Genomic DNA, 115,343 nt, shown 5'->3' on the forward strand with positions numbered 1-115,343 from the left:
TAGGACCTAGTCAAGTAGTTTCGCCTCCCGCTCGGGGGCGAACACCGCAGTTGCACATAGCCGAACGGGTGGCGGACACGATTATCCGCCACCCGTTCGGCGCCCACCCCGACGCGCGTAGTGCTCGCCGCAGGTCGTTTGGCGTTCACATCCACCGATGGTGTAAAGTCGCTGACGGTAAATGCCCCGGTAGCCCAACTGGCAGAGGCGTTCGGCTCAAACCCGATCCAGTGTGGGTTCGAATCCCACCCGGGGCACCAATCGATGTCGAATGACATCAGGTCGGCCCGAACTCACAGTTCCGTGAGTTCGGGCCACTTTCTTTTTTGCGCGCAATCCCGTAGATCGCGGGCGTCGTGTCTCGCCTTCGCCCGCCGGGTGCGCCGTGTCTCGCCTTTTCGTCCGCCGGGTGCGCCGTGTCTCGCCTTCGCCCGCCGGGTGCGCCGTGTCTCGCCTTTTCGTCCGCCGGGTGCGCCGTGTCTCGCCTTCGCCCGCCGAGTGCGGTGGTTTGTGCGGGGGTTTTGACTGGAAGGGGCGCGGTCGGCGCGTGTGGGGGTGTCCGGGGTCGTCGAGTGCGGTGTTTTGGTTCGAGTGTGGGGTTTTGTGCGGGGGTTTTGACTGGAAGGGGCGCGGTCGGCGCGTGCGGGGGTGTCCGGGGTCGTCGAGTGCGGGGTTTTGGTTCGAGTGCGGTGGTTTGTGCAGGGGTTTTGACTGGAAGGGGCGCGGTCGGCGCGCGCGGGAGTGCGCGAACTCGTCGAGTGCGGGGTTTTGGTTCGAGTGTGGTCTCGATACGCGCGCTTCGCGCGCACTCGACCAGCGGGCCGGGGACTTTGCTGATCGAGTGCGCCGCGGGGGTGGTCTCGATACGCCCGCTGCGCGGGCAACTCGACCAGCGGGGTTTTGGTTCCAGTGCGGAGGCTTGAGCGGCGGTGGTCTCGATACGCCCGCTGGCTTACAGGTAAGAGGCCACCAGGCCGGCCGCAAACGGAAGCAGCAGGATTGCTACGGCGATGACGTTTAGTGTCAGGTGCTCGCGCAGGACGGCGATGTACTCGCGTAGAAAGGCCGTGGGCCAGTAGTAGCCCGCGGTGGGCGAACCCACGGCGTATCCTCGCCATTTCATCTTGCGCATGAATATCGCGGCCCGGAACGCATGAAAACTCGAAGTGGCGATCGCGACGGGGGAGTCCGGGCCGCTCGCGCGCAATAGTTCGCGCGAAAACTCTAGGTTTTCCATGGTGGTGCGAGAACGGCGTTCGAGCCGAATGTCGGATCCGACTAAACCCTGCCCGAAGGCGTAATCCGCCATCGCGGCGGCCTCGCTCACTCTTTCGCGGGGGCCCTGTCCACCGGAGACGATGAGCACCGGGCGCGATCCCCGCCGGATCCATCGTTGCCGCTCTTTAATGCCGCGTTCCACCCGCGCCGCGAGCAGGGGCGTCACTGTCAGCCCCCGGATCAGACCCGAACCCAAGACGATCACGGCCACGATCGGTTTGCGGCGGACCCGCCCCGCATAGGCTACGTAGAGGCGCGACCACAATAGGTATGCGATGAGCCCAAAACCTATGTATCCCGCGGGCAGAGTGAGCGCCACGAGGGTCAAGAATATGGGCTCCCGATTGGTGAGGATGCTCCACACCATGGCGCCCAAGAAGGCAAGAATGCCGCCTCCGGTGATGAGGGCCAGAGCGTGCGAAAGCGACCGGCCCTCCCGGCGCACCACAAGAACTCCGGTGAGGATAAGAAATACGGCGATGACGGTCATGGAGAGCAGGCCGACCGCAATCACGCCGAATAGCACCCAGGCCTGCGCATTTGTGGCGGCGATCTGCTGATCGGTGGACGACCCGGGGCCGGCAACGGCCTTGCCGAGCGCAACCAGCACCTCGGTAACAATGCCGAAGGCGATCACGACGATCGTCGATAAGAGGTAGACGCCGATTCGCACCTTTCGTGGATCGCGCCAAGCTGAGTATGCCGTGAGCGCGCTGAGCGCGGCGGCTACTATCCAGACATCGATCACTGAAGTCCTCCTCCAATCGTGGACCCGAACACGGGCCGTCGCGAACAGGATGCCCGCGGGGGCAGGACGGTGGCGCGGGCTCATGGGACCGCCCGGCGAATCCGGCGCGTGAACGCGCATCCGCAAACCGCCCCAGAGACCGCAGTGCCGGGGGCCCGGCCTGCGCGCACTCCAAATTTACAGGCATTGCGCCTCCCGTATTCGGTACTGGCATCCGCCGTGTCCACGCGACGGTGTGGGACGCCACCGCACCCGGCGTGAGGTGCACCAGAATCATACACTTCGGCGCACCGAACACGGCGTGTTAGCATTTCCGAATACTGCGATCGATTGGCGCAGCCGACGGGCTAGACGAGGGGAAACGTGCGCACTGTAGAAGAAGTTGAGACGCAAGAAGTGGCATCGCCGCACGGGCGACTAGAGCGCAAGCTCATGTGGCTGCTCGGACCGGCTTTCGTCGCCGCGATCGCGTACGTGGATCCCGGGAACGTCGCGGCCAACCTTTCGGCGGGTGCCGGCTACAAGTACTTGCTCGTGTGGGTGCTGGTTGTCGCCAATGTCATGGCCGTGGTCATCCAGTATCTATCGGCCAAACTGGGAATCGTGACCGGCAAATCGTTGCCGGAAATCCTGGGGGAGAGGATGCCTCGCGCGGGGCGCCTAGCCTATTGGGTGCAGGCGGAACTGGTCGCTGCGGCCACCGACCTAGCGGAGGTGATCGGCGGCGCGATAGCTCTGCATATCCTGTTCAACGTTCCATTGGTGCTGGGCGGGGCAATCGTAGGGGTCGTTTCGCTTGCGATCCTTGCGGTGCAATCGCGACGAGGCCAGCGCCCCTTCGAATTCGTCATCATGGCGCTGCTGTTTATCATCACAATCGGCTTCATGGCCGGGTTGGTTGTCAGTCCCGTTGATTGGGGACAGGCCGCGGAGGGCCTGGTGCCACGGTTCCAGGGTGCCGACACGGTACTTTTGGCTGCAAGCATGCTCGGTGCAACCGTCATGCCCCACGCGATTTACCTGCATTCATCGTTGGCCCGCGATCGGCACGGTGCCAGCAATAGCCCCCAGCGGATCGGTCGGCTCCTGCATGCCACCAAGATCGACGTCATCTTCGCTTTGGTGATCGCGGGCTCGGTGAACATCGCCATGCTCCTGCTCGCGGCGGCATCACTGCCGGGGGTCAGCGGCACCGACACCATCGAGGGCGCGCACGCGGCGATCACGAATGCTCTGGGGCCCGTGATCGGCGTGATATTTGGAATTGGGCTGCTTGCCTCGGGCCTGGCCTCGACCTCGGTGGGATGCTACGCGGGGGCCTCGATCATGGACGGGCTACTGCACGTCCGCATCCCCCTGCTCGTGAGGCGTTCCGTAACCATCGTTCCGGCGCTGGTCATCTTGGCGGTCGGGGCGAATCCAACGTGGGCCTTGGTCCTATCGCAGGTGTTCTTGTCCGTCGGCATCCCATTCGCGCTGATCCCGCTCGCTTGGTTGACAAGTCGGCGCGCTCTGATGGGGTCGTTCGTGAACGGTCGCATCATGCGGGCAACGACGATCGTCGTGGTCATCGCGATCATCGCGCTCAACGTCGCGCTGCTGTACCTGACCTTTACTGGCCGCGCCTAATAACCGACGGTGACGGTCTGAAAGGGAATGCAATGTGAGGCCGTTTCAATCTTGAGGGCCAATGTGGCATGATGTCGTTGTCACTTCGTGCAGTAGTTACACCGAATTTGGACTAATCCGACGCAGGGTTGGGAACATTTTGGACATACCGTGACCGACTGCACACCAGAGGGATAAGCGATGCTGCTTACCCAGAAGAGGAGCCACGATGTCATCACCTGGTCCGTTCCACCGCAGAAGAAGGGCGTTTGTGGGCGCCCTGGCAGGCTTCACGATGCTGGCTTCGGCCGGCCTCACCGCTGCTCCCGCAGCACAGGCCACAGCCGAAGCCAGCTCCGATGCCGACGGGTGGTCGCTAGTTTCGACCAACCCGTTTAGCGAGAGCTACTTCCCGACATTCACGGGCAACGGCTATTTCGCAGCCCGCGTCCCGGCACAGGGGCAGGGATACAGCACGAACGCGGGACTGGGGAATTCCTCGCCCGTTACAACGTCTTTCGAGATCAACGGCTTCTACACCGGCAAGAATGTGACCGATGTGGCGGATGACTCAGACGATGACGTCAGCAAAGAATGGCGAGTTTCGGGGCCTGGTTGGACGGGCCTAGACATCTCGGACGGTTCGGGGAGCTTCGACGACGCCTTCGCCCCCGCCAGCAGCTTCACTGGACCGTGCGAGGTCGGTAACCCGTGCCAGGCAGAAGACGGTACACTTTCCGGCCCGTCGGTTGCGACCGATCACACCGGCTACAACGGCACCGGATTCACGCAAGGATGGGGCACCGTCGGGAACAAGATGACGATCGACGTCGCCGGTTTGGAAGCCGGCACGCAGTACGACGTCGTCGTCCGTTACGCCGCCGGATTCCATGCGCAGGCACCTGATGGCGCCGACCGGCGTCTCACCTTGAGCATAGGTGGAGCGCAGTCCGTGATCGACCTTCCCACCGTTTCCTTCGACGAGGGCAACGGTTGGGATCAATGGGGCGAGGCACGCCAAACCGTTGAGGTCACCGACGCGGATTCACCCCTGGTTCTGGAATGCACGGACGCCGACTATTGCGGCGTGAACGTTGATCAGATCGCGGTCGTCGCTCAGGGCGCGGATGTGCCTGCAACCTCCAGCGCGCAGATCACGCCGGAGATTCGTGGCATCTCTAATTACAAGCAGACGCTCAACATGAAGACAGGCGCCATTTCGACGGCGGCCACCTGGACGGCGCCGTCGGGCAACGTCAGCGACGTCGAATACACCGTGCTTACGGATCGGTCCAACGATCAGCGCGGGCTTGTGACGCTAAAGTTCACTCCGCAGTGGAGCGGCACCGTGGATGTCACCGATGTCCTCGACGCACGATCAACCGAAAACGTTGATTCCTTCACTCCGCACAGCGATGCCTCCACCAACACCATCGGCCTGACCACAGCGCTGCGGCACACGGATGTTTCGGCAACGTACGCATCGGTATTGGAGGGTGAGGGCACGCTCAGCCAGGCAACCGGGCTCTCGGCCAATTCAGTGGGACAAAAGCTCACCGCCGATGTGACCGCGGGTACCACGTACACATTCACGAAGTACGTCGGATTGACAAGCTCGGACGATCAAGACAATTCGTACGAGGCCGCCTCTTCCATTGCAGCCGCCGCAGCGGAATCGGGCGCGTCCAACGTGACCGCCGCGAACGACGCCGCGTGGGCCACCATCTGGGAGGGAGACATCCAGATCAAGGGAGACGACGATCTCCAGGACCAGGTGCGCGCGTCGCGCTTCTACCTCATGGCTAGCGTCGGCACACGGTCGTGGTCGCCTTCGCCGACGGGGCTCTCGTCCAATAATTATGGTGGTCACGCGTTCTGGGACACCGAAACGTGGATGTGGCCGTCGATCGTGGCGCAGAACCCCGAGGCTGCAAAGGGCGTGCTGGACTATCGGTCGAAGCGCATCGCGCAGGCGGCCTGGAATGCAGCAAACACGCTGGAGCGCAGCAAGGACGCCCGCGGCAGTGACGACCTGCCGGCGGACAACAACTTCGTGCGCACGTCGTACGAAGGCCTGCGGTTCCCGTGGGAGTCCGCCTACAACGGCACCGAAAGCACCGAGTCATACTTCTTCGGTGGCCACGAGATCCACGTGACCGCTGACATCGCGCTCGCCTATTGGCAGTACTACATGGCGACCGGTGATAAGGAATGGCTGGAATCGACCGGATGGCCCGTCATCAGCGGCACCGCGGACTTCTGGGTTTCGCGGTCCACCAAGGACGATTCCGCGGACCTCTACCACATTTACGACGTGACCCCGCCGGATGAGTGGGCGTCCAACGGAAACAACGGCCGCGACGACAGCGCCTACACGAACACGGCGGCGTCCAAGAACCTGGAGATCGCCATTGAGGCGGCCGAGGTCCTGGGTGAGACGGTCAAGTCTGGCTGGACCGAACGGGCCGGCAAGTTCTACATCCCCACCGATGACACGCTCGGCATCACGCAGGAATACAGCGGGTACAACGGCAGCACGATTAAGCAGGCCGACGTGGTCATGCTCAGCTACCCGTGGCAAAACGGGCAGAGCGACGCGGTGACCGCAGCGAACCTGGACTACTACTCGACCAAGGTCGATGAAAACGCGAGCCCGTCGATGACGGATGCAATCCACTCGATTGTTGCTGCGGAACTGGGGCGCGCGGACGAGGCGTACTGGTACACGGGTCGCAGCGCTGGTGGGTTCCTGCGAGGAGACTTCAAGCAGTTCACCGAAGAACGCGGTGGCGGTCACGCCTTCACGTTCATCACCGGAGCCGGCGGATTCTTGCAAGAGTTCCTGTACGGGTACAGCGGGCTTCGCTGGGGCACCGACGGGCTGACACTTAGCCCGATACTTCCCAGCGCGCTGGATGAGATCAAGCTGACCGGCCTGAAGTACCAGGGCAGCACGTTCGACCTGACGATCGGCAAAGAAAAATCCGTCGTAACTGTCACGGCCGGGTCCGACCTCAAGCTTGCCGACGGGAAGACGGTGGCCAGCGGCGACTCGTTGACCATTGACACGCGTGAAGGCAGCGACTACGGCACCAAGGTCGGTTCCCTGCACGCTGATTCCGGGAACGACAACGGTTCGGGCGACTACAAGTACCCCACCAATTCGGTGTTCGCAGACAAGTCTTTCGACATGACGGACTTCGAGGTGTACCGCGAGGGTGACAACATCAACCTGGTGACACGAGTCTCGGGTACGGTGACGAACCCCTGGTACCAGCAGGGAATGAGCTTGCAGCTTGTGCATGCCTACATACGTGACGGCAATGCGACGTCCACCGGGACGACCGCCGCGATCAGTGGTACCAACGTCAACACGGCAAGTCCGTGGCAGTACGTGGCCGTTGCCAACCCGCGCAGCGATGGGGGCAAGGCGACCGGGCTCTACACTGCCGACGGAACAAAGGTGGCGAGCGCCACGATTCAGGTGCGCCAGCAGCACGATATTGTGCTCACGTTCCCGGCTTCCGCGTTCGGGGACCTGGATTGGTCCAAGGCGTCAGCTTCCGTGATGATGATGAGCTCGGATGAAAACCCAACCGAGAACAACATCCGGCAGCTGGTTGCGGGTGGCACGAACGAGTGGCGCTTCAGCTCGGCAAGCGCGACTGAGGCGACCCTGGCTAACTACGGCAACGTGATCAAGACGTTTGTTTCCGCCGACACCACGCAGGCCGAGGCCCTGGCGCCGCAGGTCGGTGGGCCGGTCGTCCCATTCGTCGCGCTCAATGCGGAGACTGACCCTGGTACGGATCCGGGGACTGACCCTGGTACGGATCCGGGGACTGACCCGGGGACTGACCCGGGGACTGACCCGGGGACTGACCCTGGTACGGATCCGGGGACGGACCCTGGTACGGATCCGGGGACTGACCCGGGGACTGACCCGGGGACTGACCCGGGGACTGACCCGGGCGGCCAGACCACGATCGTTGTCGATGCGCCCACGCTCAGCCGCACGACGCAGGTCTACGGCGCTGCGGCAAACAAGCGTGCCACGTTGACGACATCGATCAATACCACCGCGACCGGAACCGTTGCATTCGTGAGCGGTAACAAGACGCTCGCAACTGCCACTCTGGTTGCTAAGGGAGGCAAGTCGGTCGCGACCGCCACCGCCGCTGCGAAGCTGGCACCGGGGGTCTATGGGCAGATTCGAGCGGTCGTCAAGACCACGAGTGGCCAGACCGTGGCATCGAAGCCCGCCGCGAATTCGCTTACGGTCAAGAAGGCCGCCGCAAAGAAGGCGAAGGTGAAGACCAAGTCCTTCAAGAAGGGGAGCCGACCGATCATCAAGGTGAAGATCGCGAAGCTCTCGAACGGCAAGAAGGCCAAGGGCAAGCTCACGGTCTACGTGAACGGCAAGAAGGTCAAGACCGTCAAGGTGAAGTCCAAGAAGAACGGCATCACCACGATCAAGCTGTCAAAGAAGTACAGCAAGACGATCAAGGTGCGAGTGAAGTTCGTTCCGAAGTCCAAGAAAACGGTTGCCGTGAAGAAGTTCAAGGCAATCAAGCTCAAGGCACGCTGAACCTAGTAGCGGATGCGGGGCCCCGGCAGTCCGCCGGGGCCCCGCATTTTTGTGCGCGTGGTGAGGGAACTCGTCCCTCATAATGCGTCGGAAATGGAATCGCTGGCCCGGGTGACGCGGCGAGTACTTGCATCTACAACCAATAGGTGGTTATAGTTGTAGCAACAACCTAAATGGTTCGTAGATCAAGGAAAGCGTGGGAAAAATGTCCAGCATCACAGTATTTGGTAACGGAAACATGGGGCAGGCAATCGCCGGCGTGCTGACCAAGGGCGGCGCGAGCGTTGACCACATCGGAAGCGGCGACGCGGGGGCCGCGGTTACCGGCGACGTCGTGATCCTGGCGGTGCCTTATCCCGCGCTCGACCAGATCGTGCAGGCCTACGGCGCGCAGCTCGCCGGCAAGATCGTCGTAGATATTACCAACCCGCTCAACTTCGAGACCTTCGACTCGCTGGTCGTGCCCGAGGGCAGCTCCGCGACGGCCGAACTCGCCGCCAAGCTCCCGAATTCACGCGTACTCAAGGCATTCAACACGACCTTTGCCGCGACCCTGGCGACCGGCAAGGTGGGGCAGGACGTTACCACCGTGCTGGTGGCTGGTGATGACGCCGAGGCCAAGGCCACCCTCATCGGCCTCATCGAAAACGGTGGCCTGCGCGCCAAGGATGCCGGAAGCCTCAAGCGCGCCCACGAGCTCGAGGCGCTTGGGTTCCTGCAACTGACGCTGGCGGCCTCGGAGAAGATCGGCTGGACCGGTGGGTTCGCCGTTATCGACTGATTCGGCGCGCGCCGACGCGGGCGGCGCCGTCGCCCATGACCCGCACGGAGGCGTCGCAGATCGCCTCAGTCAGCGTGCGGCCATGGGCGCGGTGACGCTCAACGTGGCGGATTTGGATGCGATGACGCGGTACTACTCGCAGGCGGTCACGCTGCGCGTGCTGTCGCACGATCACGATCGCGTCGTGCTGGGTCGCGGCGGCGAGCCCGCAGTGATTCTGGTCCACGAGCCGTCATTGCGCCACGCGCCGAGTGGGGGCGCAGGGCTATTTCACACCGCGATCGTGTTCGACACCCGCGCGGCGCTGGCAACGGCGGTTCTTTCGACGATGCGATACGCACCGGGAACCTTTGCGGGCAGCGCGGATCACCTGGTCAGCGAGGCCTTCTACTTCACCGACCCTGAGGGTAACGGGGTCGAACTGTACTTTGATCGTGAACGCACGACATGGTCGTGGGTCCACGGTCAGGTCGCCATGGATACGTTGCACCTCGATCCGCGCGCCTATCTCACCAAATATCTGCCAGCCGACGAGGCCGCCGACCCCGGCGCTCACGCCGACGGTAGGGTCGGGCACATTCATTTGTCCGTCGGCAATGTCGCGGTTGCGCGCGACTTCTACGTGAACCGATTGGGATTCGACGTCACGGCCACGCTGGGGTCGGCCGCGCTATTCGTGAGCGCGGGCGGGTACCACCACCACATGGCCATGAACGTGTGGAACAGCCGCGGGGCGGGGCGGCGCGGTCGCACCCTTGGCCTAGCCGAGGTGGGGATCGTGGTTCCATCTCGCGAAGACGTCGAGCAGACAAGCGATCGCCTGGGGCATTTCGGTGTTGCGGTGCGCGACGACGGCCGCGCGATTTCGTTCGCGGACCCGTGGAATAACACCGTCACTCTAACGCCTAACGCCTAACGCCTGACGCCTGACGGCTACGGACCGTTTTCGGTGCGGGCGGATTGTTGCGGTGCAAGGCTGGCGCGGCGGTGGCTTGACGAGGATGGCTTGCGCCGCCTAGCGGCGCAAGCCATCCTCGATTTCGGTCAGCGCGCGCAGGAGTCGGCCGGCGGCCGGGCCGCGCGGTACCAAGTCCTCCAAAGCGTCTGCCGTTATGTCCCGCACCATGGCAATGGTTCGTAGGGCCTCGTCGGTGACGTGCAGCGATATCTTCCTGCCGTCGCCTTCGACGCGCCGCTTTTCGATAAGGCCCTGGCGCGCAAGCGAACGCAACGCCGCGCTCGTGTTGCTTGCCTGCATGCCGACGCTCTTGGCCAGGTCCTTCGGGGAGACGCCTCCGTGCATCTCGACGTACCTGACGATAAGAATCTCAAGGGGAGTGAGTCGCGCGACGGCGGGATGTCGATGCGCGATTTCGGTGAGGTAGCGAGCGATGGCGGTGACGTACCCGCCGATATCGGCCAGATCGTCCCGCCTGGTCGCCGCGCCGCTCTTGGCGCCGGTCACATTGTTCATAATCTCCTGCCGTTAGGTGTCTAAGTGGCGCTACACTGATCTAGTTATCCTTTCATAACTAGATGGATTTGGTGGAACGTAACCGCAATGCCCGAAATCGCGTCCCAAAAGCATGTCATCACCCGGCCGATCCTGCTCACCCTTGCTCTCCTAGCAGCATTGGCGCCGATCGGAACGGACCTATATCTCCCGGCATTCCCCGATCTAGCCGTTCGGCTCTCCGCATCGACCGCCAGCGTGCAACTGACACTGACGGCATTCTTGGCGGGGGCCGGTGTGGGGCAATTGGCGTTCGGGCCCCTATCCGATCGCGTCGGGCGCCGCGGGCCGCTCCTTGCCGGGTTGCTCGCCTGCGTGCTCGCAGGCATCATGACCGCACTTTCGCCGTCTATCGGCGTGCTCATCGCCGCACGATTCGTCCAAGGATTCACCGCGGCAGCGGGCATGGTCCTGGGGCGGGCGATGGTTTCGGACGTCTCGCACGGCTTGGAGGCCGCACGGGCGATGAGTCTGCTGATGGTCGTGGGCGGGGTCGCGCCGGTGGTGGCCCCGGTAGTCGGAAGCGCACTCACTGCTCCCCTCGGATGGCGCGGCCTGATGTGGATCATCGCTGCTCTGAGCGCCATCGGCCTTGCCTTGGCCGCCGCCTTTCTTCCGGAGACTCACAAAACGGCCGCACCGGCCGCCGCGCATGATCGCGGGCAGCGGGGCCTGGCACAGAGCTTCGCCACGCTTCGCAACGGGAGGTACATTGCCTACACGATTACGTTTTCGTTCGCCTTTGCGACCATGATGGCTTACATCTCCGCGTCACCCTTCGTGTACCAACAGGTCCTGGGGCTCACGGAGGTGCACTACGGGATCGCATTCGGTCTCAACGCCCTAGCCCTCATGGTCACCAGCGGGTTGGCGGCGAAGCTCACCCACGTTCACGGTCCGCACAAACTCGCTGGATGGGGCCTGACAGGGGCGGCGGTCGGCGCATTGGCGACCTGCGTGGCCGCGGTCAGCGCCGCGACGCCGATCATCTTGATGGCGGCACTGTTCGTTACCGTTGGATCGCTGGGATTCGTATTCGGCAACTGCACCGCGCTTGCGCTCGATTCGGTGCGGTCCGTGGCGGGCACCGGATCCGCGGTGCTGGGCGCGATCCAGTTCCTGCTCGCGGGCCTGGTAGCACCGATTGTCGGGCTTGCGGGCGAACACACTGCAATTCCCATGGGCGCGACGATGGTGGTTCTCATCGCGGTGTCCGCAACGGCGTTCTTGACGGTGAGAAACCGCCCCGGCGTGCCGGACGCCGGCCTGTGATACGGATCCGCTCGGCGGGACGCACGTTGTTGGTAACGCGGGCGGAGGGCGCGGCCGCCTAGGCTTGGGAAACCATAGGCGTCATGAGGGCAATGAGTCGATCGGTGTCGCTTTGTGACCATCCGCTCGGCGCCCCCACCGCCTCCAATGCGCGCGCGTATTCGAGGTGATAGTTGTGGCCGTGACCCTGCGGCACATCGCCCGCAACGAACAGGTCAAATGACACCTGCCAGAATGTCACCAGCGGTATCCATCGCATCGTTTCGGATCGATCGGGTCCGGCCGGTTCGGAAAGCCAATCCGGCTTGTTCCACGCGAGCGCGGGACTCCACCACACGACGGGGTCGGAGGCGTGTTGCAGGTATACGGTCCGTTGCGGTCCCCACTCGTCTTGCAGGCGCCACAAGGAATCCGCCGGCGTCAAGGAAGTGAGCCAACGGACCTGCGCTCCATCATCCACAATCGGGTGATATTCAAGTGATCCACGATCCCGATTGGCCGTTTCGGTGCTCCACAGCGACGTGAAGTTCGGCGTTCCGGCAAAAACTGCGCCATCGCTGCGCGCTGCAAGGTCCTGCGTTCCCGAAAACGCCCCCTGCGCGCCGTAGGAGCCCAAAGACAGGCCGTACACAAGCAGGTATGGGCGCGTTGCCTTGGGCAGCGTCGACCATTTTGCGTACACGGCATCGAATAGGGCGGTGCCCGCCGCGGGAGGGGTCGCTCGGTCGGATAGAAACCCGACCCAACTGGGGAGGAAGGAATACTGCATCGTCGCGACAGCGGTGTTGCCCGCGTGCTGATATTCGAGCGCGGTCAGGAACGACGGGTCGATCCACCCGGTCCCGGTGGCCGTCGCGACCACCAGCACGTCGCGCTCCCACGCCTTGGTCCGATCGAGTTCATCGACGACCAGCTGCGCCTCTTCGGCGAGAGTGCCCGCGGACCTGAGGCCCGCGTAGACCCGGATCGGCTCAATCGCGGTGGTGTCCTGGAGCGCCTCGGTCGCGGCGGCGAATTGGCCGAGCTGGGCGGTCGAGGCGCCTCCGGCGACGAAGTTGCGCCCCTGTCTGCCCAGGTCGTCCCAGTTCACCAACGACCCGGGTCCGCCCGACCGGAGCTGCGAGGTCGGCCGCGCAACGCCGGCGTCGGTCGTCGTATCGACCTGCCCGTAGATGGACTTGAGGATCCGCAGGGTGCCGTCGACCACCGCGCCGTTGAAGGTGAGCACAGTGAGCGTCGCAACCAAAACGGTGGCGATTGTGCGGGAAACCGGCACTGGCAAGAAGCGGCCCAGCCAGTGCGCGACACGCACCCCGAGCCAGCGCAGGCCTCGTCCCATCTGTACCAGCACCACGAAAATGGCCAATGCGATAAAGAGCACCTGGAACACGCGGGCCGGCGGAGCCGTATCAATGCCCACAAGTGCACGGATCTGCGCCTGCCACCGCTCACCCAGGTACAGGAACGTGGGGATGGAAAGCAGTGCGATTGCCGCAACTACAATCCCAAAGACGCGCCTGGTGTGTGGCTTCCAGGTGACGGTGAACCCCAGTGTGCGGTAAATCCAGGCGCTGGCGATCCCCACGGCGTACCCGATGGCAGAGGCGATTCCCGTCAAAAGGGCCTGGTACACGCCGTGTCGCGGCACGAGCGATGGCGTCTGGGCCAGGCAAAAGAATCCGATGGCGATGAGCAGGCCGCCATGGCTGTACGACCGGGCCTGGTTGGCTAGAGCACGCGCGACGCAACGAACCAGTCGCGATGGTGAAGGCATGGCCTCAGCCTATCGAACCTGCCCGGGCGACTTGGATGGCGCCGCGCGGACCACTAGGCTCAGCCATCATGCGTATTCTATTTGCCGGCACGCCCGAGGTGGCTATTCCCTCCTTGGAGGCGTTAGCCGGATCGTCCCATGAAGTGGTGGGGGTGCTCACGCGCGCGGATGCCCGCAGGGGGCGCGGGCGCGCCCTGCGGGCATCTCCGGTGAAGGTGCGGGCCGCGCAGTTGGGCCTCGACGTGTCGACCGAACGCCCGCGCGGGGAGGAATTCGAGGCGTGGCTGCGTGACAAACGGGTCGACGCCGTCGCGGTAGTCGCCTACGGGGAGATTCTGCGCCCCGCGGTGCTGGAAATCCCGGCACACGGCTGGATCAACCTGCATTTCTCCTTGCTGCCGCAGTGGCGCGGGGCCGCCCCCGTCCAGCGTGCAATCATTGCCGGTGATGAGTTCACGGGTGCCACCACGTTCGTCATCGAGCCCGATCTGGACACCGGTCCGATCATCGGATACGTCACCCAGCGCGTTTCGCCCGGCGCTACTTCCGGCGAGCTTTTCGACCTCCTCGCGCACGCCGGGGCCGGACTGATGGTGGCCACGATGGACGCGATAGCGGATGGATCGGCCGACCCGCAACCGCAATCCGGGGCACCAACCTACGCCGCCAAATTGACGCCCGCCGAAGGCGAAATTCAATGGACGAGGCCCGCCCTCGCCGCCGCCCGGCACATCGCGGGATTCACCCCGGACCCGGGAGCCTGGACCACCTTGCCGGGGGGAGCGCGCCTCGGCATCGGCCCCGTCAGCGTGGCCCGGCCCGATGACGACCGCCTGGGCGGGCGCACACTCGCACCGGGGCAGGTCCTGGTCACCAAGCGGGCAGTGTTTGTGGGAACGGGAACGGCCGCGATCGAGCTGGGCGAGGTGAGCCCGCAAGGCAAGAAGCCGATGAATGCGGCCGACTGGGCGCGCGGGGCCCGCTTGAGCGACGACACGAGGCTGGGGGAGAGATGAACCAACGATCCGGGCAGGGCCGCGGTGGCGGGCGCGATGACCGGCCGCGCGCCCGCGACGGCAGGCGTGACAGCGCGGGGCATCAGCGCGGGGCCGCCCGCATGCGCGGGGACGGCAGGAGATCCGCCGCTGCGCCATCGATGCGAGACCGGTCGAGCGATGAGCCGCGCGCGGCCGCCTTCGATGTTCTTGTGGACGTCGAAACGAATGACGCATACGCAAACCTGGTGTTGCCGGCCCGGCTTGCCCGCGCCGACCTGGGCGGCCGCGATGCAGCATTCGCCACGGAGCTCGCGTACGGGACCTTGCGGATGCAGGGTCACTACGATGCCATTCTTTCCGAGTGCGTGGACCGCGCGCTGCCCGACATCGACGCGCCGGTGCGCGTCGCACTGCGCCTGGGTGCCCATCAATTGCTTGGCATGCGCGTTCCGGCGCACGCCGCGGTGTCGCAAACCGTCGGGCTGGTGCGCCACAAGATCGGCGCCGGACCGGCACAGTTCGTCAACGCGGTGCTGCGAAAGGTAAGCACCAAAACGGCCGACCAGTGGCAAGCCGGAATTGCGGCGCAGCTGAGCGACCCGGTCGAGCTGGCCTCGTTCACCTATTCCCATCCCGCTTGGATCGTGCGCGCCTTGAAGGCCGCCCTGGTCGCCAACGGGCGCGATCCGGGCGAACTCGAAGAGCTGTTGCGCGCCGACAATACGCCCGCGCCGGTCATGCTCGTCGCGCGCCCGGGCCTGATCGACCCGGCCGAATTGCTCACCCACAGCGGCGGCGGGCGGGTCGCACGGCTCTCCCCGTTCGCGGTGGAGGCCGGCGCGGTACCGCCGCGCCACATCGCGGCAGTCAAGGACGGACGCGCAGGGGTGCAGGACGAGGGAAGCCAACTAGTGGCGCTGGCCCTGGCTGCGGCGCCCATCGACGGCCGCGACAAGCGCTGGTTGGATATGTGCGCGGGCCCCGGCGGGAAGACCGCACTCCTGGCCGCCCTTGCGGCCCGGCGAGGCGCGCGCGTCGTCGCCAACGAGGTGCAACCGCACCGCGCGGGTTTGGTGCGGAAGAATGTTGCGGCCGCCGCGCCCGGATCAATTGAGGCGGTGCGCACCGCGGACGGACGCGACATCGGCGGGGACGAGCCCGGGTCATTCGATCGGGTCCTTGTCGATGCCCCCTGCACCGGCCTGGGGGCGCTGCGGCGCCGTCCGGAGGCCAGGTGGCGCAAGCAGCCGAGCGATCTGCCCGAGCTTTCGGCACTGCAACGCGAACTGCTCGAATCGGCACTGGCGGCGGTGCGGCCCGGGGGAATCGTTGCGTACGTGACCTGCTCCCCGCACGTCGCCGAAACGAAGCTGGTGGTCGACGACGTGATCCGCGGTCGTGATGACATCGAAATCGTCGATGCGGCGCGGGTACTGGAATCCGTCGTCGTCGATCCAGGCGACTCGCGCGTCGATTTCGGTGCCGGGCCCGCGATCCAGCTGTGGCCGCACATCCACCACACCGATGCGATGCATGCCACCATGTTGCGCCGTCTACGCTAGGAACCATGAACGCCCGGATACACCCCAGCATCCTGTCCGCCGACTTCGCAAACCTGGAACGCGACCTACACGCGATCGCGGTGGCGGATGCGGCCCACGTCGACGTGATGGATAACCACTTCGTCCCCAACCTGACGCTTGGTGTTCCCGTCGTCGAGCGTTTGCAGCAGGTTTCCCCGATCCCGCTCGACGTGCACCTGATGATCGAGGATCCCGATCGGTGGGCGCCGCAGTACGCGGAGACGGGAGCCGAGTCGGTGACGTTCCACGCGGAGGCGGCCGCCGCGCCGATCCGCTTGGCGCGCGAGCTGCGCAGGCTCGGATCGCGGGCCGGGTTGGCGTTGCGTCCGGCAACCCCCATCGAGCCGTTCATCGACCTGCTGCCCGAAGTCGATATGGTGTTGATCATGACCGTCGAGCCCGGATTCGGCGGTCAGCCCTTTATCGACGCGATGCTAGCCAAGGTGCGCCGCACCCGGCAGGCAATTTCCGCCGCCAACCTGCCCGTGTGGTTGCAGGTTGACGGAGGAATCGCACCCAGCACAATCGAAAGAGCGGCACTGGCCGGTGCTGATGTGTTCGTGGCCGGGTCGGCGGTGTTCGGAAGCCCCGACGCGGCTTTAGCCACCAGCGAACTGAGACGAATGGCCGACCTGCACGCTCACTGATTGTGCCAAGATAGAACAAGTGCTCTGGGGTCGGTGAAAGTCCGAACCGGCGGTGAAAGCCCGCGACCCGCGCGCCCGCGCGGTTGACTCGGTGGAATTCCGAGGCCGACGGTGAGAGTCCGGATGGTAAGAGCGCACGCCTGGTTCAGTCGTGCCCTCCCGGTGCGGAAGTAGGAGCTAACGGTGCAGGCAGGGCAAGGCCGCGCGGAAGAGATCCCGGATATCCTCAACGAGGAAGAGGCTCTGGAATTAGCCGTCGAATTGGCGAAGCGCGGGCCAGGTGGTCAGGCGAATCCGCAGGTGGGTTGCGTGATCTTGCAGCCCTCGCGGCATGACTTCGGCGGGCAAAGCGCCGTCGTCGGCGTCGGGTGGCATCGCGGCGCCGGAACCGACCACGCGGAGGTTGCCGCCATCAAGAGTGCGCAACCGGTCTCCCTGGTCGGCGCGACGGCCGTCGTGACCCTCCAACCATGCAATGCGACCGGAAGCACGGGCCCCTGCGCGCAGGCGCTGGTTGACGCGGGGATTCGCCGGGTTGTCTACGCCGTATCCGATCCGGCCGCGCAGGCCGCGCAATCCGACGACTACCTTCGCAAGCACGGCGTGCAGGTCGTGGGACCGCTGACTGCCGATGATGGATCGGTTCCGCCCCGCGCGTACGAACTGGTGCGGCGCTGGCTCCTCGCCCAACAACGACGCCGTCCCTATGTCATTGTCAAATCCTCGGCGTCGCTCGATGGCCGTATCGCCGCCCCCGACGGTTCGAGTCGGTGGATAACTGGGGCGCGTGCGCGCGCGTTCGCCCACTTCGTTCGCGGCAACATGGGCGCGATCATTGTGGGAACCGAAACCGTGCTGATCGACGACCCGCTGCTCAGCGCGCGCAGGCCCGACGGATCCGAGGGACCATTTCAACCCCTGCGCGTGGCGATGGGAATGCGGGACGTGCCCGCGGCGGCGAAAATTCGCACCGGCGACCACTTTGTGCACGCGCGCACCCGCGACCCGCGCAGCGCCCTCGCGCAACTGTGGGAGTTGGGCGTGTCATGCGTCCTGGTCGAGGGCGGCGGGCAGGTGATTTCGGCTTTCCTGGCGGCCGGGTTGGTCGACGAGATCCACGCCTACATAGCCCCCATGCTGCTCGGTGCCGATGGCGTGCCGAGCGTGGGCCCGACGGGCATTACTACGCTCGCGCAGGCGCCACGGTTCAGCGTGCGCGATGTAAAGCCCCTCGACCCCGACGTGCTGCTGGTTCTCGATACGACGACGCTGGAGAAGTGATGTTTACGGGCCTCATCGAAGAAGTCGGGGACGTAGTTGAACTGCGTTGGCCGGACGCGGACAGGCGCGATGCGCACCTGCGCATCCGCGCGGCCAGGGTGACCGACGGTGTCGCCGAGGGCGATTCGATAGCGGTGAACGGGGTTTGCCTGACCGTAACCGAATTCGGCGACGGCATTTTCGGGGCCGATGTGATGCCGCAAACGATCGATGTGACGACCATCGGGAAGCTCAAGGTCGGATCCAGGGTGAATCTGGAGCGCGCTTTGGCCGTCGGCGATAGGCTGGGCGGTCACATCGTGCAGGGTCACGTCGACGGCACGGGAACGCTGATCTCACGCGCGCCGGGCGAACGCTGGGACGTGCTGGCAATAACGCTGCCGGACGAAATTGCTCCCTATGTCGCAGGGAAGGGATCCATCGCCGTCAACGGGGTGTCCCTGACCGTCGCGAATGTGGGCGCGGACCGATTCGAAGTCTCGCTCATCCCGGAAACGCTTGCACGTACCAACCTGGGTGGTCTGGCCGTCGGAGACGCGGTCAACCTCGAGACCGACGTTCTGGCCCGCCACGTCGCCACATTGATGGAGGCAAGGAACTAATGGGAAGCATTGAACGCGCCTTTGCGGAATTGCGTCGCGGGCGCCCCGTCCTGGTGGCCGACGCACCCGAGCGTGAAAACGAAGCAGACGTCATTTTCTCAGCCGACACGGTGACAACCGACTGGGTCGGATGGACCATCCGCCACTCTTCCGGCTACCTGTGCGCACCGATGCCGAGCACGCGGGCGGACCGCCTCGCTTTGCCTCTCATGGTTCCGCAATCTCAAGACCCCCGCCGCACCGCCTACACGGTCACCGTCGACGCCGCGCAGGGCGTGACTACCGGTATTTCCGCCGCCGACCGCCACCGCACGCTGCAGGTTCTGGCAGATGATAACGCTACGGCCACCGACCTGATACGTCCGGGCCATGTGCTGCCGCTGCGCGCGGCCGCGGGGGGAGTCCTGCACCGGGCCGGTCACACCGAGGCGGCGGTCGATTTGTGCCGCAACGCCGGTGTCGGCGAGGTAGCCGGGATAGCGGAACTGGTCCGCGACGACGGATCGATGATGCGATTCCCGGATGCGCAGCACCTGGCCGACCGCGAAGGCCTGGAACTCATCACGATCGCCGACCTGATCGAATGGCGCAAAATCCACGACCCTATCGACGGTTCGGTCGATTCCGATCCCCAAGAAAGCCGGGTCGTGCGCGATGCCAGTGCGGATCTGCCCACCGAATTCGGCCTATTCACCATCACGGGCTACCGGGATCTGCGCACCGGCGCGGGCCACGTCGTCCTGGTTCCCAAGGATGTCGCGCGACCTTCCGCTGTTCCGCTGGTTCGCGTCCACTCGGAGTGCCTGACGGGAGACGCACTCGGATCCCTGCGCTGTGACTGCGGGCCGCAACTGCACGAGGCGATGCGCCGCATCGCCAGCGAGGGTGGCGCGCTGGTGTACCTGCGCGGACACGAGGGGCGCGGCATCGGGCTGCTCGCCAAGGTGCGGGCCTACGCGCTGCAAGATCAGGGCCGCGACACCGTCCAGGCCAATCTGGACTTGGGACTGCCCGCCGACCGGCGCGAATTCGGCGCCGCTGCCGCGATTCTGCACGACATTGGCCTCGATGCGCTCAGATTGCTCACAAACAACCCGGCGAAGGCCGCGGGACTGCGGGCGCACGGACTCAACGTTTCCGAGGTGCTGCGCCTCGAGGTCGGGCGCAATCCGTTCAACGAGGCGTACCTCGAAACCAAGCGAGCCTCCATGGGACACACGCTGTCCCCCCTGCACACAAAGGAACAATCATGAGCGCAAACGGCGCACCGACCATAACCGACATCGATGGGCGCGGGCTGCGGGTCGTCGTCATCGCGGCCCAATGGCACACGCGCATCATGGATGCACTGGTGGACGGCGCGACGCGGGCGCTCACCGCCGCGGGCGTGGAAGACGTCACCTTGATTAGGGTCCCGGGCACATTCGAGCTATCCGTCGCGGCCTCGCGTTTGGCGGCCTCCCGCCCCGACGCGATCGTGTGCCTGGGCGTCGTGGTGCGCGGCGGCACGCCCCACTTCGAATACGTTTGCGAGAGCGTCACCGTAGGTTTGACGCAGGTCTCCGTGGCGACGGGCATTCCCGTAGGATTCGGCGTGCTGACCGTCGACAACGAACAGCAGGCCATCGACCGCGCCGGCCTGCCGGGCAGCAGCGAGGACAAGGGAGCCGAGGCGGCCCAGGCCGCCGTGTACACCGCACTGGCGCTGAGTTCGTTCGAATAGGCCGCGGGGATCAGCCGCGGCGCCGAGAGGAAACCGTCGCGGCCGTCCCGCGCGAGACATACGCACATGCGGGGCGTGCCTGCAAGCGGGACGGGGCACTCGTCCTTCGCCCTGGGACCTTGCGGTTCGCCACGGGGCCATTGGTACGTCTAGGCTTACCTGGTGAAAAACTTCGAGGAACTCTTTTCCGAACTTCAACGCAAAGCAACCGAGCGCCCCGCGGACTCGGGGACCGTCAAGGAACTCGACGCGGGGATTCATTTCATCGGGAAAAAGGTGATCGAGGAGGCCGGCGAGGTGTGGATCGCCGCCGAGTACCAAAGTGACGAGGAGCTGAGCGAAGAAATCTCGCAGCTGCTGTACCACTTGCAGGTGCTGATGGTGGCTCGCGGCCTTTCACTCCAAGACATCTACCGCTACCTCTAAGGGATATTTCGTTGTTACGCATTGCTGTTCCCAATAAAGGTTCACTTTCCGAACCCGCAAGCCAGATGCTGCGCGAGGCCGGATACCGCCAGCGGCGCGATTCGCGCGAACTTGTCCTGACCGACGTAGATAACGACGTCGAGTTCTTCTTTTTGCGCCCGCGCGACATCGCCGTGTACGTGGGATCCGGAACCGTCGACGTTGGAATCACGGGGCGCGACCTGCTGCTCGATTCGGATTCGAAGGCCGTCGAGCATTTGGCGCTAGGCTTCGCGCGCTCGACGTTCCGTTTTGCCGCCCCCGCGGGGGAATACACCTCCATCGAGGACGCCGACGGGAAGCGGATCGCAACGTCGTACCCGGTTCTGGCGCTCAACTATCTGCGCGACCGCGGGATCACCCCGGCAAAGGTGGTGCGGTTGGATGGCGCCGTCGAGACGGCAACCCGGCTCGGCGTTGCTGACATCATCGCGGACGTTGTCGAAACCGGCACGACGCTGCGCGCCGCCGGCCTAGAGATATTCGGCGAACCGCTATTGCAATCCGAGGCCGTGTTGGTGCGCGCAGCGGACGCCGATGACGACAAGTTGGCGGTCTTGACCCGGCGCCTCCAGGGCGTGCTCACGGCCCGCCGGTATGTGCTCATGGACTACGACGTGCCCACCGAGCTTCTCGATAAGGCCGCAGCCATAACCCCCGGTTACGAATCGCCCACGGTTTCCGACCTGCACGATGCCGGGTGGAAAGCGGTTCGCGTCATGATCCCGCGCGACCAGGTCAATTCGATCATGGACGCGCTCTACGACATCGGCGCGCGCGCCATCCTGGTCACGCAGATTCTTGCCAGCCGCGTCTGACTGAGACGGGAGCTGCGGCTTACCGCGGTTCCCGGCCATACACGAGTGGCGCTGGCCGGACCCGATGCGGGTCCGGCCAGCGCCACTGTCGCTTTCCGGGGGCTATTTGCCCTTGCGCCAGCCGCCTGCGGAGTTGGCACCGCGGTCGAACCTGGCGCCGCGGTCGAACCTGCCGCCGCGGTCGAACCTGCCGCCGCGGTCACCGCGATCGGTGCGGTCGAATTTGCCGCCGCGATCATACTTGCCGCCGCGATCGCCGCGGTCACCGCGGTCGGTGCGATCGTATCGTCCGGCGGAGCGTTCGTCGCCGCCCTTGCGCTCGTAACGCGCTTTGCGATCGGTACGAGGTCGAGGCCCCTCGTCCTCTTGTAGGCGCAGTTGCTTACCGCCCAGGCGCACCTTGCCAAGTTTAAGTACCTGCTCGGGGGACAGTGGCGTGTTGATCTCGACGAGCGCGAATGACCCAAACATCGCGATCTTGCCGATGTCCGCCCCGCGCAACCCGCCCTCATTCGTCAAAGCGCCAACGATACCGCGCGGTTCGGCGCCCGAATCGAATCCGACCGACACTCGATAGCTGGTACCGTCCCCGGCGCTGCGTCCGCGGTGCACGGGACGCTGATCGTCGCGAACCTGTCGTCCGCGGATGCGCCCGTCGCGCGTCTCGGTCTGCCCGTCGCGGAACCTGCTCGCCTTGAAGTCGCGACGCGAACCGCCCTCGTCGTTGTAGTCGCGGGCCACCCGCTTGGGTGCCTGACGCGCCGAAGATATCTCGTCGTGTTCGGCTTGTTCGGCCGCGCTGCGGCTGGACGGCCCCTCGTCGCCAACCCCCATGGCGATGACGGCAGCAAGGACTTGATCGATTTCGAGCGCCGATTCTTCGACGAATTCGCGCGCCAGCTTCGAGTAGAGCGACAACCGGCCCTTTTCGACGCGGTCGGCGACGCTTGCCAGAAGGCGCTTGGCGCGGTGGGCGGAAACGTCAGCGGGGGAGGGAATGTCGATCTCGGTGATCTCCGTGCGCGTCACCCGCTCGATGCCGCGCAGCTTCCCGCGTTCCCGCGGCGACACGAACGTGATGGCCGTGCCCGTGCGCCCGGCACGCCCGGTGCGCCCGATGCGGTGCACGTACGCCTCGGCTTCACGCGGCAGGTCAAAGTTCACGACCAACCCGATCCGGTCAACGTCCAGGCCCCGCGCCGCAACATCCGTGGCCACCAGGACGTCAAGACGGCCCGATCGCAGGCGGTCAACGATCTTCTCTCGCTCGCGCTGGGCTACGTCGCCGGAGATCGTCGCGGCGGACACGCCGCGGGCCACCAGTTCAACGCCCACCTCTTCGGCGGATGCCCTCGTCCGGCAAAATACGATGGCCGCGTCGGCGTCGGTCGTCGCGAGAATACGCGCCAAGGCACCGACCTTGTGCTTGAGCGGCACGACCGCGAAGCGCTGGGCGACGCTGGTGACGGTGGACGACTGACGTGCCACGGCAATCTCGACCGGATTCGTCAGGTGTTCGCGGGCGACACGCTTGATGGCGGGCGGCATAGTCGCGGAAAAGAGCGCGACCTGGCGCTCCGTGGGGGCGTGCGAGAAGATCGTGTCGACGTCCTCCGCGAATCCCATCCGCAGCATTTCATCCGCCTCGTCGAGCACGAGCATGCGGACTTCGGAAAGATCTGCCGTGCCCTTTTCGATGTGGTCGATCACGCGCCCGGGGGTGCCAACGACGACTTGCGCCCCGGCCTTGAGCGCGGATATCTGCGGGCCGTAAGGGGCCCCGCCATACACGGCAACGATGTGGACGTTTTTCGAATGCTTGGCAAGATCCGTAAGCGCGTCGGAGACCTGAATGGCAAGTTCCCGGGTCGGAGTCAGGACAACTGCCTGAACGGCCCGCTGGTCGGGGTCGATGGTTGCCAAGAGGGGGAGGCCGAAGGCCGCGGTCTTGCCGGTGCCGGTCTGCGCGATCCCCGTAATGTCACGGCCCTCAAGGAGCGCGGGGATGGCCTGGCTTTGAATCTCGGTCGGCTCGGTGAAACCGAGCGCGGTCACTGCCTCAAGTAGGTCGGAGGGAAGACCGAGCTGAGCGAATGTCGTCGGTTCGGTGTTCGAGGGGTCAGAAGGCATTGCGAAAAGGACCGCTTTCGGTGGGGGGAATGCAAACGTTGGCCGGGCGCGGCTAACGTGAAGTGTGCCAAAATAAGATCGGCGCATCAGTATGAATACGTACATCATACTTTGCTAGGCAAGAATCACTGTTGATAGAGGGCCCACCGCAGCAGGCGCGGGTCGGAACCGGGGGAGATGGTACTTTGGCGCAATCCCCGAAACCAACAAACCGCATCGTCACCATTCCCAATGTGATCAGCACCATCCGCCTGGTGCTGGTGGCAATGTTCGGGGTGCTGGTGGCGTCCTCACACGAGGTTGCAGCGATCGTTGTTCTTGGCATTGCAGGCTTTTCCGACTGGTTGGATGGGTTCCTTGCACGCAGGCTCAACCAGGTCTCAAGGCTCGGCCAAATGCTCGATCCGATCGCGGACCGGGTGCTCATCATTGCCTCGCTGCTCGCACTCGCCTACCGAGACGTAGTGCCCTGGTGGATCGTGGCTTTGGTCTTTGGTCGAGAAATCCTGCTCGCTGCGCTGCTCGCCGCGGCGCGCCCGCGCGGCTACCAAACCTACGAGGTTTCTAAGCACGGAAAATTGGGCGCATTCTTGCTGATGGTCGCCTTCCCCCTGCTGTTGCTGGCCATGGTGGTGGGACCCGCGCATGAGGCCATCAAGGCGATCGGCTGGGCGTTCATGATTTGGGGCGTCGTCGTGTACTGGCTCGCCGGCATCGACTACGCGGCAGCGGCTTTGCGGGTGCTCCGGCGCCCGGCCCTGGCGCCCTCCACGGAGGGATGACCGGTGGCGGTACCCGATCCGGATAGGGCACGTTCCAAGGCTGCGTCCATGAACCTCCTGCAAGAGGTCATGGATCATCCGCTCGACCCGGGGTACATCGCTGCCAAGCAGCGCTTGCGCGATCGTCCGCGCCACACCATCTGGAGCACGGCCACCTGGACCATCGTGGCGATAGTCGCGGGCGTTGCGCTTGCTGCCGCCGTCGTGCAACTGCGCGCCCCGAAGCCCGCTGTGACCGAAACCCGCGCGCTCCTTGCATCAGAGATCACGGAGCGTCGCGAATCGGTCCGCAGCCTCGAGGCCCAAAACGAGGCTCTGCACAAGCAGATATCGACCCTGAGTAGCCAGGTGTTGTCCGCCGCCGGCACCGCGACCGCGACGGCTAATCTGGGCGAGGCGATTGCCCTATGCTCGACGCCCGTGACGGGGGAGGGCGTTGTCGCAGTCGTGTCGGACGGCCCCGGCGCCGACACCGACGACGCGGCGCGGGTCCAGGACTCTGACCTGCAAGCGTTGGTGAACCAGCTTTGGGTTTCGGGCGCCGAGGCGGTGACAATTAACGGCACCCGCATCGGTCCCACATCCGCGATTCGCGGTGCCGGGGGCGCGATTTTGGTCAGCCTGGTTGCGCTTTCGGCTCCGTACACCGTGCAGGCAATCGGTTCCGCCAACGGGCTCCAGATCGCGATCGCCCGCTCGAACGTCGCCGATGAGTTCAGCCAGCTGCACACTGCCTACGGTATCGGCCTCGAAATCTCGGGGTCTTCGAGCATTTCGATGCCCGGCGCCGCCATTCCCGCCTTGAAATATGCGAAACCTGTTGCAGACTAGATGCGGAGTGCACGTTCGCGCAGCGCCGCCTACCCCTGCGCCGCCGCCTCTATCAAACAAAGGAGTCTCCAGTGATACCCGTGATCGGATTGATTGTCGGCATTGTCGCTGGTCTAGTCCTGCAACCTAGCGTCCCGGTGGGTCTGCAACCGTACCTTCCCATAGCGGTCGTGGCGGCGCTCGACGCGCTGTTCGGCGGGCTGCGCGCGGTCTTGGACGGGATGTTCAACGATCGAGTCTTCCTGGTCTCGTTCCTTTCAAACGTGACCATCGCCGCATTCATAGTGTTCCTGGGCGACCAGCTCGGCGTTGGCACGCAGCTATCGACCGGCGTCGTGGTGGTCTTGGGCATCCGGATCTTCTCGAATGCCGCAGCTATCCGTCGGCACCTGTTTAAGGCGTGATTATGGAGCCCAGCCCGCGCCACGGACGGCACCAACAGTCGTTTTCGCCAGACGATTCATCGACGAGTTCCCCGTCTCCCGCACCCGCGGCGCCCGATAGCGTGCGGCCTCCCGCCGCCGCGGAGTCGGCCCCGGCAGGTCACCGCGCGCCGTCCCGGCGCCTCCTGCGGATTCTTGCGCCGCGTTTCACCCGGGCGCAACTACTGGCCGCATTGCTGAGCGCCGTCGTGGGGTTCGCGGTGGTGGTGCAGGTCAACCAGACCCAGTCTGACGGTCTTAGCAGCTTGCGGCAGGCGGATCTGGTCCGGTTGCTTGATGAGGTGACACAACGCGGTCAAACCCTTGACACGGAAAGGCAGGAACTCCAGGCGCAGGTCAACCGGCTCCAGGAAAGCTCCAGCGCGGATCAGGCGGCACGCGATGCGGCGCGCCAGGCCCAGCTAACCCAGCAGGTCCTGTCCGGCGAGATACCGGTCCAGGGCGAGGGAATTACCGTGACCGTGACCGGCACGGTTTCGGTCGCAACGATGGTGAGCGTGCTACAGGAATTACGAAACGCCGGCGCGGAGGCAATTTCGGTCAACGACGTGCGGATCATCGTATCTTCGGGCGTGACGCTTTCCGGCACGTCGCTGGCTATAGACGGTCAGGTGCTGGAGCAACCGTATGTCTGGCGGGCGATTGGCGATCCCTCGACGCTGCAACCGGCCCTGGAGATCCCGGGCGGGGCCCTTGCGTCCTTGCGTAACGGTGGCGCCAAGGCGACCGTCACGCAATCAGACGACTTGCAGATTGCCGCGATTGCAGACCCGCCGGACCCCAGCTACGCGGAGGAAGAAAGCAAATAGGTCTCGGCCGCGCCGGGGTCGTCACAATCCACAGGCATGCACGATAGAGTTGTAGCGGTTGACCTGCGGGTCAGCCCAGTTTTCCGTACTTTATGAGCATCGGGGGAGACCATGCCAACAGAGGACCCGGCGGACCAGAAGCCTCAGGAGTCTGTAGTTCCCAACGTCGAGACGACGATCTCCTTTGGCACGCCCGAATCGACGGACAGCGCTCGGGCGCGGGTAGCGCTGTCTGCACAAGAAAGTGCACTGGTCCAGGCCCTGCCGGATGGCACATCGATCCTCATCGCGCACCAGGGACCCGGCAGCGGTTCGCGGTTCCTGCTCGACACCGACGCCGTGACGGCGGGCCGCAGCGAGCGCGCCGACATCTTCTTGGATGACGCGACGGTGTCGCGCAAGCACGCCGTTTTCGAACGCGCCGACGGGGGATTCCGCGTCCGCGATGTCGGTTCGTTGAACGGAACGTACCTCAATCGCGAACGGATCGACGCCGCTCTGCTGCACACGGGCGATGAGGTGCAGATCGGCAAGTTTCGACTGACCTATTACGCCAGCCCGCAGTCGGAATCCGGCCAGTGACGCCCGCCTTCGCCCCACGGGGTCGCTCCACAGCTGATGACGATGCGCATTGCGCGCGCGGGCCCGTTGCCGACGATTCGCCGCGCGGCGAGCGGTGGCCCCGGGGGTTTTCGCGCCGCGCTACCATGCGGATTTCTGACGTCCTGGCCGCGCTGCAAGCCGAATTCCCGGCGGTAACGCACTCCAAATTGCGGTTCTTGGAAGAGCAGGGCCTGGTCGAACCTACCCGGACGGCATCCGGTTACCGCCAGTACAGCCCGGCGGACGTGCAACGCCTGCGGTTCGTGCTGGGGGAGCAGCGCGACCGCTACCTGCCGTTGAAGGTCATCAAGGAGAAGCTGGCGGATCTGGATGCAGGGCTGGACGCGAGCACGCAGCCGCTGATTCCGACGGTCATTTCGCGCGATGGAGTGACGGCCGCCAAGTCGCTGAGCATGTCGGTGAGAGCCGTCGCTCAGCGAACCTCGGTCGATGAATCAATCGTCAACGACTTTGTCCTGCAGGGACTCATCGACACGGTCGGCAACGGCGAGTTGGCACCGTGGGCGGACGAAATCGTGCGTCTCGGTGCGGCGCTACAGGAGCAAGGATTGGACGTTCGGCACCTGCGGGCCCTGCACACGGCGGCGCAGCGCAATGCGGACCTGGTCGAGCAGGTAGTACGCTCCATCGGGCGTCCGGGGTCGCCCGCCACGCAGGCCCACCGGGCAAGCGTGGCGGCGGAAATCGGTGAGAACATATCCCAACTGTTCACGGCTTCCTTGCGTCAGGCGCTTGCCGAAATACGGTGACTCGTTCGCGTCTTTGCGCAGCAAGCCTAACCTTCTACTTGACCTTTAAGGATTGCTGACCGACACGCCGACAATGTCGTTGCTTACGGGCCACCCACTCCGTAGGTTTAGTGCGTGAGCCGGGAAGCCTCCGGCGATCATTCCGCGAACCTCGTGCCACCCCGAATTGGTGGCATGATGGTCCTATCACCAAGCAGTCGGAGGACTCCCAGTGAACGACACAACTCACCGCCGCGGCGCCGCGAGTGACGCGCGGCCTGTGCGCACACAGGGCCTGCTCTTCGACGAGGACCTTCCCGAGCTTGACGGCTCCCAGGGATACCGCGGGCCGGTGGCTTGCAAGGCAGCAGGAATCACCTACAGGCAGTTGGACTACTGGGCTCGCACCGGCCTGGTGGAGCCCACGGTCAAGTCCGCGACCGGATCCGGTACCCACCGGCTGTACAGCTTCCGGGACATCCTGGTCCTCAAGGTCGTCAAGCGCTTGCTGGATACGGGCGTTTCTTTGCAACAGATTCGCACCGCCGTCGAACACCTGCGCGAGCGCGGCGTCGAGGACCTGGCACAGATAACGTTGATGAGCGACGGCGCGTCCGTGTACGAATGCATGTCGGCTGATGACGTCGTCGATCTTGTGCAACGCGGGCAGGGCGTGTTCGGCATTGCCGTTGGGCGCGTCTGGCGCGAGGTTGAAGGCTCGCTAGCCGAACTGCCCACCGAACGCATCGAGGAAGCCGCGACTTCTGGGGATGAATTGTCGGCACGGCGCAAGCGCCGCCAGGCTGGCTGAGCGCCGCACGCGCGGTGGGGAAGGGACGAGGGGGCCTCGTCCCTTTTTCATGTCCCGCATGCGAACATCGCGCTCCGTTAGTGCGATGCATTTCTGCCGCATAATGACATAACGTACATTATCGGCGGAATGTGAGAGGGGTGGAATCGACTAGACTGTCCACGGTAAATCTCGCAGCGTCGTGCTTGGCGGGAACAAATCCGGCCGGCGGCGCGTTATCGCCTACGGATCCTGAAGAACTCGGTATGGAGGCACTACATGGCGGACCGTTCCCTGCGGGGTATGTCGATCGGCTCAAAGAGCATGGAATCTGACGAGGGCGTAGATTTCGCGCCTCGCCAGGAAGCAATCTACGACTGCCCCAATGGCCACACGATCGTGCTTCCGTTTGCGCGCGAGGCAGAAATACCCGCGGCGTGGGAATGCCGCTGCGGCGCCGAGGCGGGACTTCGCGACCCGTCGCTCGCGTCCGCCGAGTCAGACGAAAAGCCCCAACGCCCGGTTCGCACGCACTGGGACATGCTGTTGGAACGCCGCAGCGAAGACGAGCTCAAGGTGCTGCTCGATGAGCGCCTCGACCTGCTGCGCGCCGGGAAACTGCGGCGCGGCTAGCGCCCCGCAGCGTTAGCGGCGGCGCAGGCTACGCAGGCGCCCCTCGCAAGCCTTCACACCGGTGCGGCCCAATTCCCTGAGTTGGGCCGCACGGTGCTTTGCGCCCCAGACGGTAACGTTGATGAGCGCCTCGCGCACAATTGCGCCGGTCATTTTCGATTCACCAGATTCGCGCTCGACGAACACGATCGGCGTTTCGATGATTCTGGCGCCCTGCTGGTGCAAGCGCCACAAGATGTCCACCTGAAAGCAGTACCCCTGCGAGGCGATGTCGCCCAGGTCCAGGGAGGCGATCGCGGCGGATCGATATGCCCTGAATCCCCCCGTGGCATCCCCGACGGGAAGCCCCAGCACGGCGTGCACAAACGTGTTGCCCGTGCGTGAGATCAGTTGCCGCGTGGGCGCCCAGTTCTCGGTGCGGCCGCCGCTGATCCAGCGAGATCCAAGCACGACCGCGGCATCGGGATACGCATCCAGCACAGCGAGCAGCTTCGGCAGATCCTCCGGGCGGTGCGAACCGTCCGCATCCATCTCGACCAGCACCTGGTACCCGCGCTCGAGTCCCCATCGAAACCCCGCCACGTAGGCAGTCCCCAGGCCCATCTTCCCGGCCCGGTGCAGCACCTGGACGTGATCGTCGTCGGCCGCTAGCTTGTCGGCAATCGTGCCGGTCCCGTCGGGGCTGGCGTCGTCGACAACCAAGATGTCGGCTTGCGGCATCAACCTGCGCACGCGCTCAACCGCCACGGGGATGGTCGTTGCCTCGTTGTATGTCGGCATCACAATGAGCGGGCGCTCGTTCTCGGGGTGGTTCATCGTGTCGATTCTCTAGGACAAAGTTGTAGGACCGCGTGACGATCTTATATTCCTTGGGGCGGGGTTTTGTGTGTCACACCCCGCTGTATGCCACCACTCCCCTGCGCACGGCGTCCATGGCGGCAAGGCTGGTGGCGCGTAGCTTCGGCTGGGGAGCAACCGAAGCGATCTGATCCAACACGTCCAGGACCTGCTTCGACCAGCGCACAAAATCGCCCGCGGCCATTTCCGTTCCTCCCAGGGTTGCCTCGAGCGTACGGCCGGCGGCCCACCTGAACATCGGCCCGGCCAGGCCCAATTCCGGCTTCGGGGTCGGATCGAGCCTGCTATCGACTTCTGCCTCCGCGATCGCGGACCAGACTCGGAAGGTGTCGTCGATGGCGTACGCCAGCCGTCCGGTGGGACCGCCCGGCACGTGCTGTCCGCCCCCGCCCTCACGGCGGCCATCGAAGACCGCCGTGGCAACGACCGCGGCCAGTTGCGGCGCCGACAGGTGTGCCCAAATCCCCTGGCGCAGGCACTGCGCGATCAGCAGGTCCTTTTCGGAATAGATGCGCCGCAGCAACGCGCCCGCATCGGACAGGCGCGTTTCGGTGCCGGTGCGCTCAATGTAGCCCAGCCGCAACAAGACCTTACACACGGCATCGAAGCGCGCCACGATTGATCCGGTTCGACCCTGGATCCGCCGCGTGAGTCGCGCATGTTCGGCCGAAAGGTCCATGTATCGGCGCGCCCAGCGCTCGTGTTCGGTGCGTTCGGGGCATCCATGGCACGGGTGGGCGCGCAGCGCACCGCGCAATTCGGTGACCCGGGCCGATTCCTGTGCGCCGCCCGGGGCGCGTTTCGTCGTGGGTGCGCTTTCGGCTCGCTGGGCACCGCGGGCGATAGCCCGGACCTCGTTCATAACCTCCGTGCGATGGGACGCCTTGCGCGGATTGAAGCCGCGCGGCAGCCGCATGCGTCCGACGACGTCAAAGCCATCGGGCGCGTCCCCGGCCGCAAGCATCCGGAATCGCCCTTCCCACAGCACGGGGACCCGCGCGCCCTCGAAGGTAATCTCCGGGCCACCCAGCACCGCGACGGCCGTGCTACGACGACGCTGGCGCACCGCGATGACGTCACCGCGCCGCAACCGTTCGATCTTGCGTGATAGCACCCGCCGGTCCTGCGCGTTGCGATCCTTGCGCTCCTGCTTTTCGGCGCGGCTCAGCTCGGCGCGCAGTTCCATGTACTCCAGGAAATTGCCGCGGTCGCATTGGGCGGCCTCGCGGTACCCGTCCAAGGCGCGCTGCTGCTCCGCCGCCTGCCGCGCCAAACCCACGACCCCGCGGTCGGCCTGGAACTGCGCCAGCGACATCTCCAGGATGTCGCGGGTGCGCTGGTCGCCCACCGTCGCGATTAAGTTCGCCGACATGTTGTACGTCGGACGGAAACTCGAAGTGAGCGGGTAGGTGCGGGTGCCGGCCAGGCCCGCCAGCGCGGTTGGGTCAAATCCCATGTGATCGACGACGACTGCGTGCCCCTCGACATCGATTCCCCGGCGCCCGGCCCGCCCCGTCAACTGCGTGTATTCACCGGCCGTCAGCGCCACGTGGCCGGAACCGTCCCACTTGACCAGCTTCTCAAGGACGACCGTGCGCGCGGGCATGTTGATGCCGAGCGCCAGCGTCTCGGTCGCAAACACCACCTTGACCAGTCCCTGCGAAAACAATTGCTCAACTATTTCCTTGAATAGCGGCAACATCCCCGCGTGGTGGGCGGCAATTCCGCGCTCCAGCGCCTGCAGCCACGACTCGAAGTGTAGAACGCTCAAATCTCCGGCGGGCACGCCCAGGCACTGCGCCTCCGCGATCTCGCGGATCTCGAACTGTTCGCGCGGCGTCGTGAGGGTAATCCCCGCCGCGAGGCACTGATCGACGGCGGCCTCGCACCCCTGCCGCGAAAAGATGAAGTAGATCGCCGGCAACAAATCGGCGTCCGCGAGCAGGTCCACCACGGAGAACCGGGACACCTTTCCGCCGCTATTATTCCGACGAGGATTCCCCCTCCCCTCGGCCCCGCGCCTGCCTTGAAATTTCGCCAATTCGGGGTTCAACGGCAGATCCGCGCTCGACTGCGGAGCCTGCGCCCCGCGCGAGAATCCGCTGTCCTGGTCCGCGTGCGCCACGCCCTCGCGGTAGCTGTACAAGTCAACGAGACGCAGCGCGCCGGGCGCCTCAATGCTGCCGCCGCGCCGGGTGACGATGTGCTGCCACAGCGGGACGGGCCGGTGGTCCGAAACGATGACGTCGATGTCGCCGCGAACCTCGGCGAGCCAGGACCCGAATTCCTCGATGTTGGAAACGGTCGCCGACAGCGCGACGATCTGCACCGACTGCGCCAGGTGCAATATGATTTCTTCCCACACCGGGCCCCGGAATCGATCGGCGAGGTAATGCACCTCATCCAGGATGACGTAGCCAAGGTTGTCCAGCCCCGGAGACGAGGCGTACAGCATGTTTCGCAAAACCTCGGTGGTCATCACCACGACCGGCGCGTCGCCGTTGACCGAGACGTCGCCGGTCAGCAGCCCAACGTTGTCGCGGCCGTGCGCGCGCACTAGGTCGTGATACTTCTGGTTGCTGAGGGCCTTGATCGGGGTCGTGTAGAACGCGCGCTGTCCCCTGACTAGCGCGATGTGGACGGCGAACTCCCCCACCACCGTCTTCCCGGCGCCGGTGGGAGCTGCCACCAGCACACCGGCACCGCGCTCGATGGATTGGCAACCGCGTATCTGGAAATCATCGAGCGGGTACGGCAGATTCGCGGCAAACCTGCCGGATTCGCTCTTTTCGAAGGCCCGGCGTCGCCGATCGTGTTCGTAGCGCTGCGCGGGGGTCGGTTCGGTCACCCGGGGCTCCTTCTATAGACCGTCAGCCAATGCGGCATTGCGGCGCGCTATCCGCCGGTCATGCGACCAGCACACCACCAGCGCAATGCCGTACAGCAAACATATGGGTATGGCCACCAGGATCATGGTCCACGCATCTGGCGTGGGAGTCATGACGGCGGAGAAAGTGAAGGCCAGGACGACCGCCCAGCGCCAACCGTGCGCCCACGTGGACGCCATGACGATTCCCGCGAAGTTGAGCGCGACCATGACGATTGGAAGCACAAACGCTAGGCCGAACGCGATCATCAGGCGCATGACGAACGAGAGATACGCCTGCGCGTCAGTGAGGTTGGTGGCCCCGCGCGGCACGAATTCTGTCAGCACCAGCACCGCCCGCGGCAGGACCAGCCAACCGAGCGCCGCCCCCGCCGCGAACATGGGAAAGGCCGCCCCCACGAAGCCCAGCGCGTAGCGACGTTCCCGCGTCTTCAACCCCGGAGTGATGAAAGCCCACAACTGATAGAGCCACCACGGCGAGGTGCCGATCAGGCCCAGGAACAGCGCGACCTTGAGCCGCACGTCGAACGCCGAGGTCATCCCCGTGAAGTTGATGTTTATGATCGAGCCGTTGCGGGCCGCGGCTTCCAACAGCGGGCGTTGCATCGTGTCGAAGACCGGATTGAACGCGAACCATCCGGCGATCGCCCCCAGCACGACGCCGATGAGCGAAAGCAGCAATCGCTTACGCAGTTCGGCCAGGTGCTGCGCCAGCGGCATCCGCCGCGATGCATTGTCTTTTGCCACCGCTACTTGTGGTCGTCCCGGCCCGTGTCATCCTTGCCGGCGCCCTGATCCGTCGGGTCGCTGCTGTTCAGGTCCTTCATTTCCTTGCGGAATACCTTCATCGACTGGCCAAGGTTCTTGGCGATGGACGGCAAGCGCGCGGCACCGAATACGATGACAAGCACAATGATCAAAATGATCCAGTGGCTAGGTTCACGTAGTCCCGGCACGTCTCGCTCCTCATAATCCGACAACAGGTCTGGCCCAGTCTAGTTCACCGCCGGGCACTTAGGTCACTCGTTGAAGTGCGACCACTGGCCCCAGCGAATTCGGTAGCGCGCGTACCGCTCCTGGCGGCGCAGCGCGCGCGCCAGCCGGCGTTCGTTTCTGTACGCCCGAGCGGCATCCACATCACCCAACGCGACTATTGGCCGCGGCAACGTACCCACGTCAGGGTGTCGCTGTCCCACCGCTTCCTCGAGTCGACTAAGCGCGTTTTCCGCGGTGTTCATGAGGTTGCGTGCACGTCGCCACAGCCACCAGGCTAACAGCCCCGTCCACACCGCGGCCGCCACGGCCAGGATGACCCACATCCACCAACGCATGGATAAAGGCTAGCCGATCGGCTCCACCCGCGTGCCGTCGGCAGCCGCTGGATCGTGCTCGTCCGTCGCTGGGTCGCGCTCGCCCGCCGCGGCGAAGGCGTATCGCTCCGTGTAGTGCGCCAGCGCCCGCCGGGCCCGGCGCGCGGCGTCTTCTTGCAACTGCGGCGGGTCCACCGCGACCAGCCGATCGGCGTGCTGCAGCAGCAGCCCCGTCAGCCATTCGCGGTCCGACGTGCGGAATTCGACGGTGAAGGTGCCGTCGCCGTGTTCGGTTAGCGCGTCCAAGCGCACCTGCTCCGCCACGGCCCGGGCCTGCGACGTGAGCGTGAGGCGAACGGAGATGGCGGACTCGTCGAAATTGAAGCCGCCGACAATGGAATCCCCCAACTCGCCGGTCGCGTGCTCATTCGGTTCGCGCAAAGGGGTAACCGAACCGATACGATCCAAGCGAAAGCGCCTGGCGCCCCCGGCGGCGAGGCACCAGGCCTCCACGTAGGTACGCCCGCTCTCGCTCGTTATGCGCAGGGGCTCTATGGTGCGTGTCGTGGTCTGATCCGACAAGCTGGTGTAGTCGATTTCGATGCGGTGCCCGTCGCGAACGGCCTGGCGAACCAGGTCGAAGATGCCCGGCTCGACCGCATTGAACCACTGCACGTCCACTCCGTTTTCGGCATCCGGTTCCGTGCGCAGCAACGCCTCGTTCGTGTCATCGAACAGCGCCGCAACCGGGCCGTCTATGCCCACCTGCTGCACGGTCGCGCGCAGCGCCTGGAGGGACGCACTCAGCGCCAGCACCTCCCGGTCGGAAAGCCCGAACGTTGTGTGCGCATCCTGCGCCTCGCGCAACGTTGCAATTCCCCTATCGAAATCATCGGAGTCGAAATCGATGAGGTCGTCGGGCATCCCGCCCGGGCGTCCCGACAGCCACAAGAAGTTGATGTCCTTCTTGATCTGTGCGGGGGTGGTGCCAAATCGCTGCGCCAGGTGCGACATCGGTACCTGCCCCGCGTTGTTGAGGTAAGCGAGCATGCTGATGAGCCGCACGAGGCGTTGGGACGAGGTCTCAGCCATGGTCGGGGTCGCCTTCCTGATCGCTAAACGCGCCTGTGTGATCGCCGGGGACCGCGTATCCCAGGGCCGCGCGCCGCAGCAGATCGATGACTTCGTCGCGCAGCGAGACGGGGCTGCGGACCACGACCGCGTCGCCCAATTGCGCTAGGTCGCGCGCGAACGTGCCACCGGGTGCGAACCTTACGGTCGCCAGGTCGTAACCGTCCTGCGCGGGCTCGATTGCGACCGCGCGTTTGCGGAGAGCGACCGCGCGCCCCGGCGCAAGCAGCAGTTCGGCCTCCCGGTCGGCGATCGGCGTCAAGGGCTTGGTCGCCTCGCGGATGACGGCCGCGTCGGGGATGCGGTACGCATTCGATCTCCCCCGCGTGGTCACGTTCCCCACGATGCGATCGAAGTGGAACACGCGGCCGGCTTTCCTGTCGCGATCGAATCCGACGACGTACCAGCCGGTAGTCCGCACCACGATCTGCCACGGCTCTATGGTCCGCTGCGACAGCTGTCCCGAATGGGCGGCCCGGTAGGCGAACTTGACGACGCTGCGATTGGCGCGGGCGTCCATGATCGTCTCACGCGCCTGCGCATTCGAGACCACGATCTCGATGGATTCCGGTGCCATCGCGCTGTCGGCAATCGTGTCGGCGTCGATATCGAGGCCGAGCGCCCGCAACTTCATCAATGCCGTGTCAATGTCGGTTTGCGGCGCCGCAGTGCGCGCCATGCTTGCGGCGATGCCGAGGAGCGCAAGCTGCGGGGGGCTGAACCAGCCGGTGTAGTCGCCGTGGCCGGGTGGGTCGATACGGTATCGCACGTCCTCCCCCGCTCCGTCCAGGCCTATCGTTTCGACATCGATACCCAGCGTCCGCAGGGATTTCTTGTCGCGTTCGAACATGCGATCGGCGCTGGTGTTGATCTCTTCCCCGGCCAGCGCGGAGGGATAGCCGTCGACTTTCCGGAATATCTCCCGCTTGGTCATCCCGTGCCGGGTTTGACGCAAAGCGATGGCCAACGACAGCAGTCGCTGTTCCGCACTCACCTTGGCATTCACAGGAATAACAGTAGCGTTGGCGTACCGTATATGGAGTGATCCAAACCCGGCGTGGCATAGTATCGCGGCTCGGCGCGGCCTGGCGCGGGGCAGTTGTCGCATTTGTCCGTACGACCAGCGGAAACACCGTGCGGGCGATCGCGTATCCCGACATGGTCGGGGATATCCACGAAGGGTGCGAGGTGCTGCTCAATACCTCCGCGCTCGAACGCGGCCTCGGTACGGGCGGCTACGCCTTTGTTATCGCCATTATCGACGAGGCCGCCGCGTCCCTTCCCGCGCCTCCCGAATCGAACGGTGGTTTAGGCGCCGGCGCGGGTCCCGGAGGTGGTTCCGGCGTTCGCGCGCGCAACCTGGGGCACTTGGTTAAGGCCCGGTACACGCCGCTGCAGGCCATGGTCCAATCGGTCGACGAACAGGATTCGATCCATCACGCCGCCCTGCACGACGCGGATTCGATCGGTGGCATGCCGGTAGTCGTCGCGGACCTGCATTCCTCTCTTCCCGCGGTCATTGCGGGAGCGCGGGCCTCGTTCATGAAGAAAACAGGGCGCTGGCCCACGATCGCCTACGTGATGACGGATGGCGGGGCATTGCCCGTGTGGTTCTCGCGCAATGTTGCCGCCCTGCGCGAGGATGGTTGGATCGACGCGACCATTACCTGCGGGCAGGCATTCGGAGGCGACCTGGAGACGGTCACCGTGCACACGGCCCTGCTCGCGGCGCATTTGGTCGTCGCCGCCGACCTGGCAGTGGTCATTCAGGGGCCCGGAAACCTGGGAACCGACACGCGGTGGGGCTTTTCCGGCGTCGCGGTCGGGGAGGTGGTCAATGCCGCGGGAACGCTGGGGGGACGCCCCGTGGCGGTGCTGCGAATGTCGCAGGCCGATGCCCGCGACCGCCACCTGGGGCTATCGCATCACACCGTGACGGCGCTGGGGCGCGTCGCCCTGCGGCCGGCCGACCTGGTCCTTCCGCCGCCCCCCGCACCCTGCCCGCCGTGGTGGGAAAAGAATGTTGCGGCACGCCTGGCGCCCCTGGTCGCCCCGGGCGGTCTGCACCGCCTCGTCGCTTTCGACGCGGAAATCGACGCGCGCGCCCTCGCGGCGACGTCCTGCGTGCCCCTGTCCACGATGGGGCGGACCCTGGACCAAGACGAAATAGCCTTCACGGCCGCCGTTGCCGCCGGATATCACGCCGGGATGCTTGCGGGCAACTAGCGACCGGAATATGAGACCTCGATCACAATGCGATCACGGGCAATATCGTATTTAACATTCCGTTAGGTAGGGTTGACGACGTGAACCAACCTCCTGCATCCCCCTCAGTTTCTGTAGACGACTTCACAACCGACTTCATCTCCCGGCTGCACAATTCGCGCGGGGTCGATTTGGAGAGCGCCAGTGACAACGACCTGTACAGCGCCCTGGCCTGGACGGTGCGCAAGCACCTGATAGACCGCTGGCTGGTCACCAAGCGCGTGCAACGCGAAAACAAGGCGAAAACGGTCGCCTATCTGTCGGCCGAATACCTGCTCGGAGCGCAGCTGCACAACATGCTGCTCGCCTCGGGGCTCGGCACCGTCGCTCGCGAGTCGATGGCCTCGCTGGGGCTGTCGTTCGACTGGCTCGCGGAACTCGAAGTCGAGCCGGGGCTCGGCAACGGCGGCCTGGGTCGACTCGCTGCCTGCTTCGTCGATTCGCTCGCCACCTTGGACATTCCCGCCACCGGCTACGGCATCCGCTACCAGCACGGCATCTTTCGCCAGACCTTCGTCGATGGCCGCCAGGTGGAGCAGCCGGACAACTGGCTCGAACTCGGTTCGCCGTGGGAATTCCCGCACCCCGAAGCATCGATCGTTGTCCACTTCGGCGGCCACGTCGAGCACACCACCGATGCCGAAGGCAACGACCTGGCGGCATGGAAGCCGGCCTGGAACGTCCTGGCGGTGCCCTACAACTACCTGGTTCCCGGGTACGGCACGCAGAACGTGAACTCGCTGCGGCTGTGGAGCGCGCGGGCAACCCAGTCGTTCGACTTGCAGATCTTCAACTCTGGCGACTACGAAAACGCCGTGCGCGCGCAAACCTATGCCGAGAACATCTCGCAGGTGCTGTACCCCGAAGATTCGACGCCCCAGGGCAAGGAGCTGCGCCTGCAGCAGCAGTACTTCTTCGTCGCCGCGTCCGTCCAGGAAATGATCGGTCAGGTCGGAACGTCACTGGACGAACTGCGCACGCTGCCGCAGCGCGTCGTGTTCCAGCTCAACGACACGCACCCCGTCATCGCGATCCCCGAGATGATGCGTCTGCTGGTTGACGTCTACGGCATGGAGTGGGACGAGGCCTGGGGCATCACCCGCTCCGTGTTCAACTACACCTGCCACACCCTGTTGCCGGAGGCGCTTGAGGTCTGGTCGGTCGACCTTTTGGGGCGGCTCCTGCCCCGCCACCTCGAAATCATCTACCGGATCAACGATGACTTCGTGGCCGAGGTGCGCGAGTCTCACCCTGGCAACGAGTTGCTGGTTCGCCGGATGTCGATCATCCAAGAGCAGCCGTTCCGGGCGGTGCGCATGGCGCACCTGGCGACCGTCGGCTCCACGAAGGTCAACGGTGTCGCCGCCCTGCACTCCGAGCTGCTCAAGGACAAGGTGCTGGTCGATTTCTCGAACCTGTGGCCGGAAAAGTTCACGAACGTGACCAACGGCGTCACCCCGCGCCGGTTTGTGAAGATCGCGAACCCGGGGCTCTCGTCCCTGATCGACGAAGCCATCGGGACCGATTGGGTGAAGGATCTGAGCCAGTTGTCGCGGCTCGAACCGTTTGCGGACGACGCGGCATTCCGCGAGCAATTCCGCGCCGTCAAGGCCGCGAACAAGACCCGCCTCGTGGAAACGCTGCGCAAGCGCGATGGCATTGAGCTGGCCGATGACGCGATATTCGACGTCATGGTCAAGCGACTGCACGAATACAAGCGCCAAATGCTCAAGGTGCTGCACGTCGTCACCCTGTACGACAAGATCCTGCGCGGGGAGCTTGACCCCGAATCCATGACGCCGCGCGTCGTGATCTTCGGCGCGAAAGCCGCCCCCGGGTACCTGATGGCGAAAGAGATCATTGCGCTCATCAACGCGGTCGGTGCGACGATCAATGCCGACCCGCGGGTCAAGGGAGCGCTCTACGTTGCCTTCCCGGCGAACTACAACGTGACACTGGCCGAGACCCTGATTCCGGCGGCGGACCTGTCCGAACAGATTTCGCTGGCGGGTAAGGAAGCGTCCGGAACCGGCAACATGAAGTTCGCGCTCAACGGCGCTCTCACGATCGGGACGCTGGACGGCGCCAATGTTGAGATTCGCGAACTTGTCGGCGATGACAACTTCTTCTTGTTTGGACTCACCGAGCCGGAGGTCGCGACGTTGCAGGCGAAGGGATACGTCCCCTCCGCCTACTACGAGGCGAACGCGTCGCTCAAGAATGCGATCGACCTGATCGCGTCGGGCGCATTCTCCGGCGGGAACCGCCAGACGTTCGAGGGCATTGTTTCCGATCTGCTGTGGCACGATCGGTTCCTTGTGCTCGCCGACTACCAGGCCTACATCGAGGCGCAGAACGTGGTCGAATCGGCTTACGCCGATCAGGACGCGTGGGCGAAGTCGGCGATTCTCAACGTCGCGCGCAGCGGGTTCTTCTCATCCGACCGTTCGATCCGCGACTACCTTGACCGGATCTGGCACACACCGGCGGTGCCCGTACAGTAGCCCGCTACAACTCGTTCGGTAGCCCGCTTCGTTGGTCGAGTGGCCCGCTTCGTTGGTCGAGTGGCCCGCGCAGCGGGCATATCGAGACCACCCGGCGGTCGAGTGGCCGACTGCGTTGGTCGAGTGGCCCGCGCAGCGGGCATATCGAGACCACCCGGCGGTCGAGTGGACCACTTCGTTGGTCGAGTGGCCCGCGAAGCGGGCGTATCGAGACCACCCGGTCGTCGAGTGGCCCACTTCGTTGGTCGAGTAGCCCGCGCAGCGGGCATATCGAGACCACCCGGCGGTCGAGTAGCCCGCGCAGCGGGCATATCGAGACCACCCGGCGGTCGAGTGGCCCACTTCGTTGGTCGAGTAGCCCGCGCAGCGGGCATATCGAGACCACCCGGTGCGGCTATTCGAAGCGCGAGGGGTCGCCCGCGCCCACGCGAACGACTTCGGGTTCACCGGTGGTCCAGTCGACGACCGTCGTGGGCTCCAGCCCGCATTCGCCGGTGTCGATAACCGCATCCACCACGTGGTCCAACTCCTCCTTGACGGTCCATCCCTCGGTCAGGACGTCTGTCGTTCCGGGCAGGATCAGGCTCGATGACAGTATCGGCTCACCGATCTCCGCGAGCATGGCCTGCACCAGCGGCGTTGCGGGAATTCGCACGCCCACGGTTTTCTTCTTCGGGTGCGCCATCCGCCGGGGCACCTCGGGCGTGGCCCGCAGAATAAAGGTGTAGGGCCCAGGCGTCGCCGCCTTGATGGCACGAAATTCCGCGTTGTCGAGGTAGACAAAATGCCCCAGCTGCGCGAAGTCCTTGCACACCAACGTGAAGTGATGCTTGTCGTCGAGTTTGCGGATACTGCGGATCCGATCGAGCGCGTCCGGGTTATCGAGTGCGGCACCGAGCGCATATCCGGAGTCCGTGGGATAGGCGACGAGGCCACCGTCGCGCAGAATATCTCCCACTTTGGAGATAAGCCTTGGCTGCGGGTTCGCGGGGTGAATGTCGAGGTAGAGAGCCATTTCTCCACGGTAGTACTGCCACATAGATTCGTCGATAGACGGTGTGACTGGAGTTACTAGTGTTACTTGTGGCGACTTATGTGGCGGTTTGTGTCATGATCGAAGGGATGATTTACTTCGACACTCGCCCCACGCGCACCCGCTTCACCCGTCGGTTAGCCATTCCGTTGGCAATCGCCGCGACCATCGCGATCGCTTTCGCCAGCGTGGTCGCGGTCGCGCCGTCCGCCCGGGCTACGCAAGTCAAGGCCGTGGCCTCGGCAAAGGAATTCGACCCCGGCAACATCGTTTCCGATGCGGTCTTCTTTGACGGCGATGCCCTCAGTGCAAGCCAGGTGCAGGAGTTCCTAGAGGCGCGCGTGCCTCGGTGCTACACCGCATCCGGGGGTCCGACCTGTTTGCGGAACCACATGCAGGCGACCCCCACCATGGCGGCGGATGCATACTGCAAGAAGTACACCGGGTCGACCAACGAATCCGCGGCTTCGATCATCGCGAAGGTCGGTGCGGCTTGTAACGTCTCGCAAAAGGCACTCATCGTCCTGCTAGAGAAGGAGCAGTCCCTGATAACCGCGGGCCGCTCGAGTTCGGGGAACTTTCCCACTCTCACGAAGTACCTGCACGCTACGGGGTTCGCGTGCACAGATACTGCACCGTGCGACGAGTTGTACGGCGGCTTCTTCAACCAGATCTACTACGGTGCTCGCCAATATCAGCGCTACGTAAATAGTTCCGTGTACAGCTGGCGCACCCTCGGCAAGAACACGATCTATTACAACCCCAAGAAGACGTGTGGATCGGTAACCGTGAACATCCGCAACAAGGCTACCCTGGGTCTCTATTTCTATACCCCGTATGCTCCGAACGCCAAGGCGCTTGCCAACCTGTACGGGACGGGTGACAGCTGCTCGTCGTACGGGAACCGCAATTTCTACCGTATCTTCACCGATTGGTTCGGATCCAGTCAGATACCTGTCACCGGAAGGATCCAACAGACCTGGATCGCGCAGGGCTCGCACGCCGGGGCCCTGGGACGCCCCAAGGCCGCGGCCCAGTGCTCGGCGTCGAACTATTGCGTGCAGAAGTTCCAGGGGGGCTACGTGGCGTCCACGAAACGCGGCACGTCGTTCGTCATGAGCAATTCGGCCGTGAGCGCTGCATGGCTAGCAAGCTACGGGACCAACGGCGCCCTGCGCTGGCCGTATTCGAAAGCGAAGTGCACGACCTCAGGCTGCGTTCAGAAGTTCACCGGCGGTTACGTAACGACCACGTCGAGCGGCAACGCGCAGGTAATTACGGGCGAAATAGCGAAGAAGTGGAAGGCTCTGGGCGGCACAAAGAGCGCCCTCGGGATGGCGACCGGGGCCATGAAGTGCACGGCGAAGGGCGATTGCCGGCAGAAGTTCATCGGTGGCGTGCTCGCTGCACCCGGTGGCCAGGCAGTGCAGGTCGTTACCGCAGATATCGCGAAGGCGTGGAAGAAGGCGGCTATCCGCAAGGCGGTGGGTTACCCGAAGGCGTCTCAGAAGTGCTCGACCATCAAGGTGAAGTCGGGGAAAAAGACCGTGAAGGTGCGCGCGTGCCGGCAGTCATTCACCAAGGGCTGGGTGGTGTCGCGCGCAGGGGCGACGACGCGGACGGTAACATCGACCATGGCCAAGGCCTGGTCGAAGAACCGTAGCAAGGTTGGCTATCCGACCTCGAACACGTCGTGCAAGACGGCACGCGGCGTGACCACGTGCAAACAAAAGTTCACGAAGAAGCGCATCACTATCAAGGGCAAACGGGTTACGATCTCAAAGCTGTGACCCGGCGGCTACGCGACGGCCACCCGCCTGCGCAAAAGGCTGGCACCGAGAATCCCGGCGCTCGCGATCGCCGCAATGATCAGGAGTGCCGCCGAGACGAAGGGGCCGACACGGATCCCGAGCGTCGTGCCGTCGTACAGCGTGACCTGCGCGTTCAAGGCACCGGCAACGTGCGTCGGCAGTTCCTGTTCGATGCTTCCCTTGGACGAGATGACCGCGCTCGTTCCCACCGTGGAAATGTTGACGAGATAGCGCCCTGCCTCAATCGCGCGGATCCGCGCTATGTCTAGCTGCTGAATCGATTCGTCCGTGCGCCCGAAATCGGCATTATTCGATTGCACGAACAGCACCTGGGCGCCGTCGCGAATGGCTTGCTGATTGACGTCGTCGTACGCGACATCGAAGCAAAGCGCGGTTCCCGCACGCGCCCCCGCGACAGTGAACACGTTCGACGCCTGGCCCGGCTGGTAGTCGCGCGCAATCATTGCAATCAGCTTCGGCACGATTCGCGAATAGAATCCCCGGTCGGGAACGTATTCACCGAACGGAACGGGGTGCATCTTGTCGTAGGTTGCTGACGGGGTAACGCTTCCCTGCTCCCAGACCTGCGAACTGTTGTAAAAGAGCCCCGCTCTTTCCATGATGGTGCCCACGACGATGGGCGCATCGAATTCACTTGCCAGCGCGCGCACCTCGGCCAGGGCTTTGGCGGAGGCGGTGGGATCGAGATCGGTTCCGTCCTCGGGCCAAATGATCACCTGCGCCCCCGGCGCGGCGTATTCTCGCGTCGCATCCACCTGCGCGCTGAGCAGGTCACCACGACTCCTCGCGGCGAAGTACCCCGCTGGTCCATTACCCTGCACGGCCGCGACAAATAGGCTCCCGCTGGCAGTTTGCGGGTACGCGGGAAGCACGGCCGCCCCGATAACGATCGCCCCGGCCGCCCCCACCGCTGCCCACCACCAGCCCACCTCCCCGTGCGGAGGCGCCACGGAGCGTGGGTGCGGGCCTCGTCCCCCGCGCGCCTTGGCAACCAAGAATTGGCCGGTGACCATCGCGATTCCGGCTAGCCAGGCGATAAAGAACGAGAGCCCCGTCGCCGAAATCCACGATGCCATGAGCGCAAAGGGCCCGTCGGCATGCGAGAAGGCGAGGGTTGCCCAAGAAAAGCCGCCGTAGGGCCAACGCGCCGTTGCAACCTCGCCCGCCGTCCACCACACGGCCACGACTATGGGCGCCGCGATCATCCTAAGCAGCGGCCCGCGGGGCGCGCGCGTGGAGCGCGCCTTGACCAGCCGCAGCGACCAGCCCATCCCGGCAAGGAAGGGGGCGGTGACGATTGCCTGCGCGGCGGACAGCGCGAACCAGGGCAGCAACCCGAGGTATAGGGTCGCCCAGTGGATGGTGAAGAGGTACATCACCAGGACCCCCGTGAGGCCGATCCCGAACGCGTGCCACCAGGTTAGGCCGGACACGGCCGCGGCCAGCAATGCCAACCCCAGCGGAGCGGCGGGCCACCAGCCGGGATCCGGGAACGCAAGACTGAGGACGGCCCCGCCGACACCGGACAAGACCAACCGGGCGGCCGCAGGCTTCCATGGTGGCCGGACTCGCTTGGCGGCTAGTGGCCCGCGTCGAACCACGAGTGGCCAACCCCCACCGAGACGTCAAGAGGAACGGAGAGACTAGCCGCGCTCCCCATCTGTTCGCGCAGAATCTTGGTTACTTGTTCCGTTTCACCGGGGGCAACCTCGACCACCAATTCGTCGTGAATCTGCAGCAGCACCCGCGAATGTATCCCGAGGTCGTTGATGGCGCGATCCACTTGCAGCATGGCCACCTTGATGATGTCGGCCGCGCTGCCCTGAATTGGTGCATTCAGCGCCATGCGCTCAGCCATTTCCCGACGCTGGCGGTTGTCCGAATTGAGGTCGGGCAGGTACCTGCGCCGTCCCAAGATGGTTTCGGTGTAGCCGGTTTGTCGCGCCTCTTCGACTACCCGGTGCAGGTAGTCGCGCACCGCCCCGAACCGCTCGAAATAGTCGGCCATGAGCGAACGGGCTTCAGACACCTCTATGTTGAGCTGCTTAGAGAGCCCGAACGCCGACAGGCCGTAGGCTAACCCGTACGACATCGCCTTGATCTTGGATCGCATCGCGGGCGTCACCGCGTCTACGGACACCCCGAAGACCCTCGAACCGACGAAGTTGTGCAGATCCTCGCCGCTGCGGAAAGCCTCGATGAGCGCGTCGTCCCCCGACAGGTGCGCCATGATCCGCATTTCGATCTGCGAATAGTCCGCTGTCACCAGGGTTTCGAAGTCGCTTCCCGCGACGAATGCGCGCCGAATCGCGCGCCCGGCCTGCGTTCGCACCGGAATGTTCTGCAGGTTGGGCTCGGTGGACGAAAGACGTCCTGTGGCCGCCACCGTCTGCTGGAACGTAGTGTGGATCTTCCCGTCGGCCGCAACCGCCTTGAGCAATCCCTGGACCGTCTGGCGGAGCTTCGTGGCATCCCTGTAGGCGAGCAAGTGCTCCAGGAATGGATGCTGCGTTTTTGCGAAAAGTTCCGCCAGCGCGGCCGCATCGGTCGTGTATCCGGTCTTGATCTTCTTGGTTTTGGGCATGTCCAGCTCGCCGAACAGCACCTCCTGAAGCTGCTTGGGTGACCCGAGGTTCACGGTGTGACCGATGACGTCGTACGCCTCCTGCGCGCACTGCGCCGCCGTGGCTGCGAAGTCCTCGTCCAAACCGCGCAGCAGGTCGATATCGACGCTGACACCGGCGCGTTCCATGCGCGCCAGCATTTCTGCCACGGGTAGCTCCAGGTCCGCCAGGAGGGCGGATTCGTGGGCGTCGGCAAGTTGCGCACCCTGCTGGGCTGCAAGCCGAGCAATCGCAACGGACTGGCTTGCCAACCCCACATTGGCGCCTCCGTCGTCGAAATCCAGGGCGCCCTGGCCGGATTCGTCGACGCTGTCGATCGTCACGTGCAGGTGCGTTTCCACGATGGATGCCAGGTCGTAGGACCGTTGGTCGGGCCGCGATAGGTATTCCGCCAGTTCGGTATCGAATGTGACACCCGCAAGCGTCATGCCGCGGGCTGCCAGTGCATGGTCAATCCACTTGATCCCGTGGGTGACCTTGGGTGCCGCCGGATCGGCTAGCCATGCGCGAAGGGAAGCATCCTGATCCGGATCGGATTCCTCGAGGTTTACCACCACCGCCTCGCCGTCGGCGCGCCCCACGGCAACGCTCCAAGCGTCCGCATTGACGGGAGTTCCCCGCCCATCGATGGCCAGCCCGAACGGTGCCGCTTCCTCCCCCAGCCACTGCGCGAGCGAGATGCTTTCGTTGTCGACTATCTGTGCGCCGATCGCGGCCCCGCTTGCTTGCGCCGGGGCATCGTCGCCCGCCACGGCAATCGTGTTCAGCCTGTCGCGCAGCGTGCGGAATTGCAGCGATTCGAAGAGGCGATCCAATTCGGGACGATCCCACGGTTTGCGCGTGACGTCGGTGACCGCCGCGGGCAGCTCAACGTCGGTCAGCAGGCGGTTCAGCCTCCTGTTGCGCCGCACGTCTTGAAGATGCGCACGTAGCGACTCCCCGACCTTGCCCTTGATGTCATCGGCGTGAGCGAGGAGGTTGTCGAGGTCGCCGAATTGGGTGATCCACTTCGCGGCCGTCTTCGGGCCGACCCCCGGTACTCCGGGCAAGTTGTCGCTTGTCTCCCCCACTAGGGCAGCAATATCGGGGTAATTGACGGGTGCAACTCCGTACTTTTCCCGCACGGCCTGCGGCGTCATGCGTGCCAGATCGGACACGCCGCGCCGCGGGTAAAGGACCGTGACGTGTTGGGTCACGAGCTGGAGGGTGTCGCGGTCGCCGGAGCACACCAGTACGTCCATGCCGGCCTCGCTGCCCTGCGACGCCAAGGTTGCGAGTATGTCATCCGCTTCGATGACCGGCTTTTCGAGCGTGGTGATCCCCATGGCGTGCAGAACTTCTGCTATGAGCGGAATCTGATGCTTGAAATCCTCAGGAGTCTTTTCGCGAGTGCCCTTATATTCGGGATATTGCTCGGTGCGGAAGGTGGGACCGGGCGCATCAAACGCCACGCATACGTGGGTCGGATTCTCTTCCTTTATCAACGATATGAGCATGGAAACGAACCCGTACACCGCGTTGGTGGCAACGCCCGTCGTCGTCGTGAAGTTCTCGACAGGCAGAGCGAAGAACGCCCGGAACGCCATCGAGTGGCCGTCAATGAGCAGAAGCTTGGGTCGCATTTCATGTGTCACAGGTGACAACCTATCTGGTATGTCTGACAATACGAATTTGGGTGCGCTCGCCGGTTCCATGGGAATTGAAATTACGGACGAGGGCTCCGCGCTCCCCCCGACCTTTCACATGCCGGTCGCCGGCAACACGCAGCCCTACGGTGCCCTGCACGGCGGTGCGACCGCGGTGCTGGTGGAAACGGCGGGATCCGTGATCGCCAACAGGTGTGTGCGTGCCAACCACCATGCGGTGGGCATCGAGGTATCGGTGTCTCACCACCGCCCGGCTACCGCGGGATCGGTGCATGCCACGGTCAGCGTCGCGCACGCCGGCAGTCAGCTCATAGTCTGCGAGGTTGTTGTCGTGGACGATCTGGGGAAGCGCGTGGCGACGGGCCGCCTGACGTGCATGGTGGTCGCGGATCGCCACTAACCGAGTTTGCCGCGCAGTACGCGGATGCCGCGTCGCTGGGGGGGGGCGCCGCGGACCGCCACTAACCGAGCTTGCTGCGCGGTACGCGGATGCCGCGTCGCTGGGGGGCGGCGCGGACCGCCACTAACCGAGCTTGCTGCGCAGCCTGCGCTCGACTTCACGCGAATCGATTGATTCGGTGTGCACGCGCACCTTGCGGCGCCGCGCGATCAGGTCTTCGATGCCGCGCGCTCGGCGCCGTATCCCCGGCTCGCGCGCCAACTCCCGTTGCAGCGCGCTGACCGCGACCACGCGGTGCGCGGCAGCCGGCGCGAAACCCAGCCGGGCCAAGAATCGGTTGGTTCCACGGGCCCCCGGCAGCTGCTGAGCGTATATGTCAGCAACCCCGTTCCCCACCGCGAAGTCGGCGATATGCGCCATCAGCGCACGCCCGACCCCCATCCGGCGTTCCGCATTCTTCACGTACAGTGCCTCGATGAACACCGCGGGCGAGGGCCGCAGGATGTCATTGGTCAGAAGGCGCAGCAGGGCGAAACCCGCGATATCGCCGCGGTGTTCGGCTACCACGATGTGGCCGCCCTCGAGGGAAGAAAAGACGGTGAGCTGACGCACCAGTGCCTCGGTGTCGTTCGAGCACACCTGCACGCCCAGGTTCGATTCGCCTCGGGCCTCCAGACACAATGTCGCGACCGCGGGCAACATCGACTCCTCCGCATCACTTACGTGTACCGCAGAAGCCACTGTGGCTGCCCCCTTTTCAGGAACCCAATCTCTCCATCGACGTCGTCATCACCGCGGATGCCGACTACTCGGCGTCCCCGACCTGGTCGATCACCGCATCCGCGACTTCGCGCATGGTGAGGCGACGGTTCATCGAGGTCTTCTGGATCCAGCGGAAAGCTTCGGGTTCTGACAATCCCATGCGGGACATCAGCAAACCCTTGGCCCTGTCCACGTGCTTGCGGGTTTCGAAGCGCTCGACCAGATCGTCGACCTCGGTTTCGAGCGCCACGATCTGGTTGTAGCGGGCAATCGCCACGTCAACCGCCGGGATCAAGTCCGCGGGCGAGAAGGGCTTGACCACGTATGCCATGACCCCGGCCTCGGTCGCACGCTCAACCAGCTCGGCCTGCGAGAACGCCGTCAACAAAACCACGGGGGCGGCGTGTGCCTTTCCGATTTTCTCGGCCGCCGAGATTCCATCGAGCCGCGGCATCTTTACGTCCATAACGACGATATCGGGCTTGAGCTCAATCGCCAGTTCGACCGCGCGCTCGCCGTCTGGTGCCTCCCCCACGATTTCGAATCCGGCTTCGGCCAGCGTCTCCACGACATCCATGCGGATCAGCGCCTCGTCCTCGGCAACGACGGCGCGCCGCCGCGGACGCTCGGGCACCGCATCCTCGGCTACCGGCTCCGGCTCAGCGAACTGCGGGGAGAATAGCGACTGGACGTCGAGCTGGCCGTCGCTTGGGGGGGTGTCTTGTTGTGTCACAGTCACAATGGTAGTGCCATTCGCCGCGCAACAACGCCCAATGAGACACGTGGCCGGATATTTCCCGCCGAATAGTCTCTTAAAGATCGCAGACTGAATAAATCGGGCAAAACGCTCGCCGCGGCACGCCCAGACGCGCCGGGGACAGCCTGACGCGCCGGGATCGCAATCAGCCGGGCGCGGCGCGCCCGATCCGCCAATACCCGCAAAAGGTGACCCGTTCTTTGGGAACGCCTCGTTCGTTGACCAAGTACCGCCGAGCGCCGGTGGCAAGACCCGACTCGCCAACGGCGAACGCTGCGAGGTCGCTTGTCACGGCGATGTCGCGAACCATCGGAAGCGCGCTGGCGCCGGGTACCGCGCGGTGGACGCGCACGGCCCACCGCACGTTCATGCCGTCCGGTGCCTCGTGGTCTTGGCGATCTCGTTCGTCAAAAAGCTCGATAACGGCGTCACCCTGCGCATCGCGGGGCATGTCACGCAGGACGGCAAGGGCTGCGGGCATGCCGCTCTCGTCGGCGACTATGAGATGCCGCGGGGCCGACGCTGGATTCCAACCGTAGCCCTGATCGATAAGTGCCACAGGGGTGCCCGGCGTGACCGACGCCGCCCACGGCGCGGCGGCCCCTGGGGTTCCGTGAACAACGAAATCGACGTCGATTTCAGCGGGATCGGCACGGTATTGCCGAATGGTGTAGTTGCGGATGACGGGCCTGGTGCCTCTGGGCATCGTCATATAGCGGACGAGGCCACCCACCCCAAATCGGTTCGGCAGATTACTGAACCTATCGCCGCCGTGGACGGGTATGGCCAGGCGGAACCATTGGTCGAAGCCTGGATACCGAAAGCGTTCGAGGTCCTGACCCGCCAACGTCACCCTGACCACGTGCGGACTTACGCGCGCTGCGCGCGCCACCTCGCACTTCACCAGCCCGGATTCCGCGTGGGTCACCTTAATGGTGCTCACGGGCGTACCCCTTGTCCCAACGTTTGCGCGGATCGGGCGGAGCTGCATGGGCGTGCCGATGGGCGAAATCCCTCACCGCGGGCGGCGGTGCGGGATGGGTGGCCTCGTCCTTGATCGTTCGCAAAATCCAAAGCCGACCCGCCTGCCTACCGCGGCGCGAATAGGCGCGGGGTTCTATCGTGGATTTAGCCGCCAACAATCGTCCGGAAGGAGTGGCGATCGTGAGTCACCTAGATGATCTGCGGGCGTTGCGCCGGGCACGCGACAGGATCGACCGCGAGTATTCTCTGCCGTTGGACGTGGAAGCTCTGGCGCGCGGGGCGCACATGTCGCCGGGGCACTTCAGCCGCCAATTCCGCAAGGCATATGGGGAAAGCCCATATTCATACCTGATGACCCGCCGGCCAACCGGATGTTTCGCTGCTCCTTGCGCCGCCCGCGTTAGATCCCGGCATCACCGAGCAGGAACGCGCGACCATCGCCGAAATGATGGCGAAGGGCACCTTCGGATGGTTGCTCCTGGCGACCGACGACCTTGACGGCACGTTCGCCCGCATCCAGGAGCTCGGTGCGGAGGTGTTGCAAGAACTTCTTGCGCAACCCTATGGGGTGCGCGATTGCGCCTTCCGGGATCCCGCAGGGAACCAGATTCGGATCAAGGAAGTTCTGTAAGCGTGCGGGGTCGATCAGTGCGGGTGGTTGGCGCGGGGTCGGCCAGTGCGGGTGGTCGCCATTTCGCTGCTTGGAGCGGGGAAACCGGCGGCGTGGGGTTATCCGCAGGTAGCTGAAGTTGGTCTGTCTCAGGTTGCCTGCGTGAGTGCTTCCGTATCCTTGAGTGACGTGGCCTGGAGGTAATTCTCGAAGGCCCCGGGTGGAAAGGCCCCGAGACGCACGTAGGCCCTACGCCCCACCCCAAGCGCCACGAAACGGGCCGAACACCCCATCAGTTCGACCCGTTCCGATATCACGAGACACGGCTTGTCGGGGCGGCAGGATTTGAACCTGCCACCCACTGACCCCCAGGCAGACGGTTCGGCCACGATCCTTGATTTCTCGGGCTTCCCCACCCCCCAAACGGCGCGATTTCACGTCACGGAATGCATGGTTTGCATGTATCAGGTCCCGACCAGGTCCCGGCTCTTGGCAGCGGACCGTAGATCCGTCAGGGGTTTACGTGGGGTTTCTGAGAGGCTCTTCGTCTACTCAGCAGGTGCGATCGTGGGCATCTCCTTCGTTAGCCCCGAAGCTACGTCTGCAAGGAACCACCGATCCACCCGTGTCAGCGCGGAGAGCACCCACTGGTCCCGAGCCATGCGCACCAGTGCGGATACAACGTCCTCAATGCTCTCTCCGCGCAGCCCCAGTTTGGCGAGCTTCGCCCCCACAGGGACAGGCAATCCATAGTCCTCAAGCTCTGCAATAAACGCGGGGAGATAGAGGGACTCGATCTCTCGGATGAGGTACTCGTAGTTGGATGCTCGTTCGCCTCTTTCCTGGGCGACTTCGCATTGGATCGAGCTTGCGGCACGCAATATCGATGGGATCTTGAACCCCATCCAGTTGCGCTGGAAGCTGAGCACATCATCGACTACGTTGCTGCGAGTTTGGCCGGGTCGCATGTACGGCATCGCAGCCTCAACTAGCGACCGCACGTCGCCTCGTGCCGTCCTGGCTGCTCCGAGCTTCGCAAGTATAGATCTGGCGTTCTCTCCGCTTCGATCACGCCCGCTGATCAGCTCGTCGTACCCGAGCGAGACAACCGCCGTCAACTGTTCCCGGGTCGGGACACCGGTCCAAGACAGGTCGCGGAACTCACCCGCCCCGGCCTCACGCATGTGGCGTGCCGCGCCGATCTGAAGCAGCGGATCGAGACCTCGGTTGCTACGAATCGTGTCGATCGAAAGATCATCCTGCTCGAGGATTTCCCGCAGACGCTCGACGGACTCCTCGGTTAGTTCAGACTCGTCAAGCTGGATCAACGTTGCAAGGGATGCTGCTGGCGACTGCGACTCGATCGGAAGATCAACAGTCGAGATTTCTGGTTGAGGCTGATCAGCATAGGAGACGACTCGTCCTACGAAATGCTTCAGCATCCGCCCAGCTCTGCCTCGGATGTTGGAGAAGGTGAAGAAGTCGATCGGCTTCCGATCAATCTTCTTGTCGTAGATGACGACGTTCCTTGCTACGGTGTTGACGCCCTCGATCAGCGTTGTGGTGCAAACGAGGCGGTCGATCGTCTCCATCGCGAATAGGCGAACCATCGCTCGTTGCAAGCTTCGGGGCATCGGGCCTGTATGGGTGCCCACTCCTCCGCGCAGGGCCTTAGCCACGTACCACTCTGGATCGTAATTCTCCGCGATCCAGTCTGCGATATCGATCACGAGTGGGTCGGCGGCTCCCGTGGCGAGCTCGAAGGCGACTTCGTTAGCCCGCCGTGGGCTGCTCACGAAGATCAGGCTCGGGCCATCAGCTTCTTCGTCAAGGAACAGCTTCATGTCCGCGAGTCGGTCTTCGATATGAGATCTATCCTCGACATCTACAACTACGGGGTTGAAATCAGAGGTAATGAAAGACTTCGATAGTTCGCTGTCTGCGTCGACTTGCAGAGCATCAAATTTGGGGCCAAGGAGGTAGTACTGGGCTCCGGTCTTGCGGAGGATTCGCCAGGCGATGTTGAGGTTTGATCGCCTCTTCTCGTCTGTCTCTCCATCGCCGAGCTTGTAGAACTCATCAATGATGAAAAAGTCAACCTCGGGCACTGGGCTCAGCTCCAGGAAGCGTTCCTGAGTGAGTACATAGATGTTCTTGAGCGTGGGCTGCTGACTGGGATGCGAGACGATGGTGTACCCCGTGTCGAGCGTGACCAGTCGGCGTCGCGTCTCATCGATGAGTGAAATCGTTGGGACGATAATGACGAAGTTTTCCCATTTTCCCGACAAGACCAAGGCGTCAACGATAGCTGATTTACCGAAGGATGTTGGGGCGGACAGGATTACGCTCTCACCGTCCATGAGGCGTTCGTAAATCTTCTGCTGCTCAGCATGGAACGTAAAACCCTGGTCACTCAAAGATCGGGGCGAGTGGTAAGCAACTGTAAGTGCTTCCGCATCACTGATTTCATCGAGATTCGGAGACATATACGGAAAGAGGCCCAATCGCGCAGCCAACGAATCAACAATTGGGCCTAGAGAACCAGCACCCGAGTATTGATCAAGGAACCGGATGAAACGGTTGCGGGCTTCCTGCTCGTTTTCATCGGTCAACAACAGGTTGGAGATATCGCGCAGCGCAGCGAAGTCATCGGTCGCCATTAGATCCCCTGCAGAGCCTTCAGTTTCTCGTGCATCAGTTCCACCAGTCTCTTCTTCGACTTCAGCGGAAGGAGTATCAGCCGAATCTCGACTTCTAGAGGCTTCGTCAGTCGCGACTCGAACCTCGACAGAGCGGCCGTAGTCTCGTTGGTCATGGCAGCAATGTAGCTGTCACCTACGACATCGTGGCCGTCCACCGCATCACTGTCATAGGTCAGGAAGACCGGCATAACGATCGAGCTCGAGATATCGTCCAGGCTTCGAGCGCGCGCGATCAGAGCTTTGAACTGTTGCGCATGCGGCCAGGACGCATCCACCTTGCGAGTGATGAAGACGAACTCTTTGCGCAGAAAATCAATCGCCAGGTGTGCCTGGATGTCTTCGAGCACGCTGTCCATAGCACCGTCAAGCGCGGAGTAGAACTTCGCTTCCCCGAGCCATATCTTCATCTCTCCACTGCTGTCAGCTACGACATGAACGCTGTCGAACCCTTTAACCACATCATTCGACGAGTCTTCATAGTAGATCTTGCTAACTGCCGCCTCAGCCCCATAAAAGTCCACGAGCGCGGCGTGTAGGAGGAGTTCACCGAACTCTCCGCGCCGTCGGTATTTTTCTGTCGAGTACACAGATATCGCCGCGTCTCTAATGGATTGCATGGCCGTACTACTGGAAACGTTCTTCGCTTCCGTATAGGTGAGCGCAAAATCGAGCAGATGGCGGTCAAAGACATCTTCAACGAGTTGCCGGGCGCGCCATTCGCCTAGCTCGTAACCGGCGCATAGGGCGTTAGCGATGACGGAATTAGGTACGATTTCGACGCGCACTTGAAGTACTGGCATATTCAGCCTTCCTTGCCCATGTGTGCCATCGAGTCAGCGGTGTCTTCGCTTCCGCATAGTCCGATTATGCGTGCCGAGCTATCCGTAGCTGTTCTTAGCTGAGTCTTTTCCCGTTCAGTCACTGGTGTTCTCGTCGACGATGAGGCTCGACGGACTATCAAGAACACGCTCAGTACCTGCCCAGGCTGGCTCTTCCCACGCCAGGGAAGAAAGGTTCCATTGCAATCGGTCGGTCTTGCCCGCGAGGACCGGCTCAACGAAGGTCATACATGTTGCAAGCAGGTCGGCGAAACTCACCGGGGTCGATTGATCGAGCCTCTGCTTCCTTCGCCAGACCTCCCACTTCCGCTGCGCGAGCGCTGGCATATGTGACAGCAATGGGCCGAGTGGCTCCAACTCAACATGACGGTAGCGGGCAACAACACCGATCGCTTCCTGCAGGTCCGCACCTTCGACACTTCGGGAGCGGGCGATGGCCGCAATGTCGGTGAAGTCTCTCCAGCGAGTGTTCTGCTCTCCGCGTTCGAGCGCAGTGACGATCTTTTCCGCAAGCACCATGTGGTCCGGGTACCCGAAGAGTCGCAGCGTGCCACCCAACAGGAGTGGCAGGACCGCCTCTGTGGGTGCAGGCCAGATCGGGTCACCGAAGTTCACATCGATGTGCAGCGCGACCTGTGCCGTTGCCAACCGGGCAGTCATCTTGACCCGCACACCGTTGTAGTCGGCTTCGTCGCGGATCTGCTCACCGCTGACGGAGTTCTCATCGAATTCGAGCCCGTCGTCACGCTGGACTGCGAGGATGTTACGGACGCGCTGTTCGACCTCGGGGATGTCGTTCGCGAAACCGCGCGCAGCGAAGTCAATGTCGCGAGTCGGTCGACGTTCAGCAAAGGCCGCCATAAGCACGCCGCCTTTGAGGACGAAGTCTGCGGCGGACTCTGATGCTGCGAGCCGCACGAGGAAACCCTCCAGCGCGTAGAGGGTGATGTACTCGGCAAGGTCACGATTCTGCCGCCGCGCGAGGTTACGCAGATCGTTATAGGCCCGCCCTGCTGGCGTATCCCTTGAGGGCATCGGAGGCGTCACAGGAGCACCTCCAGCGCTTGACGTATCCGGGGCAGCGCTTTGGGGAACGACCCTGCAACCTTGAGTAGCCGCGCGGGCGTGTTCCCTCTCCGGCGAAGCCAGCGCCTCAGCGCCTCGTGTGCAACATCGCTGCCTTCTTGGTGCATGAGCCGGAAGCAGTCGACGATGGTCCGCTCCGCCGAGTAGATAGCAACCCCTGCGCCTTCTCCGGCGTCAACGTGCTCGCGTCCGATCTGAAAGGTCTTCGGGTCGAAGCTATGCCAACTCACATTCGTCAGCCCGGCTGGCTGATGGGTTCCGCGCGGCAACGCGATGTCGGAGGCGAAAGGAATCGCATCGCTCAGATCATGGTGCACGAGAGCGCTCGTCAGGCACAGCGTCGCATCGTCACGCAACGCGGTCGCAGCGGCGAGCGCAGTGAAGGCTGGCGGGATGGCCTCGGGACGCACGTAGACGCCACGCCCCACGCGCTCGATCTCGTCCCGGTCGAGCAGCGAGTAGACCTGATCCTTGCTGAGACCCGCTGCGCGCGCATCCTCGAGCGTGAACACAGGCGCAAGCTCGTGCACGGCCACAGCATCCTCCTAACTCTCAACACATCAAGAGTATCTGTGGGCAGTTAGGCGGGCAAGGGGCGTCTGTGGAACGAAGACGCTGGTGTCTTCGTCGGAACCGCCCTCAGCCAGCCTTACCGAACGCCTGTTCAAGGAACTCTGCCGTGATCGGGTTCACGGTCTCGTTGCGGCGGATGTAGTGCTCGCGCGTGATGGAGGGGTCGCTGTGTCCGAGGAGTTCAGACGCGAGTTGCAGTCCCCCGATCTCGTTGATCGCGGTTGCGGCGGTCCGGCGGAACCTGTGCGGGGTCACGTCCGCGACCCCGGCCTTGTCCATCACATCGCGGAGCTGCCTGCGGACGTTGTTGGTCGTGTGCGGCGTCCCGACGCGGGTCGCGAACAGCAGTGCGTCGGGGTGGGTGAAGCGGATCGTCTTGACGCGCGCTTGGATCGCTCGGAGCGCGAACCCTGGCAGTGCGACTCTGCGCACGGATCGAGCCGTCTTGGGATGATCCTGTCGGTGTGTGGGTTCACCTTTGCGGCTCACGATCGTTCCCGAGATCCGCACGGATGGGATCGGAGCATCCAGGTCAAGGTCTCCGAGGCGGATCGCGAGGAGCTCTCCGATGCGGGCGGAGGTGCCGAACATGACTTCCACGATCTGACCGAGTTGCCCGTCCGGCTTCGGGCCTGCCTTGATCGGCCGCTGCTCCCAGGCACTGATACCAGTGCGGATGGCCTTGAGCTCGTCCCCGGTGAACACGTCCGGAGTGCGTGCGGGCCGGCGGAGCCGAGAGACGTGGTCCATCGGGTTGCGCGGGATGATCTCGTGGCGCACTGCGAGTGAGAGGGCGAGGCGAAGAACGAATCGGGCTTGGCGTGCGCGGTTGTAGCTCTTCTTCGCGAGCTGCTTGAGGAAGTAGTCGCATCGGGCCACTCCGATCTCGCGGAGCATGACCTCTTTGAAGAACGGCAGGACGAGGGTGCGCATGTTGCGCTCGTAAAGCAGCCTGGTCGTTGGCAAGAGCCGATCCTCAAGGCGCATGTCTTCAAGCCAGTAGGACACCAGCGCCGGGAAGAAGCTGTTGTCGGCACTCATCCCCGAGAACCCGGGATGGAACAGATCCCCCGCTCGGAGAACTTATTCTGCAGCGCACGCTCCGCGCCGGGCCTGGTCGCGCCTGTGACTTGGACGTGTCTGCTCTTCCCGTCCCAGTCGCGATACCGGGTGCGGGTAATGTGTCGTCCGCCGTCGGTGCGGCGGGTGGCGATGATGCCGAAAGCTCCGTTCGGAGTGCGGGGCCTAGCCACGAATGCTCACCTCCGTGGCGATATCGGAATCGGTTTGTGTTGTGGGGTCTTGGCTGTGGAGTTGTGACTGCGTCCGTTAAGTCTGGACGGTCCCGCCGATAGCAAGTCCGGATACGACCGTCTCGGTCAGATGACGGTCCGGGCCCAGTCCAGATTGAGGGTTCCCACTTGCCCGACTATCCATCGCCGACTCTTTTCTGCGAGTCGCGCGTTGAGAGAATTGAAGTGACGAGCGTCAAGGGGGTGACCGATCACGAGAAGGTGCTCTGGTGACAAGGGAAAGAGCCCACTGTTGATGGCGCATCGTCTTGGCCCTCGCCCCAAAGCAAGACCGCACCATCCCCAGTCACGAGGTCCTTGGTGTTGTGAACAGGCCAAGCCCAGCTTTCGATACCAAGTGATACGAACCGGAGGGGGTCCTTCATCTGTTGCGAGAGCATCAGGCGGTCAGCGAGTTTGAGTTTTGCCTCTTCGGTCGTTCCGTCGGTCCTTAGAAGGACAGCGGGTGTGTCGTTTTCTGATTGGTCCGCGTGGCGTCCTCGGTGCAGTGCATGTCGAGGAACGCAACGGTATCGGACTTCTCCTGGTCCGCGAGTTTGTGTCCGTAACGTAGTTTGGATAGTGCGGGAATCCCGGGTTATAGCCAAAACGTGTGGATGGGATCGGCTGGGAGCGTTGGGATGTAAGGACTGCCGGGCTGTTGATGCCCTGGTTGGACGAGCTCGCCGTTCTAACCATCAACGGCCTCAAGCTCGTCCTGCGCCGTCGCCAGGGCATGCCCACCGAAAACCACCCCGGGCACGAAAAAGCCCTGGCGAGAAACCTTCTCTCACCAGGGCATTTGGTCGGGCTGACAGGATTTGAACCTGCGACCCCTTGACCCCCAGGCAGGCCAGCGGTATGAAAGCGAGTACAACGCACTCCTGTCACGTCTGGAACTTCGCGGGATCGGACTCATGGAGTTGCAAACCGAGACAGGCGAATTACGGGCCATCTGTGAGAATTTCGTGAGACAGCCCACGCATAGCCGACACTTCGATGCACTGGCGCATTTCTTCCTCCCATTCGGGATCCGGTGCGATCTTGACGTAGCCGACGCCTCGCGCGGTGGCGAGCATGTCTCGCCTGCCTGCGTGGTGTTGGCTGGTGCAGTCCAGGAGCGCGTGCACACGTTCAGCAGCGACGCACTCAGCCAGGCTGTCCCCCGCAGCGTTGGCATCGAGTAGCAGGAGCATCTGGCGGGCTATCTCTTCACCGTGGGGATGCTCAGACAGCACCGTTGATTCACGGACACCGTTGCTGTCGTGTTGGTGCTTGCGTAGCCGTTCCTCAGCGGCCTGGAGCCGTGAGTGCGTGGCGTCTAGTCGCGCCATGATCGTTCTCCTACCGTGAACCCGCGTATTCCTGTCTCGATGTCGTGTAGACGTCGCTCGATGTCATCAGCACGGATGCGTTCACGAGACGCTAGTAACGCTTTGGCTGCCGTGACCTTGACCTGGGGCGAAGGATCATCCAACGCCGCCCGCAGAGCCTCCACAGCGGCTATCTGAGCGCCTAGCAGGATCTCCGTGGCCTCTTGGTCCATCTCGCGGGCACGCGCTGTCACAGCGGCCTGGAACGCGGGTAGGGTCTGCCATCTTCGTACCGTGCGCTCTGAGACGCCGACGGCATCGGCCACCTGTCCAACCGTGCGACACGTGAGAGACGCGGATACAGCACGCTGCTGACGTGGCGTGAGCCTGTCAGATCCGGCCATGACCGGTCACCAGCCAGCAGTCTTGACGGGCAACGGGGTCGGCTTCAACAGGTCCACTCCGTTGGCTGCCAGCGTCACGACATTGGCACGGTCTGGACGGGCACGCATACGCGTAGATGGACCATTGAGAATCTGGCTGTTGCTATCGTTCTCGACCGCCGCCCGGCACTCGTGAAGCAACGCATACCATTCCGCGTACTGGCCGACGAGCGTATCGACCTTCGTGGCAAGATCCGCTGCCTGCGCGTCCAACGTCGCACGTTGTGCCTGCCATGCCTCTTCGACCTTGACGGCAGCCCCTGCCAGTGCTTCACGTTCGGCACGGTACAGGCCAGCCTCTTCGTTACGGATATGCAGCAGCAGTTCTTGCAGCCGGTGACCGTCCTCCAACTGTGGTGGTTCAGGTGCGGGCTGGAGGCTTTGACGGGCCTGCGCAGCAGCGTTCTCCCATTCGGTGCGCTTCTGCTCGTTCTCAGCCTGCAACGCCGCCAGATCCGCCCGTGCAGTCGCTGCCGCCTCTCGCAGTTCTGTCCGGCGAGCGTTCACGGCCTTCAGGATCTCCGCGCGTGTCTCGTCAGCGCCCATCTGGCTGGCCAACTCACTCACCATCCACAAACGCGCGACGGTCAGCGCGACGCTTCGCAGCAGCATCACCCTTCACACCCTTGGCTGTCTTCGCCGTCTTGCGGGCACGATTCGACTCGTCCAGCCCTACCAGCACGTCCACCCGCGCCGCGACATCACGCCCACCATGACGACGCACAGCCGCCAACATGCCACGCTGCCGCCCACTCAACGCCGTTCCCGACTTCGCGACGTTCTCCAACGCGATCAGGCTTCCCTCAAGGTTCTTGTCCATGTCTCCTCTTCCAGTCGTTTCTTCCAGTTGTTGTTATCTCGGGTCTTCAATGCCGAATGTTGTCGGTGAGACGCCTTCATCGATGTCTCCGAGCAGACCTCCGAATGCCTTCTGCCAGTCCCGCCGTCGTTCACCATCATTGAGCCGGTGGAAGTCCTCGATGAGTGTCCTCAGATCGTCGTCATCCATGCCCATATCTCGGGCACGCCTCTGGTTGGTCAGATTTGGCTTCCACGTGGCCGGTAATGGCGTTGGTCCGTCGTCGGTCGCCGTGCTGGTGACCGAGATAGAGACTTCGTGATTCCCTTTGTGGTTCCTGTAGTGGTTCTGTTCCGTCTCCCGTACCGGTACCGTTCCGTCTCCCGTACTAGTACCGTTCCGTCTCCCGTACTGGTTAGGGATCACAAGCCGGTAACGTACTGACAGACATCGATGCCCGGCCTTGCCATCCGGGATAAGCCAGCCCTTCCCCTTCAGACCTCGAATGGCCCGGTTTGCGGCATCTCGCGACAGTCCTGTTATCCGGATGAGTTCACTGGTCGCAACCCACGAATGCGGCCACGACTGCCCGCCGTATTTGCCGAACGCGAAACTAACTAACTTCTCCAGTGGCGTTAGGTCATCGGACTCCCACACTGCGTCTGTCCACTGTTGGCGCGCGGTAGCCGTGGTCACTGCCCGTCCTCCTCGTCGTCCACAATCGTCACGACGTCATCGGAGTCAGCCCGACGCGCAAGGACATTCGCCACAAGGAGTTCATCAGAAGTCGTTCGCGGATCACGCTTCACCGAACGCAACCACGCCCGACGATCACGCCGATTCATGGCGTCCACCCCCGCCAACCACGCGCGGCACTACCCTGCACCGACAGAACTGCGGACCTGTCATCGATGATCTCCCGTGGCGGATCCTCATCGGGGACCATGCTGCCCGCAACCAGTCCATCGGTTGCCGGAAATGCATCAGGGTCAGCCATCTTGAACCCCAAGCAACCGCAGCAGCGCCGGTACAGGAACACGACGCTGCCTGCCCAGGCGGATCGTTGGGATCTCTCCCTTGTCAGCACAGACATACGCCGTTGGACGGCTCACTCCAAGCATGCGCCCGGCTTCCTCTATGGAGATCGTTGCCCGACCTCTAAGTTCTTCCACGCTCGCCCTCGTCAGATTACTCATGCATCCATTGTTGTACCTGTTACTCAGCAATAGGTACACTGAACGAATGGCAGATAGGAACAACACACCTGAGAACAGTTCAGAACAGGAAGACTGGCCCCTGATTCCGATAGACGAAGACGGCGGCGAAGCCCCTCCCAGCGCCGACACCGAATTGGCCTTGCGCGTGGAATGGACGCTTACACATGGCCAGTTGAAGCCCTCGTCAATCACACTCGTCAACACGCGCGGTGGCGCGGTCACACCTGAGCAGTGGAGGCACATCAAAATCGGCGAATTAGTTCAAGCATCGCGATACCTCCTCGCGGCTGCCGGTCACCTGTGGCAACTATCAACCGATGATGCAACAGCACACCTGCACGCGAAGCAACTCATCGACCTAGCAGAGCCCAAATCGACGTCTCGTAGCGGATACCCAGATGCTCACTATCGCGAAGTAGCCGAGATCTATTCAGGAGCCGCAAGAACGCAGGACACACAGCCCGTCAAAGCAGTGCGCCGTGAGATGCGTCAACGCTACCCAAACCTCTATTCACAACTGAAGGAGACGACTGTGAAGGGATGGATCAGAACAGCAAAGGCAAAGGGCTACATCGCTCAAACTGCGCGACAACAGCGCGCAAATGACACGAAAGGTACACAGCAATGAGAATCACCAAGCCGAAGCCCGGCGAACCTATCAAGATCATCGAGACCAAGACGAAGGGCGTCCGCTACCGTGCCGTGGTGGATGTCGGAGTTGGACCAGACGGGAAACGCCGTCAAGATATGACCACACATGACAGCCTCACAGCAGCCCGTCACTGGATCACCGAGACGCGCGCAGCAGTCAAGGACGGCACGTACCTAACGAAGGACCGCACGACGTTCGATAGTCTCTGTAATCGCTGGCTGGACTCCCGCCGTGACATCCGGGAAGTAACCCGCGTGGGCTACACAGACGTCCTGAAGGCAGCACGCGTTCGGCTCGGGAAGCGAAAGGCTCAGGACATCACCCGGAGCGACATCGAATCGTTCGTGACCTGGCTTCAGACCGAAGGTGGGCAGCGCGGCACCGGAGTCTCCAGGCGGACCGTCGTCTTCACGCTCGGGGCCGTTCGGCAGGTACTCGCCTACGCGGTCACTGAAGGACTCCTACGGGCGAACCCTGCCGAATCGGTGAAGGCACCGCGTAAACAGCACGGAGACAGCCACAGCACCGCCGTATGGGCCATAAGCGACCTCGCACAGTTCCGGGCGACGGCAGACAGCCACGAGTGGGCAGCGGGCTGGCGGCTGTCACTGTGCGGGCTTCGACGCTCTGAAGTGCTCGGCCTGACATGGGACGCCATCGACCTGGCCGCTGGAACGGTGGAGATCCGTGCCGGACGCGTGCTTCTCGACGGACACAGGACCGCTATCGACGCCCCGAAGTCATCAGCGTCATGGCGGACGGTCAACGCCGAAGCCATCCACCCTGGCACGGTTGCACTTCTCCGCCAGATGAAGGCGCGCCAGGCTGCCGACAAACTGAAGGCCGGTAGAGCATATACAGACAGCGGTCTGGTGCTCGTGGACGCACTCGGCAGCGGCATCCGTCCGGAGCGCTACTCTGACGAGTTCCGGAGACTGTGCGACGAAGCCGACGTTCCAACCGTCAGGCTTCACGAAGTACGCCACACCATCGCGCTGGCACTTCACCGCGCAGGCCAGGCACCCGCAGACGTCGCCAGCCTTCTAGGCCACTCCGTCTCCACTCACCTGGCGTTCTACGTGCCATCGACCAAGACAGGTGCACAGTCAGCAGCCCAAGCGCTCGGCAGCGCACTCTCAGCGGCAGGGTAAGCACCTTCACGAGTGCACGATGTGAGAATTCCGTGAGAAAAAGTCCCGAACAAGATCTAGTTGCTCGGGACTTTTTCGTATTTTCGCAGGTCAGAGACCTACTTTTTTGTCGGGCTGACAGGATTTGAACCTGCGACCCCTTGACCCCCAGTCAAGTGCGCTACCAAACTGCGCCACAGCCCGATGCCGCCGAGGCGGCAAGCCCTCCAACAATCCCGACCGGGACCGTTTGGCGAGCCTTGAAGATGTTACCCCACTTTTGCCCCGAACTGGGAATCGCACTTCGGAGCGTCCCCCACAGCCAAGGCCGAATGCGGACAAACTCGCCCCGCACAGCTACTTCCGCTTGCGGCGCTCGCGGACGCGCACCGAGATTTCGATGGGCGTCCCCTCGAACCCGAACGTCTCGCGCAGGCGCCGCTCGATGAACCGGCGATACTGCGGGTCCAGGAACCCTGACGCGAAGATCACGAACCGCGGCGGGCACGCCGACGCCTGCGTGGCGAACAGGATCCGCGGTTGTTTGCCGCCGCGAACCGGGTGCGGGTGGGCGGCGACCAGTTCACCCAAGAACGAGTTCAGCCTCCCCGTTGGGATACGCCGCTGCCACGATTCCAGGGCGGTTTCAAGGGCAGGCACCAGCTTGTCGGCGTGCCATCCCGTCTTGGCGGAAAGGTTGACGCGGCGCGCCCAGCGGACCTGGACCAGATCCTTGTCGATTTCGCGCTCCAGGTAGGGGCGCCGGTCCTCGTCCATCAGGTCCCACTTGTTGTACGCGATAACCAGCGCGCGCCCGGCGTCGATGACCTGCTGCACGACGCGGATGTCCTGCTCGGTCATGGGCACGGATGCATCAACCAACACGACCGCCACTTCGGCGCGTTCGATCGCGGTTTGCGTGCGCAGGGAGGCGTAAAAGTCGGCCCCGCGGGTCTGGTGCACCCGGCGGCGGATCCCCGCGGTGTCTACGAACAGCCACGGTTCGCCGCGCAGTTCGATGATTTCGTCGACGGGGTCGCGGGTGGTCCCGGCCGTTTCATCGACGACGACACGGTTTTCCCCGGCGACCTTGTTTAGCAGCGATGACTTGCCGACGTTGGGGCGTCCGACTAGTGCGACGCGGCGCGGCCCGTCGGGCCGCGCGATGGCGTGCGCAGATTTGGTGGGCAGCACGGCCATGGCGGCGTCCAGCAGATCGCCGATACCGCGACCGTGCAGGGCGGATACGCCCACGGGTTCACCCAGGCCCAGTCCCCATAGGGCGGCGGCGTCGGCCTCCAGGCCGGGGCCGTCGACCTTGTTCGCCGCCAAGATGATGGGCTTTCCGGATCGCCGCAGCAGCCGCACGACCTGCTCGTCCGTGTCGGTTTGCCCGACGGACGAGTCAACGACGAAGATCACCGCGTCGGCCTGGTCGATGGCGACCTCGGCCTGTTCGGCAACCTTCGCGTCCATGCCTGCCACGTCCACCTCCCACCCGCCGGTGTCGACCAGCGTGAAGCGTCGCCCGGCCCATTCGGCCGGGTATGAAACGCGGTCGCGGGTCACCCCGGGCTTGTCTTCGACAACGGCCTCGCGGCGCCCGATGATCCGGTTGACCAGCGTCGACTTGCCCACGTTGGGGCGGCCAATGATGGCCAGCACGGGAAGCGCCTCAAGGGCCGGGCGGTCCAGGTCGTCGTATTCGCCCGCCAGCAGCCCCAGGTCCTCGTCGTCGAGTTCATAGTCGGCCAGCCCGGCGCGCAGCGCCTCTTCGCGGGCCGCGTCGTCCGCGCTCTGCCCGAAAGCATCTGCGGCTAGGGAGCCGTCGGGTCCGGCCGACACCGCGCCGGCAGCAGGGTCGTCCGCGGGCGCCTCCACGTTGCTGGGGGCGGCGGTGGCCTCGTCGAAATTGGGCGAATTGCTCGGTGTCATGCCCCTATTGTCGCAGTGTTCTACACCGATTCGATGCCAGGCACCACGACGCCGTGCTTTTCGCGTGCGCGCGCCACCGCGTCCGCCAGGCGTTCACGCAGTTCCGCATTGCCCCGCGCCAACGCGATCTTGCCGGATTCCCCGGGCTTCTTGGTCACGGTAAACGGCTGCCCGAACTCGACGACTAGCCGGCGGCGCGGCCGGGGAACCTTGGAGACGGATTCGCCTTCGTGCCGCGTGCCGAGGATCGCCGTGGGCACGATCGGGGCGCCGGTGACCATGGCGAGCCAGGTGGCGCCGCCGTGCACGTCGTCGACCTGCCCCAAACCGCGCGATCCTTCGGGGAAGATGCCAACCCCAGCGCCGCGTCGCAGCAACGACCGCGCGACGAGCAGAGATTCCTTGCCGTTGCCGCGATCGACGGGAATTTGCCCGGATGCACGCAGCACGGCGCCCAGCGGCCCAGAGAACATCTCTTGCTTGACAAGGATGTTGAGCGGGCGCGGGCTAACCCCCGCCAGGACTGGTCCGTCGATGACGCCCGTGTGGTTGCCGGCGACGATCACCGGGCCGGACGGCGGCACCAGATCGCGCCCTATGACCGTCGTGTTCCACACGCCGTGCGCCAGGAACCACCCCACGGCCCGCGACCACGCGGGAACCTTGCCGGGTTCGGCGGCCATTACGGGGTGACTGGCCGCGCAGGCGCGTGCTTGGCGACGATCCGGAGCGCGGCGGCCACGGTCTGATCGAAGTCCAGATCGGACGAGTCCAGCGTCACCACGCCATCGGCCGCCACGGTGAACTGCGTGACGGTTGAATCATCGCGGTCGCGCCGCACAACCTGGTCCCGCATGGAATCGACGGCCTCCTTGTTCGCGGTCCCGTTGACCTCGAGGGAACGGCGCGCCAGGCGGGCTTCCTCGGATGCGGTCAGCAGGATGCGCACGTCTGCGTCGGGCGCAACGACGGTGGTGATGTCCCGTCCCTCGGCGACGATCCCCCGGCCGGCCGAAAACCCGCCCGTGGCGCGTTCCTGGTCGATGATGGCCCGCTGGCGCGCGCGCAATTCGCCGCGCACGTCGAGATTGGTGGCCACCTTGGACACGTTCGTGGTGACATCCGCGCTGCGAATCGCGTCGGCCACGTCGATCCCGTCCAGTTCCACCCCCGGGCTCACGGGGTCCAGCACCTGGACCAGCGGCATGTCCTTAACTGCGCGGGCGACGGCCACCTGGTCATCCAGCGCGATCCCCCGCCCCATGACCCACAGGGTTGCAGCACGATACATGGCGCCGGTGTCGAGGTAGGCAAGCCCCAGGGAACGCGCCACGGCCTTCGACACGGATGATTTACCGGACCCGGATGGACCATCAATGGCAATCGACAGTGGGTGGACCAGGGAGAGGTCGGTCGCAGCGTCGGTCACTGTGCTATGTCCTTTCGCAGCACGGTTGCCCCGTGCAGGTAGATGTGGCGAATCTGGTCGCGCGCGGTGTCGGTGTTGGCGTGCATCATCAGGCGCACGACGCGTGGCAGCGCGTGCGGGACAGCTATTTCGACGGCGCACATCAGGGGCACCGAGCCCATTCCCATGTCGCGCGCGGCAGCGGCCGGGAAATCGGCGACTAGGTCCGGGGTCGCCGTGAATATGACGGAGATGAGGTCGTCGGTGCTCAAACCATTCGCGTCAAGAACCGCACCCACCAGTTCCTTTGTCCGCTGCGCCATGTGGTCGCGTTCGTCGATGTCCAACTGCGTGGCGCCGCGGATCGCCCTGACTGCCATGTCTAACCCGTCCTTTACCTGTTTTCATCGTCGCCGGTAGCCCCGCGCCACCGCCGTACCCGCCCTACAGCCCGACGAGGCTAAGGAGCTGGCCAACCTCCGTGTTCGAGAGCACGCGCGTGCTGCCCGGCCGGATTGTGTCAAGCCTAATGGGGCCGAACTGCGTGCGGACAAGACGATTGACCGGGAAGCCGACGGCGGCGAACATGCGCCGCACGATGCGGTTGTGGCCCGAGTGCAGCGTGACCTCGACCTGCGAGTCCGTGCCGTTGTAGTCGATGAACCGGTACGAGTCGAGCTTTGTCACGCCGTCTTCCAATTCCACCCCGGCAAGCAGGCGCTTCGCGGCCCCCTGCGGGATGCGCCCCTCCACCTGCACCAGATAGCGCTTGGTTACCTCATAGGAAGGGTGCGTGAGGCGGTGCGCCATTTCGCCGTCGTTTGTCAGCAGCAGCACGCCCTCGGAGTCGGTGTCCAGGCGTCCGACGTGGAAGAACCGCTCGGAGCGGTTGTAGACGTATTCTGCGACGGTGGGTCGCCCCTCGCTTTCTTGCAGCTCCATGGTCGTCACGACCCCGGCGGGCTTGTTCAGGACGACGGTCACCTTGGAATCATCGACGTGGATGCGCATCCCGTCAACCTCAATGGCCTGCGTCTTGGGGTCGACGCGTACCCCCAGCTCCGTGACCTGCTGGCCGTCTACCGACACGCGCCCCTGCGCGATCAGTTCCTCGCAGGCGCGCCGGGATCCGACGCCCGCCTGGGCCATCACCTTTTGCAGGCGGGTGCCGTCGGCGACGTGCACGTCAACGGCTGGTTGCTTCTTGCCGCCCTGCGCCGCGCGCCCCCGCTCCGCGGAGGCCTCACGGGTGCGCGGATTGTGTGCTGGCTTGCGGCGTCCGCCGCGAGTGGTACTCATGATGACTCCTTGATCGCGCTATCGAGCGCGTCGAATTCGGGTAGGTGCGGGGCGAGCGGGGGTAACTCGTCCAAGGTCGACATACCCATTCTCTCCAAAAAATACGCGGTCGTGCCGTAGAGCAGGGCCCCACTACCTTCATCGGATCCCAGCTCCGCGATCAGGCCGCGGGTCGTCAGGGTGCGTACCACCCCATCGACGTTGACCCCGCGGATCGCTGAAATCTGTCCGCGTGTCACCGGCTGACGGTACGCCACAATCGCCAAAGTTTCCAACGCCGCCTGTGTCAGGCGGGCCGATTGGCCGTCCAGAACGAACTTTGCGACCACGTCCGCGAAGGGTGCGGCGCTGTAGATCCGCCATCCTCCGGCCACCTCCCGCAGCGCAAATCCGCGCGGGCGCGCGCCGCCCTTGCCCTCGTATTCGGCGGCAAGGGACGCCAGTTGCGCGGTGACCTGCCCGAGCGGGCGCCGGGTCAGTGCAGCCAATTCGCGTGCGGTTATGGGCTGGTCGACGACCATCAGGATCGCTTCGAGGGCGGCGGGCAGCCCGCCCGGCAGCCGATCAACATCCATCACCGGCAGCGCATCTTGCTCGTTCACGTCCCCACCTCCCCGCTTCCTCCCCCATCATTTCCCCCGCCAATCCAGCCGCGTGGAACCGCGACCGGCGGACCATCGCTTCCCCACCGCATGGAACCGCGACCGGCGGACCATCGCCTCCCCACCGCGTGGAACCGCGACCGGCGGACCATCGCCTCCCCACCGCACGACCCATGCGGCCCGAGACAAAACCCGCGGCCCGGCAGCCACCGCGCGCTGCCCGCTGTCCCATCAATCGGCTCCCCCATCGTCGTCGAAGGAGCTGCCCTGCGCAAAGACCCCGCGCGCAAGGGACTCATCGTCCAGGGATCCGGTGAACCGCACAGTCAGCTCCCCCAGCGGCGTGATCTGCTCAAATGAGACCAACCGGTCGCGGAACAGCTCCAGCAAAGCCAGGAACCGTCCCACGACGATGAGCGCACTCGTAGCGTCCGACACCAACGATCTGAACGAGGCCACCTTCTCCTGCCGCAACCTGCCGATAATGATTGCCGCCTGCTCGCGAACCGAAACGGCCGGCGCATGCAGGTGATCCAGGGAAACGGTCGCCTGCGCCTGCGGGCGGCTCAGTGCCCGCTCGGCAATGGCGGCGAAATCGCTCGCGCCGATGCTCCACACCAGCTCAGGCAGCAGCGCCGCGAACTGCGGTTCAAGGGCGACCGACCTGGGGAACCAGCGGCCCTGCTCCGTCAGGCGCGCCCCGATCGCCTCCGCAACCTCGCGGTAGGCGCGGTATTGCAGCAATCGGGCAAACAGCAGGTCGCGCGATTCGAGTAGTTCCAGGTCGTCGGGGTCCTCGTCCCCGTATGTTGGAAGCAGCCTGGCCGCCTTGAGGTCCAGTAGGGTGGCGGCGATCACCAGGAACTCGCTGGTTGTGTCGAGTACCCAGTCACCCCCGGCCCGCATGGTGGCGATGAATTCGTCGGTGACCTGCGCCAGGGCAATTTCGGTGACGTCGAGCTTGTGCTTGGCGATCAGCGACAGCAAAAGGTCGAACGGTCCGGTGAAGTTGGCGAGCCGAACCTCGAAATCACCGACCTTGTGCGGCGCGGGACCTAAAGCGTCCTCAGGCGGCGTCGCCACGGGCGATCAGCTCGCGCGCCAGTTGCCGGTAGGCCTGCGCTCCCGCGTGGTTGGGCGCGTAACTGGTGATGGGTTCCGCGGCGACGGAGGCATCCGGGAACTTGACCGTGCGGTTGATGACGGTGTGCAACAGGTTGTCGCCGAAGGCCTCGTAGACGCGTTCTACGACCTCGCGTGCGTGCAGCGTGCGCGGGTCGTACATGGTCGCGACGATCCCATCGATCTTGAGGCGCGGGTTGAGGCGGTCGCTCACCTTCTCGATCGTTTCGACCAACAGGGCGACCCCGCGCAGCGCAAAAAACTCACATTCCAGCGGAATCAGGACGCCGTGCGCCGCCGTCAGCGCGTTCACCGTCAACAGGCCCAGGGACGGTTGGCAGTCGATCAAGATGACGTCGTATTCGCCGGCAACGTCGCGCAGAATCCGCGCCAAGACCGATTCGCGGGCAACCTCCCCGACCAACTGCACCTCGGCCGCGGATAGGTCGATGTTGGCCGGAATGATGTCCAGACCGGGAACGCGCGTGTGCTGGACGGCGCCGTGCACGTCGGGACGGGCGGCCATCAGCAGCGTGTAGATGGTGTTGTCCAGGTCGTGGACCGGAACACCGAGGCCGACGCTCGCCGCGCCCTGCGGGTCGAAGTCAACGATCAGCACCTTGCGACCGTATTCCGCAAGCGCAGCGGCAAGGTTGATGGTGGTGGTTGTCTTGCCGACCCCACCCTTTTGGTTGCACATCGCGATGATGCGCGCGGGTCCGTGCCCATTGAGAGGCCTGGGCGCGGGGAAAACCGGCATCGGCCGCCCCACGGCATCTACGGAACTAGATGTCGGAAGCGAATCGCCAAGGTCAAGCTCATCTGGATTGGTCACGTCAATACGCTACCGCAGGTCGGCCCGCTACGTGTTGAGTGCGCGCGGGTGACTGGTCAGATACACCTCGCGCAAGTGGTCGGCGGTCACCCGCGTGTAAATCTGCGTCGTGGCGACGGAGGCGTGCCCCAGCAATTCCTGCACCACGCGAATGTCCGCACCGCCCTCCAGCAGGTGGGTTGCGAATGAATGGCGCAGAACGTGCGGGGAGACGTGGACGTCGCCGTTCGGAAAGGCGGTGCGCACTGCGTCTTGCAACACCGCCCAGGCGGATTGGCGCGATAGGGGCCGCCCGCGCGCCCCCAGGAACAGCGCCGGCGTACCCCTGCCCAACGCCGCCAGCGCGGGCCGTCCGCGGACCAGGTAGGCGCCGAGCGCACGCGCCGCATACGACCCGACCGGCACGACCCGTTCCTTGTCGCCCTTGCCGATGAGGCGAACCTCCATGTCACCCGCGTCGAGGTTCACGTCGTCGACCGCCAGCCCGACGGCCTCGGAAATCCGGGCCCCTGTCGCGTACAGGAATTCCAGCAGTGCGCGGTCACGCAGTCCCAGTGGTGTTAAGGACGAGGGCGCCGCGAGCAACCGTTCCACCTGATCGGTGCTCAGTGCCTTGGGCAGCTTCTTCGGCAGCGCCGGAGGCCGCAGGTTCGCGGTTGGGTCTGCGGGGACGATGGCCTCGTCCACCAAAAATCTGTATAGACCGCGGATTGCGGCCAGAGCGCGGGCGGTCGACGTCACCGAAAGTGGCGCGGTGTCCTGGGTGCCGGTGCGCAACTCGCCCAGGTAGGCCTCGATATCGAGTGATGTTGCGGAATCGACGGCGAGGCCGCGGGTCAGCAGGTAGGCGTTGAAACGCTTCAGGTCGCGCCGGTACGAGCGCACCGAGTTGTCGGCCAGGGAACGCTCGACGCGCAGGTAGTCCAGGTAGTCGTCGATCACCACGGAAGTTCGATTACCACGGCAAGAAGACGTCGACCGCGATCGCCACGAAAAGGCCCGACAGGTAGGTGATCGAGCCGTGGAAGACTCGCATGGCGTCCGCCTTACCCAGTTCCGGGTGATCGATGCGGCGCAGCAGCGAGATGCACGACCACGTGAACCAACCACCCAGGGCGATCGCCGCGATGCCGTAGACAAAGGTCATGTGCGCCACCGGCCACAGGAGCAAAGTCGCGGCGACCATCGCAAGACAGTAGGCAATCATTTCGACCGCGACGCGCCGCTGGGTGGCGACCACGGGAAGCATCGGCACGCCCGCTTTTTCGTAGTCGGCCCGGAACTTCATCGAAAGCGGCCAGTAGTGCGGCGGCGTCCAGAAGAAAATGACCAGGAACAGCAAGAATGCAGGCCACTGAACCGTGTTCGTCACGGCGGCCCACCCGATGAGTACCGGCATGCAGCCTGCAGCGCCACCCCAGACGATGTTTTGGGGGGTGCGCCGCTTGAGAATCAGCGAGTAGCCAACGACGTAGATCAGGATCGCGATCAGGGTCAGCACCGCCGACAGCGGGTTGATCACGAACCAGAACCAGACCAGCGAAAAGACTCCCAGGACGGTGCCGAAGGTCAGCGCGGCGCGTCCGGAAATCTGTCCCGTCGCCAAGGGACGGCGCTTGGTGCGGCGCATGAGTGAATCGATGTCGCGGTCGATGTAGCAGTTGAACACGCCGGACGCACCCGCGGATGCGTAACCGCCGATCAGGGTCGCGATGACCAGCCACAGGGACGGGAATCCATCCTTGGCCAAAATCATCGTCGGGATTGTCGCGACGAGCAGAAGTTCGATGACGCGCGGCTTAGTGAGCGCGACGTATGCGGCGGCGGTATCGAGGAAGGCACTGAACCGGGCTTGTTTGGCCCCCTGCTGCGTCAGTGGGGCCCCCGGGGTCGCGCTCTTGCGGCCGGTTTGGGACTTGGTGCCGGTAGCAGCCTGTGGCCCGCCGCGCCCGGTGGCGCCCGCGGGAGCCTTGTCGCCGGCAGGGACCGAGCGCTTCGCGGTGGGAAGGTCGCCTGCGGCCGCAAGGTCTGAACTGTGCACGCTGCTTCCAGCTCCGTTCCCGAGTCGGTGGACGCGCGCATTGCGCACACGCCATAACCGAATCAGTTTAGTCGATGCATGGACAAATCTGGGTGCGGCGGGGTCCAACGTCCCACATTCGTTTCGTAAACTGGGACACAAACGACCGAATATAGGACAAGTCGGTGGGACGCTATAGGCTTGTGAGGTTGTGAACAAACGGGGCGCCAAAAAGGGCCGCCGCCCGGGCCGCCCATGGCCCCACACCCGGGCCGCAGTTTGGCGCCGCACACCAAGAATTATCGCACCAATGGAAGGTTAGGCACGCATAGTGAATGCCCCAGCACCTCGTAGCAGCACCGTGGGATGGACCGATCTGGATGTTCAGGCCGTCAACGTCACGCGGGCATTGGCGGCGGATGCCGTCGAAAAGGTGGGCAACGGTCACCCCGGCACTGCCATCTCGCTGGCCCCCGTGGCTTACCTGCTCTACCAAAACTGGCTGCGGCATGACCCGTCGGACACAACCTGGTGGGGTCGCGATCGCTTCATTCTGTCGTGCGGGCATTCGTCCCTGACTCAGTACATCCAGTTGTACCTGGGCGGATTTGGTCTTGAGCTCAGCGACCTGGAATCGCTGCGCACCTGGGATTCGCTGACGCCCGGGCACCCGGAATACCGCCACACCAAGGGCGTTGAGATCACCACCGGCCCCCTGGGGCAGGGCCTTGCGAGCGCCGTCGGATTCGCTGCGGCGCAGCGCCGCGTGCGCGGGCTGTTCGACGTCGAAGCGCCCGAAGGCACCAGCCCGTTCGACCACCGCGTGTTCGTTCTGGCCTCCGACGGCGACCTGCAAGAGGGCGTGACTTCCGAGGCCGGATCCTTCGCGGGAACGCAGGGCCTGGGGAACCTGGTCGTCATCTGGGACGACAACCACATCTCCATCGAGGGCGACACCAAGATCGCTTTCACCGAGGACGTCATCGCCCGCTACAAGTCCTACGGCTGGGATGTCCAGCTCGTGGATTGGACGGCCGGCCCCGACGGATATGTCGAGGACGTCGACGCGCTGAACAACGCGATCGCCGCCGCCGTAGCCGTCAACGACAAGCCGTCGTTGATCGCGCTGCGCACGATCATCGCGTGGCCCTCCCCCACGAAGCAGAACGATCACTCGTCGCACGGCTCGAAGCTGGGCGCCGCGGAGGTTGCGGGCCTCAAGGAGGTTCTGGGGCAAGATCCCGAGGCGAAGTTCAACGTTCCCGGCCCCGTCATCGAGCACACCCGCAAGCTCATCGAGCGCGGGCAGGCCGCACACAAGGAATGGGACCAGAAATTCGCCGAATGGCGAGCTGCCAACCCCGCGGGTGCGGAGTTGTTCGACCGCCTCGCCGCGCGCGAACTCCCGGCGGGCTGGACGGACGCACTCCCCACGTTTGAGGCGGGCGGCTCGGTGGCCACGCGCGCGGCCTCGGGCAAGGTCCTCACGGCGCTGGCACCGGTGCTGCCGGAGCTGTGGGGTGGGTCGGCCGACCTGGCCGGGTCCAACAACACCACGATGGCGGGTGAACCTTCGTTCATTCCACAGAAGTTTTCAACGCACGAGTTCCAAGGCAACCCGTACGGGCGCACCCTGCACTTCGGCATCCGCGAACACGGCATGGGCGCGATCCTGTCGGGAATCACGCTATCCGGGCTCACCCGCCCTTACGGTGGGACGTTCTTCCAGTTCTCGGACTACATGCGCGGTGCGGTGCGACTCGCCGCGTTGATGGACATCCCGGTCACCTACGTGTGGACGCACGACTCGATAGGACTGGGCGAGGACGGCCCGACCCACCAGCCCATCGAGCACCTGGCCGCCACCCGCGCGATCCCGAATCTTTCGATCGTGCGCCCGGCCGACGCAAATGAAACCGTCGCGGCCTGGAAGGCGATCCTAGAGCGGGATCGCGGTCCCGTCGGCCTGATCCTGACAAGGCAAAACGTGCCGACGTTCCCGCGCGGCACCGACGGCTTCGCGACGACCGACGACTTTGCGCGCGGCGCCTACATCCTCCAAGAATCGTCGACCGAAACCCCGCAGGTGATCTTGATCGGCACGGGTTCCGAAGTCCAGCTTGCGGTCGAGGCCCGCACGGAACTCGAAGCGGCCGGAATCGGCACCCGCGTGGTCAGCGCTCCGTGCTTGGAGTGGTTCGACGAGCAGGACGCGGCATACCGCGAACACGTGCTGCCCGCCGCGGTGACCGCGCGCGTCAGCGTCGAGGCCGGGCTGGCCCTGTCCTGGTACAAGTACCTGGGGACCGCTGGCCGCGCCGTGAGCCTGGAACACTACGGCGCATCCGCCTCCTCGGAGGTCCTGTACGAAAAGTTCGGCATCACGTCCGCCGCGGTGGTCTCGGCCGCGCGCGAATCGCTGGCCGCCGCGACCGCGTAGCTTCCGCGCCCGCATCAGGCGGTCGCACGCCGCCCGCGGTGTGCGGTCCGGCAGCCACCAGCAGGCGGTCCGGCAGCCACCAGCGGGCGGTCCGACAGGATCGCGGCGGTTTACCGGAGGTCCCGTCGGCGCGTCCCCGCGGCGCGCCGACGGGACCCCGCAATCGCGTGGACGGGGTGGCGGAAGAGGCGGAACTCGTCCTTGAATAATTCTTTACTAAGGAGTGGTAGATAGGTGTCTAGGCCAGCGAAAGTGAGCCCCGACCACAACCCGCTGCGCGACCCGCGCGACCTGCGCCTTCCGCGCATCGCCGGGCCGTGCGGGCTGGTCATCTTCGGCGTCACGGGTGACCTCGCGCGCAAAAAGCTCATGCCCGCCGTCTACGACCTGGCGAACCGCGGCCTACTGCCGCCCGGGTTCGCGCTAACGGGTTTCGCGCGTCGCGAATGGGAGGACCAGGACTTCGCGGAGGTGGTCCACGAGGCCGTCAAGCAATACGCGCGCACGCCGTTTCGCGAATCCACCTGGAAGCAGCTAGCCGAAGGCATCCGCTTCGTGCAAGGCACCTTCGACGATCCCGCCGCGTTCGAACGCCTGAGCGAAACCGTCCACGAGCTCGATCGCGACCGCGGCACTCGCGGCAACCACGCCTTCTACCTGTCCGTTCCCCCTGGTTCGTTCCCGCTGGTGTGCAAGCAGTTGGCCGCATCCGGCCTGTCCAAGTCGCCGCAGGACGCCTGGCGGCGTGTCATCATCGAAAAACCATTCGGGCACGACCTGGAGTCATCGCGCGAACTCAACGACGTCGTCTCCGAGGTGTTTACGCCCGATTCCGTCTTCCGCATCGATCACTACTTGGGCAAAGAAACCGTCCAGAACCTGCTCGCGTTGCGCTTCGCAAACCAGTTGTACGAGCCCATCTGGAACGCTCACTACGTCGACCACGTGCAAATCACCATGGCCGAGGACATCGGCATTGGCGGCCGCGCCGGGTACTACGACGGCATTGGCGCTGCGCGCGACGTCATCCAAAATCACCTGTTGCAGCTCCTGGCGTTGACCGCCATGGAGGAACCCGTGTCGTTCGATGCGGAGGCCCTGGTTGCCGAAAAGCTCAAGGTGCTATCGGCGGTGCGGCTGCCGCGCGACCTGTCGCGGCACACCGCCCGCGGCCAGTATCTGGGCGGTTGGCAGGGCGGCGAGGAAGTCCTGGGATACCTCGAAGAGAAGGGCATCGACCCCGCCTCGACCACGGAGACCTTCGCCGCGATCCGCTTGGACATCGATACGCGGCGTTGGGCCGGGGTGCCGTTCTACCTGCGGGCCGGCAAGCGCCTGGGGCGCCGCGTCACCGAAATCGCGGTGGTCTTCAAACGCGCCCCGCACCTGCCGTTCGAAACGTCGTCCGAACTTGGGCAAAATGCGATCGTGATCCGCGTTCAACCCGACGAGGGGGTGACGATCAAGTTCGGTTCGAAGGTTCCCGGAACCGCCATGGAGGTCCGCGATGTCACCATGGACTTCGGCTATGGACACGCTTTCACCGAGGCGTCCCCCGAAGCATACGAACGGTTGATCTTGGACGTGCTGCTGGGTGACCCTCCCCTGTTCCCGCGCCACGAAGAGGTCGAACGATCGTGGGAAATCCTTGACCCGATCGAGCAGCATTGGGCAACTAAAGGTAGGCCGGATCAGTACCGTGCAGGCACGTGGGGGCCCGCCAGCGCCGACGCCATGCTAGCGCGCGACGGGCGCGTGTGGCGCCGCCCATAAACTTCGATGACCGATGGCTTTTTGATTGCAATGAGGTGTAAACGATGATCGTCGAACTAGCCGGCACAACGGCGCAGGTCGTGGCGAAGCGACTGGTGAAACTGCGCGACGAGGGCGGTGCCGTGGCGCTTGGCCGCGTGCTGACGCTCATAGTGGTCGCGGCCGCAGATGACGTCGAAATAGCAGTCGAGGCGGCCAATGCGGCCAGCCGCGAACACCCGTGCCGGGTCATCGTGGTCAGCCCCGGGGACACGGAATCCGCGCCGCGGCTCGACGCGCAGATCCGCGTGGGCGGCGACGCCGGGGCCTCCGAAGTGATCATTCTGCAGGCCGCCGGGGCGTTGATCGGGCACATCGACACCTTGGTGATTCCTTTACTATTGCCGGATACGCCCATTGTGGCTTGGTGGCCTCGTGAATTGCCCGCGTCCGCGGCCGAGAATGCGATCGCCGATTTGGCGCACGCGATCATCACGGATTCCGTCAATTCCGCGGACCCGCGTGCCGTGCTGGAAAGCCTGCGTCAGGCTCACCGACCCCAGCAAACGGACCTGGCGTGGACGCGGGCGACCGTGTGGCGCGGGTTGCTGGCGGCCGCGCTCGACCAGGCACCGTTCGAACCCGTCCACGGCGCGGTCGTGGAGGGCGACGCCGACCACCCCTCGCTCGATTTGATCGCCGCGTGGCTGGCCCAGTACCTGAGGGCGCCCGTGTCGATTCGGCGCGTCGACGATGCGCAGGCGGTCACGAAGGTCGTATTGACGCGCGCCAGCGGGGACATCGTCATCTCGCGCCCGGAAGGCGCCGTCGCCACGCTGTGCCAGCCCGATCAGCCCGAGCATCGTATCTCGCTTCCCGTCCGCACGCTCCGCGAATGCTTGGCCGAAGAACTGCGGCGGCTCGACCCGGACGAGGTCTACGGCGAGGTCCTGACGAAGGGTTTGGCGCGCCTAGATGGCTGGGACAAAGTACCGTCGGTAGGTAAGTAGTTCGTCCGTGTTGTCCCACCCACCCCGTTTCGCTGCGGCACTGGCGTTGCCCCGGTAGGGGCGCTGGCTCGTATCGCTAGCGCCACCGGCCCGTTTTGAGGAGTCTTCGATGACCGGTAGTCCCCTTGTAGTTGTCCACCCGGATGCCACAACGCTGGCCGACGGCGTTGCCGCGCGGCTGCTGACCCGGCTGCTCGACATCCAGTCCGTCAGGTCCCCAATCCACGTCGTTGTGACGGGAGGGACCCTTGGCATAGCGTCGTTGGCCGCGGTCGCGCGCAACCCACTGGTGTCCGCGATCGATTGGTCTGCCGTGCATTTTTGGTGGGGGGACGAGCGCTACGTTCCGGCCGGGGACCCCGACCGCAATGAGGGCCAGGCCCGCGCGGCGCTGCTTGATTTCCTTGTTTCTTCCCACGGCCTGCCGCCCAGGAACGTGCATGTCGCGCCGTGCTTCCGCGACACCGTCGGTGTGGAAGAGGCCGCCCTTGCCTATGGGTCCGACTTGAACGAGTTCGCGCCGGTCGGCGGTTCCCTGCCGTCCTTCGACGTGCTGATGCTGGGCGTCGGCCCGGATGCCCACGTCGCTTCCCTGTTCCCGGGGCACCCGGGACTGTCGCGTACGGGTATCACTACGGGGATTGAAGACTCGCCCAAGCCGCCTCCCCTGCGTATCACCTTGACGCTTGACGCGATCAACACCGCTCGCGAGGTGTGGCTGATTGCCTCCGGCGCATCGAAGGCCGATGCGGTTGCCCGCGCCCTGGGCTCGGCGCCCGTCGACGAGGCTCCCGCCGGCCACGTCCACGGGACCGAGCGCACGCTGTGGCTGGTTGACGCCGCTTCGCTGGGCGAGTAGCGCGCACTCGAACCAAAACCCCGCACTCGACGACCCCGCTGGTCGAGTTGCCCGCGCAGCGGGCGTATCGAGACCACCCCCACACGCCCCGACCCCGCTGGTCGAGTTGCCCGCGCAGCGGGCGTATCGAGACCACCCCCGCACTCGACGACCCCGCTGGTCGAGTTGCCCGCGCAGCGGGCGTATCGAGACCACCCCCGCACTCGACGACCCCGCTGGTCGAGTTGCCCGCGCAGCGGGCGTATCGAGACCACCCCCACACGCCCCGACCCCGCTGGTCGAGTTGCCCGCGCAGCGGGCGTATCGAGACCACCCCCACGCGCGCCTCGCGCGCCCCTTCCAGCCACGCGCCTCCCCGGGCAAGCAAAAAGGTGGCCGCCACGCCAAGCGTGGCGGCCACCCCAAAGGAAAACCGTGTCGGCAGTTCCGCCGATCAGTACCCGAACTTTTGCAACAGCCCGACTAGGACGATCGAGACGAACCAGACAACCGAAAATCCGATCGTGATTCGGTTTAGGTTGCGTTCGGCGACACCGGAAGAGCTGGCAGACTGAGCGATTCCGCCACCGAACATGTCGGCAAGACCGCCACCTTTGCCCTTGTGGAGCAGGATGAGGAGGACAAGGAAAGCACTGGTGATGAGCATGATCACCTGAAGCACAATCAGCAGAATACCCACTGTTTCAACAACTCTCGTGTGGTGTGACGTGCACTTCGACAACGAAGAGCACTGCGGACAACGCCTACAAGTCTACGGCATGGCGCATGCAACTGCGTGCACCATGCCGCAAACTCGGTCAATTAGTGTCAGGCAACCTTGTAGAAGCTCGCGATGCGCGCAAATTCTTCGGGGTCGAGGCTGGCGCCGCCGACCAGACCACCATCGATGTCCTTCTCCGCCATCAGTTCGACGATGGAGCTGGACTTGACGGACCCGCCGTAAAGCACGCGCACGACGTCGGCAACGCTCTGGTCGTACAGTTCGGCCAGACGGCCGCGGATCGCCCCAATGACTTCCTGTGCGTCGGCGGGCGTCGCGACCTCACCGGTTCCGATGGCCCAGACGGGCTCGTACGCGATGACGATCTTGGCTGCTTCCTCGGCCGAAAGCCCGGCGAGCGCGCCATCAACCTGGGCGAGCGTGTAGGCAACGTGCTCCCCGGCCTTGCGGATGTCCAGGCCTTCTCCGACGCACACGATCGGTGTCAGGTCGTGATCCAGGGCAGCCTTTGTCTTCGCGGCGACAATCTCGTCGGTCTCGCCGTGGTACTGGCGACGCTCCGAGTGGCCGACGGCAACGAAGGTCACACCCAACTTCGCCAGGAAGACGGGGGAAATTTCGCCGGTGTAGGCGCCAGAAACGTGCTGCGAAACGTCCTGCGCTCCGTACTTGACACCCATCTTGTCGGCGTCAACAACGGTCTGGATCGAACGCAGGTCGGTGAACGGCGCAAGGACCGCCACCTCCACTGCGGAGTAGTCGTGCTTGGCGTCCTTGAGCGTGAAGTCAAGCTTTTGCACCTGGTGGACTGCCTCGAGGTGGTCGAGGTTCAACTTCCAGTTGCCCGCGATGAGCGGCGTACGGGTTGCCACGATAGTGGTCTCCTTTTGATTTGGTGGGTGGCGGCGCGTGCGGCGCCGCCACCACGGGTGAAACGGGCGGATTGATTCCAGGACTTCAATGGGCGCGCCGCCGCAGCGACGTGCAGCGGTGCGCGACCCACATCAGGATTCGAGAACAGCGATTCCCGGCAGTTCCTTGCCCTCAAGGAACTCGAGCGAGGCGCCGCCACCGGTGGAGATGTGCGAGAAACCAGCCTCGTCGAAGCCAAGGATACGAACTGCGGCAGCAGAGTCGCCGCCACCGACGACGGAGAACGCGCCGTCCTTCGTGGCGTCGATGATGCCCTGCGCGACGGCGCGGGTGCCACCGGCAAACGATGCGAACTCGAACACTCCGGCCGGGCCGTTCCACACGATAGTCTTGGCGTCGGCGAGCTTCGATGCGAACAGCTTCTGTGATTCGGGGCCGATGTCCAGACCCATCTGGTCGGCGGGAATCGCGTCGGCGGCAACAACGGTCGCGGGAGCGTCAGCTGCGAATTCGGGCGCAACGACAACGTCAACGGGCAGCACGATCTCTACGCCCTTCTCGGCGGCGGTCGCTAGGTAGCCCTTGACGGTGTCGATCTGGTCGGCCTCCAACAGGGACTTTCCAACCGAGTAACCCTTGGCGGCCAGGAACGTGAACGCCATGCCGCCACCGATGAGCAGGCGGTCGGCCTTGTCGAGCAGGTTGGAAATAACGCCGAGCTTGTCGGAAACCTTTGATCCACCAAGCACCACGACGTAGGGACGGGCGGGGTTCTCGGTTGCCTTCTTCAGGGATTCGACCTCCTTGAGAACCAGCAGGCCGGTGGCCGCGGGCAGGCGCTTCGCGATGTCGTAGACCGACGCCTGCTTGCGGTGCACGACGCCGAATCCGTCGGAAACGTAGGCGTCGGCCAGCGCAGCGAGCTCGTCGGCCAGCGCCCCGCGCTCCGCCTCGTCCTTGGACGTTTCGCGGGCGTCGAAACGCACGTTTTCGAGCAGCGCAACGTCGCCATCCTTGAGTCCGGCGACTACCTCGTGCGCGGAGGGACCGACCAGGTCAGAGGCGAGCGCCACGGGCTGTCCTAGCAGTTCGCTGAGGCGAGCGGCAACGGGCGCCAGCGAGAACTTCGGGTCGGGCGTGCCCTTCGGGCGTCCCAGGTGTGCGACCAGGATGACTTTGGCGCCGTCAGCGATCAGGGTCTTGATGGTCGGAAGCGCCGCGCGGATGCGTCCATCGTCCGTGATGGTGCTTCCGTCGAGCGGAACGTTGAAGTCTGAACGGACCAGAACGCGCTTGCCGCGTAGGTCTCCGAGCGACTCGATGGTCTTTACTGCCACTGGTGTCTCCTTGTGGAACGGCGCCTCGCGCCGCGGCGAGGCATTTCGGTTGCGGTTCTGCGTCCGGCAGTTTGGGATTTTTTCAGGACGAGCGCCCCGCCCGCCGACACCCACCAAACACTGAGAGGGAACTCGGCGCACTGTGACCGGGTATGTGCCGCGGGCCCCGCGATCCGTCAAGAGCGGTGATAGTCCGCGACCCTCGAGACTGCCCGGCGAACACTGTCGCACTGCCGGAGGCGAGCCCGGGAGCCTCGCAACGCACCCGCGTGGGTGCGGTCTGCCTGCCCGGTTGCCCGCCTTGAAGAAAGAGCAACGTCCGCGTGCGCCGCGGCTGAGTGCCACCTGCGCACGCGGACGTTGCTATATCACTGACTGATTGAGCGTGAACTCAAGATCAGAGGCGAGCACCAACGTACTCGGTCAGCTTGACGAGGCTGTTGGAGTAGCCCCACTCGTTGTCGTACCAGGAAACGATCTTCACCAGGTTGCCGTTGGAAACACGGGTCAGCTTGGCGTCGAAGATGCTCTGGTGCGGGTTGGAGACGATGTCCGACGAAACGATCTCGTCTTCGGTGTACTCCAGCGTGCCCTTCAGCGCGCCCTCGGCGGCGGCCTTGACGGCAGCGTTGACCTCGTCGACGGTGACGTCCTTCGATGCCTCGAACGTCAGGTCGGTGGCCGAACCGGTGATAACGGGAACGCGAAGCGCGAAGCCGTCCAGCTTGCCCTTGAGCTCGGGCAGAACCAGGGCAACAGCCTTGGCGGCACCGGTCGAGGTCGGGACGATGTTCTGCGCAGCGGCGCGGGCACGGCGCAGGTCGCGGTGCGGGCCATCCTGCAGGTTCTGGTCACCGGTGTAGGCGTGAACCGTGGTCATCAGGCCCTTGTTGATCCCGATGGCGTCGTTGAGCGCCTTGGCAACGGGGGCGAGGCAGTTCGTGGTGCACGAAGCGTTCGAGATCACGTTCTGGGTGGCGGGGTCGTAGTCGGTGTGGTTCACGCCGACAACGAACGTGCCGTCCTCGTTCTTGGCGGGGGCGGAGATGATGACCTTCTTGGCGCCACCGTCGATGTGTGCCTTCGCCTTGGTTGCATCGGTGAAGAAGCCGGTCGACTCGATCACGATGTCGGCACCCAGCTCGGCCCAGGGCAGGTTTGCCGGGTCGCGCTCTTCGAGTGCGCGGATCTTCTTGCCATCAACGATGATGTTCTCATCGTCGTAGTCCACCGACAGCGGCAACCGGCCAAGTACGGTGTCGTACTTGAGCAGGTGTGCGAGCGTCTTGTTGTCGGTCAGGTCGTTAACACCGACGATCTCGATGTCTGCGCCCGACGCCACAATGGCGCGGAAGAAGTTACGGCCGATGCGGCCGAAGCCGTTGATACCGACGCGAACTGTCACTATGCCCTCCTCAGGGAACGCCGGCGGTGACCGGCGCATACGGTTGATGTGATTCAGCGCGCGCATGACACGCACTGACGTGTCGACTATCGGATTCTCCCCCTCGAAACCCGCAGCACGCCGTTGCGTTTACGCGCCTTTTGGTGTCGAATCCGTGTCCTTATGACATGTTCGAGCCTATAACCTCTGGGGCAAGAATTCCCGGGACCTACGTCCAAGGGGTTCGAGACCGAACCTCGAAACAGTCACAACGACTACTTTACCGTCCCGTTGAACATTCGGAGCAATTTGGGTGGCCTCGTCCCATTTATTCATCTAAAAGTTCCGGAGACAGGCTCTCTTCCGTGTCGGGGATTCCAAGCTCGCTTGCGTGGCGGTCCGCCGTGGACAGCAACCGGCGGATGCGTCCGGCGATCGCGTCCTTGGTGAGGGGCGGGTTGGCCTGCTGACCCAATTCTTCCAACGAGGCCTCCCGATGCGCCAAACGCAACTCGCCGGCTTCGCGCAGGTGTTCGGGGACATCTTCGCCCAGGATTTCGAATGCTCGTTCGACGCGGGCGCTTGCGGCGACGGCCGCCCGCGCGGATCTGCGCAGGTTTGCGTCGTCGAAGTTGGCGAGCCGGTTGGCCGTGCCGCGGACCTCGCGCGTGGCACGGCGTTCCTGCCACGCCTGCAAGGAGGTGCGGGCACCCATCGCGCGAAGCAGTTGTGCGATCGCGTCGCCCTCGCGGATGACCACGCGGTCAACGCCGCGCACCTCGCGGGATTTGGCGGAGATTCCGAGGCGGCGCGCCGCGCCGACCAGCGCCATTGCGGCTTCCGCGCCGGGGCAGGTTACTTCAAGGGCGGTGGACCTGCCGGGCTCGGTCAGCGAGCCGTGGGCCAGGAACGCGCCGCGCCATGCCGCTTCGATTTCCTCGCGCCCGCCCGCGACGACCTGGGGCGGCAGACCTCGCACGGGGCGTCCGCGCACGTCAAGCAGGCCGGTCTGCCGGGCAAGGGTTTCCCCGTCGCGGACGACCCGCACGACGTATCGGGCGTTGCGCCTGATGCCGCCGGCGGACACCACGATCAAGTCGGATTGATGCCCGTACACCTCCAGGATCGCGTCGCGCAGCCGTTGCGATGCCGTCTCGCAATCAAGTTCCGCCTCGATGACGATCCGCCCGGAAATGATGTGCAAACCACCGGAAAACCTAAGTGTTGCCGCCACTTCCGCCTTGCGGCATGCGACCTTGTCAACGTGAACTCGCGCGAGTTCTTCCTTCACCTCACCCGTCAAAGCCATGGGGACAATAATGACACCCCGCGCCCGTTGGTTCGACCCGGCCCACCCCCGCCGGTCGAGTTGCCCGCACAGCGGGCGTATCGAGACCACCCCCGCACCAGGCGACCCCCGCCGGTCGAGTTGCCCGCACAGCGGGCGTATCGAGACCACCCCCGCACCAGGCCACCCCTGCTGGTCGAGTTGCCCGCGCAGCGGGCGTATCGAGACCACCCCCGCACCAGGCCACCCCTGCTGGTCGAGTTGCCCGCACAGCGGGCGTATCGAGACCACCCCCGCACCAGGCCACCCCCGCTGGTCGAGTTGCCCGCGCAGCGGGCGTATCGAGACCACCCCCGCACCAAATTGATCTCGATACACGCCTCCGGCGCACTCGATCAACGAACCATCCCGCACTCGATCAACGAACACAAACCACCGCACTCAGCGACCCCGCTGGTCGAGTTGCCCGCGCAGCGGGCGTATCGAGACCACCCCCGCACCACGCGACCCCGCTGGTCGAGTTGCCCGCGCAGCGGGCGTATCGAGACCACCCGCGCACCAAATTGATCTCGATACACGCCTCCGGCGCACTCGATCAACGAACACAAACCACCGCACCAGCCCCCCCCCCGCCGGTCGAGTTGCCCGCGCAGCGGGCGTATCGAGACCACCCCCGCACCAAAGATTGATCTCGATACACGCCCCCGGGCGCACTCGATCAACGAACCATCCCGCACTCGATCAACGAACCATCCCGCACTCGATCAACTAACCATCCCGCACTCGATCAACGGCGGGCGGCATCTAGTCGGCGTCCTCGACGCCAAAAATGTCCCGGTACGCCGCGGCGAGGCGAAGCCTCGCGTGGCGCGGGCTCCCATCGGAACGCCGCAGGTCGTTGACGACAATTCGCGCGCCGAGGCGCGCGGCCGCCGACCGCATTAAGCGGGGTGATGTGTACTGCGTTGTGTCGACCAGCACAGCGTCGAATCGGACGTCGGGGGCGTGCGCGTGCAGCGCATCGAGCTGATCGACGGGAGTCATGCCGAAGGACTCGTCGTCAAGCATCCCGATGTTCGCCGTCAGCAGGCGGTGCGCGGGTGACGCGATTATCGCCTCGCGCAACTTCGGCACGATGAAGTGCGGCATGACCGAAGAAAACCACGATCCGGGTCCGAACACGAGCCAGTCGGCGCTGGCAACCGCGTCTAGGACCTCGTCTGGCACGGCGGGATCCTCGGGCGTGAGACCGATCTGCGTGATCCGCCCGGACGCAAGCGCAACGTTGCTTTGCCCCACCACGATGTGGGATTTCCCGTCGCTTTCAACGTGGGCCCGGATTTCGAGCGGGACGGCCGCCATCGGCAGGACGCGCCCGCGCGCGCCGAGCAGGCGCGCGATCCAGTCAAGGCCCTCAACGTTGTCGCCCAAAAGCTCCCACAACGCCAAGATCAGCAGGTTCCCGACAGCGTGCTGGTTCAGCGGGCCATCGGAGTCGAACCGGTATTGCAGCACGTCACGCCAGGTTTGACCCCATTCCGAGTCGTCACACAGCGCCGAAAGCGCCATCCGCAGATCGCCGGGTGGCAGCTCGCCAAATTCCTCGCGGAGTCTGCCCGATGATCCTCCGTCGTCGGCAACGGTCACGACAGCGCTGATCCGGTCGGTAACCAGGCGCAACGCGCCGAGGGTCGCCGCGAGCCCGTGCCCGCCGCCGAAGGCGACGACGGATGGACGGGTGTCAACGTGCCGGGGCGTGGGGTCCGGAATGGCAGCGGAAGCCACCGGGATCGCGCCCGTCGCCGGAGAATTGGTGCGAATGGGACCCATTTTCACTCCCTCCCAAGGTCTCGCGCGGACACCTGCACGCTGTGCCCGCCCTCGCGCAGCAACGCGCTCAACGCATCCGCAATGGCGACGGACCGATGCTGGCCCCCGGTGCAACCAATCGCGATGGTGGTGTGGCGTTTTTCTTCGCGTATGTACCCTGCCAAGACCGGTTCGAGCGCGGCCGCGTAGCGGGTGACAAATTCACGAGCGCCCTCTTGGCCAAGAACATAGTCCCGAACGGGTGCATCGTGGCCGTTGAGGTGTCGCAGCTCGGTTATCCAGTATGGGTTCGCCAGGAAGCGCACGTCGGCTACGTGATCCGCGTCGAGCGGTAAACCGTGCTTGAACCCGAATGACATCACCACGATTCGCAACTCCCCTGGGTCCTCGCTGTGTACGGCTGTGCGCATGGCGCGCGCCAGCTCGTTCACGGAGAGGTTCGACGTATCGATGACGGAATCCGATCGCCGCTTGATCGGTGCCAATAGTTCGCGCTCGGCCGCGATGCCTTCGAGGAGCCGCCCTTCGGGCCGCAACGGGTGGGGCCGGCGCACCTGTTCGAAGCGGCGCACCAAAGCTTCGTCGGATGCGTCGAGGAAGACCATCTGCACGTTGATTGGGGTTTGCCGCAGTTGCTCGACGACGCCTTGCAAGTCATTGAAGAATTCCTTGCCACGGACGTCAAGAACGACGGCGATCTTGCGAACCGTCGATCCGGCTCGCGCCGCCAGCTCGACCAGCGGCGGCAGCAGATTGGGCGGCAGGTTGTCGACGACGAACCACTGCATGTCTTCCAGGGCCGCGGCGGCCCGCGTGCGTCCAGCGCCGGACATGCCGGTGATGATCAGCAGCTCGGTGTCATCGGGAACGGGCCGGTGAGCTGCGGCTTCGACGGCGGGAATCCCCATGGGCACGGTCATCGGGTTCGGTTCGCTCATGTGGTTAGCATATCCGCGCCGGAGCCCCCGCACGCCCGGCGTCACCGGATTGCGCCGCAACTGTAAACCTCTTGCACAGGGTCCCAACCGCGGACGAGCACACCCACCCAACTACCCCGCCTTGCACCTTGCAGGCTAGGAGTTCAACGCCGCCAGGAGTGCCGCCGCCGATTTCGCTCCCATTCCCGGGACGGCCGCGACCTCATCGACACTGGCGGCCCGCAGTTTCGACAGTGACCCAAACTTTTTGAGCAGTGCCTTGGCCTTTGTCGGCCCGATGCCGGGTACTCCGTCCAGTTCCGAACGGGTCATGGAAGCAGACCTACGTGACCGGTGGGCCTTGATGGCGAAGCGGTGGGCCTCGTCCCTAACTTGCTGCATGAGGTAAAGGCCCGGGGATGTGCGTTCGAAAATGAGGGGGTAGTCCTCCCCTGGCATCCACACTTCCTCGAGACGTTTCGCCAACCCGCACAAGGTGATGTGGGTCAGCCCGAGTTCCTCGAAGACCTCGCGGGCGGCTTCGACCTGCGGCTGCCCGCCGTCGACGACAACGAGCTGCGGCGGGTACGCAAAGCGCCGCGGCCGTCCATGTTCATCGCGCGCCGGCCCCGATTCGAGTCCGCCCTCACCGCGCACCGCCCCCGATTCGAGCCCGCCCTTACCGCGCACCGCCCCCGCTTCGAGCCCGCCCTCACCGCGCGCCGACCCCGATTCGAGTCCGCCCTCACCGCGCGGATCACCGACCGCGCCGTCGGTGCGACCCCCCGGCCCCCCAGCAAAACCCCCACCGCCGTCGGCGGAACGAATCGCGCCACCCCCCGGCTCCCCCACACTGACAGCGCCCTGCTGGCCTGCGGGAATTGAGTTTGGGGGGGCCTCGTCGGAATCCTGAATATGTTTGAATCGGCGCCGTAGCACCTCGCGCATCGCCTCAGTGTCGTCGCGCGCGCCCTGCCCGTCGCTGCCGCGGATCGCAAACGTGCGGTATTCGCTCTTTCTTGCCAAGCCGTCCTCGAACACGACCATCGACGCCATCTGATTGGTGCCCTGGGTGTGCGAAATGTCATAACACTCGATGCGCAGGGGCGCCTGGTCCATCCCCAGCGCGTCCTGCAACGCGCTCAGCGCCAGTGACCGCGACGTCAGGTCACCGGCACGCCGCATGCGATGCAGTTGCATGGCGTGTTCCGCATTCTTCAGCACGGTGCGCGCGAATTCGGCCTTCTCGCCGCGCTGGGGAACCTGGATCCTCACCTTCGAGCCGCGCATGCCCGTGAGCCATTCTTGCAGTGCGTCGGCGCGTTTCGGCGCAACCGGCACCAGAATTGTCGCGGGGATCGCGTCCTTGCGGTCCCATTCCAGCCCGGGCTGCGTGTATTCGCCATACGCCTTTTCAATGATCGAATCGACGAGTTCCCCGTCCTCCGCCGGCTCCCCAATCTCAACGATCCAGCCCCGCTGGCCCCGGATGCGTCCCTGCCGCACGTAAAACACTTGCACGGATGCTTCAAGTTCGTCGCGCGTCATGGCGTAGACGTCGGCATCCATCCCGTCAGAAAGCACCACCGCGTTCTTCTCCATGGCGGTTCGCAGTGCCTGCAAGTTGTCGCGCAGGCGCGCCGCGGCCTCGAAATCGAGCCGCTGCGCGGCCTGTTGCATCTCCGCCTCGAGCCGGCGCGTGATCGGCGCGGTCTTCCCCGCCATGAAATCGCACAGTTCCTCGGCTAGCTTGCGGTGGTCTTCCGCGCTGATCCGCCCCACGCACGGCGCAGCGCACTTGTCGATGTAGCCGAGCAGGCACGGCCTGCCCTGCAAACCTGCACGCTTGAAGACCCCGGTCGAGCAGGTGCGGACCGGGAATGGCTTGAGCAGCAGGTCAAGGGTTTCGCGGATCGCCCAGGCCTGCCCGTAGGGGCCGAAGTACCGGTTGCCTGCCTTCTTCGGGGTGCGCGTGACGAGGGCGCGGGGGAACTCGTCGCGCATTGTTATGGCAAGGTACGGATACGATTTGTCGTCGCGATACTTGATGTTGAACCGCGGGTCGTATTCCTTGATCCACTGGTATTCGAGCGCCAGCGACTCGACCTCCGTGCCCACGACCGTCCATTCGACGCTCGCCGCGGTTGTGACCATTTGTTGGGTGCGCCGGTGCAGGCTGTGCAGCGGCTGGAAGTAATTCGCTAGCCGCGCGCGCAGGTTCTTCGCTTTGCCGACGTAGATGACGCGGCCGTCGGGGTCACGGAAGCGGTAGACACCGGGGGACGCGGGGATCTCGCCGGGCGCGGGACGGTAGGTAGCGGGATCGGTCACTTATCTATTATCGCCGGTCTTCCGTTGATCGAGTAGCGCCAACACCCGTTGATCGAGTAGCGCCAACACCCGTTGATCGAGTAGCGCCGAAGGCGCGTATCGAGATCAACCCTCTCCCCGGTCACATAGCGCCGACTCCCGTTGATCGAGTAGCGCCGCTCTCCCGTTGATCGAGTAGCGCCGAAGGCGCGTATCGAGATCAACCCTCTCCCCGGTCACATAGCGCCGACTCCCGTTGATCGAGTAGCGCCGAAGGCGCGTATCGAGATCAACCCTCTCCCCGGTCACCTAGCGCCGACTCCCGTTGATCGAGTAGCGCCGAAGGCGCGTATCGAGATCAACCCTCTCCCCGGTCACATAGCGCCGACTCCCGTTGATCGAGTAGCGCCGAAGGCGCGTATCGAGATCAACCCTCTCCCCGACATAGGACCAAGTGCTGCCAGTATCAGTGTGGTCGCTCGCGTGAGAAATCTTTACGCGCGAGTTGAGGCAGGTCTGAGAATCGTCCCTCAATGAGCGCGATTCGCTTTCGTCGCGACCAGTTCTGAACCTGCTTTTCGGCAGCAAAAGCTTCACCGATATTGGGATAGATCGCCACGTAGACGAGCTCGACCGGAAGGCGCCGTTTGGTGTATTCGCTGCCGCAACCCGAAGCATGCTGCGCGAGACGATTCTCAATGTTTCGCGTGCTGCCAACATAAAACGAACCATCGCGACATTTCAAAATGTACATATATGCCATCGCTCAACGATCACAAGCACTCTCACGATGTTCCATCCGAGATAGCTAATGGGGAAAACTACTCGACACCCTCAGGAGTTAGTCAGGTGATTGCTTGGAGAGGACTAGCGATATTCGCACGATTCTCCAGCGAGCGGCGCGGTCTCGATACGCCCGCCACACGGGCTACTCGACCAACGAAGTGCGCGGGAACAGCTGATCGAGTGCGCCGAAGGCGATTATCGAGATCAACGCAGCGGTGGTCTCGATACGCCCGCCACACGGGCTACTCGACCAACGAAGTGCGCGGGAACAGCTGATCGAGTGCGCCGAAGGCGATTATCGAGATCAACGCAGCGGTGGTCTCGATACGCCCGCCACACGGGCTACTCGACCAACGAAGTGCGCGGGTACAGCTGATCGAGTGCGCCGAAGGCGATTATCGAGATCAACGCAGCGGTGGTCTCGATACGCCCGCCACACGGGCTACTCGACCAACGAAGTGCGCGGGTACAGCTGATCGAGTGCGCCGAAGGCGATTATCGAGATCAACGCAGCGGTGGTCTCGATACGCCCGCCACACGGGCTACTCGACCAACGAAGTGCGCGGGTACAGCTGATCGAGTGCGCCGAAGGCGATTATCGAGATCAACGCAGGGGTGGTCTCGATACGCCCGCTACGCGGGCTACTCGACCAACGAAGACCCCAACCGCCTGGTCTCGATACGCCCGCTACGCGGGCTACTCGACCAACGAAGTGCGCGGGTACAGCTGATCGAGTGCGCCGAAGGCGATTATCGAGATCAACGCAGCGGTGGTCTCGATACGCCCGCCACACGGGCTACTCGACCAACGAAGTGCGCGGGTACAGCTGATCGAGTGCGCCGAAGGCGATTATCGAGATCAACGCAGGGGTGGTCTCGATACGCCCGCTACGCGGGCTACTCGACCAACGAAGACCCCAACCGCCCGGTCTCGATACGCCCGCCACGCGGGCTACTCGACCAACGAAGACCCCCAACCGCCCGGTCTCGATACGCCCGCCACACGGGCTACTCGACCAACGAAGACCCCCAACCGCCCGGTCTCGATACGCCCGCCACACGGGCTACTCGACCAACGAAGACCCCCAACCGCCCGGTCTCGATACGCCCGCTACGCGGGCTACTCGACCAACGAAGGAGTGGTCTCGATACGCCCGCTACGCGGGCTACTCGACCAACGAAGACCCCCAACCGCCCGGTCTCGATACGCCCGCCACACGGGCTACTCGACCAACGAAGACCCCCAACCGCCCGGTCTCGATACGCCCGCTACGCGGGCTACTCGACCAACGAAGACCCCCAACCCCCCGGTCTCGATACGCCCGCTACGCGGGCTACTCGACCAACGAAGTGCGGGCTACTCGACCAACGAAGTGCGGGCTACTCGACCAACGAAACAGCGCGCTACCCAAGCAACTCCCGCAGGAAGAACCCGGTGTGGCTCTTCGGCGACTTCGCAACGTGTTCGGGCGTTCCCTGCGCCACGACGACTCCGCCGCCGGACCCGCCCTCGGGCCCCATGTCGATCACCCAATCGGAGTTCTTGATCACGTCGAGGTTGTGCTCGATAACGATTACCGTGTTGCCCTTGTCGACAAGCGACTGCAACACGCCGAGCAGCTTGCGGATGTCTTCGAAGTGCAATCCGGTCGTCGGCTCGTCCAGCACGTAGACGGTGCGCCCGGTGGAGCGGCGCTGCAGTTCGGACGCGAGCTTGACGCGCTGCGCCTCACCACCGGATAGGGTCGGGGCCGGCTGGCCCAACCGGACGTACCCCAGGCCAACATCGACAAGGGTCTTTAGGTGACGCGATATCCGCGGCACCGCCGCGAAAAACTCCGCTGCCTCGGCTATCGGCATATCCAGGACGTCAGCAACGGTCTTGCCCTTGTAATGCACTTCCAGGGTTTCGCGGTTGTACCGGGCCCCGTGGCACACCTCGCACGGGACGTAGACGTCCGGCAGGAAGTTCATCTCGATCTTGATCGTGCCATCCCCAGAGCATGCCTCACACCGACCGCCCTTGACATTGAACGAGAACCGACCCGGCCCATACCCACGCACTTTCGCCTCGGTTGTGTCGGCGAAGAGCCGGCGCATGGGGTCCCACACGCCCGTGTATGTCGCGGGGTTCGATCTGGGCGTGCGCCCGATGGGACCCTGGTCGACGTGGACGACCTTATCGAGTTCCTCAAGTCCGGTCACGCGCTTGTGTCGTCCCGCCACGCGCTTGGCACCGTTGAGTTGGTTCGCCATGACCGTGTAGAGGATCGAATTGACCAGCGTCGATTTCCCCGAGCCGGACACGCCGGTGACGGCGGTGAGGACGCCCAGCGGGAAGGACACGTCGATGTTGCGCAGATTGTTCTCACGCGCGCCCAGCACCGTGACCTGCCGCTTCTTATCGATGGGGCGGCGGGCGGATGGCAGCGGGATGGACCGGCGCCCCGACAGGTACGCTCCGGTCACGGAGTCCTTGGATGCCAGCAGCCCGGCCAGGTCCCCCGAGTGAACGATGCGACCGCCGTGCTCCCCCGCCCCGGGGCCGACGTCCACGATCCAGTCGGCCGCCCGGATCGTGTCCTCGTCGTGCTCGACGACGATGAGCGTGTTACCGAGGTCGCGCAGGCGGGTCAGGGTGTCGATGAGCCTGCGGTTGTCGCGCTGGTGCAGGCCGATGGACGGCTCGTCCAGAACGTAGAGCACCCCGACCAGACCCGACCCGATTTGCGTGGCGAGCCGGATGCGCTGCGCCTCCCCGCCGGAAAGGGTCCCGGCGGCGCGCGACATGGTCAGGTAGTCCAGCCCCACATCGAGCAGGAACCCCAATCGCGCCTGGATTTCCTTCAGCACCTGCCCGGCGATCATTTTCTCGCGGCCGCTCAACTCCAAGTTGTCCAAGAACCCGGACGCGTCGCGAATGGACAGGTCGCAAACTTCCGCGATCGAACGCCCCGATACCTTGACGGCCAGCACCTCGGGCTTAAGCCTCGCGCCCTTACACGCGGGGCACGCGACCTCGCGCATGTACGCCTCGTACTTATCCTTCGACCATTCGGATTCGGTTTCGGCGTGCCGCCGCTCCAGGAATGGCATGACGCCTTCGAATCCGGTGGTGTATTGCCGTTCGCGGCCCCACCGGTTGCGGTATTTGACCTGCACTTCGTAATCGCGCCCGTGCAGGACGGATTTGCGGACTTCTTTGGGCAGTTTGTTCCACGGCGTGTCCATGGAGAACCCCAGATCGGCGCTGAGTGCCGCGAGGATCCTTTGAAAATACTCGGACGAGGTATGCGACCACGGAGCGATTGCCCCATCGCGAAGGGATAGGTCGGGGTCGGGAACCACAAGGTCGGGGTCCACCTCGAGCCGCATTCCCAATCCGGTGCACTCGGGGCACGCCCCGTAGGGGGCGTTGAAGGAGAAGGTGCGCGGCTCAATTTCGTCGAGCGCCAGGGGGTGATCGTTGGGGCATGACCGGTGTTCGGAGAATCGTCGCTCGCGTTGCGGGTCGTCGGCGTCCGCGTCCACCATTTCGGCGATCAAAAGCCCATCGGCGAGTTTGAGCGCCGTTTCCACCGAGTCGGTGAGCCTGCGGCGGATGCCGTCCTTGGCGACCAACCGGTCCACGACGACCTCGATGTCGTGCTTGAGCTTCTTTTCCAGCGTGGGTGGGCTGGACAGTTGCACGGTTTGACCGTCAACGCGCGCGCGGGAAAATCCCTGGGTGACCAGCTCGGAAAACAGTTCCGCGTATTCACCCTTGCGCCCGCGAATGACCGGAGCAAGGATTTGGAAACGAGTGCCCGCGGGCAGTTCCAAAAGCCGGTCGACTATTTGCTGCGGCGACTGCGCGACGATTTTTTCTCCGCACACAGGGCAGTGCGGCGTTCCGGCCCGCGCGAAGAGCAGGCGCAGGTAGTCGTATACCTCGGTGATCGTTCCGACGGTGGAACGCGGGTTGCGGTTCGTCGACTTCTGATCGATCGACACGGCGGGCGAAAGCCCCTCGATAAAATCGACATCCGGCTTGTCCATCTGTCCCAGAAACTGGCGCGCGTACGCGGACAGCGATTCGACATAGCGGCGCTGCCCTTCGGCAAAGATGGTGTCGAATGCTAGCGAAGACTTGCCGGAACCGGACAATCCGGTAAACACGATCATCTTGTTTCTTGGCAGGTCAAGATTGACGTTGCGCAGGTTATGTTCCCTTGCGCCCTGGATGACGAGGCGTTCACTCACCACCCCAGTCTAAATCACAATGCCGAAAACTTCGCACATATGTACTAGTTCGCTAGAAGCGCACCGCACTCCAGCCACCCGCACCCTGAAGAACTCGCCCCGATTCACAGTAACGCCCAAGGAGAATCACATCACCCAACACTCCCCCACACAGACCGACGCGCAAGCCGCATCACCTTGCCATCAGACCTTGAACGCATAAACGACCGTGACCGACCACCGCTCGTGTGCATTTAGTCACTTTCCCGCAAATTCCCTGTCCATACGCAGGGTTCTTTCCTATTCTTGCGGGTAGTTAGCGGACACACAGCAATAACCGATCGAACGATTAGAACGGTGAGGGATCAAAATGGCGCAGGGGTCAGATGCTCTCAAGGTCATGACGGTTGTGGGAACACGCCCGGAAGCGATAAAGATGATTCCCGTCATCCAAGCGCTCGAATCGAGCCGGCACTTCCAGCCCGTGACCATTAGCACCGGTCAGCACGAACGCATGGTGGCCGATCTGTTCGCCAGCACGGGCATCAAGACGGACATCGACCTGCGGGTCACCCAACACGGCCCCGTCACGCTCAACCAGCTGTTTTCCCACGTCACGGGCGCATTCGACCGAATCTGGCAACCGGGCCCGGTCGCCGAACCCTTCCGCGCGGACGGCGGACGCAGCCCCTTTGGCGCAATCGCCTGCATGGTGCACGGCGACACGACCTCCGCCGCGGCCGCGGCGATCGGCGCGTTCCACCTCGGAATCCCCGTCATCCACGTCGAGGCCGGCCTGCGCACCTCGAACGTGCTTTCCCCCTTCCCCGAAGAGGGCAACCGCCAACTCATATCCCGCATAGCGGCGCTGCACCTGGCCCCGACCAGCCACAACAAGATGAACCTCATCGCCGAGGGCATTGACGCGAACCGTATCGTGGTCACCGGCAACACGTCGATTGACATGCTGTCGTGGGCCGTCGGCCAGGGCGGGAGCCTGGGCCCCGACCTGGAGGATTTGGACCACGATCACTCGCGCCGCATCGTCCTGGTTACCGCCCACCGCCGCGAGAATTGGGGCGCGGGCATCGAACGGATATCCGGCGCGGTCGCGCAGTTGGCCAGCGCCTACCCGAACACGGTCTTTGTCGTTCCGATGCACCCGAACCCGGCGGTGCGCACGACCATCCGCAGCCACCTCAGCGGCTACGCGAACGTTCGCCTGATCGAACCGCGCAGCTACGACCAGTTCGCTCGCCTCATGGCGCGTTCCTACCTAGCGATCACGGATTCGGGCGGCGTCCAGGAAGAGGCCCCCGCCCTGCACACCCCCGTGCTGGTCGTCAGGGACACTACCGAACGCACCGAGGGCGTGGATGCGGGGACGTTGGAACTCGTCGGCACTGACCCCAAGCGCATCGTCAACGCCGCATCGCGCCTGCTCGATAGCCCCACCGTGCACGCGGAGCGCGGCAAGTACCTAAAAACCCCTACGGCGACGGCCACGCGGCACAGCGCATCCTTCAAACCCTGGAGAACGTGTTTTGCGACGGCCCGCGCCCGCACCAATTCGATGACGAGCAGGTCCGCGCCGCCGTCCTGCGCCGCATCGGGGCGACCCCGGCCCAGTTCGCCCGTCCGGTCGCGTCCGAGACTTTGCCCTTCGAGCCTGACCGTCAGGTGGCTAGTCTTTCCCAATGAACGGCTTTGATCCGTACGCAGGCACGCCGCTGTGGCTGCAACCGCTCTATTGGGTTGCGCTGATCATGATCGTGGCGAGCTTGGCGACGCTTTTTGGGCTTGTGTGGGGCGCCAGCCGCGCGCAAGAAGACGATGAGGACGAGCGCCCCGACCCCCTTTCGCCCGCAAGCCGCGAGATTGCGGTGCGCGATGTGCAGGTCGATGAACGCGAACGCGACTACCTGTGGGTCTTTGTGGTGCCCGCCCTCAACGAGGAACGCACGATCGCGGATTCGGTTGCGCGGCTTGCGGCCGTGGCCGCCGCCCACCGGATCATCTTGGTGATCAACGACGGCTCCGACGACGACACCGGACGGATCCTGGACGGGTTGGACGTGCCGGGACTGATCGTTCTGACGCGGACCGCCCCGAACGCGCGCAAGGGCAAGGCCCAGGCGCTCAACGACGCCTGGCACTACCTGCACACGCGGGTCCTGGATTCACCCGACTACCGCGGCTGGGACCCGGACCACGTCATCGTCACGATCGTGGACGCGGACGGGCGGCTGGCGCCCAACGCGACCGACGTGGTCAAGCACTTCGTCGACGAACGCGTCGGCGGGGTGCAGTCGCTGGTGCGCATCTACAACCGCTCAAGCTTCTTGACGTGGGCCCAGAACCTCGAATTCTTGGTGTTCGGAAAGGTGTTTCAGCGCGGGCGCTCGCGGTGGGGCACTGCGAACATGGGCGGCAACGGGCAGTTCAACCGCCTGTCGGCCCTTGACTCCGTGGTTGTCCCGGTGCCCCAGCATGCGGCTCGGCGCGCGGCCAGCAGCGAGGAGATCGCGGGGCCGTGGCGGGCCAGGCTCACCGAGGATCAGGACATCGGCGTGCGAATGTTGCAGGCGGGCTGGCGCGGCGAGCAGTCGACCACGGTGACGATCGATCAGCAGGGGCTGAACTCGTTCCGGACCTTGTATCGCCAGAGAACGCGGTGGTCGCAAGGCACGTGGCAATCGGTCGCCCTGGTGCGCGGCGTGGGTAAGCTGCACGCGAACGTCGTGGCGAAGTTCGATCACGTTTGGTACCTGCTGACCCCGTTGGTGCAGGCCGTCGTGGGTTTGTCGGTGCTGGCTTCGATCGTGCAATTGCTACTGGGCGACGTAAGCATCTACATGCCGTGGCAGGTCGTCGTGGCGTTCTACGTGCTGTCTTTTGCGCCCGGGGTGGTGGTGATCTTTGCCTCTCTTGGCCACACCGGGCTGAAATCGGTCATCGTTGCAGTCGTGCTGGCGCACCTGTATTTGATCTACACCTGGATGATCTATCCGGTCGTGTTCCGGGCGCTGGGACGCCAGGTGGCGCGCCGCACGGGATGGGCAAAGACAGCGCGCGAAAAGATCGACGAACCGGCGCAAGCGCCCGGTCAAATCGGCGCATCGACCGCGGGTGAACTGGGTGCGGCGGGTGATTTTGGAGCCGCGCCAGCGGGTGAAACTGGGGCGCAAGGCGTGCTCGAACCCGCGCCGGCGGGTGGGCAGGACGCCCCGATACCCGGCAAGCAAATCGGGCCAGCGGGCAGCCCCGGCGTTGCCGCGGGCGGCACTTTTGCGTGGGCTGGGCGGGGCAACGGGTTAGGCACGGCGGATGCGGCAGCGATCCTGGCCGTTCCAATGTCGCGGAAAGTGAGGGCGCCACGGCCTTGAGTGGACCATGGATACCATATATTATGTATGTAGGTCCGCGACACACACCTGTTGCGGACGCCGTAGGGTCGTGCGGGGTCGCGACACGAACAAGACCCAACATGCTCCACGCTCCCATCGCGAGTATCGTCGGGATCAGCGGGTTTGCGGATTTTCGCTCTTGCGTGACAGCATCATCCCGCGACCAAGGGCGGTCATGCGCTAGCAACGACGTTCCAACGCATTTTTATAAATACGGCACGGTGACTCACATCAATCGAACCGGTTGCCACCACCACGCATTTTCGAAATGCCGAACAACGCACAAGAAGGACACACAGTGACAACGTACAAAGGAGCATCGGGTCGGCAGCGGCGCATTCCCGCGGAGCAGGCGCGAAAGATCGCGTTGACTACCGCGATCGACATGCTGTCGGACTCCGGGCTCACCGTGGGGCTCGACCACCTGAGCATCGAGGACCTGATTAACCAGTCCAACGTGCCGCGCAGCAGCTTCTACCGGTTGTGGCCCGCCAAGGAATTCTTCTTCGCTGACCTGCTCGACTACCTGGTGTCGGAGGACGGGGAGAACCACTCGATGTTCTTCCCCGAAACCCTGGAGGCAGCGGCCAAGGTCTTCGAGCAGCACAAGGACCGGCTAGGCACCCACCAGGGCCGCCAGGACGTCTTCCGCGAGGCCGTGCGCGTTGTTGCGGAGGTCAACTTCGAGCTGGTCAAGGCGTCGACGACGTGGCGCACCCACGTGGCGCTGATGATGACCATTGAGTCGTTCCCCGACGAGCAGCGCCGCGAGGAACTGCACGCCAAGTTGCGCGGTGCGGAGCTTCGTTTCGTGGAGCAAATGGCCGCCTTCTACCAGCGAGTGGTCACGGAAAACGGTTTCTCCTTCAAGCCGGGCACCACCCCGGAGATGCTAGCCGGAATGTGTGGCGCCTACGTTGAAGGCATGGTCCAACGCCAGGCAATCAATCCGGAGTTGGGCGATCAACTAGTCACGCGCCCGGGTCTTGACGGCGAACCGGTCCCGTGGCACCTTGCCGCTCTGGGTTTCTGGGCGATCGCATCGGAGCTGATCGATTTCGGTGCCAACTAGGGCGTGCGCATTGCGCTGAGGGGGTGGGCCGCGCTGTTGCGCGGCGCGCCCCCTTTCACTTGCGTGCCGCGTCCACCGGCTCCCCTCGCTTTCGTGCCGCGTGGCTCTGCCCCTTTCGCCTTTGTTCGCGGGAAAGATAGCCCCCGTCCCCGCGCGCGATTGGGCGCGCATCCGCGCCCGTTCGGCACGCCGAGTCTTGAGTTCGGCACCACTGCGGGCATACTGGTCGCTATGACCGCCACGGCCCCGCACACCCGCTTCCGTGCGATCGCGGTCGGCCTAGCCCTGTACGTGGGCGCGATATTGGTGATGACGCTGAGCGATCACTCCCCCGCCGGACTCATTTGGCGCGCCGCGCGCGCCGCGACCTCGCTGGGCATCCCCATGTCTTTCGATGCGGCGGAGCAACTGGGCAACATTGGCATCTTTATCCCGCTCGGGATCTTTGCGCAGGCGTTCGTCCAGGAGCGCTTTCCGGGGCTGAGCCCGGCAGAACGGTGGCTGCGCGCCGCCGCAATCACCCTGGCCGGCTGCGCCCTGTCGAGCTGCGTCGAGGCCCTGCAAGGAATACTGCTCCCCGCCCGCGTCCCCTCCCTGCACGACGTCGCACTGAACACCCTGGGCACGGCGCTCGGCGCCGCCGGCGCCTGCGCCTGGTCCATCGTTCGAGCGCCGCGCCGCGGGCGGTAATGCATCGGGTAACCTTGAGACGTGAAAATTACTGTCGTCGGTACGGGTTACGTCGGTCTTTCGCTGTCGGTGCTATTGGCGCAGAACCACGACGTCACGTCGCTCGACATAGACGAAGCCAAAGTGCAGCTGATCAACTCAGGTCGATCCCCCATCGTCGACGCAGAGATCGAGCAGTTCTTATCCACCATTGCGCTGCGACTGGTTGCGACGACAGACGCTCAGGCGGCCTATGCCGGCGCCGACTTTGTTGTCGTTGCGACCCCGACCGACTACGATCCATCGACTAATTACTTCAACACCTCCACCGTTGAATCCGTGGTCGATGCTGCGCTGGCCGCGCACCCCGCGGTGCCGATCGTTATCAAATCGACGGTGCCCGTGGGCTTCACGGCCGCCCTGCGTGAATCACACCCCGGCGCGACAATCATCTTTTCACCCGAATTCCTACGTGAAGGGCACGCGCTCGCCGACAACCTGCATCCGTCCCGCATTGTCGTTGGCGACACGACCCCTGCCGCACGAACCTTTGCTGACTTACTGGTCGAAGGCGCTCAGGACGATGATGTTCCCGTACTCCTGACCGGACCGACCGAGGCCGAGGCAATAAAGCTATTTGCTAACACTTACTTGGCGTTGCGGGTTTCGTACTTCAACGAGTTGGACACTTACGCGGCGATCCATGGGCTGGATTCTCGGCAGATCATCGAGGGTGTGGGCCTAGATCCGCGCATCGGCAGCCACTACAACAACCCGTCGTTTGGATACGGTGGGTATTGCCTCCCCAAGGACACCAAGCAACTGCTGGCCAACTACCAGGACGTGCCGCAGAACCTCATTACCGCGATCGTCGATGCGAACACGACCCGCAAGGACTTCATAGCGTCCGATATCTTGGCTCGCGGACCACAGGTTGTTGGCATGTACCGACTGATCATGAAGGCCGGGTCGGATAACTTCAGGGCCTCTTCGATCCAGGGCGTCATGAAACGAATAAAGGCGAAGGGCGTCGAGGTGGTCGTCTACGAGCCGTCGCTCGATTCTGACCACTTCTTTGGCTCGGAGGTCATCCGCGACCTTGGTGAATTCAAATCACGCGCCGACGTGATCGTCGCGAACCGCCGCACCAACCGGCTCGCAGACGTAGCCGCAAAGGTCTACACGCGCGACCTCTTCGGTACAGACTAAGCATCCGAACAATGCGCACCGACCGAACATAGCTGCTACTACGCGATCCTCAATAGGAGGGTTCATCTTTGCGTCTTATCAATCAAGAACTGTATTCAACCATCGAGGCCAGCATTCCTATTGCTTGCGTCGATTTCTTGCCCGTCAAGCGGAACCACCTGGGGCAGATAGACCAGGTTGGCCTGATCCTCCGGCAATCGCCTTTCGGCCATGTATGGTGCCACTTGGGCGGCAGGATCGTCCGGGGTGAGACGGTCCGTGACGCAATTTGTAGGCACCTTACTGGAACAATTCGAGACCTAAGTCTCGATATTTCAGATGACCCTCAACCAGCATACGTGTTCCAGTGGCTGCCGCCCGACCTGCATCAGCACCTAACGGAACGTGCCGGTCCGCAACAAATTCCGTTAGGTATTGATCCACGAAAGCATGCAATCGGGCTGTCCTACGTCTTTGATTCACATGGAGATGGAACGGTGGTAATCGGAGGCGAGGCGCTGGAGTTCAGGTTCTATCCAGTAGGGAAGCTACCCGCCCGGCTCTGGCCGGGTTGCGACGAGCTATTCACGAGAATGTTCGCCTCAGATTACTCGAAGTAGTCGCAGACCCACCAATCAGCAATCAGCCTAAGCCGTTCTACTACTTCTCCATGAAGCGTAGAACGTGTGAACCGCCCGAACTGCTCCTGATCCAGGAACCATGCATCGAACAGAACGACTCGCCCCTTTCGCAGGTCGACAGATTCCCTTACCCGAAACGTTCCCACGTTGCGTTCGGAACCTAGCCGTTCGAGATCGCGGATCGCTTCATGAAAGGCCATTGCGGTGACTTCGCGGTAGAAGGCGAAAACTACAATATGCCGGTAGCCACCATAACGATCGAGTTGATCGACCAAACTAAGACCGGAGCCTATCGAAGTTGTCGTGGTACCACCGCATCGTTCGGTCAAGACCTTCCTCAAGCGTGATTTGTGATCTCCAACCAATTTTGGCCAGCAGGGACACATCTAGAAGCTTTTGTGGTGTGCCGTCAGGCTTGGTCGTGTCCCATTTAGTCTCGCCAGTAAAACCGGTCACTGTGGCAATGGTGTCAGCAATCTCCTTGATCGTGACGTCAGAGCCCGTGCCAACGTTGACTTGTGTCGGCCCGTCGTAGTGCTCCAGGAGATATAGGCAGGCGTCCGCCATGTCGTCGGCGTGCAGGAACTCGCGGCGTGGCTTCCCCGTGCCCCAGTTGGTCACGGAAAGCGCATTCGCACGAGCTGCATCGTCATACCGCCGGATCAATGCTGGCAGGACGTGTGAGCCTTGGGGCGAGAAATTATCGTTTGGCCCATAGAGGTTGGTGGGCATAGCACTGATCCAGGGAAGACCGTACTGCCTGCGTACTGCTTGCGTTTGAAGAATCCCGGCGATCTTCGCGATCGCATAGGCGTCATTGGTTGGTTCCAGGTGGCCGGTCAGCAGCGAGTCTTCACGGATAGGCTGTTCGGCAAGCTTGGGGTAAATACATGACGATCCCAAGAAGAGTACGCGCTCAACATCATTCTTCAATGCAGCGTCAAGAACGTTGACCTGGATCCGCATGTTGTCGCTAAGGAAATCGACGGGGTAAGTGCTGTTGGCCAGGATCCCGCCAACTTTTGCAGCGGCGAGCACTACATATTTGGGTTTGGTCTCAGCAAAGAAGGAAAAGGTGGCATCGCGATCTTTTAGATCGAGTTGGTACGAGGTTCGTCCGACTAAATTGGTGAATCCCGATGCTTCAAGTCGACGCCAGATTGCCGATCCCACAAGGCCGCGGTGCCCAGCGACGTAAAATGCCGCTTCCCGATCCAACTCAGCTGGATTGTATTCCGCCACGCCTGTCACTGTCACTTTGTTCCCCATGATTCAAGCTTCACCTTGTCGATCCAGCCTGGACCGGCATCAAGTGCTTCAATGTCGGCGTCAACCATAAGTTTAGCGAGTTCGCGGCCATCGATCGTCGGCGTCCACCCTAGTTTCTGCCCCGCTTTGGTGGGGTCGCCGATCAATGCGTCGACTTCGGTTGGGCGCAGGTACCGCTCATCGAAACGGACGTGATCCTCCCAATGAAGTCCCACATGGGAGAAGGCGATATCAAGGAACTCACGCACCGTGATGCCAACGCCAGTTGCCAGAACAAAATCCTCTGGCTCATCCGCTTGAAGCATCCTCCACATTCCTTCGACGTATTCGGCTGCATATCCCCAGTCGCGAATCGAGTCGATATTCCCCATGTAGACGTGTTCTTGTTTGCCCGCCTTAATCGCAGCAACTGCACGCGTAATCTTGCGGGTCACAAACGTCTCGCCACGACGTGGTGATTCGTGGTTGAACAAGATGCCATTCACCGCGAACATGTCATAAGCCTCGCGATAGTTCTTCGTGATCCAGTAACTGTAGAGCTTCGCAGCAGCGTATGGCGAACGGGGGTAGAACGGAGTTGTCTCATTCTGGGGGGGCGGGGTTGCCCCGTACAGTTCGGATGTCGACGCCTGGTAATACTTCGTATCTATACCAGCTAGCCTGACGGCTTCCAATAGGCGCACTGTGCCCGTCCCGGTGGTATCCGCCGTGTGCTCTGGTTCGTCGAATGACACTCTCACGTGGGACTGTGCCGCAAGGTTGTAAACCTCGTCTGGTTGAATCTCAGATAGCAACGTCACCATTCGAGCCCCATCGCTGAGATCACCGTAGTGCAGGAACAGGCTCGCTCGTTCCTCATGCGGATCAACGTATAAGTGATCGATGCGGCTCGTGTTGAATGTAGAAGCCCTGCGGATAATTCCGTGGACTTCATACCCCTTAGAAAGCAACAACTCGGCGAGGTACGAGCCGTCCTGACCGGTGATGCCTGTAATTAGTGCACGTTTCAAATTCATCACGTCGAAACCCTCCAATGTAATGCGACCAAATCGAATACTAACAACGAAAGTCCGGGAAAAACCAAACGTCGAAAAACATCAATAAGACACCTTGAAAGACCAAACCTAAAAGAATCTTCAACTCTGCCGAACCCGATCATCAATAATCTACTCTACATCCAACGTTTCAGCCATACTAGCATCCCCTCGGGGACCCCCAACCTACAACACATACAAAATGGCCTGTAAGGCACACCGCGCAAACCGTAGTCGCCAAGGCAACTGATTCGGAGGAAACGAACGAATGAAGTAATTACAAAACACTGACGAATGATACTCTAACCAAAAAACGATCAGCCACCCGTGAGCGACACTAGCACGAACCGCACACGGCACTAACGACCGACAAACCGTAGCTTCCAATGAACCAGCGCAAATGCGCTCAAGCAATATGATGCGGCAGAGACGAAAATAGTGATGGCAATAAAACGAGCGCCAAAGATGGCGGTAAGAGCAATGCCAACCGGCAAAGAAATGACCGCAATGATGCGCAACTTGATGATGGCACTCGACACCTCATACACACGTAAAGCTACAGTCGCAGCTAGCGCAACTATCGACATTACACCCCCTAGCGTTAGCCATACCATATACGGGCCCCCTTGAATAGCGTTCTCCCCAAAGACAATTCGAACGTACCGATCCGGGGATAAATTCAGAATTAAGGAGTATGCACCAAAGACCGCCGCCAAAGCGATTGCCTCAAAGAAAGCGATCCGGAATCCATACAGGAAATCAGTTCGAAGACGCTTCGCATTCAGTGAAAGCAGCAGAGGTCCCCCTGCCGACAAAAGAAAACTCTGAGGACCTAGTTCGGTCATTACTAACCGAAGTGAACCAACATCCTGCGAGCTGACAAACCAAGTTGCACAAACGATTACTAGCTGTTGCCCGCCACTTCCTAGCAAAAAATCGAGTAGATAAGCTCGCTTAAGAGCACCATCTCTCGCAATACTCTTCATCCACCCACGAAATCGGAGCCTAGGGCCGATCGCCATCGATGCGAAAGCAGCGGACACAATAATCGCGCCAAAAAAGAGATTCACCCCGGCTTTGAACCAAACTAGAAATAGTCCACCAATAATCAAAGAGGCAGAGAAAGTTACTTCACCGAACAGGAGCAACGAATATGACGATTCTCCGACACGAAACGCCCGCTGAGCATCATAGAAAAGCCATACTAATAGACTGATTAACGCAAGGCAGGTACTATTCGCATCCAAACTCCAGAACACCGCCCCATAGGTCGCGAATAACATCGAAGAAACTAGAGCTATTAAAAGCGATGTAGAGAGGGAACACAAATGGGTTGACTCGACGGCACCAACAGTACCTGATTGAAGCCTTGGAATGAAAATCTCTGACGTGATTGAGCGTTGTATACCCGACGTAAAATAAAACCAAGCAAAGAAAACCCCAATAAGACCCAGTTCGTTCAAATCCAAAGCTCTGCCAGCCAAAGCGAGAAATCCAAAACTACCAAGCGAACTCGCTACTTGAGAAAAGAGCAGATTGTAACTCTTACGGTGCTTCATGGTCCACTCTCAGAATCGTCCCATTGTGCCTCTGACACTTTGATCAACACTGCTTGTGATCACCGTCAAGTCACGCTGGGGAAGGATTTCATGTCGAGATAGAAGTATGGTTGATATCGCAGCCCCGATACCGAAACCGCTGGCCGCTGTCGCCGATACAAGCACGTTTTCAACGCCAAGAACAATCGCCAGAAATAGTGATAGTCCGAACAGCACTGGAATCCTTGTAATGACAGCCCGGCATTGCAACCAAATCAGCAGCAGGACCAATACAGAGACACTGATCAAGCCATAGTCATAGAGAACTCGAATGTATTCATTATGCACAACCCTATTTGCATCAATTTCGTCGTAGTACCTAACATCCAAAGGAGCAACCAGGCTCGCCGAGCTCGAGCCTCCATTCCCAAAAAACTTCTCGGCTAGAGTTCCTTCTCTCCAATGAGAGAGGACCTCTGACACCACGATGCCACGGTAGGCAAAAGTGCCAATGGAGCCAATGCCGCTCGATAGATCCAACAGCGACGCAGATCTACCAAGTACAACTTCGACCTTCGAACTCCCCATAAAGATAATAGCCGGAACGACAGCGGCCAAGCTCGCCATAGTCAATACTGCCGGATATCTTCGAGCGCTCGCGTATACCAAGCAAGCAACGATAACGACGAACCCGATTAGCGATGTCCTAGAACCACTTAATACGATGGCGTAGAGCGAAATTAGACCTACCGTAGCCAGAGTATTCATGTTCTTTACTAGAACAGTGGAGACGCCAAATAGAGCAACATAGAAAATACCGAAAGCTTGGGGCGAGCTAAATGACGTAAATCTACCGTCGGCAGTTCCAAATTGATTTCCAAAGACATGAGTCTGTAAATAGGCGATCGATAGGGCCCCAACAGAAATAGTAAGCAGCATGGCATCACTGACCAAGGACAATTGAAGTGCAATGCGCCAAATGAGAACGAGTAGTAGAAGCGCTATCAAATAGCACAAGAATTTGAAGGTGGCTGCAACGTTCTGTGTAGACAAGACGCCAGGCAGTAAGCTAGCTACAACAACTAACAATAGAATCGCTATCCTCGGGCGATGTCGGCGAACGGGAAGCTTGCGATCATTCACGAGCCGCGACAGAACGACCAAGGGAAGAATCACTACACGCACAATGTTGATCGCGCTAGCAACGCCGTTTTCCCCAATGACGAGGTTCATGTCCAAATGGCTTGTAAGCGCTAACACGACAAATGCGACCGGCAGTTTGGCGCGCGCGCACATAATTAGAGCTAATGCGACTACACCCACGCCGAAAATCACTTCAATTTTCCTGATGTGCGGCGATCGATTTCTCTGATTATTTCAATCATTGAGTCCATGTCGTCATACAGATAGGTGTTTGGAATAGATCTCAGTACTTCTTCAGCATTTCCCGCGTCAGACGCTACGATGTATTTGCCCGAACTACTAGCCTCATAGATAGCTAGACTCGCAACCTCGTAATGAGAGGGAAACAAGAGTATGTCAGCATTCTGTAATGGGATTTGCGGATCTGAAACCTGCTCGATAATCTTCACCTGTGACACGACACCGCACCTCTCAGCATAGCGCTGAGCCACGCGAGCCTCACGTCTAGATCCCCCAACGATGCACAGATCCACTTCCGGAATCTGTGCGATCGCCCGAATAGCAGTAAAAACGCCCTTCCGAACATAATCACCACCGGCGATCATTCCGACCAGTGTTCGCGAACTCCTGCGTGTTTGCGCGACCCTCTTCCAACGACGTGCTTCATCGCTCGAATTTTCACGAACACGAATGCATATTGGATCTATCTCAGGAATTGACTCAACGAGTTCTTCCGCGAGACGAACAGTGGGGACAATGATCATGTCGCTCGCAGCTAAGAGTTTGCGCTCGCGTCGTCGAAGCCAACGATGCCTCCATCTTCGGATATAGGCATTAAAGTAGCGTGGTGTCTCCGTAATCCGCAAACGCTTCAAGTAGGTCGCATGCGAAAAGTGAACCCAATGAATCTCTGCGTGACTTATGGCATCGCAACTGAGCCGGATTGGCCCACCTACGGCGTTCCAGCGCGAACTCATTTTTAACTGCAAAGGTAAAATGATGATCCGCAGACTATAGGATAGTCCCCATCTCTTTAGCGGAACTTGAACTACATTGTCAGGAAGGTCCCGATCAAACTCATAGGAGTGGACTACGAAGAGAGTACTAGGGTGGCACTCAATCAGCGATATCAAAAGTGAACCAATTGCGTTCGACCGCTTCGTGGACATAGCAACAACTTGGATTGTGCTCAGACCCGAAACATATTGATCAAAGTCACCCACTAGTCGCTCATTTGGACCAAGCTCGTGCCTGAACTGACCATTAGACGAATCAGATATTCGATGTGGCATCGCTAATCACACCCATCGTCGTCTCGTACCAATTTTCAGCGGAAAAGTCTGCGTCAAACCTCGCTAGCGCTTCACGAAATGCCAGTTCCCGTGGGAGAGAGATTGACGAGTTGATTTTTTCAACTAAGTCGCCTACGGAACCAGGTCGATATGCTAAGACGCCGGGGCCAGCGAGCTCAGCCAAACCCCCAATCGATGACACAACTACCGGCGTACCCTCACCCAGTGCTTCTATGACAACTCTTCCAAACGGTTCAGGCCACAGTGATGGAACTACCGCACAATCGGCGTGTGACAGTTCGCGCGTAACTTGTTGATGATCGATCTGGCCCAAGTACTCAATATTCGGGTGATCTATAGCTCCACGAGCCGGACCTATCACCGCCAAAACAAGATTCGAGTTCCACTGCACGAGTTGAAGAAACGCACGAATAAGATCATCGAGTCCTTTCTCGGGAGTAGCACGCCCTACAAAGGCGATGCGGTTAGATCGCATCGAGATTTGCTTCCGTACTGCATTCGACCGACGTAGATAGAGATTTGGGCGAGTGACAATTCTATCTTCCGGCATCCCAGACTGAATAGCGACCGACTTGACATAGTTTGACACTGCAATGAAATATCCGACCGATCTCTTATCGATTGAAGCCATCCGATGTTGAGTAAACCCGGCTATTAGACTAGCGGGAGCCGACCCACGGTAGCAACCGTGAATGACTCCTTTTAGTGGAGTTCGTCCAATGCAATCAGTACACACTTCTCCTTGACGGAAAAGGTTCCCGGAAAGGCACCCGAAACGGTAGTTCCTTAAGACTCGAATTACGGGAATCTGAAAGTCCTTTAGGCAAGACACTACCGCCGGTGACAAAGCGGGAAACGTGTTGTTGATGTATGCCACTTCTGGGCGAAATTCTATTATCACCCTCTTTGCGGCGGCGTAGATATCTCTGTTTGAAATAGTCGCCGCTGCCTGAATAAGAGGATGTTGACACTGAAGTTCTGAGTTCTGACGCGTAAAATCAACGACTTCGTGTCCACGATCTTTCAAATACTGCACTTCAGTGCGGTGGCTAATGTCCTCGCCGCCAACTGTTGCATAGAACGCATGCGCGGTTAGAATTCTCATTTTTCTGTGTGCAACCTACCCCTGCGCCTATTACGAAACGCCTGAGCGACCATTGATTTGACAGCTATCGATATAAAGCCGAAATTCCCAAAGACATACCTTTTCCACAGTCTTCGAGGCTCCGAGGCTAACCGATACAACCACTCCAATCCGAGAACACTGAAGAACTGCGGTGCCTCTGGTACCGTCCGAGCCACAAAATCAAATGCGGCACCGATACCGACAACCGGTATGCCTAATCGATCTGCTAACACTGTAGATAGATAGTCCTGCTTCGGTGTACCGATTCCTACCCACAAGACATCAACATCTTCCCAGTTCGTACATTCGGTGCACTTTAGTAGGAATTTGTCATCAAGTTCACCGAAGGGTGGGGCAAAAGTACCTGCGATCGCAACACCTGGATATATTTTCTCCACAGAGTCAACCAATTTCTCTAAGGTCTCAGACGTAGTACCCAAGAAGAAGTGCCTGATATGCGATGTTCGACCCCGATCGAGCGCTAGCTTGAACAGTGACGGACCCCGAACTTGCTGCGCCCGCGGTTGAAATAGTCGAAGATACAGTGCCACCGGTTTGCCATCCGGGAAATTCACGCCATTCTTGCTATTGAGAATGCGAGCATATGACGGTTCTCTATTGGCTAAGTATACGCAGTAGGCGTTCATGAGTCTCACGCTCACTCCGCATTTGCTTGGTGTCGCCTGCCCTATTAGCCACTCAGTTGCTTCTTCAAGGGAGCAACCCTGTAACCAAACTGGACCCAAACTTACTTCGTTCATTGTTCTCATTTCATTGCAAATCCATGAAAAATTCGTATTGCAGATATTCGATTGCTTCGTGCCCTGAGGACGCTGTCCACCATCTGCTGTATCTACCAATACCAGTGTCCGAGTTGATTGTTGTGTCGCTTTGACACATCAATTAGTGGAGACCGGCCGCTAGTGCATGTTTCTTTGAGCAATTCCAATGGAAGAAATGAGGATTAGCATACGGAAGACTGAAATTGCACGGGCTTTCGAATCTTTCGAAATGATAGTCCGGTATTCCGTCTTTGTCTTTCAGAGTTACTGCAACATAGTTCGGCTCTATCTTCCGCTATCTATAGTTTCAGACAGCGGTGCGAATCATTCTCTATCATACTAATAAGCACCATCCTTTCCGACAACTGCCCGCAGCGTACGCGAAATTATCTGCAGGTCCTGCGTCAAAGACCAGTTAGCTACGTAGTACAAGTCCAGTCTTACCGTTTCATCCCAATCAAGGTCAGATCGACCGCTGACCTGCCACAGCCCTGTTATTCCCGGTCGCACCAGGAATCGGCGGTGAACGTGATCGCCATATAGTTCCACCTCACGTTGCAGTGGCGGACGCGGGCCAACAAGGCTCATCGTTCCCAGCAGCACATTGATCAACTGGGGCAACTCGTCGATCGAATAGCGGCGCAGCAGCTTCCCGACTCGTGTGATCCGGGGGTCGTCCGTCATTTTGAACATTACGACGTTGCCACGGTCGCGCTGCTTGTCTGCAAGGTCCTTGAGCCGGGCTTCCGCATCCGTCGACATGGAACGGAACTTGAACATTCGAAATATTTGGCCGTGCAGTCCTACCCGATCTTGTACAAAGAAAATCGGCCCCCTACTGTCCAGCTTGATCGCAATGGCCGTCACAGCAAAAAGTGGCGAAAGCAAAATGATTAGTAGCAAAGAGCCAAGGCGGTCGAATGCCGTTTTGGTTAGTTGAGCCACACCCGACAACTTCGGCGTCTCGACGTGGATCAAAGAAAGCCCCGCAACCGGGCGGATGCCGATGCGCGGGCCCGCGATGTCGATCAGCGCCGGGCTGACGATCAGGTGCTCTTGCCCCGGGACTAGCTGCCAGCTGATCCGTTGAATCTCGGGGCCGGGCACGGCCTCTCCCCCGGACACGGCGATGGTATCCCCGCCCACGGATCGCATGAAGTCAACGGCGTCTGAAATGAGCCCCACCGGCACCTGGCCGCCGCACACGTCGTCATCGAGTTTGTCACCGGCAGGCAGCGCCGCTCCAACCACCGCGTACCCGGCGGCCGGCGACTTGGTCAGTTCGCAGATCACCCTGGACACGCGCGGGCCCGTCCCGGCCACCACAACGCGCCGGCTCATCTTCCCTAGCCGGGTGCGCTGCGTCACCAGCCAGCTTCGCCAGATCTTGCGCTCAAGCAACAGGCCCACAAGCCCCAAGGGCAACGCGATGAGCAGGTACCCGCGCGCAAAGTCGATCTTGAACACCAGTGCCACGATCGCCACCAGCCCGAAGCAGATCAACGTGGCATTAGTAACCTTGCGGTATTCGTCAATTCCAGTTCCAAGGACGCGATAGTGGCGCGAATCCGACAGCGCCAACGCGCAGATCCAAGCGAAGCTCAGCAGAACCGACACGACCCAGTAGGGCACAGATCCGAACGCCTTGACCGAAACGTTCGACGCACTGGCCCCGAAGTACAGCAGCTGGGCGGTCGCGACGGCCCACACCACCACCACGACATCGGACATGAGTAGCTTGCGCACATACGACGTGGACCAGTCGCTCACGCGCGCCTGCTTGACGTGCGGCAAAAGGTCCGCAGGCAATTGAATCGATGTTGAGGGTTCCGGAATGGAACCCGCCGTTGTCCCGCTCGCGACCATCAGCCCGCCGACACCTCGAATGTCGAATCAGGCTCCGCGTTGCGGCGCTTTAGACCCACCACGCCGGCGCCGGTCACCATTGCCAGGCCGCCAACCGCCAGCAGGGTAAAACCCGCGGCGCGATCGCCGGTCGTGGACGTCGATTCGCTGCTAAACGTGGGGCTTGACAACGTGTTGGCGGGCAATGCAACCTGGTTAGACGGCGGGTTACTTGCGGTGGCCGCCTGCGAAGCGGCAAAGGGCGCACCTACGGCGAGAGCGGTCACTGCCGCGCCTACCCAAACGGACCGCAGATAGACGCGAGGTTTTGTTCGCGACATTCCCACCTCCAAAGAGTGTCGGGCCGATCGCTGAGCGATCTGGCTGATGAAATGAGCTACTTCGGATTGACAACGTCAGTCCGGAATTTGATTCACCGTATACGACGTCCAATGCGTTAGGCAACCCTGTCCACGGTTTTACATGCCCGATATAAACGCATTTCTAGGTTCGGACGCCGCCCCCGTTCGGGGACATACCCGCAGGTCGCGTCCGCTTCCGGCTACCAGACCCGGACACCCCGCGCTTTGCGACACGGTGTCGCAAAATGAGGTATTTGGTTCACGAAGTACATTGACGCGACCGGTCCGGGTCGTGAGAGAATCGGGCATTCCCCCATGTCGGGGACCGAAGATCCTTGACACCTGACATACCGAATGGCAGCCATGACTGAACATTTGAGCCAGCACACCGAACCATCCGCGCCCGCTGACCAGCCCGGGTTCTTCCGGCGACACCGCACGGGAACCATCGTCACGGTTGCCCTGGTGGCGTTCTTCGCATTCTTGGGCTATTCCGCCGTTCAGTACTATTCGGTGGCACGCAACCTCCAAGACCTCAATGCCCTGGTCGATGTGGCGCGCGCACACGCCAAGGATAGCGACGTCGACGCACTGGCCGACGATCTTGTCCGCGCGCACACCTTCGCCAGCCGTGCCAGTTCCGCCGCCGATTCCATCCCGGTGCGCCTCGGCGAAAAGCTGCCCGGCATTGGCGACGATGTCCGCGCGATCAGGGTCACCTCGCACGTGGCCGCGGATCTCACTGGTTCCACCAGCTCCCTCACGGCGCTGCTTCCCCGCATCACCGGGACCAATCTTGCCGGGGGCGGGGAAGGCTTTGACTTGACACTCTTGGCCTCGGTCAGGGAATCGCTGAGCTCGATCGACACAGCCGCCACCACCTCGGCGCAAAAGCTCAAGGCGGTGTCCACCGACGGCGTCAATCCGCAGATCAAGACCCGCATCGACAAGGTTTCCAGCGCCCTGACCGGGATCGGCCCCGCCGTGCGGAAGCTGGAGCCGTACATGGACGCGCTGCCGATCATTCTGGGAGACGGCGGCAAGCGCACCTGGTTCGTCACGATGCAGAATCTCACCGAGGTGCGCCCATCGGGCGGGCTGCTGTCCGCGTACATCATCCTGGAAGCCGACAACGGCAAACTCAACGTCGCTACGCAGGGTTCCAACGACGACCTGGTCGCCGGACCCGCCGTGCCCTACCAAGGGATCATCCCGGCCGGATACGTCGATGCGTGGGGCAGTGAAACATTCACGAATTGGCTCTCGATGAACCTCTCCGCCAACTTCCCCGACAACGCCAAGTTGATCCGGGCGGGTTGGAACGCGCGCGGCGAGACCCAGGTCGATTCCGTTCTCTCGCTGGGCCAAGGCACGCTCCCCTACCTAGCGGCCGCGGTCGGCCCCCTTTCGGCCGGCGACAAGCAGATCGCGCCGCAGGATCTGACCGAATACCTGACCGTGGGCGTCTACAAGGATTATTCCAACCCCAAGGAAAAGGACGCGGTCGTGGGGCAAATGATCGCGGAGATGTTCACCAAACTATCGCAGGGGCAGATCGACCTGGCCTCCCTGGTTTCCACGACGCTGAGCCAGGAAACGGCCGACTATCTGCAATTGTGGTCAAGCGATCCGATCGTGCAAAAGGACATTGCCTCCGCCGGATTTTCGGGCGAGTTCCCCGCCACCCCCGGGCCCAGCAGCACGGTGAGGGTGATCAACGCGGGGGGCAACAAGCTCGACGCCTTCATGCACCTGGGTGCGACGTATGAGCTGGGCGCCTGCACCATCGATGCGGACGCGGACCTTGCCACCCGCACCAGCACCTTCACCGTGACCATCACCAACGACGCCCCCACTTCCGGCCTGCCCCCATACATGACCGGGCGGCTCGACGTCACCGACGGGACCACCCCTACGGTCGGTTCCAACCACGACTATGTGGTGGTGTACGCCCCGGTGGATGCCACGTTCGACTCCTTCCGTCTCAATGGGCAAGACGCTTTTGTCTCACGCGGAGAGGCGGACGGTCGCGAGTTTGTCGTTTACGACGTTGAACTTGAGCCTGGCGAAACCAAGACACTTACGACACAATGGGACGAACCGGCGCGTGATGACGACGATCGGGATCTCCCCACCGATCCTCAGATCGTCATGCAACCGCTCCTGAACGAACCAAACGTGAAAACTGTGAGTCAGGCCACATGTAAATAACTGATGTCCAAAGTGCACAAACAACGGGACTTCATGTATTGTCGTTCACGAGCAAGACCCCGTTCGCCAGTTGCAAGTCGCGGACGATACACCACCTATCTCCGAACCAAGAGGAAACATACCTATGAAACTCTCATCCATCGCAAAGGCCGCAACCGCGGCAGTCGTAGCCGGCGGTCTCGCTTTCGCCGCAGCAGCTCCCGCCGCCCAGGCCGCCTACCCGCCCGTAGTCAACCCGACCGTTTCCGGTCCGGCTGCCGCCAAGGCCGGCGCTACCGCCACCTACAGCTTCAACCTGGGCACCACCTACGCCGGCAAGACGGTCACCGTGACCATCAACGGCAAGAAGACCACGGTCAAGGTCGGCGCCGACGGTAAGGTCACCGCGGGGATCAAGCTCCCCAAGAAGGCCGGCGAATACACCATCAAGGTCGACGGCACCACCGCGAAGACCACTGTGACGATCGGTAAGGCCGCTAAGGTCAAGAAGGTCAAGGTCAAGAAGTCCGGCAAGAAGGCGACGCTGACGGCCACCGCACCCAAGGGTGTCAAGAAGGTCAAGGTCACCATCAAGGTCAAGGGCAAGAAGGCCATTGTCAAGACCGTCAAGGTCAAGAAGTCCGGCAAGTTCAGCTACAAGTTCAACGCGAAGAAGAAGGGCACCTACAAGGTGACCCTGAAGTTCCAGGCTTCCGCCAAGTACTTCGCGAAGAAGGCGACCGTCAAGAAGGTTAAGCTCTGATTCACAACTAGGCTTCGGCCTGAGGTCTCTGCTTGAGAGCTGGGGCTCGCCACCACCGGCGGGCCCCAGTTCTTGCTTATGCCAGCCACAACATGCATTCCCCCTTAGCACGAACAGAAAGTCGCCCGTGGAACTCGCCGATTACATCCGTATCCTCCGGAAGCGTTGGATTCTCATCACCGGAACCGTGGTTATCGCCGTGGTCATAGCGGGCGCAGCCACCGCCCTGATGTCACCGCAGTACAAAGCCACGACGCAGGTTTTCGTTTCGACAAGCACCGACAATTCCTCGGCCTCGGATCTGAGCGCGGGCAACACGTTTACGTCCCAGCGCGTCAAGAGCTACGCGCAGGCCGTGACGACGACGTCCGTCCTGCAGCCCGTCATCAAGACGCTGGACCTGCCTTACACCGTCTCCGAGCTCGCCGCGAAGGTCAGCGCAAACGCACCCCTGAACACCGTCATCCTAGAGATCTCCGCGACCGACACGGATCCGACGCGGGCCGCCGCGATCGCCAATGCGGTCGGCGAAACCCTCCCGAAGATCATTTCCGACGTCGAAAAGCCCAATGCCGGTGGCACCTCCCCCGTCAAGATATCCACCCTGGAAGCGGCATCGGTGCCGACCAGCCCCGATTCCCCCAACGCGAAGTTGAACCTGGCCCTCGGCCTGCTGCTGGGGCTCGCAATCGGCGTGGGAATCGCGATCCTCATGGAAGTCCTTGACACCAAGGTTCGCAACACTCGCGACGTCGAAGCCATCACCGATGCGGCGATGGTCGGCGGCATCCCCATGTCAGAATCGAAGGCGGACCCCGGATTGGTCGTGCAAAACGATCCCCGTTCGCCGCTGTCGGAGGCGTTCCGCGGCCTGCGCACCAACCTTGAGTTCGTGGTCGCGGCCCACCCCAAGTCAGTCATTGTGACCTCGGCGATGGCGAGTGAGGGCAAGAC

At 63.0% G+C, this 115,343-nt stretch carries 102 protein-coding genes, 2 tRNA genes, 2 pseudogenes and 1 riboswitch (2 of these 107 cut by a window edge); of the genes and pseudogenes, 45 read left to right on the top strand and 61 right to left on the bottom strand.

The window, feature by feature from the left end; all coding sequences use genetic code 11:
* Positions 1-3 carry the 3' end of a pyruvate kinase gene (gene pyk, locus FB389_RS01365; RefSeq protein ID WP_142111027.1) on the top strand. 1,416 nt of this gene lie to the left of the window's left edge, so only the last 3 of its 1,419 coding nucleotides appear in the window; its start codon lies off the left edge, out of view; the stop codon is at positions 1-3.
* 180 nt (positions 4-183) lie between these two features.
* Positions 184-260, top strand: a tRNA-Leu gene (locus FB389_RS01370).
* 692 nt (positions 261-952) lie between these two features.
* Here FB389_RS01370 and FB389_RS01375 read toward each other — a convergent pair.
* Entirely contained in the window at positions 953-2,026 is a 1,074-nt protein-coding gene (locus tag FB389_RS01375) for a YdcF family protein (RefSeq protein WP_170207820.1), read from the bottom strand.
* 432 nt (positions 2,027-2,458) lie between these two features.
* On the opposite strand from FB389_RS01375, the gene FB389_RS01380 reads away from it, so the two are divergent.
* From FB389_RS01380 to FB389_RS01395, 4 genes are all read left to right on the top strand, one after another.
* Positions 2,459-3,655, top strand: coding sequence for an Nramp family divalent metal transporter (locus FB389_RS01380; protein ID WP_246043634.1), 1,197 nt, complete (start codon positions 2,459-2,461; stop codon positions 3,653-3,655).
* Between the two features lie 208 nt (positions 3,656-3,863).
* Entirely contained in the window at positions 3,864-8,222 is a 4,359-nt protein-coding gene (locus tag FB389_RS01385; protein WP_142111030.1) for a glucodextranase DOMON-like domain-containing protein, read from the top strand.
* Positions 8,223-8,427: 205 nt separating this feature from the next.
* Positions 8,428-9,003 carry an NADPH-dependent F420 reductase gene (locus FB389_RS01390; protein WP_142111031.1) on the top strand — a complete coding sequence of 192 codons (576 nt, stop codon included), beginning with the start codon at positions 8,428-8,430 and terminating at the stop codon, positions 9,001-9,003.
* An 82-nt stretch (positions 9,004-9,085) separates the two neighbouring features.
* The gene (locus FB389_RS01395; protein WP_142113388.1) at positions 9,086-9,919 is read left to right on the top strand and encodes a VOC family protein; all 834 of its coding nucleotides are present in this window, start codon (positions 9,086-9,088) and stop codon (positions 9,917-9,919) included.
* A gap of 99 nt (positions 9,920-10,018) precedes the next feature.
* On the opposite strand, the gene FB389_RS01400 is transcribed toward FB389_RS01395, so the two are convergent.
* Positions 10,019-10,477, bottom strand: coding sequence for a MarR family winged helix-turn-helix transcriptional regulator (locus FB389_RS01400; RefSeq protein WP_142111032.1), 459 nt, complete (start codon positions 10,475-10,477; stop codon positions 10,019-10,021).
* A gap of 87 nt (positions 10,478-10,564) precedes the next feature.
* Here FB389_RS01400 and FB389_RS01405 point away from each other — a divergent pair, with 87 nt between their 5' ends.
* Positions 10,565-11,788: a multidrug effflux MFS transporter gene (locus tag FB389_RS01405; protein WP_142111033.1), complete on the top strand. Its 1,224-nt coding sequence runs from the start codon at positions 10,565-10,567 to the stop codon at positions 11,786-11,788.
* 58 nt (positions 11,789-11,846) lie between these two features.
* Here FB389_RS01405 and FB389_RS01410 read toward each other — a convergent pair whose 3' ends face one another.
* The gene (locus tag FB389_RS01410) at positions 11,847-13,562 is read right to left on the bottom strand and encodes an alpha/beta hydrolase (protein WP_142111034.1); all 1,716 of its coding nucleotides are present in this window, start codon (positions 13,560-13,562) and stop codon (positions 11,847-11,849) included.
* Between the two features lie 68 nt (positions 13,563-13,630).
* Here FB389_RS01410 and fmt point away from each other — a divergent pair, with 68 nt between their 5' ends.
* The 9 genes from fmt to hisG all read left to right on the top strand — a co-directional run bounded on the left by fmt (position 13,631) and on the right by hisG (position 21,679).
* Positions 13,631-14,578: a methionyl-tRNA formyltransferase gene (gene fmt / locus FB389_RS01415; protein ID WP_142111035.1), complete on the top strand. Its 948-nt coding sequence runs from the start codon at positions 13,631-13,633 to the stop codon at positions 14,576-14,578.
* Entirely contained in the window at positions 14,575-16,122 is a 1,548-nt protein-coding gene (locus FB389_RS01420) for an RsmB/NOP family class I SAM-dependent RNA methyltransferase (protein WP_142111036.1), read from the top strand. The genes fmt and FB389_RS01420 overlap by 4 nt, the downstream gene beginning before the upstream one ends.
* A gap of 5 nt (positions 16,123-16,127) precedes the next feature.
* Positions 16,128-16,790, top strand: a complete 663-nt coding sequence (gene rpe / locus FB389_RS01425) for a ribulose-phosphate 3-epimerase (protein WP_142111037.1) — start codon at positions 16,128-16,130, stop codon at positions 16,788-16,790.
* A 16-nt stretch (positions 16,791-16,806) separates the two neighbouring features.
* Positions 16,807-16,929, top strand: a riboswitch (FMN riboswitch).
* 44 nt (positions 16,930-16,973) lie between these two features.
* Positions 16,974-18,071, top strand: a complete 1,098-nt coding sequence (ribD, locus tag FB389_RS01430) for a bifunctional diaminohydroxyphosphoribosylaminopyrimidine deaminase/5-amino-6-(5-phosphoribosylamino)uracil reductase RibD (protein ID WP_246043462.1) — start codon at positions 16,974-16,976, stop codon at positions 18,069-18,071.
* Positions 18,071-18,673: a riboflavin synthase gene (locus tag FB389_RS01435; RefSeq protein ID WP_142113392.1), complete on the top strand. Its 603-nt coding sequence runs from the start codon at positions 18,071-18,073 to the stop codon at positions 18,671-18,673. The genes ribD and FB389_RS01435 overlap by 1 nt, the downstream gene beginning before the upstream one ends.
* Positions 18,673-19,926 (top strand): GTP cyclohydrolase II, encoded by a 1,254-nt coding sequence (gene ribA, locus FB389_RS01440; RefSeq protein ID WP_142111038.1) that lies wholly within the window; start codon positions 18,673-18,675, stop codon positions 19,924-19,926. The genes FB389_RS01435 and ribA overlap by 1 nt, the downstream gene beginning before the upstream one ends.
* On the top strand, positions 19,923-20,396 hold the full coding sequence (ribH, locus tag FB389_RS01445; protein WP_142111039.1) for a 6,7-dimethyl-8-ribityllumazine synthase: 474 nt from the start codon (positions 19,923-19,925) through the stop codon (positions 20,394-20,396). Before ribA ends, ribH begins: the two co-directional genes overlap by 4 nt.
* Before the next feature lie 162 nt (positions 20,397-20,558).
* Entirely contained in the window at positions 20,559-20,822 is a 264-nt protein-coding gene (locus tag FB389_RS01450) for a phosphoribosyl-ATP diphosphatase (protein ID WP_142111040.1), read from the top strand.
* Positions 20,823-20,833: 11 nt separating this feature from the next.
* Positions 20,834-21,679, top strand: a complete 846-nt coding sequence (hisG, locus tag FB389_RS01455) for an ATP phosphoribosyltransferase (RefSeq protein ID WP_142111041.1) — start codon at positions 20,834-20,836, stop codon at positions 21,677-21,679.
* Positions 21,680-21,781: 102 nt separating this feature from the next.
* On the opposite strand, the gene FB389_RS01460 is transcribed toward hisG, so the two are convergent.
* Positions 21,782-23,809 (bottom strand): DEAD/DEAH box helicase, encoded by a 2,028-nt coding sequence (locus tag FB389_RS01460; protein WP_246043463.1) that lies wholly within the window; start codon positions 23,807-23,809, stop codon positions 21,782-21,784.
* 233 nt (positions 23,810-24,042) lie between these two features.
* On the opposite strand from FB389_RS01460, the gene FB389_RS01465 reads away from it, so the two are divergent.
* The 8 genes from FB389_RS01465 (at position 24,043) to FB389_RS01500 (ending at position 29,449) form a co-directional block, all read left to right on the top strand.
* Complete coding sequence (locus tag FB389_RS01465; RefSeq protein ID WP_246043464.1) at positions 24,043-24,591, top strand: CDP-alcohol phosphatidyltransferase family protein; 549 nt, start codon at positions 24,043-24,045, stop codon at positions 24,589-24,591.
* Between the two features lie 48 nt (positions 24,592-24,639).
* A complete protein-coding gene (locus tag FB389_RS01470; protein ID WP_142111043.1) occupies positions 24,640-25,422 on the top strand; it encodes a DUF881 domain-containing protein in 783 nt (260 codons plus the stop codon).
* Between the two features lie 71 nt (positions 25,423-25,493).
* Positions 25,494-25,826, top strand: a complete 333-nt coding sequence (locus tag FB389_RS01475; RefSeq protein ID WP_142111044.1) for a small basic family protein — start codon at positions 25,494-25,496, stop codon at positions 25,824-25,826.
* 2 nt (positions 25,827-25,828) lie between these two features.
* Positions 25,829-26,674 (top strand): DUF881 domain-containing protein, encoded by an 846-nt coding sequence (locus FB389_RS01480; RefSeq protein WP_142111045.1) that lies wholly within the window; start codon positions 25,829-25,831, stop codon positions 26,672-26,674.
* A 111-nt stretch (positions 26,675-26,785) separates the two neighbouring features.
* Complete coding sequence (locus FB389_RS01485) at positions 26,786-27,256, top strand: FHA domain-containing protein (protein ID WP_142111046.1); 471 nt, start codon at positions 26,786-26,788, stop codon at positions 27,254-27,256.
* A gap of 125 nt (positions 27,257-27,381) precedes the next feature.
* Positions 27,382-28,047 (top strand): transcriptional regulator FtsR, encoded by a 666-nt coding sequence (gene ftsR / locus FB389_RS01490; RefSeq protein ID WP_142111047.1) that lies wholly within the window; start codon positions 27,382-27,384, stop codon positions 28,045-28,047.
* Between the two features lie 211 nt (positions 28,048-28,258).
* Positions 28,259-28,837, top strand: a complete 579-nt coding sequence (locus FB389_RS01495) for a MerR family transcriptional regulator (protein WP_142111048.1) — start codon at positions 28,259-28,261, stop codon at positions 28,835-28,837.
* Positions 28,838-29,095: 258 nt separating this feature from the next.
* A complete protein-coding gene (locus tag FB389_RS01500) occupies positions 29,096-29,449 on the top strand; it encodes an RNA polymerase-binding protein RbpA (RefSeq protein WP_142111049.1) in 354 nt (117 codons plus the stop codon).
* A gap of 12 nt (positions 29,450-29,461) precedes the next feature.
* On the opposite strand, the gene FB389_RS01505 is transcribed toward FB389_RS01500, so the two are convergent.
* From FB389_RS01505 to FB389_RS01535, 7 genes are all read right to left on the bottom strand, one after another.
* Positions 29,462-30,265, bottom strand: coding sequence for a polyprenol monophosphomannose synthase (locus FB389_RS01505; protein ID WP_142111050.1), 804 nt, complete (start codon positions 30,263-30,265; stop codon positions 29,462-29,464).
* A gap of 73 nt (positions 30,266-30,338) precedes the next feature.
* On the bottom strand, positions 30,339-33,155 hold the full coding sequence (locus FB389_RS01510; protein ID WP_142111051.1) for a DEAD/DEAH box helicase: 2,817 nt from the start codon (positions 33,153-33,155) through the stop codon (positions 30,339-30,341).
* Between the two features lie 12 nt (positions 33,156-33,167).
* The gene (tatC, locus tag FB389_RS01515; RefSeq protein ID WP_342776009.1) at positions 33,168-33,941 is read right to left on the bottom strand and encodes a twin-arginine translocase subunit TatC; all 774 of its coding nucleotides are present in this window, start codon (positions 33,939-33,941) and stop codon (positions 33,168-33,170) included.
* Positions 33,942-33,943: 2 nt separating this feature from the next.
* Entirely contained in the window at positions 33,944-34,150 is a 207-nt protein-coding gene (gene tatA / locus FB389_RS01520) for a twin-arginine translocase TatA/TatE family subunit (RefSeq protein WP_142111052.1), read from the bottom strand.
* Between the two features lie 63 nt (positions 34,151-34,213).
* Entirely contained in the window at positions 34,214-34,525 is a 312-nt protein-coding gene (locus FB389_RS01525; RefSeq protein WP_142111053.1) for a DUF4175 domain-containing protein, read from the bottom strand.
* A 9-nt stretch (positions 34,526-34,534) separates the two neighbouring features.
* Positions 34,535-35,596 (bottom strand): helix-turn-helix transcriptional regulator, encoded by a 1,062-nt coding sequence (locus FB389_RS01530; RefSeq protein ID WP_142111054.1) that lies wholly within the window; start codon positions 35,594-35,596, stop codon positions 34,535-34,537.
* A complete protein-coding gene (locus FB389_RS01535; RefSeq protein ID WP_170207821.1) occupies positions 35,589-36,641 on the bottom strand; it encodes a helix-turn-helix transcriptional regulator in 1,053 nt (350 codons plus the stop codon). The genes FB389_RS01530 and FB389_RS01535 overlap by 8 nt, the downstream gene beginning before the upstream one ends.
* A 35-nt stretch (positions 36,642-36,676) precedes the next feature.
* On the opposite strand from FB389_RS01535, the gene FB389_RS01540 reads away from it, so the two are divergent.
* Both FB389_RS01540 and FB389_RS01545 read left to right on the top strand, forming a co-directional pair.
* Positions 36,677-37,861 (top strand): DUF3866 family protein, encoded by a 1,185-nt coding sequence (locus FB389_RS01540; RefSeq protein WP_142111056.1) that lies wholly within the window; start codon positions 36,677-36,679, stop codon positions 37,859-37,861.
* A gap of 80 nt (positions 37,862-37,941) precedes the next feature.
* The gene (locus tag FB389_RS01545; RefSeq protein WP_142111057.1) at positions 37,942-40,404 is read left to right on the top strand and encodes a glycogen/starch/alpha-glucan phosphorylase; all 2,463 of its coding nucleotides are present in this window, start codon (positions 37,942-37,944) and stop codon (positions 40,402-40,404) included.
* 394 nt (positions 40,405-40,798) lie between these two features.
* Here FB389_RS01545 and FB389_RS01550 read toward each other — a convergent pair whose 3' ends face one another.
* Positions 40,799-41,419 carry an L-threonylcarbamoyladenylate synthase gene (locus FB389_RS01550; RefSeq protein ID WP_142111058.1) on the bottom strand — a complete coding sequence of 207 codons (621 nt, stop codon included), beginning with the start codon at positions 41,417-41,419 and terminating at the stop codon, positions 40,799-40,801.
* A 95-nt stretch (positions 41,420-41,514) separates the two neighbouring features.
* Here FB389_RS01550 and FB389_RS01555 point away from each other — a divergent pair, with 95 nt between their 5' ends.
* Positions 41,515-43,227: an LGFP repeat-containing protein gene (locus FB389_RS01555; RefSeq protein ID WP_142111059.1), complete on the top strand. Its 1,713-nt coding sequence runs from the start codon at positions 41,515-41,517 to the stop codon at positions 43,225-43,227.
* Between the two features lie 8 nt (positions 43,228-43,235).
* On the opposite strand, the gene lnt is transcribed toward FB389_RS01555, so the two are convergent.
* Together lnt and polA are read right to left on the bottom strand one after the other, a co-directional pair.
* Positions 43,236-44,870 carry an apolipoprotein N-acyltransferase gene (gene lnt / locus FB389_RS01560; RefSeq protein WP_142111060.1) on the bottom strand — a complete coding sequence of 545 codons (1,635 nt, stop codon included), beginning with the start codon at positions 44,868-44,870 and terminating at the stop codon, positions 43,236-43,238.
* Positions 44,849-47,587 carry a DNA polymerase I gene (gene polA, locus FB389_RS01565; protein ID WP_170207822.1) on the bottom strand — a complete coding sequence of 913 codons (2,739 nt, stop codon included), beginning with the start codon at positions 47,585-47,587 and terminating at the stop codon, positions 44,849-44,851. Before polA ends, lnt begins: the two co-directional genes overlap by 22 nt.
* Between polA and FB389_RS01570 the strand changes: the two genes are divergently transcribed.
* Entirely contained in the window at positions 47,547-47,939 is a 393-nt protein-coding gene (locus FB389_RS01570; protein WP_142111061.1) for a PaaI family thioesterase, read from the top strand. The two genes, polA and FB389_RS01570, sit on opposite strands and share 41 nt — an antisense overlap.
* A 123-nt stretch (positions 47,940-48,062) precedes the next feature.
* Here the strand turns inward: FB389_RS01570 and FB389_RS01575 are convergent, their stop codons facing one another.
* From FB389_RS01575 to FB389_RS01585, 3 genes are all read right to left on the bottom strand, one after another.
* Positions 48,063-48,680 (bottom strand): GNAT family N-acetyltransferase, encoded by a 618-nt coding sequence (locus tag FB389_RS01575; RefSeq protein ID WP_142111062.1) that lies wholly within the window; start codon positions 48,678-48,680, stop codon positions 48,063-48,065.
* A gap of 64 nt (positions 48,681-48,744) precedes the next feature.
* Positions 48,745-49,434 (bottom strand): ANTAR domain-containing response regulator, encoded by a 690-nt coding sequence (locus tag FB389_RS01580; RefSeq protein ID WP_142111063.1) that lies wholly within the window; start codon positions 49,432-49,434, stop codon positions 48,745-48,747.
* A 169-nt stretch (positions 49,435-49,603) separates the two neighbouring features.
* Entirely contained in the window at positions 49,604-50,401 is a 798-nt protein-coding gene (locus FB389_RS01585) for a siderophore-interacting protein (RefSeq protein ID WP_142111064.1), read from the bottom strand.
* 212 nt (positions 50,402-50,613) lie between these two features.
* Here FB389_RS01585 and FB389_RS10650 point away from each other — a divergent pair.
* Positions 50,614-50,805: pseudogene (locus FB389_RS10650) on the top strand (AraC family transcriptional regulator); the annotation flags it as partial.
* Positions 50,798-51,073, top strand: a pseudogene (locus FB389_RS01595) (VOC family protein); the annotation flags it as partial. The pseudogenes FB389_RS10650 and FB389_RS01595, both read left to right, overlap by 8 nt.
* A gap of 527 nt (positions 51,074-51,600) precedes the next feature.
* Here the strand turns inward: FB389_RS01595 and FB389_RS01600 are convergent.
* The 13 genes from FB389_RS01600 to FB389_RS10945 form a co-directional block, all read right to left on the bottom strand.
* Positions 51,601-53,712, bottom strand: a complete 2,112-nt coding sequence (locus FB389_RS01600; protein WP_142111067.1) for a DEAD/DEAH box helicase — start codon at positions 53,710-53,712, stop codon at positions 51,601-51,603.
* Positions 53,712-54,554 (bottom strand): HamA C-terminal domain-containing protein, encoded by an 843-nt coding sequence (locus FB389_RS01605; protein ID WP_142111068.1) that lies wholly within the window; start codon positions 54,552-54,554, stop codon positions 53,712-53,714. The genes FB389_RS01600 and FB389_RS01605 overlap by 1 nt, the downstream gene beginning before the upstream one ends.
* A gap of 114 nt (positions 54,555-54,668) precedes the next feature.
* Positions 54,669-55,640 carry a nucleotidyl transferase AbiEii/AbiGii toxin family protein gene (locus FB389_RS01610; RefSeq protein WP_246043465.1) on the bottom strand — a complete coding sequence of 324 codons (972 nt, stop codon included), beginning with the start codon at positions 55,638-55,640 and terminating at the stop codon, positions 54,669-54,671.
* A complete protein-coding gene (locus FB389_RS01615) occupies positions 55,637-56,215 on the bottom strand; it encodes a type IV toxin-antitoxin system AbiEi family antitoxin domain-containing protein (RefSeq protein ID WP_246043466.1) in 579 nt (192 codons plus the stop codon). Before FB389_RS01615 ends, FB389_RS01610 begins: the two co-directional genes overlap by 4 nt.
* Positions 56,216-56,318: 103 nt before the next feature.
* Positions 56,319-57,293: a tyrosine-type recombinase/integrase gene (locus FB389_RS01620; RefSeq protein ID WP_246043467.1), complete on the bottom strand. Its 975-nt coding sequence runs from the start codon at positions 57,291-57,293 to the stop codon at positions 56,319-56,321.
* A 1,195-nt stretch (positions 57,294-58,488) separates the two neighbouring features.
* Complete coding sequence (locus FB389_RS01625; protein ID WP_142111069.1) at positions 58,489-58,878, bottom strand: hypothetical protein; 390 nt, start codon at positions 58,876-58,878, stop codon at positions 58,489-58,491.
* On the bottom strand, positions 58,866-59,111 hold the full coding sequence (locus FB389_RS10365) for a hypothetical protein (protein ID WP_170207823.1): 246 nt from the start codon (positions 59,109-59,111) through the stop codon (positions 58,866-58,868). The genes FB389_RS01625 and FB389_RS10365 overlap by 13 nt, the downstream gene beginning before the upstream one ends.
* Before the next feature lie 156 nt (positions 59,112-59,267).
* Positions 59,268-59,870, bottom strand: coding sequence for a hypothetical protein (locus FB389_RS01630; protein ID WP_142111070.1), 603 nt, complete (start codon positions 59,868-59,870; stop codon positions 59,268-59,270).
* Positions 59,860-60,120 (bottom strand): hypothetical protein, encoded by a 261-nt coding sequence (locus tag FB389_RS01635; protein WP_142111071.1) that lies wholly within the window; start codon positions 60,118-60,120, stop codon positions 59,860-59,862. Before FB389_RS01635 ends, FB389_RS01630 begins: the two co-directional genes overlap by 11 nt.
* A gap of 33 nt (positions 60,121-60,153) precedes the next feature.
* Positions 60,154-60,309, bottom strand: coding sequence for a hypothetical protein (locus tag FB389_RS10370; protein ID WP_170207824.1), 156 nt, complete (start codon positions 60,307-60,309; stop codon positions 60,154-60,156).
* 482 nt (positions 60,310-60,791) lie between these two features.
* Complete coding sequence (locus tag FB389_RS10375) at positions 60,792-60,944, bottom strand: hypothetical protein (RefSeq protein ID WP_170207825.1); 153 nt, start codon at positions 60,942-60,944, stop codon at positions 60,792-60,794.
* Positions 60,941-61,096 carry a hypothetical protein gene (locus FB389_RS10380; RefSeq protein WP_170207826.1) on the bottom strand — a complete coding sequence of 52 codons (156 nt, stop codon included), beginning with the start codon at positions 61,094-61,096 and terminating at the stop codon, positions 60,941-60,943. The genes FB389_RS10375 and FB389_RS10380 overlap by 4 nt, the downstream gene beginning before the upstream one ends.
* Positions 61,089-61,295 (bottom strand): helix-turn-helix domain-containing protein, encoded by a 207-nt coding sequence (locus tag FB389_RS10945; protein WP_142111072.1) that lies wholly within the window; start codon positions 61,293-61,295, stop codon positions 61,089-61,091. The genes FB389_RS10380 and FB389_RS10945 overlap by 8 nt, the downstream gene beginning before the upstream one ends.
* A 46-nt stretch (positions 61,296-61,341) precedes the next feature.
* Here FB389_RS10945 and FB389_RS01645 point away from each other — a divergent pair, with 46 nt between their 5' ends.
* Positions 61,342-61,944 carry a hypothetical protein gene (locus FB389_RS01645; protein ID WP_142111073.1) on the top strand — a complete coding sequence of 201 codons (603 nt, stop codon included), beginning with the start codon at positions 61,342-61,344 and terminating at the stop codon, positions 61,942-61,944.
* Entirely contained in the window at positions 61,941-63,119 is a 1,179-nt protein-coding gene (locus FB389_RS01650) for a tyrosine-type recombinase/integrase (RefSeq protein WP_142111074.1), read from the top strand. Before FB389_RS01645 ends, FB389_RS01650 begins: the two co-directional genes overlap by 4 nt.
* A 109-nt stretch (positions 63,120-63,228) precedes the next feature.
* On the opposite strand, the gene FB389_RS01655 is transcribed toward FB389_RS01650, so the two are convergent.
* The 11 genes from FB389_RS01655 to FB389_RS01705 all read right to left on the bottom strand — a co-directional run bounded on the left by FB389_RS01655 (position 63,229) and on the right by FB389_RS01705 (position 72,175).
* Positions 63,229-63,302 (bottom strand) — tRNA-Pro (locus FB389_RS01655).
* Between the two features lie 153 nt (positions 63,303-63,455).
* Positions 63,456-65,033, bottom strand: coding sequence for a ribosome biogenesis GTPase Der (der, locus tag FB389_RS01660; RefSeq protein WP_142111075.1), 1,578 nt, complete (start codon positions 65,031-65,033; stop codon positions 63,456-63,458).
* A gap of 20 nt (positions 65,034-65,053) precedes the next feature.
* Entirely contained in the window at positions 65,054-65,716 is a 663-nt protein-coding gene (locus FB389_RS01665; RefSeq protein WP_142111076.1) for a lysophospholipid acyltransferase family protein, read from the bottom strand.
* Positions 65,716-66,462 (bottom strand): (d)CMP kinase, encoded by a 747-nt coding sequence (gene cmk / locus FB389_RS01670; protein WP_246043468.1) that lies wholly within the window; start codon positions 66,460-66,462, stop codon positions 65,716-65,718. The genes FB389_RS01665 and cmk overlap by 1 nt, the downstream gene beginning before the upstream one ends.
* Complete coding sequence (aroH, locus tag FB389_RS01675; protein WP_142111077.1) at positions 66,459-66,821, bottom strand: chorismate mutase; 363 nt, start codon at positions 66,819-66,821, stop codon at positions 66,459-66,461. Before aroH ends, cmk begins: the two co-directional genes overlap by 4 nt.
* A 64-nt stretch (positions 66,822-66,885) precedes the next feature.
* A complete protein-coding gene (locus FB389_RS01680; protein WP_142111078.1) occupies positions 66,886-67,740 on the bottom strand; it encodes a pseudouridine synthase in 855 nt (284 codons plus the stop codon).
* Positions 67,737-68,315, bottom strand: a complete 579-nt coding sequence (gene scpB, locus FB389_RS01685; protein WP_142113405.1) for an SMC-Scp complex subunit ScpB — start codon at positions 68,313-68,315, stop codon at positions 67,737-67,739. The genes FB389_RS01680 and scpB overlap by 4 nt, the downstream gene beginning before the upstream one ends.
* A 258-nt stretch (positions 68,316-68,573) precedes the next feature.
* Positions 68,574-69,425, bottom strand: a complete 852-nt coding sequence (locus FB389_RS01690; protein WP_142111079.1) for a segregation and condensation protein A — start codon at positions 69,423-69,425, stop codon at positions 68,574-68,576.
* Entirely contained in the window at positions 69,409-70,224 is an 816-nt protein-coding gene (locus FB389_RS01695) for a ParA family protein (protein ID WP_142113407.1), read from the bottom strand. Before FB389_RS01695 ends, FB389_RS01690 begins: the two co-directional genes overlap by 17 nt.
* Positions 70,225-70,326: 102 nt before the next feature.
* Positions 70,327-71,244 carry a site-specific tyrosine recombinase XerD gene (gene xerD, locus FB389_RS01700; RefSeq protein WP_211344930.1) on the bottom strand — a complete coding sequence of 306 codons (918 nt, stop codon included), beginning with the start codon at positions 71,242-71,244 and terminating at the stop codon, positions 70,327-70,329.
* Positions 71,245-71,254: 10 nt separating this feature from the next.
* The gene (locus FB389_RS01705; RefSeq protein WP_142113410.1) at positions 71,255-72,175 is read right to left on the bottom strand and encodes a heme o synthase; all 921 of its coding nucleotides are present in this window, start codon (positions 72,173-72,175) and stop codon (positions 71,255-71,257) included.
* Positions 72,176-72,650: 475 nt separating this feature from the next.
* On the opposite strand from FB389_RS01705, the gene tkt reads away from it, so the two are divergent.
* The 4 genes from tkt (at position 72,651) to pgl (ending at position 78,380) form a co-directional block, all read left to right on the top strand.
* A complete protein-coding gene (gene tkt / locus FB389_RS01710; RefSeq protein ID WP_142111080.1) occupies positions 72,651-74,759 on the top strand; it encodes a transketolase in 2,109 nt (702 codons plus the stop codon).
* A gap of 234 nt (positions 74,760-74,993) precedes the next feature.
* Positions 74,994-76,532 carry a glucose-6-phosphate dehydrogenase gene (gene zwf / locus FB389_RS01715; RefSeq protein ID WP_142111081.1) on the top strand — a complete coding sequence of 513 codons (1,539 nt, stop codon included), beginning with the start codon at positions 74,994-74,996 and terminating at the stop codon, positions 76,530-76,532.
* Between the two features lie 44 nt (positions 76,533-76,576).
* Positions 76,577-77,521, top strand: coding sequence for a glucose-6-phosphate dehydrogenase assembly protein OpcA (locus FB389_RS01720; RefSeq protein WP_142111082.1), 945 nt, complete (start codon positions 76,577-76,579; stop codon positions 77,519-77,521).
* A gap of 109 nt (positions 77,522-77,630) precedes the next feature.
* Entirely contained in the window at positions 77,631-78,380 is a 750-nt protein-coding gene (gene pgl, locus FB389_RS01725; protein WP_142111083.1) for a 6-phosphogluconolactonase, read from the top strand.
* A 433-nt stretch (positions 78,381-78,813) separates the two neighbouring features.
* Here the strand turns inward: pgl and secG are convergent, their stop codons facing one another.
* The 10 genes from secG to uvrA form a co-directional block, all read right to left on the bottom strand.
* Positions 78,814-79,059, bottom strand: coding sequence for a preprotein translocase subunit SecG (gene secG, locus FB389_RS01730; protein WP_142111084.1), 246 nt, complete (start codon positions 79,057-79,059; stop codon positions 78,814-78,816).
* Positions 79,060-79,187: 128 nt separating this feature from the next.
* A complete protein-coding gene (tpiA, locus tag FB389_RS01735) occupies positions 79,188-79,973 on the bottom strand; it encodes a triose-phosphate isomerase (protein WP_142111085.1) in 786 nt (261 codons plus the stop codon).
* 132 nt (positions 79,974-80,105) lie between these two features.
* On the bottom strand, positions 80,106-81,311 hold the full coding sequence (locus tag FB389_RS01740) for a phosphoglycerate kinase (protein WP_142111086.1): 1,206 nt from the start codon (positions 81,309-81,311) through the stop codon (positions 80,106-80,108).
* A 397-nt stretch (positions 81,312-81,708) separates the two neighbouring features.
* Entirely contained in the window at positions 81,709-82,716 is a 1,008-nt protein-coding gene (gene gap, locus FB389_RS01745; RefSeq protein ID WP_142111087.1) for a type I glyceraldehyde-3-phosphate dehydrogenase, read from the bottom strand.
* Positions 82,717-83,023: 307 nt separating this feature from the next.
* The gene (gene whiA, locus FB389_RS01750) at positions 83,024-84,004 is read right to left on the bottom strand and encodes a DNA-binding protein WhiA (protein ID WP_142113412.1); all 981 of its coding nucleotides are present in this window, start codon (positions 84,002-84,004) and stop codon (positions 83,024-83,026) included.
* Between the two features lie 783 nt (positions 84,005-84,787).
* Complete coding sequence (locus tag FB389_RS01755) at positions 84,788-85,813, bottom strand: gluconeogenesis factor YvcK family protein (RefSeq protein ID WP_142111088.1); 1,026 nt, start codon at positions 85,811-85,813, stop codon at positions 84,788-84,790.
* A 2-nt stretch (positions 85,814-85,815) separates the two neighbouring features.
* Positions 85,816-86,751, bottom strand: a complete 936-nt coding sequence (gene rapZ / locus FB389_RS01760; RefSeq protein WP_142111089.1) for an RNase adapter RapZ — start codon at positions 86,749-86,751, stop codon at positions 85,816-85,818.
* Between the two features lie 135 nt (positions 86,752-86,886).
* On the bottom strand, positions 86,887-89,061 hold the full coding sequence (uvrC, locus tag FB389_RS01765; RefSeq protein WP_142111090.1) for an excinuclease ABC subunit UvrC: 2,175 nt from the start codon (positions 89,059-89,061) through the stop codon (positions 86,887-86,889).
* 445 nt (positions 89,062-89,506) lie between these two features.
* The gene (locus FB389_RS01770) at positions 89,507-89,803 is read right to left on the bottom strand and encodes a GIY-YIG nuclease family protein (RefSeq protein WP_142111091.1); all 297 of its coding nucleotides are present in this window, start codon (positions 89,801-89,803) and stop codon (positions 89,507-89,509) included.
* A gap of 1,427 nt (positions 89,804-91,230) precedes the next feature.
* Positions 91,231-94,068 carry an excinuclease ABC subunit UvrA gene (gene uvrA, locus FB389_RS01775; protein WP_142111092.1) on the bottom strand — a complete coding sequence of 946 codons (2,838 nt, stop codon included), beginning with the start codon at positions 94,066-94,068 and terminating at the stop codon, positions 91,231-91,233.
* A 349-nt stretch (positions 94,069-94,417) separates the two neighbouring features.
* Here uvrA and wecB point away from each other — a divergent pair, with 349 nt between their 5' ends.
* The 6 genes from wecB (at position 94,418) to FB389_RS10950 (ending at position 101,003) form a co-directional block, all read left to right on the top strand.
* Positions 94,418-95,758: a non-hydrolyzing UDP-N-acetylglucosamine 2-epimerase gene (gene wecB, locus FB389_RS01780; RefSeq protein WP_142111093.1), complete on the top strand. Its 1,341-nt coding sequence runs from the start codon at positions 94,418-94,420 to the stop codon at positions 95,756-95,758.
* Positions 95,745-97,433: a glycosyltransferase family 2 protein gene (locus FB389_RS01785; RefSeq protein WP_142111094.1), complete on the top strand. Its 1,689-nt coding sequence runs from the start codon at positions 95,745-95,747 to the stop codon at positions 97,431-97,433. Before wecB ends, FB389_RS01785 begins: the two co-directional genes overlap by 14 nt.
* A 319-nt stretch (positions 97,434-97,752) precedes the next feature.
* Positions 97,753-98,526 (top strand): hypothetical protein, encoded by a 774-nt coding sequence (locus tag FB389_RS01790; RefSeq protein WP_142111095.1) that lies wholly within the window; start codon positions 97,753-97,755, stop codon positions 98,524-98,526.
* A 231-nt stretch (positions 98,527-98,757) separates the two neighbouring features.
* Positions 98,758-99,216: a VanZ family protein gene (locus FB389_RS01795; RefSeq protein ID WP_142111096.1), complete on the top strand. Its 459-nt coding sequence runs from the start codon at positions 98,758-98,760 to the stop codon at positions 99,214-99,216.
* A 21-nt stretch (positions 99,217-99,237) separates the two neighbouring features.
* Positions 99,238-100,404 (top strand): nucleotide sugar dehydrogenase, encoded by a 1,167-nt coding sequence (locus tag FB389_RS01800; RefSeq protein WP_142111097.1) that lies wholly within the window; start codon positions 99,238-99,240, stop codon positions 100,402-100,404.
* A gap of 137 nt (positions 100,405-100,541) precedes the next feature.
* Positions 100,542-101,003, top strand: coding sequence for a DUF4916 domain-containing protein (locus FB389_RS10950; RefSeq protein WP_425467261.1), 462 nt, complete (start codon positions 100,542-100,544; stop codon positions 101,001-101,003).
* On the opposite strand, the gene FB389_RS01810 is transcribed toward FB389_RS10950, so the two are convergent.
* From FB389_RS01810 to FB389_RS01855, 10 genes are all read right to left on the bottom strand, one after another.
* A complete protein-coding gene (locus FB389_RS01810) occupies positions 100,991-101,299 on the bottom strand; it encodes a hypothetical protein (protein ID WP_142111099.1) in 309 nt (102 codons plus the stop codon). The two genes, FB389_RS10950 and FB389_RS01810, sit on opposite strands and share 13 nt — an antisense overlap.
* 1 nt (position 101,300) lies before the next feature.
* Positions 101,301-102,293 carry a GDP-L-fucose synthase family protein gene (locus FB389_RS01815; RefSeq protein WP_142111100.1) on the bottom strand — a complete coding sequence of 331 codons (993 nt, stop codon included), beginning with the start codon at positions 102,291-102,293 and terminating at the stop codon, positions 101,301-101,303.
* Complete coding sequence (gene gmd / locus FB389_RS01820; RefSeq protein WP_142113414.1) at positions 102,278-103,309, bottom strand: GDP-mannose 4,6-dehydratase; 1,032 nt, start codon at positions 103,307-103,309, stop codon at positions 102,278-102,280. Before gmd ends, FB389_RS01815 begins: the two co-directional genes overlap by 16 nt.
* Positions 103,310-103,686: 377 nt before the next feature.
* Positions 103,687-104,886 carry an MATE family efflux transporter gene (locus FB389_RS01825; RefSeq protein WP_142111101.1) on the bottom strand — a complete coding sequence of 400 codons (1,200 nt, stop codon included), beginning with the start codon at positions 104,884-104,886 and terminating at the stop codon, positions 103,687-103,689.
* Positions 104,887-104,895: 9 nt separating this feature from the next.
* On the bottom strand, positions 104,896-106,200 hold the full coding sequence (locus tag FB389_RS01830; RefSeq protein WP_142111102.1) for an O-antigen ligase family protein: 1,305 nt from the start codon (positions 106,198-106,200) through the stop codon (positions 104,896-104,898).
* Positions 106,197-107,231, bottom strand: a complete 1,035-nt coding sequence (locus FB389_RS01835) for a glycosyltransferase (protein WP_170207827.1) — start codon at positions 107,229-107,231, stop codon at positions 106,197-106,199. Before FB389_RS01835 ends, FB389_RS01830 begins: the two co-directional genes overlap by 4 nt.
* A 49-nt stretch (positions 107,232-107,280) precedes the next feature.
* Positions 107,281-107,952, bottom strand: coding sequence for a glycosyltransferase (locus FB389_RS10385; RefSeq protein ID WP_170207828.1), 672 nt, complete (start codon positions 107,950-107,952; stop codon positions 107,281-107,283).
* Positions 107,953-108,422: 470 nt separating this feature from the next.
* On the bottom strand, positions 108,423-109,217 hold the full coding sequence (locus FB389_RS10955; protein ID WP_425467241.1) for a WecB/TagA/CpsF family glycosyltransferase: 795 nt from the start codon (positions 109,215-109,217) through the stop codon (positions 108,423-108,425).
* A gap of 351 nt (positions 109,218-109,568) precedes the next feature.
* The gene (locus FB389_RS01850; RefSeq protein WP_142111106.1) at positions 109,569-111,095 is read right to left on the bottom strand and encodes a sugar transferase; all 1,527 of its coding nucleotides are present in this window, start codon (positions 111,093-111,095) and stop codon (positions 109,569-109,571) included.
* On the bottom strand, positions 111,095-111,361 hold the full coding sequence (locus FB389_RS01855) for an LPXTG cell wall anchor domain-containing protein (RefSeq protein WP_170207830.1): 267 nt from the start codon (positions 111,359-111,361) through the stop codon (positions 111,095-111,097). Before FB389_RS01855 ends, FB389_RS01850 begins: the two co-directional genes overlap by 1 nt.
* Positions 111,362-111,799: 438 nt before the next feature.
* Between FB389_RS01855 and FB389_RS01860 the strand changes: the two genes are divergently transcribed.
* From FB389_RS01860 to FB389_RS01870, 3 genes are all read left to right on the top strand, one after another.
* Positions 111,800-113,647, top strand: a complete 1,848-nt coding sequence (locus tag FB389_RS01860; RefSeq protein WP_170207831.1) for a DUF4012 domain-containing protein — start codon at positions 111,800-111,802, stop codon at positions 113,645-113,647.
* Positions 113,648-113,771: 124 nt separating this feature from the next.
* Positions 113,772-114,389 carry a hypothetical protein gene (locus FB389_RS01865; protein WP_142111109.1) on the top strand — a complete coding sequence of 206 codons (618 nt, stop codon included), beginning with the start codon at positions 113,772-113,774 and terminating at the stop codon, positions 114,387-114,389.
* 127 nt (positions 114,390-114,516) lie between these two features.
* On the top strand, positions 114,517-115,343 hold the 5' portion of the coding sequence (locus tag FB389_RS01870; RefSeq protein WP_142111110.1) for a tyrosine-protein kinase domain-containing protein. It continues 583 nt past the right edge of the window; the window shows 827 of its 1,410 coding nt (coding positions 1-827); its start codon is at positions 114,517-114,519; its stop codon lies off the right edge, out of view.

Origin of the sequence: Rarobacter incanus, assembly GCF_006715765.1 — a bacterium.
GTDB classification, from domain to species: Bacteria; Actinomycetota; Actinomycetes; order Actinomycetales; family Cellulomonadaceae; genus Rarobacter; species Rarobacter incanus.

Excerpts from the sequence above, each read along its gene's own strand:
- FB389_RS01825 (WP_142111101.1), bottom strand. The coding sequence starts at position 104,886 with ATGAAGCACCGTAAGAGTTACAATCTGCTCTTTTCTCAAGTAGCGAGT.
- FB389_RS01785 (WP_142111094.1), top strand. The coding sequence starts at position 95,745 with ATGAACGGCTTTGATCCGTACGCAGGCACGCCGCTGTGGCTGCAACCG.
- ribH (WP_142111039.1), top strand. The coding sequence starts at position 19,923 with ATGAGCGCAAACGGCGCACCGACCATAACCGACATCGATGGGCGCGGG.
- FB389_RS01605 (WP_142111068.1), bottom strand. The coding sequence starts at position 54,554 with ATGCCAGTACTTCAAGTGCGCGTCGAAATCGTACCTAATTCCGTCATC.
- FB389_RS01695 (WP_142113407.1), bottom strand. The coding sequence starts at position 70,224 with ATGCCGGTTTTCCCCGCGCCCAGGCCTCTCAATGGGCACGGACCCGCG.
- FB389_RS01650 (WP_142111074.1), top strand. The coding sequence starts at position 61,941 with ATGAGAATCACCAAGCCGAAGCCCGGCGAACCTATCAAGATCATCGAG.
- rapZ (WP_142111089.1), bottom strand. The coding sequence starts at position 86,751 with ATGAGCGAACCGAACCCGATGACCGTGCCCATGGGGATTCCCGCCGTC.
- FB389_RS01680 (WP_142111078.1), bottom strand. The coding sequence starts at position 67,740 with ATGAGTACCACTCGCGGCGGACGCCGCAAGCCAGCACACAATCCGCGC.
- rpe (WP_142111037.1), top strand. The coding sequence starts at position 16,128 with ATGAACGCCCGGATACACCCCAGCATCCTGTCCGCCGACTTCGCAAAC.
- der (WP_142111075.1), bottom strand. The coding sequence starts at position 65,033 with ATGACACCGAGCAATTCGCCCAATTTCGACGAGGCCACCGCCGCCCCC.
- FB389_RS01625 (WP_142111069.1), bottom strand. The coding sequence starts at position 58,878 with ATGGCGCGACTAGACGCCACGCACTCACGGCTCCAGGCCGCTGAGGAA.
- FB389_RS01435 (WP_142113392.1), top strand. The coding sequence starts at position 18,071 with ATGTTTACGGGCCTCATCGAAGAAGTCGGGGACGTAGTTGAACTGCGT.
- FB389_RS01400 (WP_142111032.1), bottom strand. The coding sequence starts at position 10,477 with ATGAACAATGTGACCGGCGCCAAGAGCGGCGCGGCGACCAGGCGGGAC.
- wecB (WP_142111093.1), top strand. The coding sequence starts at position 94,418 with ATGGCGCAGGGGTCAGATGCTCTCAAGGTCATGACGGTTGTGGGAACA.
- FB389_RS01630 (WP_142111070.1), bottom strand. The coding sequence starts at position 59,870 with ATGGTGAGTGAGTTGGCCAGCCAGATGGGCGCTGACGAGACACGCGCG.
- pgl (WP_142111083.1), top strand. The coding sequence starts at position 77,631 with ATGACCGGTAGTCCCCTTGTAGTTGTCCACCCGGATGCCACAACGCTG.
- FB389_RS01530 (WP_142111054.1), bottom strand. The coding sequence starts at position 35,596 with ATGGCTGAGACCTCGTCCCAACGCCTCGTGCGGCTCATCAGCATGCTC.
- whiA (WP_142113412.1), bottom strand. The coding sequence starts at position 84,004 with ATGGCTTTGACGGGTGAGGTGAAGGAAGAACTCGCGCGAGTTCACGTT.
- FB389_RS01850 (WP_142111106.1), bottom strand. The coding sequence starts at position 111,095 with ATGGTCGCGAGCGGGACAACGGCGGGTTCCATTCCGGAACCCTCAACA.
- FB389_RS01380 (WP_246043634.1), top strand. The coding sequence starts at position 2,459 with ATGTGGCTGCTCGGACCGGCTTTCGTCGCCGCGATCGCGTACGTGGAT.
- FB389_RS01755 (WP_142111088.1), bottom strand. The coding sequence starts at position 85,813 with ATGGGTCCCATTCGCACCAATTCTCCGGCGACGGGCGCGATCCCGGTG.
- fmt (WP_142111035.1), top strand. The coding sequence starts at position 13,631 with ATGCGTATTCTATTTGCCGGCACGCCCGAGGTGGCTATTCCCTCCTTG.
- FB389_RS01600 (WP_142111067.1), bottom strand. The coding sequence starts at position 53,712 with ATGGCGACCGATGACTTCGCTGCGCTGCGCGATATCTCCAACCTGTTG.
- FB389_RS10380 (WP_170207826.1), bottom strand. The coding sequence starts at position 61,096 with ATGGCTGACCCTGATGCATTTCCGGCAACCGATGGACTGGTTGCGGGC.
- FB389_RS01815 (WP_142111100.1), bottom strand. The coding sequence starts at position 102,293 with ATGGGGAACAAAGTGACAGTGACAGGCGTGGCGGAATACAATCCAGCT.
- FB389_RS01865 (WP_142111109.1), top strand. The coding sequence starts at position 113,772 with ATGAAACTCTCATCCATCGCAAAGGCCGCAACCGCGGCAGTCGTAGCC.
- aroH (WP_142111077.1), bottom strand. The coding sequence starts at position 66,821 with ATGGCAGTCAGGGCGATCCGCGGCGCCACGCAGTTGGACATCGACGAA.
- FB389_RS01570 (WP_142111061.1), top strand. The coding sequence starts at position 47,547 with ATGTCTGACAATACGAATTTGGGTGCGCTCGCCGGTTCCATGGGAATT.
- ribA (WP_142111038.1), top strand. The coding sequence starts at position 18,673 with ATGGGAAGCATTGAACGCGCCTTTGCGGAATTGCGTCGCGGGCGCCCC.
- FB389_RS01720 (WP_142111082.1), top strand. The coding sequence starts at position 76,577 with ATGATCGTCGAACTAGCCGGCACAACGGCGCAGGTCGTGGCGAAGCGA.
- FB389_RS01550 (WP_142111058.1), bottom strand. The coding sequence starts at position 41,419 with ATGGCTCTCTACCTCGACATTCACCCCGCGAACCCGCAGCCAAGGCTT.
- FB389_RS10955 (WP_425467241.1), bottom strand. The coding sequence starts at position 109,217 with ATGAGAACAATGAACGAAGTAAGTTTGGGTCCAGTTTGGTTACAGGGT.
- FB389_RS01410 (WP_142111034.1), bottom strand. The coding sequence starts at position 13,562 with ATGCCTTCACCATCGCGACTGGTTCGTTGCGTCGCGCGTGCTCTAGCC.
- FB389_RS01470 (WP_142111043.1), top strand. The coding sequence starts at position 24,640 with ATGAACCTCCTGCAAGAGGTCATGGATCATCCGCTCGACCCGGGGTAC.
- ftsR (WP_142111047.1), top strand. The coding sequence starts at position 27,382 with ATGCGGATTTCTGACGTCCTGGCCGCGCTGCAAGCCGAATTCCCGGCG.
- FB389_RS01395 (WP_142113388.1), top strand. The coding sequence starts at position 9,086 with ATGGGCGCGGTGACGCTCAACGTGGCGGATTTGGATGCGATGACGCGG.
- FB389_RS01480 (WP_142111045.1), top strand. The coding sequence starts at position 25,829 with ATGGAGCCCAGCCCGCGCCACGGACGGCACCAACAGTCGTTTTCGCCA.
- FB389_RS10385 (WP_170207828.1), bottom strand. The coding sequence starts at position 107,952 with ATGGCTTCAATCGATAAGAGATCGGTCGGATATTTCATTGCAGTGTCA.
- FB389_RS01390 (WP_142111031.1), top strand. The coding sequence starts at position 8,428 with ATGTCCAGCATCACAGTATTTGGTAACGGAAACATGGGGCAGGCAATC.
- FB389_RS01620 (WP_246043467.1), bottom strand. The coding sequence starts at position 57,293 with ATGAGTGCCGACAACAGCTTCTTCCCGGCGCTGGTGTCCTACTGGCTT.
- FB389_RS01525 (WP_142111053.1), bottom strand. The coding sequence starts at position 34,525 with ATGCGTTGGTGGATGTGGGTCATCCTGGCCGTGGCGGCCGCGGTGTGG.
- scpB (WP_142113405.1), bottom strand. The coding sequence starts at position 68,315 with ATGGATGTTGATCGGCTGCCGGGCGGGCTGCCCGCCGCCCTCGAAGCG.
- FB389_RS01485 (WP_142111046.1), top strand. The coding sequence starts at position 26,786 with ATGCCAACAGAGGACCCGGCGGACCAGAAGCCTCAGGAGTCTGTAGTT.
- FB389_RS01385 (WP_142111030.1), top strand. The coding sequence starts at position 3,864 with ATGTCATCACCTGGTCCGTTCCACCGCAGAAGAAGGGCGTTTGTGGGC.
- FB389_RS10375 (WP_170207825.1), bottom strand. The coding sequence starts at position 60,944 with ATGAATCGGCGTGATCGTCGGGCGTGGTTGCGTTCGGTGAAGCGTGAT.
- FB389_RS01860 (WP_170207831.1), top strand. The coding sequence starts at position 111,800 with ATGACTGAACATTTGAGCCAGCACACCGAACCATCCGCGCCCGCTGAC.
- FB389_RS01500 (WP_142111049.1), top strand. The coding sequence starts at position 29,096 with ATGGCGGACCGTTCCCTGCGGGGTATGTCGATCGGCTCAAAGAGCATG.
- FB389_RS01770 (WP_142111091.1), bottom strand. The coding sequence starts at position 89,803 with ATGGCATATATGTACATTTTGAAATGTCGCGATGGTTCGTTTTATGTT.
- FB389_RS01555 (WP_142111059.1), top strand. The coding sequence starts at position 41,515 with ATGATCGAAGGGATGATTTACTTCGACACTCGCCCCACGCGCACCCGC.
- FB389_RS10945 (WP_142111072.1), bottom strand. The coding sequence starts at position 61,295 with ATGAGTAATCTGACGAGGGCGAGCGTGGAAGAACTTAGAGGTCGGGCA.
- polA (WP_170207822.1), bottom strand. The coding sequence starts at position 47,587 with ATGGAACCGGCGAGCGCACCCAAATTCGTATTGTCAGACATACCAGAT.
- FB389_RS01405 (WP_142111033.1), top strand. The coding sequence starts at position 10,565 with ATGCCCGAAATCGCGTCCCAAAAGCATGTCATCACCCGGCCGATCCTG.
- FB389_RS01665 (WP_142111076.1), bottom strand. The coding sequence starts at position 65,716 with ATGGCCGCCGAACCCGGCAAGGTTCCCGCGTGGTCGCGGGCCGTGGGG.
- FB389_RS01420 (WP_142111036.1), top strand. The coding sequence starts at position 14,575 with ATGAACCAACGATCCGGGCAGGGCCGCGGTGGCGGGCGCGATGACCGG.
- FB389_RS01635 (WP_142111071.1), bottom strand. The coding sequence starts at position 60,120 with ATGGACAAGAACCTTGAGGGAAGCCTGATCGCGTTGGAGAACGTCGCG.
- gmd (WP_142113414.1), bottom strand. The coding sequence starts at position 103,309 with ATGAATTTGAAACGTGCACTAATTACAGGCATCACCGGTCAGGACGGC.
- FB389_RS10370 (WP_170207824.1), bottom strand. The coding sequence starts at position 60,309 with ATGGATGACGACGATCTGAGGACACTCATCGAGGACTTCCACCGGCTC.
- FB389_RS01460 (WP_246043463.1), bottom strand. The coding sequence starts at position 23,809 with ATGCCTTCTGACCCCTCGAACACCGAACCGACGACATTCGCTCAGCTC.
- FB389_RS01645 (WP_142111073.1), top strand. The coding sequence starts at position 61,342 with ATGGCAGATAGGAACAACACACCTGAGAACAGTTCAGAACAGGAAGAC.
- FB389_RS01795 (WP_142111096.1), top strand. The coding sequence starts at position 98,758 with ATGACCGCCACGGCCCCGCACACCCGCTTCCGTGCGATCGCGGTCGGC.
- FB389_RS01505 (WP_142111050.1), bottom strand. The coding sequence starts at position 30,265 with ATGAACCACCCCGAGAACGAGCGCCCGCTCATTGTGATGCCGACATAC.